At 57.7% G+C, this 115343-nt stretch carries 91 protein-coding genes, 3 tRNA genes and 1 riboswitch (2 of these 95 cut by a window edge); of the genes, 56 read left to right on the top strand and 38 right to left on the bottom strand.

Going from position 1 to position 115343, the window contains the following annotated elements; all coding sequences use genetic code 11:
• Together HF931_RS14515 and HF931_RS14510 are read left to right on the top strand one after the other, a co-directional pair.
• Window positions 1–2385: the 3' portion of a TonB-dependent receptor gene (locus tag HF931_RS14515; RefSeq protein WP_273240666.1), read on the top strand. It extends 30 nt beyond the left edge of the window; the window shows 2385 of its 2415 coding nt (coding positions 31–2415); its start codon lies beyond the left edge, outside the window; it ends in the stop codon at window positions 2383–2385.
• 30 nt (window positions 2386–2415) lie between these two features.
• Complete coding sequence (locus tag HF931_RS14510) at window positions 2416–5709, top strand: carboxyl transferase domain-containing protein (RefSeq protein ID WP_273240664.1); 3294 nt, start codon at window positions 2416–2418, stop codon at window positions 5707–5709.
• A gap of 272 nt (window positions 5710–5981) precedes the next feature.
• Here HF931_RS14510 and HF931_RS14505 read toward each other — a convergent pair whose 3' ends face one another.
• The 8 genes from HF931_RS14505 to HF931_RS14470 all read right to left on the bottom strand — a co-directional run bounded on the left by HF931_RS14505 (window position 5982) and on the right by HF931_RS14470 (window position 16931).
• Window positions 5982–7001: a sugar kinase gene (locus HF931_RS14505; protein ID WP_273240662.1), complete on the bottom strand. Its 1020-nt coding sequence runs from the start codon at window positions 6999–7001 to the stop codon at window positions 5982–5984.
• A 33-nt stretch (window positions 7002–7034) separates the two neighbouring features.
• Window positions 7035–7916, bottom strand: a complete 882-nt coding sequence (locus HF931_RS14500; RefSeq protein WP_273240660.1) for an NAD(P)-dependent oxidoreductase — start codon at window positions 7914–7916, stop codon at window positions 7035–7037.
• A 34-nt stretch (window positions 7917–7950) separates the two neighbouring features.
• Window positions 7951–9309: an MFS transporter gene (locus HF931_RS14495; RefSeq protein ID WP_273240658.1), complete on the bottom strand. Its 1359-nt coding sequence runs from the start codon at window positions 9307–9309 to the stop codon at window positions 7951–7953.
• 2 nt (window positions 9310–9311) lie between these two features.
• A complete protein-coding gene (locus HF931_RS14490) occupies window positions 9312–9674 on the bottom strand; it encodes a cupin domain-containing protein (protein WP_272983538.1) in 363 nt (120 codons plus the stop codon).
• A complete protein-coding gene (locus tag HF931_RS14485) occupies window positions 9671–11878 on the bottom strand; it encodes a heparinase II/III domain-containing protein (RefSeq protein WP_273240656.1) in 2208 nt (735 codons plus the stop codon). Before HF931_RS14485 ends, HF931_RS14490 begins: the two co-directional genes overlap by 4 nt.
• Window positions 11875–12870: an alpha/beta hydrolase gene (locus HF931_RS14480; RefSeq protein WP_273240654.1), complete on the bottom strand. Its 996-nt coding sequence runs from the start codon at window positions 12868–12870 to the stop codon at window positions 11875–11877. The genes HF931_RS14485 and HF931_RS14480 overlap by 4 nt, the downstream gene beginning before the upstream one ends.
• A 72-nt stretch (window positions 12871–12942) precedes the next feature.
• A complete protein-coding gene (locus HF931_RS14475) occupies window positions 12943–15828 on the bottom strand; it encodes a TonB-dependent receptor (RefSeq protein ID WP_273240652.1) in 2886 nt (961 codons plus the stop codon).
• 350 nt (window positions 15829–16178) lie between these two features.
• Window positions 16179–16931, bottom strand: coding sequence for a FadR/GntR family transcriptional regulator (locus HF931_RS14470; RefSeq protein WP_272983542.1), 753 nt, complete (start codon window positions 16929–16931; stop codon window positions 16179–16181).
• A 1307-nt stretch (window positions 16932–18238) separates the two neighbouring features.
• Here HF931_RS14470 and HF931_RS14460 point away from each other — a divergent pair.
• The 7 genes from HF931_RS14460 (at window position 18239) to HF931_RS14430 (ending at window position 32833) form a co-directional block, all read left to right on the top strand.
• The gene (locus HF931_RS14460) at window positions 18239–18844 is read left to right on the top strand and encodes an RNA polymerase sigma factor (protein ID WP_272983543.1); all 606 of its coding nucleotides are present in this window, start codon (window positions 18239–18241) and stop codon (window positions 18842–18844) included.
• Window positions 18845–18853: 9 nt separating this feature from the next.
• Window positions 18854–19852: a FecR family protein gene (locus tag HF931_RS14455; protein ID WP_273240650.1), complete on the top strand. Its 999-nt coding sequence runs from the start codon at window positions 18854–18856 to the stop codon at window positions 19850–19852.
• Between the two features lie 142 nt (window positions 19853–19994).
• A complete protein-coding gene (locus tag HF931_RS14450; protein WP_273240648.1) occupies window positions 19995–22418 on the top strand; it encodes a TonB-dependent receptor plug domain-containing protein in 2424 nt (807 codons plus the stop codon).
• A gap of 14 nt (window positions 22419–22432) precedes the next feature.
• On the top strand, window positions 22433–23731 hold the full coding sequence (locus tag HF931_RS14445) for an aminotransferase class V-fold PLP-dependent enzyme (protein WP_273240646.1): 1299 nt from the start codon (window positions 22433–22435) through the stop codon (window positions 23729–23731).
• A gap of 147 nt (window positions 23732–23878) precedes the next feature.
• Window positions 23879–26566, top strand: coding sequence for a TonB-dependent receptor (locus tag HF931_RS14440; RefSeq protein WP_273240645.1), 2688 nt, complete (start codon window positions 23879–23881; stop codon window positions 26564–26566).
• 754 nt (window positions 26567–27320) lie between these two features.
• Complete coding sequence (locus tag HF931_RS14435) at window positions 27321–30089, top strand: hypothetical protein (protein ID WP_035550222.1); 2769 nt, start codon at window positions 27321–27323, stop codon at window positions 30087–30089.
• 131 nt (window positions 30090–30220) lie between these two features.
• The gene (locus tag HF931_RS14430; protein WP_035550225.1) at window positions 30221–32833 is read left to right on the top strand and encodes a TonB-dependent receptor domain-containing protein; all 2613 of its coding nucleotides are present in this window, start codon (window positions 30221–30223) and stop codon (window positions 32831–32833) included.
• Window positions 32834–32937: 104 nt separating this feature from the next.
• Here the strand turns inward: HF931_RS14430 and HF931_RS14425 are convergent, their stop codons facing one another.
• Genes HF931_RS14425 through HF931_RS14415 form a run of 3 tightly spaced genes read right to left on the bottom strand, consistent with a single transcriptional unit; the run spans window position 32938 to window position 34896 of the window.
• A complete protein-coding gene (locus tag HF931_RS14425) occupies window positions 32938–33141 on the bottom strand; it encodes a YgaP family membrane protein (RefSeq protein WP_035550227.1) in 204 nt (67 codons plus the stop codon).
• Between the two features lie 19 nt (window positions 33142–33160).
• The gene (locus HF931_RS14420; RefSeq protein WP_273240642.1) at window positions 33161–33616 is read right to left on the bottom strand and encodes a thioredoxin domain-containing protein; all 456 of its coding nucleotides are present in this window, start codon (window positions 33614–33616) and stop codon (window positions 33161–33163) included.
• 2 nt (window positions 33617–33618) lie between these two features.
• Complete coding sequence (locus tag HF931_RS14415) at window positions 33619–34896, bottom strand: NAD(P)/FAD-dependent oxidoreductase (RefSeq protein WP_273240640.1); 1278 nt, start codon at window positions 34894–34896, stop codon at window positions 33619–33621.
• Window positions 34897–35036: 140 nt separating this feature from the next.
• Between HF931_RS14415 and HF931_RS14410 the strand changes: the two genes are divergently transcribed.
• From HF931_RS14410 to HF931_RS14400, 3 genes are read left to right on the top strand one after another with little or no spacing between them, the layout of a single operon-like run.
• Window positions 35037–35396, top strand: a complete 360-nt coding sequence (locus HF931_RS14410; protein ID WP_273240638.1) for a rhodanese-like domain-containing protein — start codon at window positions 35037–35039, stop codon at window positions 35394–35396.
• Between the two features lies 1 nt (window position 35397).
• Entirely contained in the window at window positions 35398–36387 is a 990-nt protein-coding gene (locus tag HF931_RS14405) for an efflux RND transporter periplasmic adaptor subunit (protein WP_273240636.1), read from the top strand.
• On the top strand, window positions 36384–39629 hold the full coding sequence (locus tag HF931_RS14400; RefSeq protein WP_273240634.1) for an efflux RND transporter permease subunit: 3246 nt from the start codon (window positions 36384–36386) through the stop codon (window positions 39627–39629). The genes HF931_RS14405 and HF931_RS14400 overlap by 4 nt, the downstream gene beginning before the upstream one ends.
• Before the next feature lie 56 nt (window positions 39630–39685).
• Here the strand turns inward: HF931_RS14400 and HF931_RS14395 are convergent, their stop codons facing one another.
• The 4 genes from HF931_RS14395 to HF931_RS14380 form a co-directional block, all read right to left on the bottom strand.
• Window positions 39686–40078 carry a response regulator gene (locus HF931_RS14395; protein WP_051602576.1) on the bottom strand — a complete coding sequence of 131 codons (393 nt, stop codon included), beginning with the start codon at window positions 40076–40078 and terminating at the stop codon, window positions 39686–39688.
• A gap of 74 nt (window positions 40079–40152) precedes the next feature.
• Window positions 40153–40773, bottom strand: a complete 621-nt coding sequence (locus HF931_RS14390) for a response regulator transcription factor (protein WP_035550245.1) — start codon at window positions 40771–40773, stop codon at window positions 40153–40155.
• 7 nt (window positions 40774–40780) lie between these two features.
• The gene (locus HF931_RS14385; RefSeq protein ID WP_273240632.1) at window positions 40781–41944 is read right to left on the bottom strand and encodes a PAS domain-containing sensor histidine kinase; all 1164 of its coding nucleotides are present in this window, start codon (window positions 41942–41944) and stop codon (window positions 40781–40783) included.
• A gap of 30 nt (window positions 41945–41974) precedes the next feature.
• A complete protein-coding gene (locus tag HF931_RS14380; RefSeq protein ID WP_273240630.1) occupies window positions 41975–42241 on the bottom strand; it encodes a hypothetical protein in 267 nt (88 codons plus the stop codon).
• A gap of 149 nt (window positions 42242–42390) precedes the next feature.
• On the opposite strand from HF931_RS14380, the gene ccoN reads away from it, so the two are divergent.
• From ccoN to cobU, 9 genes are read left to right on the top strand one after another with little or no spacing between them, the layout of a single operon-like run.
• Window positions 42391–44076, top strand: coding sequence for a cytochrome-c oxidase, cbb3-type subunit I (gene ccoN / locus HF931_RS14375; RefSeq protein WP_273240628.1), 1686 nt, complete (start codon window positions 42391–42393; stop codon window positions 44074–44076).
• 10 nt (window positions 44077–44086) lie between these two features.
• Window positions 44087–44857 (top strand): cytochrome-c oxidase, cbb3-type subunit II, encoded by a 771-nt coding sequence (gene ccoO / locus HF931_RS14370; protein WP_035550250.1) that lies wholly within the window; start codon window positions 44087–44089, stop codon window positions 44855–44857.
• 12 nt (window positions 44858–44869) lie between these two features.
• On the top strand, window positions 44870–45031 hold the full coding sequence (locus HF931_RS14365) for a cbb3-type cytochrome c oxidase subunit 3 (protein ID WP_035550252.1): 162 nt from the start codon (window positions 44870–44872) through the stop codon (window positions 45029–45031).
• A complete protein-coding gene (gene ccoP / locus HF931_RS14360) occupies window positions 45024–45908 on the top strand; it encodes a cytochrome-c oxidase, cbb3-type subunit III (RefSeq protein ID WP_273240626.1) in 885 nt (294 codons plus the stop codon). Before HF931_RS14365 ends, ccoP begins: the two co-directional genes overlap by 8 nt.
• A gap of 8 nt (window positions 45909–45916) precedes the next feature.
• Window positions 45917–47389, top strand: a complete 1473-nt coding sequence (gene ccoG, locus HF931_RS14355; protein ID WP_273240624.1) for a cytochrome c oxidase accessory protein CcoG — start codon at window positions 45917–45919, stop codon at window positions 47387–47389.
• Complete coding sequence (locus HF931_RS14350; protein ID WP_273240622.1) at window positions 47386–47898, top strand: FixH family protein; 513 nt, start codon at window positions 47386–47388, stop codon at window positions 47896–47898. Before ccoG ends, HF931_RS14350 begins: the two co-directional genes overlap by 4 nt.
• Entirely contained in the window at window positions 47895–50138 is a 2244-nt protein-coding gene (locus HF931_RS14345) for a heavy metal translocating P-type ATPase (RefSeq protein WP_273240620.1), read from the top strand. Before HF931_RS14350 ends, HF931_RS14345 begins: the two co-directional genes overlap by 4 nt.
• Before the next feature lie 6 nt (window positions 50139–50144).
• Window positions 50145–50297 (top strand): cbb3-type cytochrome oxidase assembly protein CcoS, encoded by a 153-nt coding sequence (gene ccoS, locus HF931_RS14340; protein ID WP_081806071.1) that lies wholly within the window; start codon window positions 50145–50147, stop codon window positions 50295–50297.
• 52 nt (window positions 50298–50349) lie between these two features.
• Entirely contained in the window at window positions 50350–50859 is a 510-nt protein-coding gene (gene cobU / locus HF931_RS14335) for a bifunctional adenosylcobinamide kinase/adenosylcobinamide-phosphate guanylyltransferase (protein WP_035550264.1), read from the top strand.
• On the opposite strand, the gene cobD is transcribed toward cobU, so the two are convergent.
• From cobD to HF931_RS14275, 12 genes are all read right to left on the bottom strand, one after another.
• Window positions 50843–51841 carry a threonine-phosphate decarboxylase CobD gene (cobD, locus tag HF931_RS14330; RefSeq protein WP_273240617.1) on the bottom strand — a complete coding sequence of 333 codons (999 nt, stop codon included), beginning with the start codon at window positions 51839–51841 and terminating at the stop codon, window positions 50843–50845. The two genes, cobU and cobD, sit on opposite strands and share 17 nt — an antisense overlap.
• Window positions 51841–52788 carry an adenosylcobinamide-phosphate synthase CbiB gene (gene cbiB, locus HF931_RS14325; RefSeq protein WP_420537744.1) on the bottom strand — a complete coding sequence of 316 codons (948 nt, stop codon included), beginning with the start codon at window positions 52786–52788 and terminating at the stop codon, window positions 51841–51843. The genes cobD and cbiB overlap by 1 nt, the downstream gene beginning before the upstream one ends.
• Complete coding sequence (locus HF931_RS14320; protein WP_348762798.1) at window positions 52788–54257, bottom strand: cobyric acid synthase; 1470 nt, start codon at window positions 54255–54257, stop codon at window positions 52788–52790. Before HF931_RS14320 ends, cbiB begins: the two co-directional genes overlap by 1 nt.
• Window positions 54258–54271: 14 nt before the next feature.
• Window positions 54272–55033 carry an ABC transporter ATP-binding protein gene (locus HF931_RS14315; protein WP_273240611.1) on the bottom strand — a complete coding sequence of 254 codons (762 nt, stop codon included), beginning with the start codon at window positions 55031–55033 and terminating at the stop codon, window positions 54272–54274.
• Window positions 55026–56015, bottom strand: coding sequence for a FecCD family ABC transporter permease (locus HF931_RS14310; protein ID WP_081806075.1), 990 nt, complete (start codon window positions 56013–56015; stop codon window positions 55026–55028). The genes HF931_RS14315 and HF931_RS14310 overlap by 8 nt, the downstream gene beginning before the upstream one ends.
• On the bottom strand, window positions 56015–56842 hold the full coding sequence (locus tag HF931_RS14305; protein WP_035550280.1) for an ABC transporter substrate-binding protein: 828 nt from the start codon (window positions 56840–56842) through the stop codon (window positions 56015–56017). The genes HF931_RS14310 and HF931_RS14305 overlap by 1 nt, the downstream gene beginning before the upstream one ends.
• A gap of 7 nt (window positions 56843–56849) precedes the next feature.
• On the bottom strand, window positions 56850–58697 hold the full coding sequence (locus HF931_RS14300; protein ID WP_035550282.1) for a TonB-dependent receptor plug domain-containing protein: 1848 nt from the start codon (window positions 58695–58697) through the stop codon (window positions 56850–56852).
• A 161-nt stretch (window positions 58698–58858) separates the two neighbouring features.
• Window positions 58859–59049, bottom strand: a riboswitch (cobalamin riboswitch).
• 56 nt (window positions 59050–59105) lie between these two features.
• Window positions 59106–59708: a cob(I)yrinic acid a,c-diamide adenosyltransferase gene (gene cobO / locus HF931_RS14295; protein ID WP_035550285.1), complete on the bottom strand. Its 603-nt coding sequence runs from the start codon at window positions 59706–59708 to the stop codon at window positions 59106–59108.
• Window positions 59705–60247: an alpha-ribazole phosphatase family protein gene (gene cobC, locus HF931_RS14290; RefSeq protein WP_273240606.1), complete on the bottom strand. Its 543-nt coding sequence runs from the start codon at window positions 60245–60247 to the stop codon at window positions 59705–59707. The genes cobO and cobC overlap by 4 nt, the downstream gene beginning before the upstream one ends.
• On the bottom strand, window positions 60238–60996 hold the full coding sequence (gene cobS, locus HF931_RS14285; RefSeq protein ID WP_273240604.1) for an adenosylcobinamide-GDP ribazoletransferase: 759 nt from the start codon (window positions 60994–60996) through the stop codon (window positions 60238–60240). Before cobS ends, cobC begins: the two co-directional genes overlap by 10 nt.
• Window positions 60993–62030 (bottom strand): nicotinate-nucleotide--dimethylbenzimidazole phosphoribosyltransferase, encoded by a 1038-nt coding sequence (gene cobT, locus HF931_RS14280; protein WP_273240602.1) that lies wholly within the window; start codon window positions 62028–62030, stop codon window positions 60993–60995. The genes cobS and cobT overlap by 4 nt, the downstream gene beginning before the upstream one ends.
• 150 nt (window positions 62031–62180) lie before the next feature.
• The gene (locus HF931_RS14275) at window positions 62181–62858 is read right to left on the bottom strand and encodes a hypothetical protein (RefSeq protein ID WP_273240601.1); all 678 of its coding nucleotides are present in this window, start codon (window positions 62856–62858) and stop codon (window positions 62181–62183) included.
• A gap of 327 nt (window positions 62859–63185) precedes the next feature.
• Between HF931_RS14275 and HF931_RS14270 the strand changes: the two genes are divergently transcribed.
• On the top strand, window positions 63186–64265 hold the full coding sequence (locus tag HF931_RS14270) for an ATP-grasp domain-containing protein (RefSeq protein ID WP_273240599.1): 1080 nt from the start codon (window positions 63186–63188) through the stop codon (window positions 64263–64265).
• Window positions 64262–65338: an acyltransferase family protein gene (locus tag HF931_RS14265; protein ID WP_273240597.1), complete on the top strand. Its 1077-nt coding sequence runs from the start codon at window positions 64262–64264 to the stop codon at window positions 65336–65338. The genes HF931_RS14270 and HF931_RS14265 overlap by 4 nt, the downstream gene beginning before the upstream one ends.
• Window positions 65339–65350: 12 nt before the next feature.
• Here the strand turns inward: HF931_RS14265 and ychF are convergent, their stop codons facing one another.
• On the bottom strand, window positions 65351–66448 hold the full coding sequence (ychF, locus tag HF931_RS14260; RefSeq protein WP_273240595.1) for a redox-regulated ATPase YchF: 1098 nt from the start codon (window positions 66446–66448) through the stop codon (window positions 65351–65353).
• Between the two features lie 150 nt (window positions 66449–66598).
• Between ychF and HF931_RS14255 the strand changes: the two genes are divergently transcribed.
• Window positions 66599–67489, top strand: a complete 891-nt coding sequence (locus HF931_RS14255) for a toll/interleukin-1 receptor domain-containing protein (RefSeq protein ID WP_273240593.1) — start codon at window positions 66599–66601, stop codon at window positions 67487–67489.
• 1 nt (window position 67490) lies between these two features.
• Here the strand turns inward: HF931_RS14255 and HF931_RS14250 are convergent, their stop codons facing one another.
• The 3 genes from HF931_RS14250 to HF931_RS14240 form a co-directional block, all read right to left on the bottom strand.
• Window positions 67491–68279: a thioesterase family protein gene (locus tag HF931_RS14250; protein ID WP_035550304.1), complete on the bottom strand. Its 789-nt coding sequence runs from the start codon at window positions 68277–68279 to the stop codon at window positions 67491–67493.
• A 133-nt stretch (window positions 68280–68412) separates the two neighbouring features.
• Complete coding sequence (locus tag HF931_RS14245) at window positions 68413–68733, bottom strand: 2Fe-2S iron-sulfur cluster-binding protein (protein ID WP_035550306.1); 321 nt, start codon at window positions 68731–68733, stop codon at window positions 68413–68415.
• A 17-nt stretch (window positions 68734–68750) separates the two neighbouring features.
• Complete coding sequence (locus HF931_RS14240) at window positions 68751–70001, bottom strand: NAD(P)/FAD-dependent oxidoreductase (RefSeq protein WP_035550308.1); 1251 nt, start codon at window positions 69999–70001, stop codon at window positions 68751–68753.
• 164 nt (window positions 70002–70165) lie between these two features.
• Between HF931_RS14240 and tsaE the strand changes: the two genes are divergently transcribed.
• The 6 genes from tsaE to trxA are packed head-to-tail and all read left to right on the top strand — an operon-like array spanning window position 70166 to window position 79371.
• Window positions 70166–70621 (top strand): tRNA (adenosine(37)-N6)-threonylcarbamoyltransferase complex ATPase subunit type 1 TsaE, encoded by a 456-nt coding sequence (gene tsaE, locus HF931_RS14235; RefSeq protein ID WP_035550351.1) that lies wholly within the window; start codon window positions 70166–70168, stop codon window positions 70619–70621.
• A 1-nt stretch (window position 70622) separates the two neighbouring features.
• Window positions 70623–71696, top strand: a complete 1074-nt coding sequence (locus HF931_RS14230; RefSeq protein ID WP_241764161.1) for an aminoglycoside phosphotransferase family protein — start codon at window positions 70623–70625, stop codon at window positions 71694–71696.
• A complete protein-coding gene (locus tag HF931_RS14225; protein WP_035550312.1) occupies window positions 71696–72424 on the top strand; it encodes a nucleotidyltransferase family protein in 729 nt (242 codons plus the stop codon). The genes HF931_RS14230 and HF931_RS14225 overlap by 1 nt, the downstream gene beginning before the upstream one ends.
• Entirely contained in the window at window positions 72390–75470 is a 3081-nt protein-coding gene (addB, locus tag HF931_RS14220) for a double-strand break repair protein AddB (protein WP_273240590.1), read from the top strand. Before HF931_RS14225 ends, addB begins: the two co-directional genes overlap by 35 nt.
• A complete protein-coding gene (addA, locus tag HF931_RS14215; RefSeq protein WP_273240588.1) occupies window positions 75463–78990 on the top strand; it encodes a double-strand break repair helicase AddA in 3528 nt (1175 codons plus the stop codon). The genes addB and addA overlap by 8 nt, the downstream gene beginning before the upstream one ends.
• Window positions 78991–79050: 60 nt before the next feature.
• Window positions 79051–79371: a thioredoxin gene (trxA, locus tag HF931_RS14210; RefSeq protein WP_035550317.1), complete on the top strand. Its 321-nt coding sequence runs from the start codon at window positions 79051–79053 to the stop codon at window positions 79369–79371.
• Window positions 79372–79426: 55 nt separating this feature from the next.
• On the opposite strand, the gene HF931_RS14205 is transcribed toward trxA, so the two are convergent.
• Window positions 79427–80380 carry an ABC transporter ATP-binding protein gene (locus HF931_RS14205; RefSeq protein WP_035550320.1) on the bottom strand — a complete coding sequence of 318 codons (954 nt, stop codon included), beginning with the start codon at window positions 80378–80380 and terminating at the stop codon, window positions 79427–79429.
• A gap of 119 nt (window positions 80381–80499) precedes the next feature.
• Between HF931_RS14205 and HF931_RS14200 the strand changes: the two genes are divergently transcribed.
• The 4 genes from HF931_RS14200 (at window position 80500) to HF931_RS14185 (ending at window position 83953) form a co-directional block, all read left to right on the top strand.
• The gene (locus HF931_RS14200) at window positions 80500–80703 is read left to right on the top strand and encodes a zinc-finger domain-containing protein (protein WP_035550323.1); all 204 of its coding nucleotides are present in this window, start codon (window positions 80500–80502) and stop codon (window positions 80701–80703) included.
• Window positions 80704–80733: 30 nt separating this feature from the next.
• Window positions 80734–81915 carry an FAD-dependent monooxygenase gene (locus tag HF931_RS14195; protein ID WP_273240585.1) on the top strand — a complete coding sequence of 394 codons (1182 nt, stop codon included), beginning with the start codon at window positions 80734–80736 and terminating at the stop codon, window positions 81913–81915.
• Between the two features lie 71 nt (window positions 81916–81986).
• Window positions 81987–83363 (top strand): L-serine ammonia-lyase, encoded by a 1377-nt coding sequence (locus tag HF931_RS14190; RefSeq protein WP_273240583.1) that lies wholly within the window; start codon window positions 81987–81989, stop codon window positions 83361–83363.
• Complete coding sequence (locus tag HF931_RS14185; protein ID WP_035550330.1) at window positions 83363–83953, top strand: exopolysaccharide biosynthesis protein; 591 nt, start codon at window positions 83363–83365, stop codon at window positions 83951–83953. The genes HF931_RS14190 and HF931_RS14185 overlap by 1 nt, the downstream gene beginning before the upstream one ends.
• Before the next feature lie 50 nt (window positions 83954–84003).
• On the opposite strand, the gene HF931_RS14180 is transcribed toward HF931_RS14185, so the two are convergent.
• Together HF931_RS14180 and HF931_RS14175 are read right to left on the bottom strand one after the other, a co-directional pair.
• Window positions 84004–84079, bottom strand: a tRNA-Asn gene (locus HF931_RS14180).
• A 327-nt stretch (window positions 84080–84406) separates the two neighbouring features.
• Window positions 84407–84480 (bottom strand) — tRNA-Cys (locus HF931_RS14175).
• A 149-nt stretch (window positions 84481–84629) separates the two neighbouring features.
• On the opposite strand from HF931_RS14175, the gene HF931_RS14170 reads away from it, so the two are divergent.
• The 10 genes from HF931_RS14170 (at window position 84630) to HF931_RS14125 (ending at window position 99083) form a co-directional block, all read left to right on the top strand.
• Window positions 84630–85283 (top strand): protein-L-isoaspartate O-methyltransferase family protein, encoded by a 654-nt coding sequence (locus tag HF931_RS14170; protein WP_273240581.1) that lies wholly within the window; start codon window positions 84630–84632, stop codon window positions 85281–85283.
• Window positions 85284–85413: 130 nt separating this feature from the next.
• A complete protein-coding gene (locus HF931_RS14165) occupies window positions 85414–86733 on the top strand; it encodes a TolC family outer membrane protein (RefSeq protein WP_273240579.1) in 1320 nt (439 codons plus the stop codon).
• 84 nt (window positions 86734–86817) lie between these two features.
• Window positions 86818–87546: a DUF2497 domain-containing protein gene (locus HF931_RS14160; RefSeq protein ID WP_035552407.1), complete on the top strand. Its 729-nt coding sequence runs from the start codon at window positions 86818–86820 to the stop codon at window positions 87544–87546.
• Window positions 87547–87627: 81 nt separating this feature from the next.
• Window positions 87628–90366, top strand: coding sequence for a valine--tRNA ligase (locus HF931_RS14155; protein WP_273240577.1), 2739 nt, complete (start codon window positions 87628–87630; stop codon window positions 90364–90366).
• A gap of 42 nt (window positions 90367–90408) precedes the next feature.
• On the top strand, window positions 90409–91404 hold the full coding sequence (locus HF931_RS14150; RefSeq protein ID WP_273240575.1) for an isoaspartyl peptidase/L-asparaginase family protein: 996 nt from the start codon (window positions 90409–90411) through the stop codon (window positions 91402–91404).
• Window positions 91405–91468: 64 nt separating this feature from the next.
• Entirely contained in the window at window positions 91469–93196 is a 1728-nt protein-coding gene (gene ilvD / locus HF931_RS14145; protein ID WP_273240573.1) for a dihydroxy-acid dehydratase, read from the top strand.
• 66 nt (window positions 93197–93262) lie between these two features.
• A complete protein-coding gene (locus HF931_RS14140; RefSeq protein WP_051602713.1) occupies window positions 93263–94303 on the top strand; it encodes a DUF3137 domain-containing protein in 1041 nt (346 codons plus the stop codon).
• An 87-nt stretch (window positions 94304–94390) separates the two neighbouring features.
• A complete protein-coding gene (locus HF931_RS14135; RefSeq protein WP_035552396.1) occupies window positions 94391–94771 on the top strand; it encodes a hypothetical protein in 381 nt (126 codons plus the stop codon).
• Between the two features lie 231 nt (window positions 94772–95002).
• A complete protein-coding gene (locus HF931_RS14130; RefSeq protein ID WP_035552394.1) occupies window positions 95003–96430 on the top strand; it encodes a sugar porter family MFS transporter in 1428 nt (475 codons plus the stop codon).
• Window positions 96431–96503: 73 nt separating this feature from the next.
• A complete protein-coding gene (locus HF931_RS14125) occupies window positions 96504–99083 on the top strand; it encodes a glycoside hydrolase family 3 protein (RefSeq protein WP_035552391.1) in 2580 nt (859 codons plus the stop codon).
• Between the two features lie 55 nt (window positions 99084–99138).
• Here HF931_RS14125 and HF931_RS14120 read toward each other — a convergent pair whose 3' ends face one another.
• Window positions 99139–100878, bottom strand: a complete 1740-nt coding sequence (locus HF931_RS14120) for a glycoside hydrolase family 43 protein (RefSeq protein WP_273240568.1) — start codon at window positions 100876–100878, stop codon at window positions 99139–99141.
• A 119-nt stretch (window positions 100879–100997) separates the two neighbouring features.
• Here HF931_RS14120 and HF931_RS14115 point away from each other — a divergent pair, with 119 nt between their 5' ends.
• Together HF931_RS14115 and HF931_RS14110 are read left to right on the top strand one after the other, a co-directional pair.
• Complete coding sequence (locus HF931_RS14115; protein WP_035552388.1) at window positions 100998–102122, top strand: endo-1,4-beta-xylanase; 1125 nt, start codon at window positions 100998–101000, stop codon at window positions 102120–102122.
• Window positions 102123–102259: 137 nt separating this feature from the next.
• Window positions 102260–103312, top strand: a complete 1053-nt coding sequence (locus HF931_RS14110) for a LacI family DNA-binding transcriptional regulator (RefSeq protein ID WP_035552385.1) — start codon at window positions 102260–102262, stop codon at window positions 103310–103312.
• A gap of 5 nt (window positions 103313–103317) precedes the next feature.
• Here the strand turns inward: HF931_RS14110 and HF931_RS14105 are convergent, their stop codons facing one another.
• Complete coding sequence (locus tag HF931_RS14105) at window positions 103318–104205, bottom strand: aldose 1-epimerase (protein WP_051602711.1); 888 nt, start codon at window positions 104203–104205, stop codon at window positions 103318–103320.
• A 213-nt stretch (window positions 104206–104418) separates the two neighbouring features.
• On the opposite strand from HF931_RS14105, the gene xylB reads away from it, so the two are divergent.
• From xylB to hisC, 4 genes are all read left to right on the top strand, one after another.
• Window positions 104419–105864 carry a xylulokinase gene (xylB, locus tag HF931_RS14100; RefSeq protein ID WP_035552382.1) on the top strand — a complete coding sequence of 482 codons (1446 nt, stop codon included), beginning with the start codon at window positions 104419–104421 and terminating at the stop codon, window positions 105862–105864.
• A 13-nt stretch (window positions 105865–105877) separates the two neighbouring features.
• A complete protein-coding gene (gene xylA, locus HF931_RS14095; protein ID WP_273240565.1) occupies window positions 105878–107224 on the top strand; it encodes a xylose isomerase in 1347 nt (448 codons plus the stop codon).
• Window positions 107225–107398: 174 nt separating this feature from the next.
• Complete coding sequence (locus tag HF931_RS14090) at window positions 107399–108442, top strand: LacI family DNA-binding transcriptional regulator (protein WP_273240563.1); 1044 nt, start codon at window positions 107399–107401, stop codon at window positions 108440–108442.
• Between the two features lie 52 nt (window positions 108443–108494).
• Complete coding sequence (gene hisC, locus HF931_RS14085) at window positions 108495–109586, top strand: histidinol-phosphate transaminase (protein ID WP_273240561.1); 1092 nt, start codon at window positions 108495–108497, stop codon at window positions 109584–109586.
• Here the strand turns inward: hisC and panC are convergent.
• On the bottom strand, window positions 109570–110448 hold the full coding sequence (gene panC, locus HF931_RS14080) for a pantoate--beta-alanine ligase (RefSeq protein ID WP_035552377.1): 879 nt from the start codon (window positions 110446–110448) through the stop codon (window positions 109570–109572). The genes hisC and panC overlap by 17 nt on opposite strands.
• A 92-nt stretch (window positions 110449–110540) precedes the next feature.
• Here panC and HF931_RS14075 point away from each other — a divergent pair, with 92 nt between their 5' ends.
• The 4 genes from HF931_RS14075 (at window position 110541) to tgt (ending at window position 114187) form a co-directional block, all read left to right on the top strand.
• Window positions 110541–110987 carry a hypothetical protein gene (locus HF931_RS14075; RefSeq protein ID WP_035552375.1) on the top strand — a complete coding sequence of 149 codons (447 nt, stop codon included), beginning with the start codon at window positions 110541–110543 and terminating at the stop codon, window positions 110985–110987.
• Window positions 110988–111027: 40 nt separating this feature from the next.
• On the top strand, window positions 111028–111915 hold the full coding sequence (locus tag HF931_RS14070; protein ID WP_051602708.1) for a division plane positioning ATPase MipZ: 888 nt from the start codon (window positions 111028–111030) through the stop codon (window positions 111913–111915).
• A gap of 94 nt (window positions 111916–112009) precedes the next feature.
• On the top strand, window positions 112010–113002 hold the full coding sequence (locus HF931_RS14065; protein WP_035552373.1) for an amidohydrolase family protein: 993 nt from the start codon (window positions 112010–112012) through the stop codon (window positions 113000–113002).
• A gap of 42 nt (window positions 113003–113044) precedes the next feature.
• Entirely contained in the window at window positions 113045–114187 is a 1143-nt protein-coding gene (gene tgt, locus HF931_RS14060; RefSeq protein WP_035552369.1) for a tRNA guanosine(34) transglycosylase Tgt, read from the top strand.
• On the opposite strand, the gene HF931_RS14055 is transcribed toward tgt, so the two are convergent.
• A complete protein-coding gene (locus tag HF931_RS14055) occupies window positions 114162–114842 on the bottom strand; it encodes a hypothetical protein (protein WP_051602707.1) in 681 nt (226 codons plus the stop codon). The two genes, tgt and HF931_RS14055, sit on opposite strands and share 26 nt — an antisense overlap.
• Before the next feature lie 125 nt (window positions 114843–114967).
• Here HF931_RS14055 and HF931_RS14050 point away from each other — a divergent pair.
• Both HF931_RS14050 and HF931_RS14045 read left to right on the top strand, forming a co-directional pair.
• Window positions 114968–115043: transfer RNA gene (locus HF931_RS14050), tRNA-Lys, on the top strand.
• Between the two features lie 179 nt (window positions 115044–115222).
• On the top strand, window positions 115223–115343 hold the 5' portion of the coding sequence (locus HF931_RS14045) for a hypothetical protein (RefSeq protein ID WP_035552367.1). 281 nt of this gene lie beyond the right edge of the window; 121 of the gene's 402 nt are visible here — the first part of the coding sequence; its start codon is at window positions 115223–115225; the stop codon falls past the right edge of the window.

The following is a 115343-nucleotide window of genomic DNA, read 5'->3' as shown; positions in this document are numbered from 1 at the left end:
GGAGCATTGCTGGTGCCGGCGGGTCTGGCGCAGGCGCAGGTATCGGAAAGCGGGCAGGTCGAAACGGCCCCTGACTCTTCGCAGGCGCCTGATGAGGCGCGGCGACTGGGCGCTGTGACCGTCACGGCAACGCGCCGGACACAGGACATTCTGGAAGTTCCGGTCGCTGTGTCCAATATCGGCGCCGAGCAGATGGAGCGGTCCGGTATTTCGGATGTCAAGCAGCTTACCAGCATCGCGCCAAGCCTGGACATCACGAATACGATCGGCGAATCCTACGGGGCTGTGATCCGTGTACGCGGTATAGGAACAAGTGGATCGAATCCGGGCCTTGAATCGGCCACAGGAGTCTATGTCGACGGCGTCTATCGAAGCCGGTCCAATCTCGCCCTGAACGACATGCCGGGCGTGGAACGTGTTGAGCTTCTGCGTGGACCGCAAGGCACATTGTTCGGAAAGAACACAACTGCAGGTGTTCTCAACGTCGTGACCGCCAAGCCGTCTGACGTGTTCGAAGGAAGCGCGGCTGTCACAGCCGGAAACTTGGGGCTTACGCGGTTTGACGGCACGATTGAGGGGCCATTGACCGACACGCTCGGGGGACGGCTCGATATCATGACAATGGACCGGGACGGCTATACCGAGAGTGAATTCACGGGCGAGGCGTTCGGCGCGCGGGAACGAGTGCAGGCGCGTGGTCAGCTATACTGGGAAGCCAGCGATACGGTCGATGTTCGTCTGATAGCAGACTATACCGACAAGTCCGAGGATGGCAGCAACTTCCTGATCTATCGCAGCATCACGCCCGCAGCTGAAACCCTGTTGGGCCAGTTCGGGCCCGTCCCGACGGCGCAAGAAGACATCAAAGATTATTACACGACGCCGACTGATGGTCGTGACTGGGGTCAGACGGTTCTGGATCGCGGGATTTCAGCGGAAGTGAACTGGGAGGTCGGCCCGGGCACGCTGACATCAATAACGGCCTGGCGAAAATTCGATGCGGATCGTTCCTTCGACCCGGACGCCGGACCTGTAGACCTCTTGTACGATGACCGCGATGGCGAAGTGTTTGAAAGTTTCAGCCAGGAAGTACGCTATCAGGGGGTGGCCGGGGATCTCGACTATCTGGTGGGAATTTTCTACGCCAATGACAAGATTGAAAGCCGGGACAGCTACACGTTCGGCGCAGATCTCGAAACCTGGCTAGGCCTGCTTGTCGGGTCCGACACATTGTTTTCGGCGGTCACGGGCCTGCCTGCCGGCAGTGTGTTCCCGGAAGGCGGCGGCGCATATGACGTGTTCAAGCAGGATGGTGAAAGCGTGGCGCTGTTCACGCACAACACCTACCAGGTGAGCGAGAAACTCTCCCTGACCGGCGGCTTGCGGTTCACAGTGGACGAGAAATCCCTTGATGCCGATCTGACCTCGGACAATCCGGCTTGCGAAGCGGCCATTGCCTCGGGCGGTGACGGGCTCTCAACCACACCGGCCGGATTGCGCGGCCTGGTCTGCATTCCAAATTTCGACACTCGCCGGGATGGCCGCTACACCGACAACCGGTCTGAAGAGGAGTTTTCCGGGGTCCTGTCGGCGCTGTACCGCGTCAATCGGGATTTGAGCACGTATGCATCCTATAGCCGGGGCTATAAATCCGGCGGGTATCAGTTTGACCGGGGCGGTCTGATTATTCCGAATCCGAGCGGTGACCAGCTGGAGTTTGATCCAGAATTTGCCGATGCATATGAACTTGGCCTGAAAGGCGTGTTCCTGGACGGCCTGGTGCGTGCAAATCTGGCGCTGTTCTATACGGAGCTGACGGACTATCAGTTCAGCTATGTGCAGGCTTCAGCCAGTGGCGAGACCCAGCGTGTCGTGGCAAACCTGCCGCAGCTGACCAGCCAGGGTGTTGAGGTTGAAACGGCGTTCAGCCCGAGTGAAAACCTGTCCATGAATTTCGCCGCGACCTATCAGGATGCGGATTTCGGGGAGGAGGCCTTCCCGGCCTCCCTGTCCTATCTGGAGGACCGCGGCAATTTCAACGCGCCGAAATGGACTCTGGTCAGCTCGGCGAATTACGACCGTGACCTTCCCGGCACCTCATTGCGCAGTTTTGCGTATCTTGATGCGCGCTGGCAATCGAAGTCCAATGTAAGCTTCTCGGCGTCTGTCGGTCCGACCCATGAGCAGGAGGCCTATGCCACGTTCAATGGCCGGGTCGGTCTGGGCAGCCAGTCGGAATCATGGACGCTTGAAGTCTGGGGCCGGAACCTGACGGATGAGAATGCCTGGGCAATGACGGGCGCCGGCACGCTCCAGCCGGGGACGGTGCAGGGCTATGGCATTGAACCGCGGACATATGGCGCCACCCTTCGGGTGACGTGGTAGCCGGTTCATCCGGGGCTTGAGGAGGCAGACATGTTCAAGAAAATCCTGATCGCCAACCGGGGAGAAGTCGCTGTGCGTGTTGCACGCGCTGCGGCTGAACTGGGTGTGCCAAGCGTCACCATTTATTCCGGGGACGATGCTGCGTCAGCTCATGCAAGGGCTGGCGACACAGCGGTGGCCCTGGGCGGGTCGGGACCGTCTGCTTATCTGGATGGTGGCAACATCCTCGCCATCGCGGCACAGCAGGGGTGTGATGCCATTCATCCCGGCTATGGATTTCTCAGTGAGAATGGCGGCTTTGCCGCGGATTGTGCAGAGGCCGGTATCCACTTTATCGGCCCCAATGTTCACGCCCTGAGCGTTTTCGGGGACAAGGGCGAAGCCCGGCAGATTGCCCGAAAATGTGATGTGCCGATCCCTCAGGGAACAGAGGGAGCTGTCACGCTGGAGGAAGCCAAGGCATTCTTCAGATCCCTTGGGACGCAAGCGGCGGTAATGGTCAAATCCATTGCAGGCGGGGGAGGCCGGGGCATGCGCCCGGCCCGGTCCCTGACAGAGCTGGAACAGGCATTCGGGATTTGCCGGGCCGAGGCGGAACTCGCTTTCGGGTCCGGGGAACTCTATCTCGAACAATTGGTGCAGCGTGCCCGCCACATAGAAGTGCAGGTCGTGGGGGACACGCATGGCGATGTCGTGGCGCTGGGAGACCGGGATTGCAGCGCGCAGCGTCGTCGCCAGAAATTGATCGAAATAGCGCCGGCTCCCGATCTGCCGGATGAGATCCGCGCCGCGATGCATGAGGCCTCCGTTCGGCTCGCCAGGGAGGCCGGCTACGACAATGTCGGTACGGTGGAGTTTCTCTACAATCTCGAGGAAACAGACCCAGATCGGGCAATTCTCTTCATGGAAGCCAATCCCCGCCTGCAGGTCGAACATACGATTACGGAAGAAATAACGGGCGTCGACCTCGTTCAGGCCCAGATCCTGCTCGCCTCGGGTGCCACGCTGGAGGATGCAGGATGCCGTCCGCTGCCGGGGATCCGGGGCGCAGCCATTCAGGTGCGCATCAATGCTGAGACAATGACGCCGGACGGCGACATCCGTCCCTCCGGTGGCACGGTGCATACCTTCACCCCACCCGGCGGTGCAGGCGTGCGCGTCGATACATTCGCCTATTCCGGCATGGCGTTGAGCCCGGCATTTGATTCCCTGCTAGCAAAGCTGATCGTTCGGGGGCCGGATCTGGACGGTGCCGGCCGGCGGGCCCGACGGGCACTGAACGAGTTCGGCATTACCGGAGTGCCAACCAACAAGGTGGACATGCTGGCATTGCTGGAACAGCCGGAACTGCTGTCCGGTCAGCTGGATACGCAATTTGTGGAACGTGAGCGCGACAGGCTGAAAGCGGTCGCGGACAGTTTCGCTGAATTGGCGCAGACGTCTCTTGGGAGTGAGGCCGGAGCGTCCGCCATGCGCCCTGCAGCGAACCTGCCGCCTCCCGGCCAGGTGGCGGTCAGGGCGACGCTGTCCGGTCTGGTTGTCCGCGTGGATGTGGCTGAGGGTGACAAAGTATGGCCGGGCAAGCCGGTAGCCCTGGTCGAAGCGATGAAGATGCAGCACGTCGTCGAGGCCACCGGCAGCGGAATCGTCCGGCAGGTCCTTCTGGAGGCGGGGGCCGTCTTGTCGGAAGACGCGCCGGTCCTGTTTGTCGAACCGGCCGAGGTCGAGGCCGATGCCGAGGCACAGGACGCCGAAATTGATCCGGATCATATCCGCGAGGATCTGGCGCATGTGCAGGAACGGATCGGATTGACGCTGGACGCGGCACGTCCCGACGCGGTGCAGAGGCGCCGAAAGACCGGCATGCGCACGGCGCGCGAGAATCTGGATGATCTGTTCGATGCGGGCACGTTCCATGAATATGGCGGGCTGGCGATCGCAGCGCAGCGTCGCCGCCGCAGCCTGGACGACCTGATGAAGAACACGCCTGCTGACGGCCTGATTGGCGGCGTTGGCGAGGTCAACAATCACGTGTTCGGCCCGGAGCTTACGCGGTGCATGGGCATCTCTTATGATTACACCGTGCTGGCAGGCACGCAGGGCTATCTCAACCACAAGAAAACAGACCGACTGGTCGAACTGGCACATGATCAGGACCTGCCGATCGTGCTCTTTGCCGAAGGGGGGGGAGGACGCCCCGGCGATGTCGATGCGGTGACAGCCTCGGGGCTCGACGTGACCACGTTTCGCAGTTTTGCCGCCCTGAGTGGGCGCCAACCGCGGATCGGGATTGCCGCAGGGCGCTGCTTTGCGGGCAACGCCGTTCTGTATGGGTGTTGCGACCTCACGATCGCGACGAAAAACGCCAATATTGGTCTCGGCGGGCCCGCCATGATCGAGGGAGGCGGGCTGGGTCGGTTCAAGCCCGAGGATATCGGGCCGATTGATGTGCAGACCGCCAATGGCGTTGTGGACCTGGCCGTAGAGGATGAGGCCGAAGCGGTGGCGAAGACGCGCCAGATCCTCGGCTTCTTCCAAGGCGATGTGCCGGAGTGGAAAGCGCCGGACCAGCGATTGCTGCGCCATGCGATTCCGGAGGACCGGCTGAGGGTCTACGATATCCGAAAGGTCATCGATCTGTTAACGGATGAAGGGTCGGTCGTTGAACTGCGCCGGGAATTCGGTGTGGGCATTGTGACCGCCTTTGCGCGTATTGAAGGCCGGGCGATTGGCTTGATGGCAAACGATCCCAAATGGCTGGGCGGAGCCATCGATTCCGAGGCGGCGGACAAGGCCGCGCATTTCATGCAAATATGTGATGCCTACAATTTGCCGATTGTCTCCCTGTGCGACACGCCGGGATTCATGGTCGGGCCGGAATCCGAGAAGACAGCTTCGGTGCGTCATGGCGCGAGAATGTTCATCGTGTCTGCTGCGCTGCGCGTGCCGGTCTACACAATTGTGCTCCGCAAGGGGTACGGTCTCGGCGCGCAGGCAATGGCGTCAGGAGGCTTTCATAGCACGGCCATGACAATCAGCTGGCCGAGTGGTGAATTCGGAGGTATGGGCCTGGAAGGTGCAGTGAAACTGGCCTATCGCAAGGAATTGGAGGCCATTCCCGACCCCGTCGAGCGGGATGAGTTGTATGCCAGGAAAGTGGCTCAATTGTATGATGTCGGGCGAGCGACAGCGGTTGCGCAATATCTTGAGATAGATGCGGTCATCGATCCGGCCGATACAAGGGCCTGGTTGATGCGGGGATTGAAGATGAGGCCCCCTGGGCGCGGTCACACTCAGGCGCGCCGATACATCGACACCTGGTGAGAGCGACAACATACTGGCGATCCGGTCAGAAATCGAATGGATAATCGCGCGCTGGCGGTAATTCGGAAGCGCGCAGACAGGGGGCGAACTTCTTCGGTCCTGATTGGGAGAAGTGGTCCCAAGCCATCACACTGGGAACCGTACTCGGAACTTCACAAGCTGTCATGGGTGGATGCGTGCGGAATTGTCTAACTTCGGATTAGTGTGCCATCTGACTCGAACTACGGAGAAGTAGACGGCGTTGGAACCAGTGCGGCGATATCGATCGAACCCTATCGGCGCAAACGTCCGAACGCGTTCGACTGCGCCAAGTCTGATACTTCCTGTGCGGAGACCTGGTTCGTGTCACCAGCTACCGAGTGTTTCAAACTGTTGGCAGCCGCTCCGAAATTGACCGCCTCTTGCAGCGTTTGGTTGTCCATAAGGGCGTAAATCAGTCCAGCACAGAAGGCGTCTCCTGTGCCAACTCTGTCGACCACATGGCTCATCGTATATGTCCGCGAGAATGCGGTCTCGGATCTCGACCCGACGAAGGCTCGCCATTGATGTTCGTCCGCCGACGAAGATGAACGTATGGTCAGGGCAAAGCGCGCGAGATTCGGGAATGATGTCAGGACCTTGTCGCTCAGCGATGTCGCCCAAACATCCGAGCCGCTTTCGCCATCACCTTCAATACCGAGACAGGCCGGGCAATCTCCTCTCCCCGCGATCAGTGTGTCGGCTTTCTCCACAAGCGAAGGCATGATCTCGGAGGCGCTGACACCATAGTCCCACAGTCGTTCGCGATGATTGAGATCAATGGAAACGTGCACACCGCGCTCGCGGGCCTGTGACACTGCATCAATGGCCAATTGTTTTGTGTCCTCCGAGATCGCTGGTGTGATGCCACTGATGTGAAACCAGTGCGCACCTTCAAGCACCTGGTCCCAGTCGATATCCTTTGAATTCAACTGGGAGAACGGGGTGTTGTCACGATCGTAAATCACGCACCCTGATCGATAGTCTGCACCTTCCTCCATGAAATACAGGCCCATTCGTCCGGTCATTCTGGCGACGAAGCGTGTGTCTACCCCGAAAGACCGCAAGGCCATCAGAGCCTGAGTGCCGAGTTCTGTGTCAGGCAACGCAGAAACAAAACGGCTGGCGATGCCAAACGATGCAAGTGAGCAAGCGACATTGGCCTCGGCTCCCCCGTGACAAAGCTCGAGGGATTGGGCCTGCCGCAGGCGAAGCTTGCCAGGCGGTTTCAGGCGCATCATCAGCTCGCCCAGCGTTACGATGGTCTTTGTCATGAGGACACCTTTGACAGCACGAGGACGGAGTGGCTATTTTTTGAGGTCGACGAAGTAGTCAAAAATCTCAGGCACATTTCCAGTACCCTTGCCAGCCTCGACCGCTGCCTGGAGGTTGGCGGATGTCCCTTCGGCGATCAGTGAGCGCGATCCCAGATCGGAGATCATCTGGTTGAAGTACCGCAGGTCCTTGTTTGCATTGTTGATGGAAAAGCCGAGATCACTGACGCCGTCCACCGCGTAGTTCTTGCAGAACTTCATGAACGGAGAATTGGACGGACCTGATGACATGATGTCGAAAAGCTGACCTCGATCGACACCAGCCAGTTCGGCCGCCGCGAATGCCTGAGACATGGCGCATACGGTCGTCATGCCCATGAAGTTGTTGATGAGTTTCGTGGTGTGTCCGGCTCCAAGCGGGCCCAGATAGAAGACATTCTCACCCTGCTCCTTGAGAAGAGACTCGTATTTTTCGAATGTAGCCCTGTCACCGCCGGCCATGATGTTCAGCAGACCGTCCTTTGCATGCGTGGGTGTGCGCCCAAGTGGAGCATCGATCATGCCAACGCCCTTCGCGGACAAGTCGGTACCGATCTTTTTCGTGGAAGCGGGGATCGACGTTCCGAAGTCTATCAGGACGGATCCTTCTTTGATCCCTGCCAGAATTCCATCCTCGCCATAGACAAGGTGCTCGACCACTTCGGAAGTTGTCACACACAATTCCACGACATCGCTTCTTTCCGCGAGCTCTTTGGGTGTTTTCGCTTCCGATGCATTTCCTCGAGCCAGTACAGCTTGAACAGCATCCTTGTCGAGGTCCATCACCACAACTTCAAAGCCGCGCTTCTGCAGATTCTCTACCATGTTTCCGCCCATCAGTCCGAGACCGATGAAACCAATGACTGGTTTCGACATTTTCATTACTCCGTTTCGTGAATTCGTGTGGTTGTTAGGTAACTTCCGTGGTGCGTGGCCTCAGCGGTTCGATGCGGCCGCAGAGGACCCAGACAGCGAAAAGCGCAAGGAGGGCGAGACCGGCACCGATGATGAATACCGGAGCATAATTGTCCCCCTGCGTTATCACTGGCACGAGAAAGGTGAGGCCGGCCGCCCCAAGCTTGGCTGCCATTCCGGAGAACCCGGATAGCGTGCCTACAGATTTCCCACTATAAAAATCGCTTGGCAGGGTCTGCACATTTCCTATGGCCGTCTGGAAACCAAACAGGATGGTCGCCATGATAATGACAGCTATCGTTGCGAGTGTGGTTATTCCGGGGTCGGAAATTCCTAGAATCGTGGCCACGAGCGACGGATCTGCCAACAAGAGCAGAGCCGGAAGCATGGTCAGACAACCTATCGAAATCACCATTTTGCGGGTCGCATCGACAGACCATCCGGACTTGATCCGGTTCTGCGCCAAGAGGCCTCCAAACCACGCGCCCAGCATGGCGCCGAAATAGGGGACCCACGCATACAGGGCGAGTTCCTTGACTTCCATGTCATAGACCCGGTTCAGGTACAGAGGGATCCATACAATGAAGAGCCACCAAATCGGGTCGATTGCAGCAGACGCGATGATCACCCCCCAACTTTGTTTGCGGCTTAGCATCTCGCCGGTCCCAGGCGCATATCCATCATCGGGCTCACCATCCTGGTTGATGTCCTGATTGAGCTGCCCGGAGAGGATGTACTGCCTTTCGCTGTCGCTCAGCCATGGGTGGGTCTTGGGCGGGGATTTTACCAGAACCCACCAGGGTACCAGCCACAGAAAGCCGAGAATTCCGACAAGGATGAAGATCATGTGCCAGCTGAAATGAATGGACAGAAAACCAATAATTGGTATCGAGATCAGTCCGCCGATAGCCGCACCGGAGTTGAAGATTCCCTGAGCAAACGCACGTTCCCTGGTTGGGAACCACTCGGCATTCGCCTTGGCCGCTCCTGGCCAGTTGCCCGCTTCCGCGACACCGAGAATTGATCTGAAGATACTGAAAGACACGACGCCACGCGCAAACGCGTGAAGCACGGTGGCAATGGACCAGAAACCGATGGACAATGCAAAACCAAGCCGCGTGCCGATCCAGTCGAAAATTTTCCCGAAGATGGCCTGACCGAACGCGTAGGAGAAAATGAACACGACCGATATGAAGCCGTAGATCTGGTCGACCTGCGCCGCTGATTTGTCAGGATAGAGTACGGCCGAGATATCTGGCCAGAGCACGCTGAGAGTTTGCCGGTCAATATAGTTGATCACTGTGGCAAGCGCGACCAGGCTGACGACCCACCATCTTAGACCCTTGAACGTCATGATCAATATCCTCCGCCAGTCAGAAAGTCCTCACGGGCGGGAGTGAAGATGTCGAGGAGTATACCTTCTTCGAGACAAACCGCACCGTGATCAGCGCCGGAAGGTACAAAGAAACAACCGCCTGCTTCGAGGATCTCGGTCTTGCCGTCGACAAAGACTTCGAATTTTCCTTTGACAACATAGGCGGTCTGCGTGTGCGGATGCGAATGGACTTCTCCGACGGCGCCCTTGTCGAACCAGACCTTCACCAGCATGAGGTCCGCGTCATAGCCAAGCAATTTTCGGTACATGCCATTGCCGAGATTTTCGGCCCCTTCGCGTGGGCTGTGCAAGAACAAATCCGATTGAACTATTGCAATACTCATTGTCCATGATTCTCCTGTGCCGATCCTGGTGCAATGCTGGAGAGGTCGATTGTAATCGGACTTGTCGAGTTCGATTGAGTGTCGGAGGTGATCGGCGTACTTGATTTTGCTGATTGAGTGTCATTTGACCAGAGGATTCGTATCTTATCTCCACACAAATTAACTATGGAGTACTCGTCCACGTCTCCGATTTTGTCCTGCGAAATGTCCACTATGGAACTACCTTCGAACACTGTTACCTCTTCGGCATTGTCGTAACGGCCATGTGGTTCATACACTGAGATAAATGTTGTGCTCGGCGCGTGCGCACGCAGGATCATTGCTTGCTCGCGTCTGAGATTGTTATTGGGGTCATTAGCACCGAGCTGAGTGTAGTAGGCGGTGATCGGTTCCGTGGCCCGAATGGTAACCGTGTAAAACTGGTCGCGAACTAGCCACGAGAAGTGCGACAGATTTATAATTGGTTCAGATTGTGCGAGTCGCCAAAGATGATGATAGCCATTGTCATTTCCGAATGGCTCCAAGTTTCTTTGTTCGTTTTCAAGTCCAAAGCTAGTGTCGATTAGCTGGCCTTTGAAGTGAATCGGCAGATCGTAGTCGTGGCTTTCTTCACTCAGTAAACGAACAATATCAACGATGTATTGTCTATCATCACTCTGGCGTACCATCGCAACAAGCCTTTGCATGACGACGCCTTCATAAGCAGTGACAGATTGGGCGGCTGCATACTGAATTCTGTCTGATGTATGAAAGTCGAGAACTTCCGGTGCAAATTTCTGCGCTTTCTTCCAGTCTCCGGAATAATGGCTTTCTTGATCAACGACGGGCGCGTTGTGCGCAACCGTCTGCTTTGCCCAACTCTCATTTTCCGGCAAGTAGCGTCCGCCATCCTTGGGCTCAACGTTTAGGAACCTCACAGCGCCGTAGTCAGCTAGAATTTCATTGCCATTATCGTAGTAGAGAACTCCTAAACGATCGAAATGTCCGTGTCCCAGGCCTTGGCTTGTTGGTTTGAATACAACTGTGGCAGAATCGTCATTGTTGTTTGAGCGTAAGATTGCGAGCGCTCCTTGCCGACCTTCGGATCCGTCACGTAACAGGGTCGACTTGAATTCGTACTCCGTTGCTAGTCCATTTTTGAGGTCTCGTGAAAGCGCCAGACCTTCAGGTGTCGGAATGGTTGTATCATGAAGTTTGGCGATCGAGAGCAGGGCGCTGTCTCTATTGAGGCTATAGAGTATTGCGATAGCGTATTCTAGTTCGACCGTGTCGAGACCTTTTTCCCGAATTGCATCATTTATTGGGAAAAAACGCCCCATGTAACTTTGTTGAATAGTGGCATAAACTGCCTTCTGAATGATGCCTTCGCGATAGTTATAGATGTCGAGCTGAGCTTCATTTTTATGGATGGCCTGCGCAAAAAGCACGAAAGGCATCAGCGCATAGCGTTGGTAATACGGACCTTCCGCATAATAGCCGTCAGGCGAAAACAGCTCGTCCAATTGTTTTAGAAATCCGGCCTCTCCATTCTGTTCTAGTCCCAAAAGAGCTTGGTCGACCCAGGTCGGATTGCCGAGCACGTATCCCGTCATCCCCACCGCGGCCGTCGCCCACGTGCCGTGATTGTGAATCTTGTTAAACGTTTCAGGCTGTCCTGTTGACAAAAACTCAGCCATGGGGCGCAGAAGGTTTGACTCGATTGTGCGTTGAGAGTTTTCATCAATGTCGTTCTTGATTTGCTCATATCCTTGAATGACATATACGAGCCACACCGCTTCATTCAGACTTTGCCAAAAAAGTCGTCCTGGAGACTGCTCTTTTTGTTTCGGATGAAAGTCCAGTTTAGGATACAGGTCGGCATAATCGAGGAGTATGGCCTTGGTGAACTGGCGATACTCGTCATCACCGGTAATATTGTACAACATCCCAGCTTCATAGATCGATTTCGCATTTTCCTTGTGTTGCTCATGAGTGTAGCCACCCCCTGCATGCTCGGGAACCGGAACTGGGACGCCGGACTTTATGAGACTTTGTATCTTTGTTTTTATCTGGGCGATGGTTTCATCATACAGTGAAGCTTGGTGTGGTCTTGTGGGAGCCTCTAATTGCGGTCCTGCTTTATCTGCGTAGGCATTCATCGTACTGAACGATGCCATCGCTGAGAGGAATAATGCCAGAGTTCGTGAAGACGCGTTCTTGATCATTGGTTCTCAAGATCCTCCAAATTTGGGGTCGGACTGGACGAGCGTGTTTCATTGAAAGCGTCCGAGTTGTCATCTATGCCGTGATCAGACAGGAAGGCTAAGACTTCTGCCTGGATCTTCAGCTGCTCGGTATCATTGAACTTGCCGTGTCTGCCCTGCGGCACAACATGGAGCGTGCTGGGTACTCCCATCTCGTCCAGGGACTTTTTCAAATCGTATGATTGTTCAATTGGAACAGTGGGGTCATCGGTTCCATGGACGATGAATACAGGTGAGCTTTCTGAAGATACGTGGTTAATTGGTGAAATAAGTTCTTCAACACGCTTGCCTTCATCACCCGCTCCAGTGAAAGCAACAATTGTCGGGTGGCGCTTACCATTCTTTGAAGTGAACTTCGTCAGGTCCGAGGGGCCATAATAGTCGAGGATCGCTGCCGCCTGAGGTGGCTGTTCACACTCGGGAATGTCGATGTCGTTGGTTTCAGCGAGCAATCCAGTCATTAATGCAAGATGTCCGCCAGCTGATGTTCCAAAAAGCACTATGCGTTCGCGATCTATCCCAAGGCGATCCGAATTAGTCCCAATCCATTTAAGAGCACACCGAGCATCTTGTACTGCCGCAGGTGCCTTTGCTTCTCCACTCAATCTGTACTCCACTGTGGCAATAGAATAGCCAGCGCTCAGGAAATGTCGAAAGCCGGTCCAGCTGTCGGGAGGCGCGCCTCTGGCCCATCCACCACCATGGAAGTAGAGAATAATTGGGGTTGGTCTGGTGTGAACGTTGGGGTGAAGATAAATGTCGAGATGAAGCGGTCGTTGGGGCGTCTGTAGGTACTCAACATCGAGGAATGTTTCTGAAGGTATAATGTCAAGTGCTGGTATCTTGGCGGATTCTTCGGCGAGCTCTGCCTTAGGAACTGGAACGGATTTACACCCAGAGAAAAATCCCATCGTCAGAAAAACGCTGAGGAGTGATATTTGCTTGAGTTTCATAGAATGACCATCTTGTTCTGATTTGAATGTAGAACGCCCGCGAGATAGGCGGGGCGCTCTTTCAGTGTTTGCCTAGAACCGATGTTTAATTCCTAGGAAGTAGCTTTTTCCAAAGCCTTCGTAGGCTTGTATGTTCCCTGAAATCGGCATGTCAGATAGACGGGGCTCGTCGTTGATGTTCAAGGCTTCGAACGACAGGCGTGTGCGAGGCGTAAGGCGGTAGCTGGCCCGCAAATCGATGACACCCGCGTCTCGGATCAAGCGATTCTGGCGACCACTACCGACGAACTTTTGGAAGTATTCGGACCGGTACTTGTAGATTGTTTGCAATTCCAGTCGTCCAAATTCGTAGAGGAGGGATGCAGATAGAACGTGGTCGGATTGACCGTTGAGGCTAACTGGATCGACAATTGCGGGTTCCATCTCTCCGGTAGCGGTGTTCAATGCCGCGCCGAGACGGATGTCCTGGGTTTCAAAGTCTGTTGCGGTGTAATTGTAACTGACCTTACCGGTCAGGCCTCCGAAAGCTTGCGGGATAGCAGAAAAGCGATACTGGGCAGTGGCCTCAAGGCCGTAAATTTCACTGGTTTCATCTGTGCTTTGAGAGACTGTGACGGGTACCGAGAACACGACATCGTCAACTGTGAAGGACTCAGTTTGAACGACCGGAATAGTCGCCCCCTCGAAGACCTTATAGTATAGTGCCAGTGCAAATAGTGAGTCTCTATTTGGATAGTACTCGAATGAGACGTCGTAGTTCCACGCAATCATCGGTTCGAGTGAAGGGTTACCGTTCGCCATCACTTCCGAGATCGCAGATTGCGCATCTGTGAAATTTCCAGCCTCTATCTGAATATCTCGTCCAGCTCCGAGATCACTAGGGTCGGCGCGGACCATGGCACGGTAGATTGCCGCCCGGGCCAATAGTTCGTCGCTTAGCTCCAGTGTTGTATTCAGGCTGGGCAGCACCTCTGTATAGTCGTGGGTGAAATCATAAGCTTGAAATCCGCCTGTTTCTTCGAGTCGGATCGTGCCGTCACCATTGTTGACCATCGTGAAGTCACTCCGTAGACCCGTGGAAGTGACATTGGTGTTGATGAGACGTAGACCGACATTTCCAGTTAAGGGAAGGTCTCCGATTGACGTTTCAAATTCCCCCATTGCATAAAGCGCTACGGTCTCTTCTGTCACGTCGACGTTGCCAGTATCTTCGAAGCTGCCATCACGCAGCCGTAATGGGTCCTCGCCCAAGTACTCGCGTATTTGACAGGCTGGATCGAACGTTGCCCAGCTAGTGATCGTGTTGGTATCAGAAGATTTGAGAAAGTTGTCCTGCGGAAAGTCGATCCGGCAGGCCAGGTTCACAGCTTGGTCAACAGCGCGGTCCGTCTGGGTATACCTGAAGTCGTCATTCAATTTCTGGTACCGGAGTTCCGACACTCGTAAACCTGTCTTTACCGCCTTGAGCCAGCCAGAATTTAGCGCATAGTCAGCATCCAGCCTGATGGCGGAGATGGAGTTCTTGTTTATTAGGTCACCTCTGGCGATGATTAAATCGTCACTGAAGAGATCGTGATTGTTTATGTCAAAACGCGGATCAAAAGTAATCGCTGGCACTTCGTCGCCGCTGGCATCGTAAGAATAGGCGATTCGTTGATTGGCAACGGGGGTGACATTGCCATAGATGTCAAAAGCGTCTGTTCTCAGGCGGGTTTGAAACTGTTCATCAACCCTCTCGGTGTCCGAGTATGACAGATCTCCCGAAATATTCAGTTTTTCGGTCGCTTGCCATGACACGTTAAGGCCGCCACCCCAATAGGTTTCCTCTCTGTCGCGCAATGAAGAATAGGAGTCTACAGAAGATATTCCACTATAAGACCGCAGAATACCGCGGTCATCTACAACCCGGTCAGTGACAAACGCATGGGCTTCGGTAACGCCGAAATCATAACGGATTTCGCCGAAATTTGCGACGGACCACTGGCCATCCAAATTGACCTCCCATCGATCGTTTGGCTGCCATTGTATGGCTGCAAAAACGGCGTCTCGACTATCGTCCGTTTCTGTTTGTCGAAAGGAACGAGAAGTTGTGCTGAGATAGTAGGGTACTCCATTTTCGACATCAGTTCGGGAAACCTCGGGGCAGACTGTTGCATCAACTGTGTCATTGCAGGCCAATTGAGTCGTGTTCGTACCATAAGTATCGATCGGGTTATTGATGCGATTGACTTGCCCGCCCAGCGATACACCAAGCTTGCCGAAGCTTGCTCCAGCAAATTGGTCCACATAGCTTGCCGTGCCGCGCCAGCCCGGCTCATTGTCCTCCAGACCATCCTGAATGGAATTGTAGTTTCCTTTGACTTCGACCTGGATCGCGCGACGCGCAGCTGACAGGGGACGTAGGGTTTCCAGTTCGACGACACCCGAAATGCCGCCTTCAATTTGATTGGCTTGTTGGGATTTATACACACGAACCGTGTTGATCAGTTCAGAGGGGAACTGCGAGAAATTGACGGATCGATCCCCACTTCCGTTTGACGCTTCTCGTCCATTGAAAGCTGTTGCCCCGAAGAAAGGACCTAGGCCACGCAGGGCGAATTCGGTCGCGCCAACCCGGCTCCGATTTGCGCCCGCTCCTGGGATAGTTTCGAGCACTTCCCCAATAGACAATGCCGGAAGGTTTCCGATTTCGTCTGATGTAATCACATCGGTTATCGAGGTAGCCTCTCTCTTGTCGAGTACTGAGTTCTGCAGTGTGCGTCGGATACCTGTTACGACAACGGTCTCCTGCACAGCGTCCGCCTCTGTATTTTCTACGCGCTTTGCCGCTTCCTGCGCGAAACCTGGCGTAGAGCACGCCAATCCAGCCAGAGCTGTTGTAACGAGCAGACGCGAGCCGAATGCGAGGCTGGTGGGTAAGGCGGTGTTGCAGCGTGCAGGGGTACGTGAATGGTTCATGATCTAGTGCTCCTCCCAAGGATCTTTTGTTTATTGGGGAGGTGTCTCGGGCACATGTCATCAGTTGTCAACAAAAAGTTCGGACCAAAATAAGAAATTGGTTCGTCCACTAAGGCGCAAGAATGGGGTGCCTGCGCTCAATAATTGGTAAACCAATTTGCAGAAAAGGCGGTTAAGTGTGCGTGATGTAACCGCTTTGCTCAGTTCGCCTGGAGAGATCGGTCGTGTGTCCGCGTTTCTGGCTGGAAGGTTTCGGGTTGTGATTCAGCGGGTAGCGTTTTTTGCCGCCCAATAACCCGTGGACGCAGCCATACTAGCTGCCGGGATATTCGGACTGTTGCGCCGTCAGATCAGCCTACGCTACCAAGAAATCGGTTTCTGTTGGCGCGTGTGCGTTGTTTGGCCTCTTCAATGGCTTCCCGTTCCGATTGTTCAAGAAGCGACTCAAGAAGTCTGGTGAAATGGTGTCTCATGGCGCGGCGAGCTCCTTCGGGATCACGGCGCCGAATCGCATCAAGGATCTGAGAGTGTTCGTCGACGCGCACATGCGAATCTCTTTCGCAAACACTATGGTAGACGTTGCGGACCTCATCCACATCTGTCCGAATGTTCCAGATTTGGGAGATAAAGTGCTCGATAAGCGCGTTGCCGGTGAGCCGAGCGATGAGGAAGTGGAATTCTCGGTCAGCAGCTTCAGCCAGTTCGAGATCATCTCCGTGTTCAATCATCTGTTCTACAGTTGCGTCGAGCTTTGCGATCTCATCATCGCGGAGAGACATCGCGGCGAGCGCTGCACACTCTGGCTCAAAAAGAAGACGCAACTGCGTTAGTTCAAACGCACTAGCTGTAACGAGCGGAGGGTCAACCATCGTTTCCGGCTCCGTCACGTACGCGCCAGAACCTACCTTGATCTCTACAAACCCAAGGGTCTCTAAAGCAATTTCAGCTTCTCGTATGACCACCCGGCTGACGCCGAATCGCTCTGCAAGGTCACGCTCTCCGGGCAGTCTCGAGCCGGGAGGATATGCGCCAGACGCAATCATTGCTTTGATTTCGTCGGCGACGGCTTTGTATAAGCGGCGGTTGGACATGAGGGTATCCATACTGTTTCTTCTACTTGGTATACTAAAAGAACTGTCCAATTCAATAATTTAAATGACCAATTCGATCACATAGGACTAGTGATCGGGTAGTGAACACGATCTGGTCTTTGAGATAGTCCAGTTGATTCCTCTCCTCCATACGTTTTATTGTCGAGCCTAGATGAAGCGCGGAAGCGTTCTCTCTACTTTGTCTCGAATAGAAAAGAGGATTGTAGTCAGTTTTGTTGAGCTTTTGCTAAAGGCGCGGGCTGTCCGTTTCAAACCTGCTTTTTTTGGTAATCCGCGCACTACATAATACACACTTTTGCACTGCAAATGGCATGAAGTATTCCTCGCATTTATCATGATGCTTAAACGATAGCGATCTGATCCCAATCGCACTGCAGACCCACTTGCTCTACGCGGACATGGTCTGCCACACGAAAACGGGTCCGATATTTGAGTGAGAGTCGGCTTCGATTGTGGAGCTGAGAATAGGTAAGAGAGCCAAGCCTGAAGAGATCGTCGCGAAGCTGCGTGAGGTGGAGGTCTGACTGAGCCGGGGTGAGACGACGGGTCAGGCCGTGCATGCGATCGGGGTGACCGAGCAGACCTACTACAGGGTGGCGCAAGGAGTCTGGCGGCCTTCAGGTCGGCCAGGCGAAGCGGATAAATGACATGGAGATGGAGAGCCGGCGCCTACGCAAGGCAATCTCCGATCTCGCCCTGGACAATCAGATCCTGAAAGAAGTTCTTTCGGGAAAGTTCTGAGCCCTTCATGCAAACGCCGTGCGGTCGAGAAGGGTTCGTCACGTTCTCCACGCTGGAGGGCAGTTGCATCTCTAATCGCAGGCCCATGCGCCGGTCGAGCGGCGTTACGCCCCTGAGCAGCCTCAAATGCTACGCAAGTATTAGCGCACAAAATCATCCGTGTGAATGGTTTTTGATAGCAGATGTCATGGCGGGTCATTGTGATAATCGGCGCGCGCAAGATGGTTTGCGGAGAGGGTGGTCGGTAGCCCAAAGAAAAGTGAGGGGCGCGGTGGTGCAGTGCCCCCGCCAGGTATTGATCAGGACTTGAGCATTCTAAAAATTTGGGCATGACGCGCAAGCAAGCTCTCCCATGGTTGAAAATGACAGAGTACGAAATCTGTTCGCAGAGCTGACGGCCTGCCAAAAGCAAACTGGTAGCGATGCACCCAGCGCAGTGTCCTTGGCGAGCGGCCTGCATGGATTTTTCGGGAGTTCGTTACAGTTGTTTCAAGTCAGCTTCACGAATCCGTCGCGTTTCTACTTCAATAGCGCAGGCAACGACCTGAAGGCGCAACATGCAGGCAAAACCATCCTCTCCGGACGACATCGTCCCAACCGGTACTTTTACTGAAATAGTCAACGCATCTGCGTCGGGTAGCGAGCGAGACGAGGCGGCGGATCGGACGCGTTTCCTGAATAGCCTGTTTCGTAACCACTACAGCGAATTGGTTGGCCGCCTCAGGAAGATCCATGGTGTCGGGCCACCTGAACCAGAAGATGTGGCGCAAGCTGCGTTTTCAAAACTCGCCGAGCTCACGGACCTCAGCCGAATCCGGTCACCCCGAGCCTTCTTGTTCAAGACGGCGATCAATCTGGGATTAAACTCAAACGACAAGCTACGGCGTGGGCGAAACTTCGTCAAAACCCAGATTAATGGAAATTTTTCTCCTGAGGTGGAAGAAATCTCTCCCGAAACTGTCTTAATGGGAAAGCAGGATCTCGAACGGGTCGCGTACGCTATGCGGCTGCTGTCGCCGAAGCAGAAAGAAATCCTGTTGCGAAGCCGGTTCAAAGGGCAGACCTATGCGGAGATCAAGAAGGATACCGGCTGGAGCGAGGCGGATATTTCCCGCCAGCTCAGCAGCGTCATGGCCCTGCTGCAAGCCGAACTGGACGGGTAGCGCTGCGCAATGAAAAAGCCCGTGAAGCCTGACTCTTCCTTAAAACCTGTTTCGGGATCGGCATTGGACGCTGAAGCCCATGCATGGGTATTGTACTTTGCTTCCGGAGAAAATGCGCCGGAAAAGCAAAAGCTCTTTGCTGATTGGCTCGCCGGAAATCCGGATCGGCGCGTCGCGTTCGAGCGGGCCGGCCAGTTGTGGGATGCGATGGCCGATGTCGAAGATGTCGAGAACATCCTGACGGATCAGAACAACATTGAGACGTTTCAGCCGCGCCGGAGGATGTCGCGACGGATATTGTTGGGCGGAGGCCTCGCTGCGAGCCTGGTTTGTGCTGTCGGCATTGGCTCGCTCACGCTACAGCAAGTTCCTCCGGAAATGATCGAGCTTTCCACACCAATTGGCGAGATTAAGACCTTCACCTTGTCTGATGGTAGCGAGATCACGCTGGGTGGTGCCAGCCAGGTTCGAGGCGAGTTCTCAGCGACGACGAGGAACCTCGAGCTCGTCGGAGGCAATGCCTACTTCGATATTACGCGCAGCAAAGATCGGCCTTTAACCGTCGATACGGGAAGTGTGCGAGTTCAAGTTCTCGGCACCCGGTTCAGTATAAAGAAGAGAACGGAACAGGTGGCTGTTTCTGTCGACAGCGGGCACGTCCGCGTGATGACTGATATGGCCGCGCGCGATCTGCGGGCCGGCGACCGGATTGTCTCCTCAGCCGCTTTGCGTCTTGGGCCGGTCGAGCCATTCGATGCTGAGCGGGAACTCTCTTGGCGATCCGGACGACTCACATTTGTAGATGCGCCGCTTCATGACATCGTCGCGGATATAAACCAATACAGCGGTCGTCCGGTCAGGCTCGCGCCCAGCGCGCCTGCGGACATGCGGCTTACCCTGTCTTTCTCTGTTAAACAGATTGATCAGGTCTTGGCCGGTCTGGATGCAGCTTACCCGATAGAGGTACGCGAAAACGATACGGAAATCGTGATTTCGCAAGGACGCTGATAGCGCCTCCGGTGAACCTTTTATGAAGTTCGCAAAATCGCTGAAAGTCTTGGCGACCTGATCTGTCTTCCCCTTGTCCACGCAGGAGCGTGGCGGCGGGTGTGATGCTTCGCCCCGCACAATTCACCATGAGGGGAAAGTCATGAAAACTTCGATCAGCCTGCGCAAGGCACTCATTCTGACGGCATCGGGCGCCGCCCTTTGCTTCAGCAATGCAGCGATTGCCCAGACAGCAACCGATCAGGACGATACAAGCATCCAGGATACGGTCGTCATCACCGGTACGCGCGGTGCGCCCCGCACCGCGTTCGATAGCCTCGCGCCGGTAGATGTCATCTCTGAAAAAGCCATTGATCTGACAGCATCTGACGAAGTTATGGATACGCTGTCTCAACTTGTGCCGTCTTTCAACGTCAAACGCCTTCCGATGGCTGACGGTCAGGTTTTTGTCCGTCCGGCCAGCCTGCGCTCACTTTCAGCCGATCACACGTTGGTGCTGATCAACGGCAAGCGTATGCACCGCTCTGCGATGCTTGGCTCCAACGGTGCTCAAGCGCCAGACCTTGCTCAGATTCCGTCTTACGCCATCAAGCAAATTGAGGTGCTGCGTGACGGTGCTTCGGCTCAGTACGGGTCCGACGCGATTGCGGGTGTTATCAACATTATCCTCGACGACGAACCCGGTACGAATGCTTTCGCCCAGGCTGGCCAGTATTATGAAGGCGATGGCGAACAATATCGCATCGGCGCCCAACAAGGGTTTCAATTCGACAATGGTTTTCTGAACCTTTCTGGTGAATACACAGATGCGCAACCAACATCCCGTTCGCGTCAGCGTGCTGATGCCATCGCCCTGCAGGAAGCCTTTCCAGACATTAAAGTGCCGAATCCGGTTCAGAACTGGGGTCAGCCAGAGCGCCAGGCATATAGATTCGCGCTGAACGGTGCATACGAGCTAGCGAACAACGAAGCCTACATATTCAGTACCTACGGCTTCGGTACCGGCGTAACTGACTTCAACTGGAGAAACCCTCTTTCGACCAGCGCGTTCGGTGATAGCGCGATTGATCCGGACTATGACCTTTCTGAGATTTATCCGGCCGGTTTTACGCCGCGCTTTGGTCAGGACGACAACGACTTTTCATTGACCGGCGGTTTGCGCAGTGCAGGAGACGGGGCATTTTCGTATGACCTCAGTGCCAGCTATGGCCGGAATCAGATCGAATACTTCATGTACGACTCGATCAACGCTTCGCTCGGCTCTGCCAGCCCGACCTCCTTCGATATCGGAACGCTGACTCAGACCGAGTTCAACCTGAACGCCGACTTCGTGTACCTTGCCAGCTTGGATTTTCTGGCCGACGATCTGTCGTTTGCTTTCGGTGCGGAGAATCGCAAGGAAGAATATTCAATTGGTCAGGGTGAGTATGCATCCTTTGCCGTGGGACCGCTCGCGGCCGAAGGTTTCCCTTCTGGTTCCAACGGTTTCCCCGGCTTCTCGCCAGACCAGTCCGGATCTTCGGATCAGTCCAGCTATGCAGCATATGTGGATCTGGAAGCCCCGATTACAGACCGGTGGACGGTTGGCGCTGCAGTCCGTTATGAGGATTATTCCGAATTCGGTAGCAGCACGACCGGCAAGCTGTCGACTCGTTTCGAAGTGACGCCTGGCCTTGCCCTGCGGGCGACTGCGTCCAGCGGATTCCGCGCCCCCACACCAGGGCAGCTCTTCTCGGAGCGAACCTATCAGGGGCTCGACACCACGACGCTGAACATTTTCACAAGTGGCCGGTTCAGCCCGCAAGGTGCTGTCGCTGAACTGATCAGCCAGCGTGCTGACGTGAACATTCTTCCGCTCGAACCGGAAGAGTCTGACAACATCACGGCCGGTCTGGCTTGGAATAGCGATTTCGGCATGACCGCGACTGTTGATATTTATCAGATCGACGTCACCAACCGTCTGAGCACATCGTCGACCTTTGTTGTCACTGATGAGGAGCGGGCGGAGCTTGCCGCTCTAGGCGTTGCGGGCGCGGAAGGGATTACGCGAGTCAATTTCTTCCAGAATGATTTTGACACGCGCACGAAGGGGCTCGACCTCGTTTTAGCTTATGCCTTCAATGCTGGGCCAGGACAGGTGAATCTGACCGGAGCTTATAACTATAACAAGACCGAAGTGACCGGTGGCGACTTTGCTGAAAATACAACCTCGGCCGACCGGTTCGAGAAAGGCATTCCGGAGCATACCGCAAACCTTCAAGCCAATTACGCATTTGGTAAATGGGATGTCTTTGGCCGGATGCGCTACTATGGGGAATGGCGTGACTATTCGGGCAATTCCACCGGTGACATCTTCCAGGATTTTGGCGCGATGGTGCTGTTTGATCTCGGCGCGACCTATCAGGTGAACGATAATCTGTCAGTCCGCGTGGGCGCCGAGAACGTTTTCGACCAATATCCAGACGAAGCGACCTATCAGGCAAGCCGGGGACTAATTTATTCCCGGAACGCCCCCTATGATACCGATGGCGGCCAGTATTACCTCCGCCTCGATCTCAGCTTCTGATTCCGGAAAGAGATATGGACTTTACCAGACGACTGGTCATGAAGGGCGCCGCTGTTGCAGCGGCGTCCTTTACGACAGAAACGGCCTGTACCGCTGCGCCGGTGCCGGCCTCTGCAGGGGAGCGGACAGTGCAAGATATCGCGAGCGACGAAGCCTTCTGGCGTCCGATTGTGGCGCAATACGACGTCACGCCGGATGTCGTGAATTTCGAGAACGGATATTGGGGGCTGATGGCAAAACCTGTCTTGGAAGCCTTCGTTCGGAACACTGAAAAAGTGAACCGCCACAACTCCTGGTATGCCCGCCGGGACTATTACTCCGACATCCAGCCGATCCATGCGCGCATCGCCGATTTTCTCGGCGCTGGGCAGGATGAGATCGTCTTCACCAGAAATGCCACGGAATCGCTGCAGGGCCTTGTCGGCGGTTATAACCGTCTGAAGCCGGGTGATGCGGTGATGTATTCCGACCTGGACTATGATTCCATCCAGACGGCGATGGACACCAAGGCCGAAGGGGAAGGGGCGTCGGTCGTCCGCATTGCCATTCCGGAACCAGTGACCTTCGATGGCTTGATCGACACCTACCGGCAGGCACTGGAAGCCAATCCGAACGTGCGCCTTCTGTTGCTGACCCATATCAGCCACCGCACCGGCCTGATGATACCGGTTCGGGAGATTGTTAAGATGGCGCGCGGTTTTAATGTGGACTGTATCGTCGATGCGGCTCATTCTTGGGGCCAGATCGATTTTCGTATGGAAGATCTTGGTGCGGACTTTATCGGTTTCAACCTTCATAAATGGATCGGTGCGCCGATCGGCGCGGGCTTGATGTACATCCGCCGCGACCGGCTGACGGACATCTCGCCGGACATCTCCGAGCGGCCCGAAGGTGTCGGCACGATCTACCATCGTATCCATACAGGCACGACGAATTTCGCGACTTTCCTGACGCTGAAAGATGCGCTTGATTTCCATGAGCTTGTCGGCCCGGCCCGCAAGGCCGCCCGCGTGGCGTATTTGCGCGACCTATGGGCCGAGGAAATGCGCGACGACGACCGGATCGAGATCCTGACACCGCCAGACCGACGTCTGCATGCCGCCATTACGTCTTTTCGCTTCAGAGATGTCACAAGCGTCGAGGACAACAAGGCTATCGTGAAGGCCTTGGTGGACAAGCATCGCATCTTCACCGTGCATCGTGATGGCGTGGCAAACGGTGCCTGCGTGCGTGTGACGCCGACTCTTTACAATACGCCGGATCAAGCCTTTCAGCTTGTGCGAGCGCTGCATTCTCTCTTGGCGGAATTCTGACATTGCGAACTGTACCTAACTGCAGCATTTGGGTCCCACCGGCACAGGAATGTCTGTTTTAGATGATGATTGTCATCTACCTGTCATCGCCATCGGCTTCTTAGGGGCAACTTCAACGCGGAATGCGAGGACCTCCCTGAGGGACGAATGCGATCGCTCTGCCTGTTCCTGCTGACCTGCTCTGCCGTGGTGCCATCGGCGGCCGCGCAGACTCATTCCCTGCATCTGCCAGACATGCCACTGGCTGGTGCCATTACATTGCTGGCAGACCAGACTGACACTGTCATTATTGCGGAAGCAGCGGATCTGGATGGCCTTAGTTCCAAGTCGCTATCAGGCGACATGTACGTCGAGGAAGCGCTGACAGCATTGTTGTCCGGCACATCCCTGAGCGTCAGCCAAGATGCAAACGGAGTTTGGATTGTTCGCCGCCAACAGCCCGAAAGCTCGACGTCAGAGCGGCCCGCCTATGGTCTCCGGGCGATCCGTCGCAGCCAGCGGCCTACACAAACCATCGACCTGCCACGCACCTATGATACGGTGATTGTGACTGGCTCTCGGTCTGGATTGGAAGCTTGGGAAAGTCTGTCGCCGGTTGACGTGTTGACCCAGACAGATTTGGCCGCGCCTGTATCCGATGATCTTGCAGATGTTCTGGCAGGCATCATGCCCAGCTTTTTTGTGCAACGCCGACCGCTTAGCGATGGTGCCGTATTCGTGCGCCCTTATAGCCTGCGGAATCTGTCAGCCGATCATACACTGATCATGGTCAACGGTAAGCGCCGACACCGCTCCGCCATGCTGAATGCTGGCGGATCCCAGTCACCCGACCTGTCGAAGATTCCCACCAATGCCATCCAGCGTGTTGAGATTCTGCGGGACGGAGCATCGGCGCAATATGGTTCGGACGCGATTGCGGGGGTGATCAACATTATCACTCGCGATGACACGCTGGTTGAAGGCTTCGCGCAATCTAGCCAGTACTACGAGGGTGATGGAATTCAGAAGCGTATCGGCCTTGGCGGCGGAGCCCGCGAACTAGAAGGCGGCTTCCGGCTCAGCCTCGACTACAGCGATGCCGCGCCGACTTCTCGTGCCCGCCAGCGTCTCGATGCTGTGCAATATCTTGAAGAACATCCAGATGCAGCTATTGCCAATCCAGTCCAGAAATGGGGCCAGCCCGAACGGGAGGATTTCCGGGCGTTACTGGTGGCAGACCAGAATACTGACTTCGGACAGATCTATACCCTCCTCAGTGCGAGTTGGGGGCAGGGTGTGAGCGACTTCAACTGGCGCAGCCCGGCAACACCAAGCGTCTATGTTTCCAGTTCCACCTTCGGAAACTGGTCGCTGATTGATCTCTATCCGAACGGGTTCACGCCCCAATTCGGGCAGGAGGAGAATGACCGTGCTGCAATCTTTGGTCTGAAAGGCGCTTTGGCGAGCGGCTTGTCCTACGATATCAGTGCTGCATACGGAGAAAATCAGATCGACTATTTTCTCTATAACACGATCAATGCGTCCATGGGGCCGGATAGTCCGACGCAGTTTGATGCAGGCGGCTTGCGCCAACAGGAGTTCAATCTGAATGCAGATTTCCAAACCCAGCTCGATACGTCTCTATTCTTCTCCCGACCAATCAATTTGGCCTTTGGCCTTGAAAGCAGACTGGAACGCTACACCATTGCTGAAGGCGAGCCTGCCTCATATGAAATTGGCCCGGGCGCCGCAGACGGTTTGACTTCGGGATCAAACGGGTTTCCAGGCTATACCCTGGACCAGGCCAAAACATATGATCAGTCCAATTGGGCAGCTTATGTCGACGCCGAGACGCGTCCTGATGAAAATGTACAACTGGGTGTCGCTCTGCGTCTCGAAGAGTTCGATACTTTCGGAAGCACACTGAACGGTAAGCTATCGTATCGTAAAGACTTGCTGGAAGGTTTCGCGCTACGCACCACAGTCTCGACTGGGTTCAAGGCTCCGACACCGGCGCAACTCTTCTCGGAGCGGACATCGCAGGGGGTCGCTCCAGACACGTTGGACGTTTTCACGAATGGTCGTTTTAGCCCTATCGGACCGGTGGGGGAAATTCTAAGCGGGCGGGGAGGTGTGGATATCTCCGCACTGAAGCCCGAAACTTCGGTGAATCTCTCTGCCGGTTTGGTCTTCCGTCCTATGGACAGGATGATGGCCAGCCTGGATATCTATCAGACAGACGTCCGAGATCGGATTTTTACATCTGAGTTTTATACGTTGGAACCCAATGAGCGTGCGCGCCTCGCGGCATTGGGTGTGCCGGGTGGGGAAAGCATTACGGAGGTGGGATTCTTTCAGAACAGCTTCGATACGCGAACGTCCGGCGTGGATCTGGTGATGGATTACGACGCGCAACTGGCAGCAGGTGACTTAACCCTCGGCCTATCATTCAATTACAACAACACCTATGTGCTGAACTCCAGCTTTGTCCAAAATCCCTCGCGAGTAGACCGGTTCGAGCGGCTCTATCCACGTTTCTCCACCCATGCCTCAGCAGAGTTCAGACGCGGAACTTGGTCATTCGATGCCAGACTCAAATGGATCGGTCCCTGGGTGGATTTTACCGATCAAAATGCAGATTTGATTCAGGAGTTCGGTTCGGAAGTTTTCGTCGATGTCAGTGTGTCGGCTGAGCTCAGTGACAATTTCACTGTGCGCTTCGGCGTGGAGAACTTATTCAATCAGTATCCGGATGAGGCCGTTCTGGAGGTCAGCAAGGGGCTGATTTATTCCCGCAACGCCCCCTACGATACTGATGGAGGTCAATATTATGTTCGGCTAACGTCACGCTTTTGAGGTGCTCATTTATAACCGTGTGAGTGCACCTGTGCGAAGTTGGGGCGCTCGTATCACCTTACAGTAAGTGTACAGCTGAAATCATGACAATTTTTCAGACTTCATACGAGAACCAGATCGGGCACACTTGCGCAGGTAGGGACTGGCGGCACGAAAGCCGTGCAGACTGCATACCGTCATCAGCTTGTTCCACCCAGGCAGGGGGGAACTCATTCGATATGGGGGCTTCAGGGGCACAAAAGAACGATGTGTCGAGCTGCGAGATACACAAAAAATTCACAAAACAGCTTTTGTGAGCGGGCGTCTTCAAAGCGGCCGCTATCGCGTGCAATCAGAGGGCGGAGTTTTGGGGTTTTTCTATGCTTCAAATTGATCGTGTTCTGCTCTTTTTGCGAAGATCAAATTGCTCAGCTTGGCACCAGCAGAGTATTCTACAAAGACTGTGGAATTAAAATCCAAATAAAACAATGGTTTGGGTGGATGCTGGGCGCTTCTGTGTCTTGAAGGCGCGTGCATTAAGTAGAGTGCCTCACTGCAGCTATCCTGTACATGGATACTTTCTTGTAACTCGTGTGACGAGTCCGTGGCAGAGGCTGCGTATACTGTCTGCGGTGCGTTGAGTGATCTCGACATATTCGTGCGCGCTAACCATCCGGGGTGTCATTCGGGTGTTACATAAGACGTCTAGAGCCCCTTCAGATCGTCGAATCTACGATCGAATGCAATTTGCAAACCAATTATTAGGGGTTGGACAATGAGACTCAAACTAGCCGCGAGTGCCTTGGCGCTTGCTCTCGCAGCCTGTTCGCAGGGCAGCGACATTTCTTCACCAGGAACGACAACCCCAACGACGCCTCCAGGAGGCGGTAGCGATGGCGGCGGTGACGGCGGTTCAGGTTCCGCTGAATGCCCCGCAGCCTTTACTGAAGGCGAAGCTGTTGCTGGCCTGACCACATGTAATCTGTCCGGCACCTATCTCGCGAATGTTACGCTTGAGAATATTGAGGGGCTGGCCTACCGCATCGACGGTCGGATCGACATCGGCGCTGACACGGGTGCAGACGGCAATCTCGCCGGCGGCCAGGGCGTGACGATGACGATTGATCCTGGCGTCACGCTGTTCGGTGAATCCGGCTCTGACTACATCGTCGTTAATCGCGGATCCCAGCTGGTAGCGGATGGTGAACGCGCGGCACCGATCGTCATGACAAGCGCCGACGACCTTGAGCGCCAGGCCGATAGCGACGCGTCAAATGATGACGGTGGTGACAACATCTCTGAGTGGGGTGGTCTGGTCATTCTGGGCCAAGCGCCAATCAACCGCTGCCGCGATGCAGCAACCCCAGGCACTGTGGATTGTGAAAACCTTGTTGAAGGTGTGACCAATCCTGAAGCCGTTTATGGTGGCGACGACTCCAACGACAATAGCGGCATCCTCCGTTACTTGCAGGTCCGTTTCGCTGGTTTTGCTATCAACACAGCTGGTAACGAACTGAACGGCATCACCTTCGCAGGTGTCGGCAACGGCACGACCGTCGATTATGTTCAGGTTCACAACAACTCTGACGACGGCGTCGAGTTCTTCGGCGGAAACGTCAACGTTCGCCACCTCGTGCTGACCGGCAACGATGATGACTCCATCGACACTGACAACGGCTACCAAGGCTCAATTCAGTACGCTCTGGTCACTCAACGTGAAAACGGTGGTGACAACATTGTGGAAGCATCCAGCGCCGGGAACGGTGTAACGCCACTTTCAAACGCGAACATTTCCAACTTCACCTTCGTCGGTAATCGTACGAACGCTTTCCGCCTGAACACAGGTACGGTTGGCCGCTATGTCAACGGCGTCGTGAACTACGGCAAGGAATGTATGCGCTGGCAGGATAGTGCTGGTGATGGCACTGCCGGATTTACGGCTGGTTCTGATCCGGCTTTTGACTCGGTTCTGTTCGATTGTGATCTCGGCCTGACCACGAGCAACTCCGAAACGGCAACCGCTGAAGCATCTGTTGCGGCGGGTACCAACAACTCAACCGACGTCAGCGACTCCCTCGCTTCGCAGTTCTTCCCTGGACCGAACGAGCAGGCTGTCACGCCATTTGACGCAACGACGCTGTCCAGCTTCTTCGAGCCTGTCACCTACATCGGTGCATTTGGTCCCGACGAATCGGTCACGGAAAACTGGGCGTCTGGTTGGTCATTCGCAGTGTTCCCTGAGCCTGAGTGCCCATCCGGAACAACCGACAGCGGCTTTGACCTCCAAGGTCAGAATGTCTGCCAAGTCAGCGGTATCCTGACGGACGATGTCCGCCTGACCCGTGGCAACATCTACGAAATCGTCGGACGGGTTGATGTCGGTATCGACGTCGGTGCTGATGGTTCCGCTACGGATGGCGACCCGGCTGCCCTGACCATCGAATCTGGCGTGACCATGTTCGGTGATGAGGGTGAAGACTACATCGTTGTGAACCGCGGTTCGCAGATCTTCTCCAACGGTACTCGCGAGAACCCCGTCATCATGACGTCTGAGGCTGATCTTACGAACAGCCAGGTTGATGCAGAAAATGCCATCGGTGAATGGGGCGGCGTGGTTATTCTCGGCCGCGCACCAATCAATCGCTGCCGTGACGCTGCAACGCCAGGCACGGTCGCATGTGAAAACCTCGTTGAAGGTGTGACCAATCCAGAAGCCGTTTACGGTGGTGCAACCGCTGATGATGACAGCGGCTCGATCCGCTTCACACAAGTTCGCCACGCTGGCTTCGCAATCAACACAGCTGGTAACGAACTGAACGGCATCACCTTCGCTGGCGTTGGAACCGGAACTGAAGTTGAATACATTCAGGTCCACAACAACGCGGACGACGGCGTCGAATTCTTCGGTGGCGGCGTCAACGTGAAGTACCTGGTGCTGACCGGCAACGACGATGACTCGATCGATACGGACAATGGCTACAATGGCTCCATTCAGTATGCCATCGTGGTTCAGCGCGAAAGCGGCGGTGACAATATCGTTGAAGCCTCCAGCGCTGGTTCTGGTGTCACGCCACTGTCGAACGCCAAAATTTCCAACTTCACTTTCGTCGGTAACCGCACGAACGCCTTCCGCCTGAACACAGGTACGGTTGGTCGTTACGTCAACGGCGTTGTGAACTACGGAAAAGAGTGCATGCGTTGGCAGGATAGCGCCGGTGATGGCAACACGACGTATGATGCCGGATCGGACCCCGCTTTCGACTCGGTACTGTTTGACTGTGACCTCGGCCTAACCACGTCGAATTCCGAAACGGCAATCGCTGAAGCGTCTGTTGCAGCTGGCACAAACAACTCAACGACGACCGCGTCGACGCTGTCTTCCACGTTTGTAAATGGAGCCGCCGAGTCTGGTGTCACTGCATTCGATGTCACGACGATTTCGTCCGATCTCGACCCGGTTGATTACATCGGCGCCGTCAAGGACAGCTCTGACACATGGTGGCAGGGATGGTCCTGCGGACTGGAAGCTAGCGACGCTTGCTAGCCAGAGGCATTTGCGGGGTGCGGGCAACGAGCGTTGCCCGCACCTTGCACCTACACAGGTTTGTATTTCCCGAGAGTTCGAGGGGCATTTCTATCACGAACGACTGGGTAAAAATTCACAAGGACAGTCTCATGAGACACCAATTGCTAAAAGGGACTTTGCTGTTCGGGACAGCGCTAGCCCTGGCAAACCACATTCCCGCCGTTGCGCAAGAAGCTCCATCTGAGCAGGAAGAAACCGCCGAAGAAGCACGTGAACTGGAAACGGTTGTTGTTCGAGGCGAGTACATCCCCGCACCCCAACGTGAAACGTCGCAGGTCGCATCGTTTCTCGCGCCGGAAGACTTGGCTCGCCAAGGCGACTCCAACGCTGCGCTCGCACTGACCCGCTTGTCGGGTCTTAGTATTGTTTCGGACAAATTTGCCTATGTTCGCGGTCTGGGTGACCGCTACTCGGCGGCACTTTTGAACGGTTCGCCGCTTCCCAGTCCAGAACCACTTCGCCGGACAGTTCCACTGGACCTGTTTCCGTCTAACGCTCTTGACGGTGCAACCGTCCAAAAAACCTTCTCGGTAAACTATCCGGGCGAATTCGGTGGCGGCATCATCGACCTGCAAACGCTTCGCCAACCAAACGAGAACTTCTTTCACGTAAAGCTTGGTGCCAGTGCAAACACGGCGACCACCTTCGACAAGGGCATCTTCGTTCGCGGTTCTGATACGGACTGGAGCGGTTATGATGATGGTCTGCGCAATTTCCCGCAACCATTGGGACTCGTACTGAGCCTGGACCAAAGCTTGAACAGCCTTGATGACGACGCCATCGAAGCTGTGGGTGAGAGCCTCGTAAACACGCCTCTGAATGTCATTCAGGAAAAGGACCTGGAACCAAACTATAACGGTTCTGTTGAGTTCGGCCGGATCGTTGAAGGCAAGGAGTTTGACCTCGGCATCATTGGTGTTGCCGGATTTGACTCCGGTTGGGCCACCAAGCAAGCGACTCGCCAATTTGTTCAGGGCGGTGTGCTCGGAAACGACTATCAGACGCTGGAAACGAACTACAACGCGACCGTTAACGCACTAAGTTCTGCGACCATCAACTGGTATTCCGGTCATGAAGTCCAGGCGACTGTATTCTACGTGCATGACACGTCGAAAGAAGCCCAGATTGATACCGGTACGGACTTCAACGCGCAGGGTAGCTCTGGCGAAATCTTCGACGAATCCTCAGGCTGGTTTGAGCGGGGCCTTCTGTTTGGTCAGCTTCGCGGCGAGCACACGTTTGATGATCTCGTCCTGTCCTGGCGCGGTTCGGTCGCTCAATCGACGCGTGACGCGCCGTATGAGCGTTCGCTTCGTCGCTACATCAACGATGACGGTGTTCCGGCCTATCAGGTCGCGAACAGCTACGACATTCGCTTCTCCGACCTTACCGATGATATCAAAGGAATCGGCGGCGATGCGGAATACACAATTGAGCTGAGCGATTCCCGTGAGGCGGTCCTGTCGGGCGGTTTTGACGTTTCCTCGACCGAGCGTGAATACAATTTCTACGCTTTCCGTTTTGCCGGCGGCAACTCGATCTCTGAAGATATTCAGATCCAACGCCCCGACTTCCTGTTCAGCCCTGACAATATCGACCCACAGCGTTTCGTGCTGCAGGAAATCACCACGCCAAACGACTCCTATGAGGGTCAGTTGGATGTTTATGCCGCCTATGTCGAGGGCGACATTGAGTGGACGGACTTCATCCAGACCACGCTGGGCCTTCGCTATGAAGAAGCCCAACAGACAGTCAACACGTTCGACCGTTTCGGCAATGAAGGCGCCGGTGCAGTCGATCTCGAAAATGACTATCTGCTGCCATCCTTGACGTTCACGTGGAACTTCGCTGAAGATCTGCAACTGCGTCTTGGATATTCCCAGACAATTGCTCGCCCACAATTCCGGGAACTCGCTCTTTCGAATTATTTCGATCCGGAAAGTGAGCGCTCCTATCGGGGTAATAACGGGCTGGTCGATACAGAGCTGACAAACTACGATGCGCGCCTTGAGTACTATCTTGGCCCGAACGAGTTCATCACGATTGCAGGTTTCTACAAGGAACTGGAAAATCCTATCGAGGAAATCCAGTACTCCACTTCAACCTTCGTGTTCGAAACAACGTTCATCAACTCACCGAAAGCCGAACTGTTCGGCGGTGAATTCGAGTATCGTACTCTGTTCGAATTCCCGTTCGATAATTCGTTCTTCAACGATCGCGACGGCCGGTTCTCCATCAACTACACCTACACGTCCTCAGAAGTGCAGGCTGATGAGAATGATCAGGTTTTCGATCCGATTTCCCGGTCTCTGCGTGACGCCAGCTTCTTCGGACTGGATGGATCTGACTTGCAAGGCACGCCGGAGAACATTCTGAACGCTCAGTTTGGTTGGGAATCTGACGTCGAACAGCTCACTCTACTCGTGGGTTGGGTTGATGATCGTATTCTCCAGCGCGGCATTGATCTGCCAGGCGCGGCTCTGCCGGATATCATCGAAGATCCAGGTATTCAGTTGGACCTCGTCTACAACCGTGATTTTGAAGTGGTTGGACGCGAATTCACGCTGGGGCTGAGCGGGCGCAACCTGCTTGATGAAGCTCATGAAGAGTATCAGATCAGCGAAGGTGAACTTGGACGTACTGAGTTCAATACGTATGATCGTGGTCAGACCTTCTCGGTCAGTCTGACGGCTAAGTTCTAGATCCAGTCAGATCGGTTTAAAAGACAGCGCCCCTTGCCTAGTATTCAGGCGAGGGGCGCTTTGATTGAGGTGGGGCAAAAGCGTTTTTCGGCCTTCATGATCCTTCAGCGAAACGCAGAGCCGCTGCGGACGCCGAACAGTTTGAAGATCAGTGCCGCGGGGCAGAATCCCGTGAAAGCAGCCTGAACCATGTTCAGGCCAGCAAACGCGGTAAGAAGCAGCCAGTAGGGCGAAACCCAGTATCCGAGGGCAAGGCTCACGAGAACGATCAAGCCTGCGAATGCCAGAACGGCGCGGTCAAGGTTCATTGCAATACTCCGTGTTAAGTCAGATTTCCGTTAGAGACGCTGCGATGTTTGAGTTGTCGATCCATTTGGTCATCATTTGCGATGTCATGACTCCTGCGCGCTGATCCACGATGGAGCCGGATTGAAACATGAGCAGGGCGGGAATTCCGCGAACGTTCAATGCCGCGCCAGCATTCGGAAACGCTTCAGTGTTCAGTTTCAGAAAACGCAAAGCTCCGCCATAGTGCTTTGCTGTCTCCATGTAGGCTGGTGCCATCATTCGACAGGGGCCGCACCAAGGCGCCCAAACATCCAGTAGGAATGAGCCCTCATCTTTCGCCAACAAGCGATTCAATATGGTTTCGCTGATATCAATTGGCGTGTCTGTTGAGAGCTTTGACTTACATGCCCCACACTGGCCGCTTGCCAATTGCTTGTCAGCGGGCACTCGGTTTATCGTGCCGCATCTTGTGCAAACAATGTGTTTGGTCGCCATTATCAAGAGTGACCTTTCAGTTTGTGAGTCTTCAAAAGTCCGAGGGCGGCATTTTCGTAGAAGGTCTCTGATTTTCCGGTTCTCAGTTTGTGCAGGAAGTATTTTTCGAAACCAGCTTTCGCCATGTGAACCCAACGACCTGAGGCAGACCAGTTGACATTTCTCGGTGGGATCTGTGGCTGTGCGACAAAGGCAACGCCGCCATCCCCGAAGTCCGCCAGGCAAATTGCATTCCATGTTGCCTTGCGAGTTGGAACCTCGCCATCAATCAGCTGCTTGATGTTCCGCGCGGTCGCCTCAACCATTGACTCAATCATGAAGCCTGTCTTTGGGACGCCGACGGGTACGGGTGTTTGTCCCATGGGCGGTATTGCGATGCAGACGCCAATACCGAAGATATCTGGCCAGGTCGGATTTCGCTGAAACTCATCCGTGAGGATGAAGCCTTTTGGATTGACCAAATTGTCGACGCCGCGAACGGCCTCCACGCCCTGAAACGGTGGCATCAGCATTGAAAACTTGGACGGAAGGTCGTGTTTCTTCACAACGTTCCCATTCAAATCAAGTTCTTCTACCTCGATTGAGTTCGCTTTGGCTGCTGAAACGCGTGCGTTGGTAATCCATTTTATATGCCGTTCGCGCATTTCGCTTTCCAGCAAGCCCTTTGTATCGCCCACACCGTCGAGGCCGAGGTGACCGATATAGGGTTCAGGCGTAATGAAGGTCATTGGAACCTGATCGCGGATCTTCCGTTTACGCAGTTCCGTCTCGATGATCATAGCAGTCTCGTACGCAGGTCCAAAGCAGGATGCCCCCTGCGCTGCACCGATCACAATTGGTCCGGGGTCCCTGCAAAAAGCTTCAAAAGCCGCGAATCCTTGTTCCGCATGATCAATATGGCACACGGACTGTGTGTGGCCGCGTGGACCAAGGCCTTCAATTTCATCGAATGCAAGCTCGGGTCCTGTGGCAATTACGAGATAGTCATAGGAGATGCGGTCGCCATTCGGCATTCGAACGCATTTGTCTTCGGGGACGACCTTTACCGCTTTGCCGACAATCAGTTCAACGCCTCGCTTCTTCAGGGGTTTGGCAAGGTCGATGGTTATATCCGAGCGTTGGCGCCATCCCACGATCACCCAAGGGTTTGAAGGCTGAAACTGGTAGTAATCGGTCTCGCTGATGATCGCGACATCGTGTTGATCGCCGAGCGTTTTCTTGATTTCGAAGGCTGCAATAAGCCCACCCAATCCGGCGCCGAGAATTACGACTTTTGCCATGACCAATCCTCCATGCAGGAGAGATATTGTATATTAGCACTTTCGCAAATACGCAATGCTACTTATATGGGTGCGAGTATTGATGACCTAGATCAAATGCGTGGTGCGCAATCACCAGCAAGCAGGGAGCTTTGATGAACATGGCAGACAAATATGACGTGAAACCCGAACAAGTTCTGGCTGACCTGAAGGCCGGAAACATATTGCTTGTCGATGTACGTGAGCCGGCGGAGTTCGCGAACGAGCGGATCCATGGTGCTTTACTGCACCCATTGTCGACTTTCGAGCCAAAGGCGCTTCCGACTGACGGACACCGGCAGATCATTTTTCAGTGCGGTTCCGGCAAAAGATCCCGCATGGCCTTGGAAAAGTTCATGAAGGAGATTGGAGTTGAGGCCGCTCATATGGCTGGGGGAATTGCTGCCTGGAGATCAACTGGACAGCCGTGCATTCGGATTGATCCAGGCACCGGGACTGTCGTGGACAAGGGGGATTATTGAGATGATCCGATTTGCTTTGGCCAGCTTGGCGGTGTGTCTGGCAAGTAGTCCGATTGCTGCTACCCAAACCATGACGGTGGAAGAGAGCATCGTCACGGACTACCGACCCGTCGTTGGCCGCATTGAGGCCAGCGATACGGCGATGGCCCGCTCCCGGCTGCAAGGCATCGTGACCCAGCTTGGTATAGATGAGGGTGATACAGTGAAGGCTGGTGACGTTGTTGCGTTCATTGCTGATGACACGATCGCACCCCAGATCAACGCCATTCAGTCCCGAATTGATGGCCTGACAGAGCAAGTGACCCAACAAGAGGCGGATCTCGCGCGCGCTGAGAAACTACTGGCGGACGGTTTTTATCCCAAGGCTCGATATGATCAGGAAGCGGCGGCGCTCAATGTGATGAAGTCGAACAGAGCCTCGGCCATAGAGGAGCGCCGCAGTCTCGTTGCCCGACAGGGAGAAGGCTATGTGCGGGCGCCTGCGGACTCGCGGGTGACTGATGTCTCGGTGGTAGAGGGCAGTGTCGTGTCTCCAGGACAAGTCATCGCCACTCTAGCGACCCTGGACGGCCTGGTACGCTTGTCTCTGCCTGAGCGACATTTGAGCTATCTATCTGAGGGCGGCGAAATATCCATTCGGCTTCCCGCGCGAGATGATGCCATTAGGACGGCCAGGATTGAAAAGGTTTACCCAGCACTCAAGGATGGCGCTGTGGTGGCTGATGCTGTTGTCGAGGGCGGGCTCAATGCCTTGGTTGGGGAGCGAGCCGACGTGCTTGCGCCAGTTGGTGACCGGCGGGCGATCATCCTCCCCCAGGAGTATGTGACGACGCGGTATGGCGTAGATTTTGTGCGGGTGAAGATTGGGGACAGATATGTTGATGCCCCTGTCGTTTTAGCCGAGCCGCTGGTTGCCAATGGAGTCTATGAAGTTCTGTCGGGGCTGCGACCGGGAGACGTAATTGTCTTGCCGGGAACGAAAAGCTCATGAAGGCGGATGTTTCGGGTTCTATCACACGGGCAACCATCCGTTCGCCGCTGACGCCATTGATCCTGCTGGCTGCTCTTGCGGTCGGTTTGGTTGCACTGCTGACGATTCCTCGCGAGGAGGAGCCGCAAATCTCCGTTCCGATGGTGGACATTCTGGTACAGTCCCCGGGCCTGCGTGCAGCCGACACGGTTGAACAGGTTACGGAGCCGCTAGAGGAAATTGTCAAGGCGATCCCTGATGTTGAGCATGTATACAGTCAAAGCCGGGACGATGGAGCGATTGTAACCGCTCGCTTCATGGTTGGGACTGATGCCGATGACGCGATCCTGCGAATCCATGAAAAGATCCGTGCAAATATTGATCGTATTCCGCCAGAAGTGCCCATGCCACAAGTTGTCGGCCGCGGCATTGATGATGTTCCGATCGTTACACTTACCCTGTCGCCTGAGCCTTGGACGGGCCATGTCTGGAACGACACGAGCTTGCGGATGCTGGCGGACGAGGTTCTGAAAGAACTCGTGAAGGTCGAAGATGTCGGCCTGACAGACGTGATTGGTGGTCGTAGCCTCGAGCTGCGTGTCGAGCCCGATATTGAGGCCCTGTCGTCATATAGTGTTCCACTACAGGCGTTGGTTGATACCGTTTCGCAGGCCGTTCAGGCGCGCCCCATTGGAGCTGCGCGTGGGGCAGGGGAATCCATCATCGTTCAGGCGGGGGATCGCATATCCGCCATAGGGGATCTGGAACGTCTTGAAATCCGGGCTCCCGATGGTCGCACAATATACTTGTCGGATATCGCGCGCGTCGAAGTCGCCGGTATTGAGACTGAGGCACGCGCGTGGACGCTTGAGCGAAATTCGTCGCGTGCAGAGTTCGAAGCCTTACCCGCTGTGACGCTCTCACTTGCCAAGCGGCCGGGGGCGAATGCGGTTGTTGTTGCAGACCAAATTCTTGAGCGACTTGAGCTGCTCGAACGGGAAATGATACCGGAAGGCGTCCATATCGCCGTGACGCGAAACTATGGCGAGACGGCGAACCACAAGGCCAATGAATTGCTCTTCCATCTGGCGCTTGCGACAGTGTCCATTGTGGTCCTGATCGCATTCGCAATTGGATGGAGAGAAGCGATTGTTACGCTGATCGTTATTCCGACAACCATCCTGCTAACGCTCTTTGCCTCACTTATGATGGGCTATACGATTAACCGGGTCAGTTTGTTTGCGCTCATCTTTTCCATCGGTATTCTGGTGGATGATGCGATCGTCATTATCGAGAACATAGCGCGACACTGGTCCATGCGGGATGGGCGACCACGCGTGCAGGCTGCGATTGATGCCGTGGCTGAAGTCGGGAATCCGACAATCGTCGCGACATTGACCGTCATAGCTGCTTTGCTGCCGATGATGTTCGTTTCAGGACTTATGGGTCCGTACATGGCGCCGATCCCGGCAAATGCTTCTGCAGCAATGCTGTTTTCATTTTTTGTCGCTGTAGGGATCGCGCCATGGCTTTTGATGAAGATCGCGGGCAGGGCACCTGTTCATGAGCATTCTGATGAGAAAGAAAGCCGTTTGGGGCGGTTCTATCGCACTGTTGCTGGTCCGATTGTGGAAAGCCGCCGCAATGCCTGGATATTTCTTGGCATAGTCGGTGTGGCGACACTTGCATCCTTGATGCTGTTTGTAACCAAAGCCGTGACGGTGAAGCTGCTGCCGTTCGACAACAAATCTGAAATACAGATCGTTCTCGACATGCCAGAGGGGACGGCTCTGGAAGAAACTGAACGCACGCTGTTTGCGTTGGCGGCAACGATGTACGATGTCGATGAGGTCGAGTCCATTCAGGCTTATGCTGGTACGGCGGCGCCGTTCAACTTCAATGGACTGGTGCGGCACTATTTCCTTCGGTCTTCTCCGGAGCTTGGTGATCTTCAGGTCAATCTGCTTGAAAAGAGCCATCGCAACAGGTCCAGTCACGAGATTGCGCTCGATCTGAGAATTCAGTTGAGAGAGATTCCGCTGCCTGATGGCGCCAGTGTCAAAGTCGTGGAAGTGCCTCCTGGGCCTCCTGTCCTGTCGACATTGCTGGCTGAAATCTATGGGCCGGATGCGGAGACGCGGCGCAGGACCGCAGAAATTGTAGAACAATTGTTTCGGGAAACCGAGTATATTGTGGACGTCGACAACTCTTTCGGTGGTCCGCAACCTCGACTGCTTCTTTCCGTCGATGAGACAACCGCGTCTGACCGAGGTGTTGCCGAGCAGGATGTGCTGGATGCGCTGGCGCTGATTTATTCTGGAAAGATCGTTGGTGTGGCCCCGCGCGGTGGTGGGCGGGACCCCTTGTCTGTTGCGGTTCGGCTGCCGAAGTCCTCACAGGTCTGGTCAGAACGCACGGCCAGTCTGCCAGTGCCGGTCCAGCCGGGTGCCCAGGCTGTTGAGCTGGGTACGTTGGTCGATGCGCGCATGGAATCCGGCTCAGCCACGATCTTCCGTCGGGATGGCTATTTCGCCGACATGGTCATGGGAGAATTGGCCGGCCGATTTGAGGCGCCTATTTACGGAATGATGGAAATCCAGGACCGTGTCGACGCTTATGATTGGGCTGCGGCGGGGCTGGAGGCACCTGAAATACGCCTTTATGGTCAGCCGGCGGATGAATCAAAGCCATCATTGTTGTGGGATGGGGAGTGGGAGATCACCTATGTCACATTCCGGGATATGGGCTTGGCGTTCGGCGTAGCTCTCGTGGCCATCTACATACTCGTGGTCGCGCAGTTTGGTACATTCAGAACTCCCTTGGTGATCCTGACGCCAGTGCCACTCACGCTGATCGGTATCATGCTGGGGCACTGGATATTCGGGGCGGCATTCACGGCGACATCGATGATTGGCTTCATTGCACTCGCGGGCATCATCGTGAGAAATTCGATTCTCTTGGTGGATTTTGTTCGCCACGGTCAGTTCGCGGACCGGCCCTTGCGGGAAGTCTTGCTGGATGCGGGGGCCATTCGGTTCAAGCCGATCCTGCTGACAGCTTTGGCCGCAATGATTGGCGCAGCTGTGATTCTGACGGACCCGATTTTCCAGGGCTTGGCAATCTCGCTCCTGTTCGGGCTGGCGTCATCCACCGCGTTGACCGTGCTGGTGATCCCCGCAATTTATGTCGCACTGAAGGGGCCAGATTGGGTGGCGGACGCCGCACCGGAATCTGAGGGTACTGGGACCCAAGCGCCTTCTTGAGATTGGTCAGGACTGTAGACTGGTCCTGAACGGATCAATTCGCCTGCGGCAAAATGTTAGTGGATTTGCCCGGTCGCAGTCGCGAGGCAATTGAGTACGTCTTGCGGTTTTGAGGATTTCTCGACGACGTCTGTAAAGCCCGCTTTGAGCGCACGCGCTTTCAGGTGGGGAGAGTAATAGCCTGTGATAAGAACAGCGGGCGTTGTGGTGCCAGCCACGCGCATTTTTTCCAGCAAGTCAATTCCGTCAAATCGCGGCAGCTTATAGTCGATCAACAGGCAATCCACTTGCAGGCTCGGTTGGTTCATCAGGATCTCCATACCATTCCTGTAGGAGTCGACCGCGAAGCCACGTGACCTAAGCAGCATCATCAAGGAGTAGCGGACTTCCTCATCGTCTTCGACGAGAGCAATTCTGAGCAATTCGGGCTGGTGCGCGGATTGGTTCATGGATGGCTGATCTCAACGTTCATAGAATCCCATATCTACGAACGGAGAGATCGCGCGTCTCTAAGTACACCTACCTAACGAGGCAGCTCGCGACCGCGGTCTGCCGTGAAAGCTATGCGAAGCGCAGCGGACAGGCTGTCGGCTTCCAGTTTCTCCATCAGATTGGCACGGTGGATCTCGACGGTGCGGGGAGAAATCGACAGGGTTTCCGCTATGGCCTTGTTGGTCATTCCGTCCACCAGGCAATCAAGCACTTCAGATTCCCGTCCAGTCAACCGGGTGAGCTTCGCGACGGCTTCGCTGCGTTGGTCTGCTTCGGCAGCATGGTCGGCAATACGATTGAAGCCATTTTCGATGGCTTCCAGCAATGCCTTCTTTTCGTACGGTTTTTCGAGGAATTCGATCGCGCCATTCTTCATTGCCTGCACCGCGACGGACACGTCTCCATGTCCTGTGAGCACGATGATCGGCATCTTGTTCCCACGTTCTGACAGAGCCTGCTGCACTGCCAGGCCATCCATTCCAGGCATCCGAACGTCCAGAAGGATGCAAGCCGAATCGTTTGGGGCGTATGCGTCGAGGAAGGTCATTCCATCCGGGAACGTCTTCACCGTGTAGCCGGCGTGGCGCAGCATGAAGCTTGCCGAGTGCCGAATGGCTTCGTCGTCATCCACGAGGAAAATGGTTTTGGTCATTTCGAGCTCACATTGCCACGTCCGAGGCGATTCTTAGCGTAAAGGTGAAGCAGGCTCCAGTACCCGGTTCTGATGCAACTTGAATGCTGCTGCCATGTGCCTCGACTATGGTTTGGCAGATCGATAGTCCCAGTCCCATGCCTGTGGCTTTTGTGGTCTGGAACGCTTCGAAGGGCGAGTGGAGCAAGTCTTCGGAAAGGCCGGGCCCATTGTCGCGTACTTCCACGATAGTCTCCTCGCCGGCCTGCCGTCCATGGATCCAAACTTGCGGGTTTTCCGTTTCGGCCAGCGCTTCGATTGCGTTGCGAACCAGATTCGCGAATACCTGACGCAATTGCAGTCGATCCGCCATCACCTTCACATCGGGATCGTCAAGTCGCAACACGACCCGGGCAAGGGGGCCGTCGATCCCCACTTTGGCGATTGTGACAGCGTCGTCGATAATTTCCTTGAGCGGGAAGGGGCGCAAGTCCAGTTCACCGCGAGAAACGTAATCCCTCAGGCGGCGTACAATCTGTCCGGCCCGGATGGATTGTTCGGCAGCGGCGGCCATCGCTTCCTGTACCATTGCAAGGTTATCGGGGCTTGGATCGTCCAGCATGTCGCGGGCGGCTTCCAGATAATTCGCCACGGCGGTCAGCGGCTGGTTCAGCTCATGCGCCATCGCGGACGCCATTGTGCCGACCGCACTCAACCGAGAAAAATTGCTTAGCTCCGCCTGCAACTCGCCAATACGGTGCACATTGGCCTGTTTCTCTGTGATGTCGCGGATGAAGCCGGTGAACAGTTTGCGCTCGCCAATGTTTGCCTCTCCGATCTTGAGTTCCACCGGAATAGAGTCGCCATTGGCAAGGCGCGCTTCCACGATACGGCCGATGCCGATGATCTGGCGCTCGCCGGTCGTCAGATAGTTGCGGATGTACTGGTCATGATGGGATTGATCTGTATTGGTCATGAGGCATTTGATATTCTCGCCCACAACATCTTCGGATTTGTAACCGAACAGGGTTTCTGCCGCACGGCTGAACGCCATGATGATTCCGCGATCATCGATCACGATCATCGCGTCCGGTACAGACTGCAAAATCGACGACAGGATTGACTGAAGCGAACTCGAGTCTTGGAACTCGGAATTCTCAATACGCCAGAGGTCAGACAAGGGATCGGTCATATCCCATCGACTGTAAGAGTAGTCGGTCAATTAGGAAAGCGCAGACACTCGGCGCTGGCGTGTTTGCTTCAGGCCATTGGCAGCCAGAACAGTCAGGCCAACTGCTCCGAGCGCCGCCGTATAGCATCCCCAGCAGTGAAGTAGCGGCGTTCCTGCGCTCGCGACAGGAAGGGCGACCGACTGGCCTAAGCAGGTTGGAATCAAAAGGGTGGATTGCGTCGAGGCCTGAACGGCCATCTTTACGAGGCCGACAGCCAGCAGCGCGGCTGAGGCGAGATAGGCGAATGTCGTTTTCACATCGAAGTCCCTTCAATTGATGCCGTTTCATAGAAAATCCGGACCAACTGTCCCATACGGGAAAGCCCCTATACGCGGGCCGAGGCGATCACCGTAATCAGGCGTCATACGAGTGAACCGCAACGCTCTGCGGAAGGGGCTTAGTTAGTATGATGACACCAAATTCCATTGCTTCAAACAGTAGCCGGGGCAGCATTGCGACTGTCTCGGTTGCCGTTGCGATATTCGGGGTGCTTGCCCTGATCATCGCGGGTCGCACGATTGATCACGCCATGGGCATTCAGGCGATGACATTCATCGCGCTTGTCACGGCATTTCTCTTTGGGACGGGGATGTGGGCTGGCAATCTGCTGGACCGCAATCCGTTTGATGAGACCAAATACGAAGACACGCTGGTCAAGTATGGCGTGTTTGCCTCCATGTTCTGGGGCATCGCCGGGCTTCTGGTCGGTGTTGTGATCGCGCTGCAATTGACCTTTCCGAATGTTTTCTACTTTCCTGAATTGGGCTGGACGAACTTTGGTCGCTTGAGGCCGCTGCACACGAGCGCTGTGATCTTTGCGTTCGGGGGCAACGTGTTGCTGGCGACCAGCTTTTACGTGGTTCAGCGCACCTGCCGCACACGGATTGCAGGCGGCATGTGGCCCTGGTTCGTGTTCTGGGGCTACCAGATGTTCATCGTACTTGCAGCTACGGGCTATCTGCTCGGAGTCACGCAATCCAAAGAATATGCTGAGCCAGAATGGTATGTGGATCTATGGCTGACCATCGTCTGGGTAGCTTACCTGCTGGTCTTTCTTGGCACGTTGTGGAAGCGGAAAGAGCCGCACATCTATGTGGCAAACTGGTTCTACCTTTCCTTCATCGTGACCATCGCGATGTTGCACATTGTCAACAATCTGTCGGTGCCAGTCAGCTGGACGGGCACGAAGTCGGTTCAGGTCTTCGCGGGCGTACAAGATGCAATGACGCAGTGGTGGTACGGTCACAATGCGGTTGGTTTCTTCCTGACGACCGGCTTCCTGGCGATCATGTACTACTTCATTCCGAAGCGTGTGAACCGGCCGGTTTATTCCTACCGCCTGTCGATCGTGCACTTCTGGAGCCTGATCTTCATCTACATCTGGGCGGGTCCGCACCATTTGCACTATACGGCTCTGCCGCAATGGGCGCAGACGCTTGGCATGACGTTCTCGATCATGCTCTGGATGCCTAGCTGGGGCGGTATGATTAACGGCGTCATGACGCTGTCTGGTGCCTGGGACAAGCTGCGCACCGACCCAGTCGTACGCATGATGGTGGTCTCGTTGGCCTTCTATGGCATGGCGACGTTCGAAGGGCCGCTAATGTCCGTTCGTGCCGTGAACTCGCTCAGCCACTATACGGAGTGGGGCATTGGCCACGTGCATTCAGGTGCGCTGGGCTGGGTCGGCTATATCAGCTTCGGTGCGCTCTACTGCCTCGTACCATGGCTCTACAAGAAGAAAGCTCTGTACTCGAAGTCCCTTGTTGAGTGGCACTTCTGGATCTCGACGATCGGCATCCTGTTCTACATGATTTCCATGTGGTTCGCAGGGATCATGGAAGGTCTGATGTGGCGCGCCTACAATGAATACGGCTTCCTCGAATACAGCTTCGTTGAAACCGTCGAGGCAAAGCATATCAGCTACATGATCCGTGCTTTGGGTGGTCTGCTGTACTTCAGCGGTGCCCTGATCATGGCCTACAACCTCGTGCGCTCCGCAATGGGCCACGGCGCTGCAGAGCCGATTGATGCCAAGCCTGACCCTTACGCAACCCCCGAGCCGCGCGCGACGCTGGTTCCTGCTGAATAGGAGCGTGTCCATGAGCATTATGAACAAACATGGATTGCTGGAGCGGCATTCGCTGCTCCTCACCATCGGCATCCTCGTCGTCGTATCCATCGGCGGCCTGATCCAGATGGCCCCTCTCGCCTATATGGACAACACGATCGAGAAGGTTGACGGGATGCGCCCCTATACACCCCTCGAACTCATGGGCCGGGACATCTACATCCGCGAAGGCTGCTATGTCTGCCATAGCCAGATGGTCCGTCCCCTGCGGGATGAGGTTGAGCGCTACGGGCACTACTCTCTCGCCGCGGAAAGCATGTACGACCACCCCTTCCAGTGGGGATCGAAGCGGACGGGGCCGGATCTCGCCCGAGTGGGTGGCAAGTATTCTGCTGAATGGCAGGTCGACCACCTGAAGGATCCGCGCGCTCTGGTGCCGGAGAGTGTCATGCCGCCTTATGCGTTCCTGGCCGATAAGAAGCTCAACTATGATCGGATCGAGGAGCGTTTGCGGACCGAGCGGATGCTTGGCGTACCCTACACGGATGAGATGATTGAGAACGCCGCGGGCCATATCTATGCTCAGGCTGATCCGGACGAGAAAGGCTACGACTATCTCGACAGCCTGATCGAAGAGTATGACGGCATCGCAGGTCGCGACGGATCGGTTGAGTATCGCGATTATGATGGAGACCGCACGCGCGTCACCGAGATGGATGCCATCGTTGCCTACCTCCAGATGACCGGCACATTGGTCGATTTCTCAACCTATGAGGCCAACGACCTCAGTAACCGTCGCTAGGAGGATCACGGAATGTATGAAGCACTTTCAAGTTTCGCTCAGACCGGCGGCCTGGTCTATTTCGTCCTGATGTTCTTGGCGGCTCTGGCCTACGCGCTTTGGCCCAACAATCAGGAAACTTTCGACCGCGCTGCAAATTCTCCGCTTGAAGACAAGGGGCCATCAAATGACTGATGAAACCAAAGACATTGATAAACACTCAGGTGTCGAGACGACCGGCCATTCCTGGGATGGTATCAAGGAACTGAACAACCCGTTGCCGCGCTGGTGGCTGTATGTCTGGTACATGACGATTGCCTGGGCCGTCGTTTACATGATCCTGATGCCCGCCATTCCGGCTCTGCCAGGCATGGGAACAAATACGAAAGGTGTCAGGGGTCATTCTGACCGTGTGGAAGTCGCCAAGGCCGTTGCGGACCTTCAGTCGGCTCGTGATGCGCAGTCGGTTGTGCTGCTGGATGCCAATCTGGAGACGATCGAGACAGACCGTACCTTGCAGCAATTCGCGCTCGCCATGGGCGAGAGTGCCTTCGGAGACAACTGCGCCACATGTCACGGTGCGGGTGGACGGGGTGCCATTGGCTATCCGGCTCTCGCAGATGATGTCTGGTTGTGGGATGGTTCTCTCGACGGCATTGAGTACACGATCCGCCACGGCATCCGTCACGATGCGGATGACGCAACACGCTTCTCTGCGATGCCGGCATTTGGTCGTGACGGTCTTCTGACAGGGTCTCAAGTTGATGATCTCGCGCAATATGTGCTCAGTCTGACAGACCGGAGCGATGATGCAGAAGCCGTCTCCCGTGCCGCGCCGATTTTCCAACAGCAATGTGCGACGTGTCATGGCGTGGACGGAACGGGTGATCGCGCCCAGGGGGCACCGAACCTCACCGACGCGGAATGGCTCTACGGCGGTCGTGAAGAGAACATCCGGGCGACGATTTACGATGCCCGTAATTCTCACATGCCTGCCTGGGATGACCGCCTCGACGACGCAACGATAAAGGCGATCGCTGTCTACGTTCACTCGCTCAGCGGAGGCGAATAGACCCCGACATGGCCAGTTCGACCCTCATCGATAAAACGGCCACGCTCCCCGCCCAGCAGGGTGGGGAGCCGCCGCGGCATGAAGACCTTTATGCCAAGCGCAAGCAGATCTATCCCAAACTTGCGCATGGCAAGTTCAGGATGGTCAAATGGCTCGTGATGGCGGCCACTCTGGGGGTCTATTATGGGTTGCCCTGGGTTCGCTGGAATCGCGGTGAGGGCGTACCGGACCAAGCGGTGCTGGCGGATTTTGCCAGCGAAAAGTTCTATTTCTTTTTCATCGAGCTCTGGCCGCAGGATATTCACTTCATGGCCGGCGGGCTCATCCTCGCTGCGCTGCTCTTGTTTCTGGTCACGTCTTTGTTGGGGCGGGTCTGGTGTGGATACACTTGTCCGCAAACGGTATGGACGGATCTTTACATCTGGGTCGAGCGCGCTTTCGAAGGTGACCGCGCCGCGCGCATGCGTCTGGACAAGGCGCCCTGGTCCGTCAACAAGCTTTCAAGAAAGCTCGGCAAACATGCAGTCTGGCTGATCATAGCGTTCTGGACAGGCGGCGCGTTTATTCTCTACTGGCATGATGCGCCTACGGTTGCAGCAGGCTGGTTCAAGGGCGAAGCGCCGCTGACTGCGTATTGGTTTGCCGGCATTTTGACGCTTACGACCTACTTCCTGGCAGGGACCATGCGCGAGCAGGTGTGCACCTACATGTGCCCCTGGCCGCGCATTCAGGGGGCTCTGACCGACGAACAGGCTCTGAATGTCACCTATCGGTACGACCGAGGGGAACCGCGTGGTCCGAAGCGAAAGTCCGAAAGCTGGGATGAGCGTGGCGACTGCATTGACTGCGATCAATGCGTTCAGGTCTGCCCGATGGGAATCGACATTCGCGATGGGGAGCAGTTGGAGTGTATTCATTGCGCCTTGTGCATTGATGCATGCGACGAGATGATGGTGAAGATCGGTCGCCCCAAAGGTCTGATAGCTTACGACACACAGATTGCTGTCGCGGCGCGGAACGAGGGTTGCACACCGCCGAAACACAAGATCATTCGCGCGCGCACTCTGCTATACGCTGTTGTCATGTCTGTGATCGGAGTTTTGATGGTTTGGGGGCTCGCCACGAAATCAACTCTTGAGGCCAACGTGCTGAAGGATCGCTCACCGCCATATGTCATGCTGTCCGACGGGCGCATCCAGAATGGCTATACGTTAAAGCTCGTGAACAAGGCCAGCGAGCCGCGGACCATGTTGCTGGACGTTGCGGGCCTGGAGGGCCTCTCCTTCAAGGTTATCGGCATGGATCATGAGGGCAGCGAAACGCTCGAACTCCCCGTCGAAGGCTTCGGTGTTGATCGCTATAGAATTCTTGTCGCTGCAGAGGCCGGCGCACCACGTCGGCAGATTACCTTCACCGTCACGGATGCGGAAACAGGTGAGGCTGATGTGAACATGTCGTCTTTCAGAGGAGCTGAACAATGACTGGACAGATCATGAGTGCTGAACAGGTGCCCTCAAAGGGAAAGCTGACGGGATGGCATGTTCTCCTCATCATGCTTGGTTTCTTTGGCGTGATGTTCGCTGTGAACGGCGTGTTCCTTTACCATGCCATCACCAGCTTTCCGGGCGAGGATGTGAAGAAGTCCTACCTGCAAGGGCTGGACTATAATCACACGTTGGAAGCGAAAGCCGCGCAGGATCAACTCGGATGGAGCGCCGCCGCCGGCATGGTGGGCAGTGATCTCGTGTTCGACCTGACCGACGCCGACGGAAATCCGTTGATAGGGTATCAGGTGACGAGCGAGCTACGCCGGGCGGCGAGCACGGCACATGACCAGATTGTGGAAATGCAGTTTCTCCAATCTGGAAGCTATGCGGTGAACTTGTCCGACTTGCCAGCAGGGCGCTGGGATGTTCAGTTTCAGGTCATTGATCCCGCCGGGGATGACATCGTGTTTCGCGCCGACAAGAGGATTGTCATCACACCATGACGTCATTGACGAGCACTGCGCCGGGCTGTCCGTCCGGTATGGCCCCCGCGGCAGAAAAGGCCACCAAGACGGGCTATGCGGGGTTCGTTCGACATGTCGGCGATGAGAATGCGCTCGATCTGGTAGTGCGCGGAGCGAAATGTGGTGGCTGTCTCAGCAAGATCGAAAAATCCGTGTCTGCCTTGCCAGGGGTTACGCAAGCTCGCCTGAATTTGTCCAATGGCCAGATGCGCGTTCGGTGGAAGGGTTCGCTGGCGGCTGACCGTATTGCGCAGACAGTCTCCGATCTTGGTTATGGCGTGGCGGCGCAGGCTGCTGACCAAGGGGCGGTCAACAAGGCCCGTGAAGAACGTTCGCTCCTGATCTCAATGGGTGTTGCCGGTTTCGCCGCGGCGAACATCATGCTGCTCTCGGTATCTGTCTGGGCTGGGCACGGAGAAATGGGCGAGGCGACGCGCCAGACCCTGCACGCGCTGTCGGGCGCAATCGCCCTGCCGGTGCTCCTGTTCTCTGGACGGCATTTCTTCCGCTCTGCCTGGGCCGCGCTCAGCAATGGGCACGCCAATATGGATGTGCCGATTTCGCTCGCGCTTAGTCTGGCGTTTGGCGTCAGCGTGTTCGAAACCTTCCGCGGCGGCGAGCACGCCTATTTCGACGCCGTTGTCATGCTTTGTTTCTTCTTGCTGATCGGACGCTTTCTGGATGCGCGTCTGCGCCGACAGGCACACGCCGCAGCGAATGCGCTCGCAGCCATGCAGACCAGCGCAGTTACGCGAGTGGACGGTAATGGAGAGGCTGTATCCGTTGCTGCAAGCGACGTTGCCGCGGGTGACCATATCCTGCTTGCGCCGGGCGAGCGCGCGATGGTCGATATGCGCATCCTCGCCGGAACAAGTGATGTCGACGAGTCCCTGGTCACCGGAGAGTCCATTCCCCGCACGTTCTCGCCAGGGATGGTGCTGCACGCAGGCGCTATCAATGTTTCGGCGCAACTGCGCGGAGAAGCGCTGAAGGCGGTCGAGGACTCGCTGCTTTCCCAGATTGGAGAAATGCTGGAAGCAGGCGAGCAGCGCCGGTCTGCCTATCGCCGCATCGCGGATCGTGCGGTTTCTATCTATGTGCCGTTCGTTCACACGACGGCTGCGCTGGCCTGTGTTGGCTGGCTGCTGCTGGGAGCATCACTGCCCGACGCTCTGATGATTGCGGCGGCGACATTGATCATCACGTGCCCCTGCGCGCTCGCACTGGCTGCGCCGGTGGCGCAAGTTGTTGCTGCGGGCCGCCTGTTCCGAAAGGGCGTCTATTTGCGTTCAGGCGATGCATTTGAGCGTCTAGCCGAGATTGATCATATCGTTTTCGACAAGACGGGAACGCTCACTCTGGGTACACCCAAGCTGAACTCCATTCTGATCGGCGATCGTTCGCTGGAGGCACGTTCACAAGAGGCCAGTCGCCTGCTCTCTGACGCGGCCCGTCTGGCCAGAGCCAGCCACCATCCGCTCTCCCGCGCACTGGTGTCAGCCGCAGGCGTCGGGGCAGCATCCGAAAACGTGAAAGAGATTGCCGGACACGGTCTTGAAGCTGAACTCGACGGAATGATCTGGCGCTTGGGCTCTGCCGCATGGGTCGGCGCGGAGGCCGATGGCGAAGCATCTGGACCGTCTCTCTGGTTCTCGCGAGGGGATGAGCCAGAAGTGAAATTCCAGTTCACAGACGACATTCAGCCCGGCGCGCGTGAAGCGCTCGATACGTTGCGTGACCAGTCCATCAGCCTTGAGATCGTGTCCGGTGACCAGAACGCTTCGGTATCCGCACTGGCCAATTCTCTGGGCATCAGTGACTGGACCGGCGAAGCCAAACCCAAGGACAAGGTCGCCGGGCTGGAGGCGCTGCGCACGCAGGATGCGCATGTGCTCATGGTTGGAGATGGGTTGAATGATGCTGGTGCGTTATCTCTGGCCCATGCCTCGCTCGCGCCCGGCGCGGCGATCGACATCAGCCAGTCTGCCAGCGACGCGGTCTATGGTGGCGGCATGCAGGCCATTCCGCTCATTCTCAAAGTTGCCAGAAAGACGCGCGCCATCATGCGCCAGAATTTCGCTCTCGCCGCAGCTTATAACGTCATCGCGGTTCCGATCGCGGTGACGGGGAACGTCACGCCGCTTGTGGCCGCCATAGCGATGTCGCTATCGTCGATTATCGTGACATTGAACGCCATGCGGCTCCAGATCGGGGAATAGGGCGATATGACCATCATCGTGTATCTGATACCCGTTGCCCTCGTGCTGGGCCTGCTCGGGCTCGGGGCGTTCATCTGGTCGATCCGGTCCGGCCAGTTCGATGACATGCAAGGCCCGGCCTACCGCATCCTGGACGATGATGACGATACCCCTGCCTGATGTGTTCCGGATTGCCTTTGCGCTTTGCGCGCTGTCCTGCCATTAGGTCTCGATGACCAAGTATTTGATCCTCGGCGGAGCGCGTTCCGGCAAGAGTTCCCGCGCGCAATCGCTTGCCGAAGCGGCATCTCCGCAGCGTGTCTTCATCGCGACGGCAGAGGCTCTGGACACGGAGATGGCAGACCGTATCGCACGCCATCAGGCGGATAGGGGGCAAGGCTGGCGAACGCTTGAAGTGCCGCTGGACCTCGTCAGCTCCATCAAGGCAAACGAAGGCTCGGATGAATTCCTCCTCATTGATTGCCTGACGCTCTGGTTATCAAACCTGTTCCATCATGAGCGCGATCTTGCAGCTGAAGCAGACGCCTTGTGCGAGGCACTGTCGCAATCAAATTGCAGCATTGCGCTCGTCTCAAATGAGATCGGTCTCGGGCTTGTCCCGGAGACAAGCCTTGGCCGTAAATTCCGGGATGCACAGGGACGTTTGAACCAGCGCGTCGCCAAAGTCTGCGATCAGGTCGAGTTCGTCGCGGCGGGGCTTCCACTCAAACTGAAAGGCTGAGTGCAGCGTTCAGTCTGGCTTCATCCGAGTCCGAGCCGGGCAGACCGATGCGCAGATGTCTGTTCGACCACGCAAAACGCCTGACATAGATGCCCTGCTGGGCGAGCCCCCGCCAGAGTGTGTGAGCGTCCTCGCAGGTGACATATCGAAAGAGGTCTGTACCCTGAACAGGGCCTAATCGGTGTGCGCTGAGTATCTCGTCCAGCCTTTTTCGACGCTCTGACAGACGCCGGCGCATGTCCGCTTGCCAGTCCATATCGGAGTACGCAACGGCACCAATCTCCAGCGCATTCCCCGAGACTGGCCACACACCGAGTAGCTGATCGAATGCGTCTAATATGTCCATCGGCGCCATGACCGCGCCGAGGCGGACACCGGCCAGGCCGAAGAACTTTCCGAAAGAGCGCAGAATAATTAGTCCCGGCGCGCCTCCGCACGGCGCAAGACTGAAACCCGGGTTCAAATCTGCATAGGCTTCGTCGACAATCAGCCAGCCACCACGCCTCGCCAGTCTGGCGCGAGCCATTTCGAGTTCATCCAGAGAGAATACGCGCCCGTCAGGATTGTTCGGGTTGCACAACACAATCGCGTCTGCCGTATCCGCATGAGTGAGCGCATCAGCGCTTTCAATTACAATAGTTGACGACGCGTTCCAGACCTGCTGATGGTCTCCGTAGGAGGGAGACAGCACGACGGTCTTTTCAGGTGAGATGATTTTCGGCAGCAAGCGGATCAGTAGCTCGCTGCCCGGCGATAGGCGGATGGACTCGGCGGGTGCACCCAACGCTTTCGTCATCGCGGCGAGGCAACGGGTATAGGCCTCTCGCGTCGGCAGGTGATGCAGCGCATCCGCGCTCGCAGGCTCTACTGGATAGGGCCAGGGATTGATACCTGTGGACAGGTCCAGCCAGGGCTCTGACGCATCCGGGAAAGCGGCCCGCATTCGGTCAAGCGAACCGCCATGCAACAGATCATCTGACATCAGATCAGCTCCACACCAGCAATCAGCGCGACGAAAACCATGCCAAGCAGACACGCCTTGCGATAGATATTCAACCCCTTCGCCACATCTTCGGCAGTGGGGTCAGGTTGCCCCGGGTTAAGCCAGGCGTCGTCGCTGGTTTGGCCCTGATAACGCCGCGGCCCCGACAGGCGCACATCCAGAGCCCCGGCCATTGCGGCTTCAGGCCAGCCTGCATTTGGCGAGCGATGCTTGCGCGCATCCCGTATCATCACTTCGACCGAAGACGGGCGTCCGCTGGCCAGCGTGATCAACAATCCGGTAAGGCGCGCCGGTATCAAATTCGCGATATCGTCCAGCCTTGCTGCAAACCCTCCAAAGGCTTCGTGCTGTTCGCTGCGATGTCCGATCATGGAGTCGAGTGTATTGATAGCCTTGTAGGCCGCAATGCCCGGCAATCCAAACAGTACCCCCCAGAATACCGGTGCGATCACGCCATCGGACATGTTCTCTGAGAGGCTTTCGAGGGCGGCGCGCGAAATGCCCGCTTCGTCGAGCTGTTTGGGGTCACGCCCAACAATCATGGAAACTGCTTTGCGCGCGGCCTCCATGTTTCCGGATGCAAGGGGAATTGCCACAGCGGCCACGTGCGTGTGCAGGCTGCGGGACGCGACAAGTGAGGAGGCGATCAGGCATTCCACCAGCCATCCCCACCATGTATTGGGTAAGGTATCCGATACTGCCCACGCAAATGCCGCTGTGCCTAATATAAGCAGTGACGAGAATAATCCGCCTAATGCATATTTGATCCAGTGGGGCCATAGCGGCCGGTTTAGTTGTTTGTCCGCCGCAGAAATTATCCAGCCCAACCAGACGACAGGATGCCGGATAATACTGAACAATGGCTTGGGCCAGCCGAACAGCGCTTCGATCAACCACGCGCCCAGTAGGAGTGGCGCGTAAAGCATCATGTTTTGTCCCGGCGCCAGCCGACTGGCTCGGCGAGATTCAGCAGCGCTTCAACATCGACGCTTGCCTCGACGCCATCAGCCAAATCATCCAGGGCGCCGTCAACGGCCGCGTCATAGTCGAGCGTGGATCGTCCGGAGTGGCCAACATGCTCCAGCCAGTCCCGCCGGAATTCATTGTTTGCGAAAGCGCCGTGAAAATAGGTGCCCATGACCCGGCCATTCCCATTGCGTGCACCGTCTCTCTCACCTTCCAGCGTTGCAAAGGGACGGTCTGTATCGGGGCCATTCGTGCGACCAACATGAATGACGTAGCCGGATGTCGTTGACCCGATAAAGGTCTGCGCGTTCGAAACGGGGCGAACGTCCTTGTGGCGGGTCATTGTCGTTTCGACATCCAGCAGGCCGAGCCCCAGCGCTTCGCCGGGTTCACCATCCACGCCATGAGGGTCTGTGATGGATTGTCCAAGCATCTGGTAGCCACCGCAAATGCCCAGAACGCGACCACCCGCGCGAGCATGGGCCAGGATGTCGTGATCCCATCCCTGCGCGCGCATGAAGGCGAGTTCACCCAAAGTGGATTTGGTGCCAAACAGAATGACCACATCGGCGTCGCGCGGAATCGGCTGTCCGGGTCTGGTCCATTCAAACTCCACGCCGGGCTCAAGCTTTAGCGGGTCCGCATCATCGAAGTTTGCCATCCGGGAAAACATGGGGGCAGCAATCTTCAGCGTCTTGCCGGATTGGGTGGATGGCGTGCCCAACACCACAGCATCCTCGGCGGGCAGTTTTGCCGTAGCCGGTAGCCAGGGGATAACGCCCAGACACGGCCATTTCGTGCGTCGCTCAATCTCCCTGACCCCATCTTCGAACAAGGACGGGTCTCCGCGAAATTTGTTGACCAGAAAGGCGCGGATCATGGCCGCGTCCTTCCTGTCGATTACAGTCCGGGTGCCAACGATACTGGCGATCACCCCACCTTTTTCAATATCTCCAATCAGGCAGACCGGTACACCGGCACGACGCGCGAACCCCATATTGGCAATATCGCGGGCGCGCAGATTGGTTTCTGCCGGGCTGCCGGCGCCTTCGACGATGATCAGATCATGCTTTTCAGCGAGCCGGTCAAAGCTCTCCATGACTGCGCCCATCAATTGATCACGGCTTGCCATGTAATCTGCCGCCTCCATCGCGCGCAGGGCTTTGCCATGTACCACTAGCTGAGACGCGCGGTCGGTCTGGGGCTTCAGCAGGACAGGGTTCATGTCCGTGTGAAGTTCCAGCCCCGCGGCACGTGCTTGCAGGGCCTGAGCCCGGCCAATTTCTCCGCCGCCGGGACAGGCGGCTGCATTATTGGACATGTTCTGCGGTTTGAATGGGGCCACACTCAAGCCTTGCCGACGCGCGATACGGCAAAGCGCAGCCGTCAACACGGATTTTCCGACGTCAGAGCCGGTGCCTTGCAACATCAAGGCTCGAGCGGTCACACAGCACCTTCGATGAAGATCTGGGTGCCCTCAATACGGGCGGTGACGCCATAAATGTCCTTGAGCCGATCAGGCGTAAGTGTGTCGGCTGGTGGTCCATCGGCGACGATCTTGCCATCCTTCATCCAGATCATTCGCGACGCGTACCGGGCCGCAAGCTGAATATCGTGCAGTACGACAAGCGCGCCGCCGCCATGGTCGACATAGGATTTGATCAGGTCGAGAATTCGGAATTGCTGGCGTGGGTCGAGCGCGGCAATCGGCTCGTCCGCGATCAGCAAGGGGGCTTCGGCGGCAAAGGCCCGGGCACAGTGTACGCGCGCCAGTTCGCCGCCTGACAGCGTGTTTGTCTTGCGCGTGGCGAGGTCTGAGAGCCCGCAGGCCTGAAGCGCGCGGTCAACTGCCTCGGCGTCCAGCCCTTTCAGGCGGCCAAGCGGCGCGCCATGACTGAACCGCCCGAGAGACACGACGTCTCGGACCGAATTGGGCCAAGCGAGCGGACGGATCTGGGGCAGGTAGGCAATCTGACGGGCGCGTTCTGCTGGTGACAGCGTCGTTACATCGGCTCCCCCTAGCAGGCGTTGTCCCGCGCTGACATCCTGCAGCCCCATCGCGGCGCGAATGAGACTGGTCTTGCCTGCGCCGTTCGGACCGAGCAGCGCGACAAACTCCCCGCGTGCCAAAGCAAAGCTCGCATCATCGACCAGCATGGACTTATCCGCATGGACAGAGACGTTCTTTACGGTCAACTCAGTCATTTCCAGCCCGCCTTTGCATCGCGATCCAGACAAAGGCTGGTGCACCGATCAGGGCGGCGACGACGCCGAGCTTAAGCTCCGATGACGTGGGGATCAGGCGTACGAAAATATCTGCAACGACAAGGATAAGACCGGAAAGAAGCGCGGACGGGATCAATGAGCGCGCCGGATCGTGTCCCACGAATGGCCGGATGATGTGCGGCGCGACAATGCCGACAAATCCGATCGCGCCAGCCAGGGCGACTGCGCCGCCAGTTGCCAGACCCGCGCCCACAACGGTCGCGATGCGTTGCCGCCGAAGGTCAAGTCCGATGCCGCTTGCAGCCTCTTCGCCCAAAGTCAGAGCGGACAGGCCCCGCCGCGTTGCGAACAGGATCAGCCCGCCTGCAAGGATGAACGGCGCAGCCAGCCTGATCTCGTCAAAGCTGCGATTGGCGACTGAGCCAAGCATCCAGTTGATCATGTCGGAGAGGGAGAAAGGGTTCGGCGCCAGGTTCATCAACAAGCTCATCGCTGCTCCTGCAAAGCTGGACAGGCCGACTCCAATCAGGATGAGCGTCACCACTGATTGTGTTCTCAGGGCCGCAATTGTTATCACCGCAGTTGCCGTCAGTGCACCAATAATTGCCGCGATTGGCAGGGCCCAGGGCGTGATCGTCGCGATGCCGTAGTAGAGCGAGAACGTAGCCATCAGGGACGCCGACGCTGACACGCCCAGCACGCCGGGCTCGGCCAGAGGGTTTCTTAGCAATCCCTGCAGCGCTGCGCCGCTGATGCCGAGGGCGGCGCCCACAATATAGGCCGCGATCGCGCGGGGCAGGCGGATCTGCCACACGACCAACCGGTCTCCGGCGTTCGCGCCGCCGAACAGGGCTGACAGGAGGCGGTCTGCCGGGAGCGCTGTCGAGCCCAGGAAGCAGGCGGCGACGAGGGCGATGACACTCGCGATGATCAGCGCAGGCATGAGAAGGGAGTCACGCATCATCGCTCTGTCCCTTCCGCCATTGCTTCAACGGCATCCATCAGAAACCAGCCGCTGCAGGATGTCCATGCGCCTTCGAGAGAGACCACCTCGCTCTTGGTCAGCTGTGTCCGCGCAACGGGATGTTTCATGGGGCTCCACGCGTCGGGATGATTGGTTCTGGAGCCAAAGAATGCGGCCGCGACAAGATCTGGCTTTTCATAGGCGAGCCGTTCCAGCGGAATGGACCGCCAGCCAGGCTCGGTCTGCATGTTGGTCAGGCCAGCAGCTTCGATCATTTCATGGATCAGCGACCCCGGACCCGTCGTTACGCCGGCGGGGGTCATGTAGAGGGCGACTTGCCCATCCGTGCGCTGGCGGAGATCGGCCAGCCTTTGTTGCATCTGCGCATTTACGGCCGCACCCCGTTCGCTTTCGCCGAGTTCGTCCGCGATGCGTTGCGTGTTCGCCATGACGGACGGGATGTCAGGCGTCCAGCCAACATCCACCACTGGGACACCGGCCTTGCGGAAAAAGGCGGACGCGTTCGGCCCACCTCCATAGGTGCGCACCACGAGGTCTGGCTTCAGGATGAGAACGTCTTCGGCGGTGGGGCGGACGGTTGGCAAACCCTCCGCAGCGTCGCGCATATAGGAAAACTCCCGCGCCGCATCGGGCGAGAGCGCCAGAATGTGCTCCCGGTCGAGAAGTTTCAGGACGTACTGATCCGCGCAATAATCGAGACTGACCACCCGTACAGGGCGGTCGGGCCGCTCTGCCTCCGGTGCCAGGCCCTGTCCGCATGCGGACAGGAGCAGGGCGATCAGGGGGGCAATCAGTCTCGTCATTATGTGCCTAGAATCGCAGGCGGATGCCGAGGGAACCAGACGTTCCCGGCGTGCCGTAGCCTAGGATTTGCTGATAATCCTCATCAAAGAGGTTCTCGATCCGCCCGTAAAGCTCGACCTTTTCATTGATGTCGTAGCGTCCAGTCAGGTCGAGCCGTGTCCAGCTGTCCAGGTCGGTGCCGTTGGTGTTGGCTTCCTCGCCATTGTGGCGCACGATCACGGATCCGGCGAACGGGCCTTCAGGGTCGAGAGAGAGCGTCACATTGGCGGAATTTTCCGGCAGTCGTGAGAGCTCGTTGCCGTCACCGTCTTCGGCGTCGATATAGGTGTAGTTCGCAGAAACATTCAGCCATTCCGTGAGGCTGTAGGCGCCGACCAGTTCGATGCCCTGAGACTCAACAAATGCGATGTTGTCATAGCCAGCCGTGAAGGAAAAATCGATGAGATTGTCGGTTTCCTGGTCGAACACGGTCGCGCCCAGCATCAGGCGTTGATCCGCAGAGCGCCACTCAACACCGATGTCGAAGGCTTCGGACGTTTCCGGCTTGAGATTCGGGTTTGGAGCCGTCAGCCCGCAGAACGTGCAGATATAGGTCGACTGGAAAATGCTCGGTGCCTTGAACCCTTGCGCCCAGCTGGCGCGCACGATCAATTGGTCAGTGGCGTTCCATGCCGCAGCGGCACGTCCTGTTGTCTCGGAGCCGAAGCCATCATGGTCGTCGATGCGAACGCCGCCCGTCAGGGTCAGTGTTTCGACCGGCTTGTATTCGTAGAGTGCGAACAGGCTGTCGATAGCTGAGTCCTGATCGTTTGCTGATGTTTCTTCTCGCTCAGCACCAAAGGCCAGCTTGTTCGCATCATTGATGTTCAGTGTGCCCTGGTACCGGTAAAGGACGCGGTCGCCTTCGGTCAGGTAGCTCTGTGCACCGTTTGAGACATTCTCGCGTTCAATGTCGGAATAGCCGATCTGCACGAGATTATCGAGCAAGCCGTCAAACAGGGGAGCTTTCAGGGTGACATATCCCGTCAGCGTTTCGGAGTTCGAGACTTCGTCGCCATCGGCAACATTGCCCTGCGCACTGCCGGAATAGCTGTCATACTCGGACTCTGTGTCGCTCCATAGGATGCTGGTTTCGAGACGGACGCTGTTTGGCAGGTTCAGGCCGCCTTTGGCGGACACGGTCTGGGACTCATAGGCGTCATCTTCCGTGTTGCCATTGTCCTCATCCGCCTTGGAAATGCCATCCGTGGTCAGGCCCGTGGCCGCGATTCGGAAATCGCCGGTTTCACTGGCATTGCTGATGGCTGCGCCGCCGCGAAGCGTATTGAAAGAGCCGTACTCGCCGAATACGGATCCGGTGAGGCCTTCGCTTGGCTGCTTCGTGGTGATGGATACCACGCCGCCGATGGCATCGCTGCCCCATAGTGTCGATTGCGGGCCTTTCAGCACTTCGATGCGCTCAATATTGTCCGTGTCGAGATAGGCGAAATTGTATCCGCCACCGGTTCCGGTCGGGTCGTTTACCGGAACTCCGTCAATCAGGACAAGAGTCTGGTCACTGGAAGCGCCGCGAATGCGAACGCTGGCATTACCGCCAAAGGCGCCATTCTGATTGACGGTGACGCCCGGTGCGGTCGCCACTGCGTCCAGAGCGAAGTCAACGCCCAGCTCGTCGAGGTCTTCATTCGTGATGAGCGAGACGCTGGAGCCGATTTCCGTCAGCGTCTGGTCAAGGCGCGAGCCGTTGACTGTGATGGTGTCCAGCTTGGTTTCTTCTGCGGTGTCCGTCTGTGCGAGTGCAGATAATGACGCACCGAAAGCAACAGCTCCGAGGAGAGCGGTTTTGTAAAACATGTGTTTTCCTCGCATCCCAGCCGCCCGAATGGTGGATGCAGTTCATAACGACAATCTGGCCTCACCTTGTGATCGGTGCGGACGGCCAGGCCCAAGGTTCGGATGTCGTTACAAAGGAGAGGCACGCAGCCTTCCCGCCCGCTGAGAACTATTCCCGGCCTCCGGACGAACGACGCGATGGCAGGTCTCCTGGCTCACCGATCTGCGTTCCTGGCCGCCTTCCCAGAGCTGTTGCTCCAGTGGCTTTCGTGGCCATGAACTCCCGGTTCACAGTTGCGGGTACAGCGCCGAATTCTCATCGGCTTCCCTCTTAGCTTTCCTTGCAGAAAGCACCATCTGGCGCTCGTATTGTTGCAAGCCTGTCACGCTGTCAATACTGCACGCACGACAGGATGCGCGGCAAATTGGTCAGAAATCGACGCCGCGCTTGGCCTTCAGGCCCGCTTTGAAGGGGTGCTTGATTTCGACCATTTCGCTGACGAGGTCGGCATAGTCGCAAAGCGCCGGCTTGGCGTCGCGCCCTGTCAGGATCACGCTTGTCTGGCCGGACCTCGCCTTCAGCCCGTCCAGCACGGCATCAACCGTCAGATAGTCATAGCGCATCGCGATGTTGATCTCGTCGAGCACGACCAGATCATACTTGCCGCTTGCCATCATGTCTTTCGCGCGTGCAAAGGCGGCCTCCGCGGCGGCAATGTCCCGGGCCTTGTCCTGCGTGTCCCAGGTGAAGCCTTCGCCCATTGTGTGCCAGTCCAGTTGGTCTGGGAACTTGCTGAAAAATTGCCGTTCGCCGGTGATCCATTTTCCTTTGATAAATTGGACGACGCCAACTTTCTGGCCCCAACCAAGTGCGCGGGCGATCACGCCGAAGGCGGAGCTGGACTTCCCCTTGCCATTGCCTGTGTGGACCAGCACCAATCCGCGATCCGGCACGGATGCCGCGTCCGTTTTCTTGCGCTGTTCTTCCTGAAGCGCCTTCATCTTTTCGGTGTGGGATGTGTCGTCCGTCATGACGGGGCGCTCCTTGGTCTGTGCTCAAGCAGCGTGACATGCCCCCCATAGGACACTGTGCTGCGATAATGATGGTCTCCGCCCAATGCAGCGAAAGCCGCCTTGATCACACCGGCATGGGTCACGATGAGCGTGTGAGTATCCGGTGTGTTCAGGTCTGAAATTGCGGCGCGGGTGCGCGCGGTGAGTTCGGCAACGCTTTCGCCGCCATGTGGACGCGCGTCAAGAAAGTCATTGGCCCAAGCGTCAAGCTCGTGTCGGGGCAGGTCGCCCCAGGGCTGCATCTCCCATCGGCCGAAATCCATCTCGATCAATCGCTCGTCCCGGATGGGGGAAAGGCCTGTATGTTCTCCCACGAAGCCTGCCAGGCTGGCACAGCGCATTAGCGGGCTGGAGAAGATGCGGTCGACCCGTGGCAGAGAGGCTACGACGCGCGCCGCTTCCTCGGCGAATGTGTCCACCACATCCAGGTCCGTCCGCCCATAGCAGATGCCCGGCGCGACATCTGGCGTCGTATGGCGCAGCAGCGTCAGAGCCATGCCAGCAGTCCCAGATAGATGCCGATCTCGCTCGCCTGCTGGACCGCGCCTAGCGTGTCGCCGGTATAGCCTCCGAGCTTTGGCTCAAAGAAGGCGCGCATGGCGACATGCATCAGACACATGGCGACAAAAGACGACACGACGGCGACAAATGGCAACACCAGGAGACATATGGCGACAGCTCCCGACAGGGTGAGACAGGTGACGACAAGCGTGACAGCTGAGATCCCTTTGGCCACGGGCTTTCCGGTGCCTTCGTCCCGGACATAGCGGCTTGTCGCAATCACCAGCACGGCAGAGCCCCGCGACAGGCAATGCGCCATAGGAAGCGCTGTGCAAACCCAGACAGGCGGCAGGGCAAACAATGCGCCCGCCTTCAGTGCCAAGGCCATGAACAAGGCTGCGGCGCCATAGGTGCCCAATCGGCTGTCTTTCATGATCTCCAGCGCGCGTGCCTTGTTGGGCCCGCCACCAATGCCATCGAACGTGTCAGCCAGCCCGTCCTCATGGAACGCGCCGGTTAACAGCAGGCTGGTGCCCATCGCGATCAGGATTGCCATCAGATGTGGCAGGACAAGCGCGGCAAGCCAGTAGATGCCCGTGCACACCAATCCGATCAGAAGGCCTACAAGCGCAAAGTAGCGAGGCGCCTCGGCCATGCGTGCAGCCGTGAATAGCCGGTCGGTTCGAAGCGGCAAGCGCGTCAGGAATTGCGCCGCGAGCACAAACTTCGCAAACTCGCCAATCATGCTGGCCCGCTTACGCCTGCGCTTTCAAAGCTCGCCATGTCGCGCAGCATGTCTGCGGCGGCTCTCACGAGCGGGAAGGCGAGCAGCGCGCCAGTCCCTTCGCCCAGTCGCATATTGAGTTGAAGCAGGGGCCTCGCCTCCAACGCGTCCAGAATGCGGGCATGGCCGGCTTCGGCCGACTGGTGGGCGAACACCATGTTCGCGCGGCTCTCCGGGGCAATTCTGGAAGCCGCCAATGCTGCTGCCGAGGCAATGAACCCATCCACGATCACGATCTTTCCAGCCGCCGCTGCGCCAAGCATGGCGCCCGTCATCATCGCGATTTCAAAGCCGCCATATTCCTGGAGCGCTGCCTTGGCGTCCAACTGCGCATCCGTCCGGGTGGCTGCAATTTCCAGTAGGGCGGATTTGCGCTGAAGTCCGTCGTCATCAAGTCCTGTCCCGCGACCGGTGATTTCGGTGACCGGGAGACCCAGAACCTTCGCAGCCACAAGGCTGGCCGAAGACGTGTTGCCGATACCCATCTCTCCAAAGCACGCCACCGCCTCATTTCCATCATGGCCAAGGGCGGAGCCTGATGCGAGCGCCGCGCGAACCTGGTCCGGTGTCATGGCGGGACGTTCGACGGCGTTCGCTGTGCCGTTCCCGATGCGCTTCTGGAGCAATCGCTCGTCAATGATCGGGTCACCACATACGCCGGCATCCACCACCTTAATTTCCGCGCCAACCGAGCGGGCAAACACATTTGCTGCGGCTCCTTCGGTCAGGAAGTTGAGCACCATTTGGCGTGTCACCGCTTGGGGAAACGCCGATACGCCAGCCAGCGCCATTCCGTGATCCGCTGCAAAGATGGTCAGGCGACACGTATCGGCCTGCGGGGTGAGGGTCTGCTGGATATTCGCGATCTGGGCTGCGAGAGTCTCGATCTCTCCCAGTGCGCCGAGCGGCTTGGTCTTGTTGTCGATAGCAGACTGAATCTCGGACAGCGATAGGACGCTTGAGCCGGTTTGGAGGTCTGTTTCGGAAGATCGCATTTCAATTGTTCCGCTCAGCTACGCTCTGGAAGAGCGGGTCTTATGCGGCCCAACAGGCAAATGTACAGGTGTTTCGTGCGCGCAACGTTCGATGTTGCCATCGCTTTTGGGGGCGGAGGGAGCCTCATGGAGAGGCTCCCTCCAGAATTGCTAGAAAGGCTTAACGGCGCCGAAGAATGCAGTGGCAAGAATGCCAACCCAGTAGGTGTAGGCCGTGCAGCGACCGATAAACATGGACCGTTGCAGCTTGCGTTCGACTTCGGCGTTCGGTCCCTTTTCAAGAATTGGGAACAATGCGCGCCATTCATGCATGATCAACCGCAGGATCAGCAGGCATCCATAGGTCAGCATCTTTGCCGAGTACCATTTCTGACCGTCGCCTGCCTCGAATGGGCCATTGCCGAGAAGCGAGGAGATGGACAGGAACAACAGGGTCGGGATCAGCAGGTAACGCGTCCAGTCTTCGATATTGGACAGGAACAGGCCGAGCTTGCTGCCACGATTGGCAAAGGCGCCCCACGTGATTGCCATCCAGATCACCCAGACGATCCACATTGCCACGAGCCATCCGCCGCCGAGAGGCTGAAGACCCCATAGGTAGCCCATGTGCAGGCCGAGTGGCAGCAAGGAGATAATGCCGGTCCTTGCCATGATGTCGATCCGGTATGCCGTTTCCATGTGGCGGGCACGTTCTTCGAACGACAGTGAAGTGTTCACCACCTTGTAGCTGGTCTGGAAGACGCCCCATTCACCACCCAGCCAGTAGACCATGGCGACGATGTGCAACCATCTCAGGATGGCGAGTTCATGTGTTACGAAAAAATCCATTGAGCCAAATTCCCTTCATAAGCCCTCAAAAGATATATCATTAAAGTTTTCGAGCTTGTCGATACACTTCTGTGGATTTTTTCGCGACAGAAGGTGTCGTCCGGTCGTGTTAACGGTTTGGAAGCAGCTGACCGCACAACAGAATTTGCGTGCTGAGACGGTTTCGACCTTTGGAATGTTGGTCCGACAATTTCTGATAGGTGCTCTTGGACTCTCTGTCCGGAACGGATCCCAAGGTTCGCGACCAAAATTTGGCATGCGCCTTGCGTTGATATCGCTACAGAACTCGGCCGTCAGAGCCGATGTCAGATATTGGGATTGCGGCGTATGCAAACGACTCAGAACAGCAAGATACTGGTAGTGGTTCACGGCAAGGGACGTGGACGGGAGGTTCCGACAGGAAAGGCTTTCCAGAAGCGTTTGGCGCAAACAAACCACTCTTTGCTCCAGGATATTCGAATTCACGAGACTGGAGCAGGCGTTCCAAGTTTGGCGGACGTGCGTGCAATTGTGTTCTGGCTGGGCGACCCGCTGCAACAGAAATATCCAGATTGCTATACAGAGGCCAAAGCTATCGCGGATGAGGCAGAGGCGCTCGGTTTGAAAGTGCTGAACCACCCAGATGCGCTTTGCAATACGTCCAAGACGATGCAAGCGCGCATCTGGAGCGAAAAAAAGGTGCCGAGCGCTGCAGTTCGTCTGGTGCGGAATGACTCTCAGCTGAGGTCTGCAGTATTCGAGTTGGGGAAGCCCTGCATTGTGCGGAGCGATTGCGAACATGCACAGCGCGATGTGACTATCGTCCGAAATCAGGAAGATCTTGCACGCTGCTCACTGACGTCCGGCACTGCATCAGCTGTTCTGCGGCTCTATGACATTCGCCAGGAGTACCGCGACGTACGGGGTGGGTTTTCGCACTTGTTCCGCGAGTACCATCACAAGGCACGCGCCTTTGTGATTGGCGACCAGGTCATGGCCAGCCATCTGTTCTTCTCCAAAAGCCCTATCGTAGGTCTTTCAAATTCACTTTTCTCCCGAGAATCCAGCCACAATCGCGCCGTAGCGCGTAAATTCGGATATCACCGACATTTGCTTGACGAGTTGATTGAGGCGGATCAGCAATACTTCAACAGCCCAGTGCTTGGTCGTGCCCATCTTGTGCAGGCTGTCCGGAGCCTCGGTCTTGATATCGCAGCGGTCGACTACAGTATTCGTCCCGATGGCCAGGTCATGATATGGGAAGCGAACCCTTATTTCTGGCTGCCGGAAGGAGAGTCCAGCGTGCTCTCTGAAGAGCGACATGCTGTTGAACGTGTGCAGAAGTCTTTCGACTGGATGGCTGACTGTCTTCAGGCGGCAACACCTCAGACCGGCACAGGCGAATTTGAGGAGGTTGTTTCGGCATGAGCAACACCGTGAAATACGCCGCGTCGTCCATACCTGCTGCAAGGATCGATTGGGTCGATTACGCAAAGGGGATTTGCATCATACTCGTTGTGATGATGCACACCGTGAATGGTGTTGAGCAAGTGTTGGACGGCATGGGGTGGATGCATCCTGTGGTGGACTTTGCCCGGCCATTCCGAATTCCGGACTTTTTCCTGGTCGCGGGACTTTTTCTTGGGCGGAGCATTCACGGCCCGCTCAGCGGCTATGTCGATCGGAAGATCGTACATTTCGTCTATTTCTACCTGCTCTGGCTGACGCTGCAGTTTCCTGTTCTGCACTTTGACTGGATGGTCGAGCATCCTGGCTACTTCGTGAAGATGTGGTTGTTCAGCCTGGTAGAACCGAGCAACTCGCTTTGGTTCGTGCACATGCTGGCGGTTTTCTATGTTGTGACCCGTTTGCTCCGCAACGTACCGATATGGATTGTGTTTGCGGGGGCGTTCATTCTTCAATCGCTTTATCAGCTCGTCATTATCGACACAGGCTGGGGTATCATCGACCGCTTCTGCAACCGGTATGTCTATTTCTTTCTCGGCTACGCGTTCGCGCCACAGATATTCCAGTTTGCGGAACGCGCCGCGAAAGCGCCATTGATTTGGCTTGCCGGACTGATGGTCTGGGCCGTGGTAAATTGGTGGGCTGTTACCTTGGACCTTCACGAGCAGGTCATCACCAGTTTCGTGTTCGGTATGGCAGGGGCCACTGCCGTCTGCGTGGTGTCGTCTCTTTTGACACGGTTCAAGGCTGCTGACTTCCTGCGTTATTGCGGGCAGCACTCAATCGTCATTTACCTGACCTACGTATTTCCGCTCGTCCTGATGGAGCGTTTCGTGCTGCCGAAATTCGGGGCGCCGTTTGGCGACATTGGGCTGGCCAGTGCGCTGGGGCTTATCCTGGCTGTCGGCCTGCCGCTCATGTTCCATGCCCTGATCCGAGGCACGGCTTTGAACTTCCTGTATGTTCGGCCGAAATGGGCAGGCCTGACAGCGAAACGCTCAGGAAAGGGCCGCGCTTCGCTGTCGGCGGAGTAATTGTCGTAGGGATCAGACGTTGAAGCGAAACAGCATCACGTCGCCATCCTGAACGACGTATTCCTTGCCTTCGGCGCGCATTTTGCCAGCTTCCTTTGCGCCTGCTTCGCCATTGTGCGCGACATAGTCTTCAAAGGCGATCGTCTCGGCGCGAATGAAGCCCTTCTCGAAGTCGCCATGGATGACACCGGCGGCTTTCGGCGCTGTCCACCCTTTGCGAATGGTCCAGGCGCGAGACTCTTTCGGGCCTGCGGTGAAGTAGGTCTGCAAGTCCAGCAGGTCGTAGCCGGCATGGATCAACCGGGTCAGGCCGGGCTCTTCCAGGCCGAGCGTCTCCAGGTATTCGCCGCGGTCAGGATCATCCAGCAGCGCAAGCTCGGCTTCGATCTGTGCTGAAATCACGACGCACCCGGCGCCCTCTTGTTCGGCGCGTTCCTCGACGCGTTTGGAATATTCGTTCCCGGTCGCCGCGCTCTCTTCGTCGACGTTTGCGACGAATAGCACTGGCTTCGATGTCAGCAATTGCAGCATGTTCCAGGCTTTGATGTCGTCCTTTGCGACTTCTGCCCGGCGAGCAGGACGACCTTCTGTCAATTCGGCGAGTGCTAGGTCGATCAGCGCCACCTGCGCCTTCGCTTCCTTGTCGCCGGAATTCGCTTTCTTCACGACGCCGGCCTTGCGCTTTTCGAGGCTTTCGAGATCGGCCAGCATCAGCTCTGTTTCAACGACTTCGAAGTCGGCGATCGGATCGACCTTGCCGCTGACATGCGTGATGTCGTCATTCTCGAAGCAGCGCAGGACGTAAATTACGGCGTCCGTCTCGCGAATGTTGGCCAGGAATTTGTTGCCCAGTCCTTCTCCTTGGGAAGCTCCTTCAACCAGGCCGGCAATGTCCACGAAGTTCATGCGGGCGGGAATGATTTCCTTCGACCCCGCCACTTCGGCCAGCTTTTGAAGGCGGGGCTCCGGAACGGCCACTTCACCGACGTTGGGTTCAATGGTGCAGAACGGATAGTTGGCAGCCTGTGCGGCGGCTGTTTGCGTAAGCGCGTTGAAGAGCGTGGACTTACCCACATTTGGGAGGCCGACGATGCCGCATTTGAAACCCATGAGAGAGCTCCCGAATAATTGGTTACGCCGCGCAACTAGCGGTATTCTCAGCCGAAAAACAGACTGAAATATCGCCTCACAGCGGAATTGGGTGGAATGTTAAGGGTCTATGGGTATGCTTGGCCTGTTACTTCAAGAGGTGGCGCGCACATGGCGTATGATGTTTTTCTGGTCTCGGCGATCGAGGATCGCGACATGGCGAAGCTTGTCGCGCGGCGTTTACGCTCCCTGAAGTTCAAGGTCTGGTTTGATCAGAAACAGACCGACACCACGTTTGACGCCAAGGATGCGCGCAATGCGGGCAATTCCGAATACATGCTGGTCATGTGGTCCAAGGATGCGGTGAAAAGTGATTGGGTGCGAGCAGCGGCCTCGGTGGGCCATTCACGTCCTGGCATGCTCGTTCAGACAAGCCTCGACAGAACCATTCCCTATGAGCCGTTCAAGAGCGACAAGCGCTTTTCTATTGAAGGCATGACCTCCCGCAAGACGCCGGAAGGCTTTTACAAGATGATCGAAGAGCTCGGGCAGCGTGCTGGCCGGTCCGATCTGCGCGAATGGATGGGGTATGGCAAAAAGGACGAAGATGCCCGGGCCGATTGGATCGCGGCGCATCCAGACGATCCAATTGCTATCGACGACAAGAAGAAGCGCGAGAAGGCGATGGGCATCAAGCCTGCGCCAGCCGCAGAAACTGCGAGCGCTGCAGCGCTGGCGAAAGCTTCCGTCAAGCCTGTCCCGAGCCAGAGCGCCGTTCGCAAGCCTGTTGCCACAAATGCGACCAAGGCATCCGATCCGCTCGGAATGGGGTGGGGCACGCTCGCGGCTGTAGGTGCTGCTGTGTTCGCGATGTTCTTCCTCAGCTGGATCTTTCGGTCGCAGACGATTGCAGCTCCGGTTCACGCAAGTGCGCCAGGTGTTGGAAACGCTTATGTTCTGCAACAGGCCTGTCCCGTTGGAGAGGTTCCTGCTTCGCTCCTGAAAGTGTTGGAGCCTGGCCCGATTATCAATGACACCGAAACGCCAGACTCCGAAGACTAGATTACGCAAACATCGCGATCGTCTGCCGGCCGATCATGATTGGCTCACCGCGCGTATTCCAGAGTGTCATTGCCTGACTGTTGTATCCATCCTTTGACGCTTCCGCGATGTGGCGGGCAAGGAACCAGCCGTCATCCGTCTGGATATCGTCCGTCAGGAACTCCGCCATCCAGGTCATGGAACTGATCAAGGCTGGTTCGGTCAGCATGGCCATGGACGCTGGGGGCGGGGCATCCGCCAGCGCCAGAACAGAAATGTCACTTGGCGCGACGGCCCCATCCTTGTGACGCATCCATAGGGACATGTCGGCCTTGTCTGCACCCGACATAGGCGGCTGACCTGCGGCCAATCTCATATTGAAGTTCCGCGTGAAGGCCGGGCGGCGATTTGAATCTCCGAAGAAGGACATCGTTTCTTCCGGGGTGCTGACGTCCGGCGCGGGGAGGTTAGCAAAGTTCAGCCGGGACTCCCTGTGTGCGCCGAATGCAAAGATGGCTTCGGCAGCTACTCCGGTCTCGCCGGTCATCCGCACGCTTGTGAACACGGTGTTCTTGCCTTCACGCAGCAGTGTGGCGGTACATTCGACGTCACCGGAAACGGGGCCGACAAAGGCCACTTGGGCGGAGCGGATCTGTCGTCCGCCCGATGTTGGCAGCGCGGCCTTCAGGCAGAGCGCGGATGTCAGGCCGCCATAGGTCGTGCGCCCCTGCATCCAGGTTTCGGGAATGTGAAAAGATATTGACCGGTCTCCGGTCTGCTTGCCGCTCTCCATGAGGGATGTGAAGTCCATTGAAAGTCTCCGTATCTTGCCGCTCAGACTTAGTCAGTTCCGGAAAAGAACCAACTGGTAACGCTGGGGCATCCAGATGCAAAAACGCCCCAGCTTTGACCGGGGCGTTGTGGATTGCGTTTCAAGGTTCAGACTAGTGCTGGCTTTCCGGTGTGGTCACCTTCAGACCGTCCAGCGCGTCCGATACGGTGATCTGACAGGACAGGCGGGAGTTTTCCTGAACGTTCTCGGCAAAATCCAGCATGGACTTTTCCATCTCTTCCTGTTCGCCAACCTTATCCATGAAGGCTGCGTCCACATAGACATGGCACGTGGCGCAGGCGCAGGCGCCGCCGCAATCGGCATCGATGCCGGGGATGGAATTCTTGATCGCGGCTTCCATTACGGTCTCGCCGTTCTGTGCCTCTACGACACGCTCAGTGCCGTCGTGATCGATATAGGTAATTTTCGCCATGGGCCGGTTTCTCTCCTTCAAGCTGCCGATGCTTTAGCGGCAATCTCTTTCATTGATATTGATGTATCTGCCAGAATGTCAGCCGATATTTTTGCACCTGACATGATGAGCTTTTTCGACGCCAGAAACTCCGGCGGGCTATTGATCGCGTCCACCGCGATGAGTGTGCCGTTTTTCAGGTAAAAGGCAGCGAATTTGCGGTCTTCCGGATTTCCGCGCACGACGATTTGGTCATACCCTTCGCTCAGGCCTGCGATTTGAAGTTTCAGGTCATATTGGTCGGACCAGAACCAGGGGCAGTCTTCGACAGGCCGTGACTTGCCGAGAATTGCCGCGGCGGCCAATTTGCCTTGCTCAATCGCATTGTGAACGCTTTCCAGACGGCCGGAGCGTCCGAAGTGAACAAGCGGACGGCTCGCGCAATCGCCCGCCGCGAACACTCTCGGATCAGATGTACGTGCGTCGCGATCAACCAGGATGCCGTTATTGCAACTGATCCCCGCGTCCTTGGCGAGTTCTTCGTTGGGCAGAATGCCAATCCCGACGAGCACGATATCTGCGTCCAAAATTGTTCCGTCACTCAACACAGCTTTCGAGACGGCTCCATCTTCCGTACCTTCGAGCTTCGAGAGGCTGGTTTCTGTTCGGATGTCCACGCCTTGCCGGCGGTGTTCGTTCTCGTAGAACTCACTCATGACGGGGCTGGTCACGCGAGCAAGAACGCGCGGTGCCATCTCAAGCACGGTTGCCTTCAGGCCCATTTGTTGGGCGACGGCAGCTGCTTCGAGCCCGATATAGCCAGCGCCAACGATAACGATGGAGCGGCCTGCGACCATTTGCGGGCGGATGCGCTCCACATCAGCCAAATCCCTCAGCGCGTAGACATGTTCGAGATTGGCGCCTTCAATCGGCAGGTTCCGCGGGCGCGATCCGGTGGCGATGATCAGTGCGTCATAGTCGAGCTTGCCTCCATGTTCGATTTCGACGGTCCGGTCTGCTCGATTGATCGCGGTGGCGCGGGTCGAAAGGACCAGATCCACATTGTTGTCTTCGTACCAGGCCGCTGGTTTGAAATAGAGGCGTTCCTCGGCAAACTCGCCCTTCATGTAGGCTTTTGACAGGGGTGGACGCTGGTAAGGCAGGGCGGCTTCGGCGCCGACAAGTGTCAGCTCGCCGTCATAGCCACCCATTCGCAGAGACTGGATCGCCTGTGCTGCGGCCTGACCACCGCCAAGCACCACAATTCGTTTTGCGTCCGTAAGATCCAAAATCCCGTTCCCCGGCTACGTAGCGTCAATTCATGACGCATGCGTCATTTTTCCTGTTTCTAGGCCAGTCTGCCTGTTACCGCAAGGCATGTCACCACGCCAATTGCCGCAATTTCGACAGGAAACGATGGTGTCTCCTGGTTCTCTTTTATATGCAGAATGTGATGACTCAGACTTACGAACTAGAAGACGAAGCCCGTACACTTCAATTAGGTGCGGAGCTGGCAAGCCTGGTGAAGCCGGGGGATGTGATTGCCCTGCATGGCGGGCTTGGTGCCGGCAAGACGACGTTCAGTCGCGGATTGATCTGCGCTTTGGTGCCTGTTGTTGAGGACGTGCCCAGCCCCACTTACACGCTGGTACAAGCTTATGATGGGCCAGAGTTTCCGGTCTGGCATTTTGACCTGTATCGCCTTGAGTCGCCCGATGAGATGGACGAAATCGGCTGGGATGAAACCCAAGACGGCGTGGCGCTGATCGAATGGCCAGACAAGGCCGGTTCGCGGCTGCCAGCCTGGCGTCTCGACATTGTCTTTGACTTCGAGGGTGAGCATCGGCGCGTTACGCTGGAACCGCATGGCGAAGACTGGCAGAAACGGTGCGATGAGTTTCGATTCTAGCATGCGTGATAAACTGATCGCCGCATTCCTCTCCCAGCATGGTTGGGGGGACGCGGTGTTGCTGCCACTTGGGCAAGATGCCTCTACGCGCCGCTACATTCGGCTGGCGATGCCAGATGGGACAACGGCCATGCTCATGGATGCTCCACGCATTGAGGCGGATCCGTGCCCACCGGATGCCGACGACGCGACGCGCACTGCGATGGGGTGGAACGCCCAGACGCGGCTGGCCGCATCGCGCGTGGATGCATTTGTGCTGATCGCCAATCATCTGCGTTCGCTCGGCTTTGAGGCGCCAAAGGTCTTGGCCCATGACACGCAAGCTGGCCTCGCGCTGTTGCAGGATTTCGGAGACGGGATGGAACTCGCGCGTCATTTGGAGCGCACGCCGGAGCTTGAGGTTCCAGCCTACACGCTTGCCGCTGACATGCTGGCCCGGCTGCACGCTCATCCAATTCCTGATGTCGTCTCGGACGGCAATGAGCATTGGCCGATCCTGGAGTTTGACCGCCTCGCTCTGGCCTCGAACGCGGATCTCTATGCAGATTGGCTGCCGGTGGAAGCTGGTGGCAAAGCGCTCAGCGGAACCGCGCGAGCCAAATGGGAACAGGAGCGCGATGCGTTGATCGAACAAGCGATGTCGTTTCCGCGCGTGTTCACGCTGCGCGATTACCATGCTGAGAACCTGCTGTGGCTCGGGGGCGATCGCATTGCATTGCTGGACTTTCAGGATGCGGTGAAAGGCTGGGACGCCTGGGATATGGCAATGCTGACACAGGATGCGCGAAGGGAAGTGTCCGAAGCGGCATCAGAGGCCGCCATCCGGCATTATCTCGACCAGACCGGAAAGGCGCGTGAGGCATTCGACGAACGGCTCGCTGTAATTGGAGCGCTGAACGCGCTGCGCATTGCAGGTGTGTTTTCAAGGCTTCAACACCGCGATGGGAAGCCGCGCTACGGAACATTCCAGCCACGACAGTTGAAACTACTCGCGCGCAACCTGTCTCATCCTGCATTGGCTTCCATGGAGGCTTTCGTACGGGAAACGACACCTTTTGTATTTGAGGAATCCTGATGCCGATTGAAGTTCCGCATACGGCCATGGTGCTCGCCGCCGGGTTGGGCACACGGATGAGGCCGCTGACGGATACGTGCCCGAAGCCGCTGATTGAAGTGTCCGGAAAGCGTCTTATGGACCGTATGATCGAGCCGCTGATTGCGGCCGGTGTGAAGCGGATTGTCGTTAATGTGCATTGGCTGGCCGATCAGGTGGAAAACCATGTTTCCGGCATCGAAGGTGCAGACGTGATTGTATCTGACGAGCGCGGCGAAGTGCTTGAAACAGGCGGGGCGCTGGCGAAGGCAGCGCCTTTGCTCGGCGAGGATCCTATCTTTGTCGTCAATACTGATGCGTTCTGGGGGCGCGGTGATCCAGCGCCGTTTGTTCAGCTGGCTGAGGTGTTTGATCCTGATCGCATGGATGAACTCCTGCTATTGGCCGACACCCAGCGCAGCCTCGGATATGGTGGCGCGGGGGACTTTATTCGGTCCGAAACCGGCAGCCTGTCCCGACGTGGTGACAATCCCTCAGCCCCTTGGGCGTATGCAGGCGTTCGCATTCTGAAGCCTCAGGCATTTGCCGGGCTGGAGGTTGAGCGGTTTTCAGTTGCCTGGCGTATCTGGGGGCCACTGGTTGAGGCGGGGCGATTGCACGGTCTGCCGCTGGATGATTTCTGGCTCCATGTCGGCGATCCGGACGCGTTGAAGGATGCTGAGACGTGGTTGCGCTGTCATGGTCAGTGATCCGAATATTTTCGGTGCCGGGGCGTCGAAGGCCTGGTCCATCCCGCCCGGCGAAAACTTCCTGAAGGCCCTCGCGACGGAACTGGCCCACGCCGTGAACCTTTCCGGGAATCCAGATGCGCTCGCTGATGCGACGATCTATGTGCCGAACAGGCGATCCGCACGTGAGTTGTCGGCGGCGCTGTATCTCGCCGCAAATGAAACGCCGATCCTGTCACCGGATATCCGCGCGATGGGGGATCTTGAAAGCGATGAGGCGCCTCCTGTTGCAGAGATATCCGAAACGGACCTGCCGCCAGCCGTAACGTCTGCCACGCGATTGGGGAATTTGGCGGCGCTGGTGCAAGCCTATTATCGCAATAGTTCCGGTATGGACGTGCCGCCTTCGTCCGCGCTTGCCGCAGCAAACGAACTCGCGCGTCTGCTGGATCAGGCGCATCTTAGCGCAGAGGCCGACTGGAGCGGCCTTCCTGATCTGGTGAAGGAAGCAGACCTCGCCCAGCATTGGGAAAACTCAGCGAAGTTCCTTGAAATCATCACAACGGCATGGCCAGCGTTTCTGAAAGAACAGGGAGCTGCCGACCCACTCGAACGGCGCCTGCTGGCGGCTGAAGCGACCGCAAATGCGTGGCAGAGCGCTATGCCTCAGGCGCCCGTTATCATAGCGGGTTCTACTGGCGCAACGCCTTCAGGGCGTGCGCTGATGAAGGCTGCGCTTCAACTGCCGAAGGGGTTGGTCGTGTTTCCCGGGCTTGATAGGGATGTGTCCGAAGAGCAGCGTCTCGCGATTCTGTCCGAGATCGGACATCCCCAGAATGCTCTGATGAGTACGCTGCAGGACTTGAAGCTTGATCCCGGCGATGTCGCGGAGTGGCCACGAAGCCAGGCGAACCCTCACCGCTATGCACGCCGCCGCATGATCATGGAGGCGCTGGCACCTGCAGATGCTACTGCCGACTGGCGTGACACGCTTGATCAACTCGCTGCAAGTGCGGAGACGGATGTTGCGACCTTCGCGAGGCAGGCGTTGGATGGCTTGTCCCTGATTGAGGCGCCGGATGAACCTGCCGAAGCCTCCGCCATTTCTCTGATCATGCGGGAAACTCTTGAAGTTGAGGGCCGTACGGCGGCGCTTGTCACCCCGGACGCTGGCCTTGCCCGGCGGGTATCGGCCTTGTTGAAGCGGTGGAACATAAACGTACCGCCTTCTGCCGGTATTCCGGTGGGGCGCACTGCAGCGGGCAGTTTTGTGGGACTCTGCGCCAAATGGGCGGTTGATCCGGGCGATCCGGTTCTGATGATGTCTGTCCTGTCGCACGAACTCGCGGCGCCCGTTGAGGGGCTTGCGGATCTGGAATTGTATTTCCTGCGTGGTCCACGCCGTTGGCGATCCCTCGCCGAGTTAGTTGAGAGTATACGCTTGCGGGACACGATCGAGCCCTATCCTCAGTTCAAATCGGATCACCAGATTGCAGCAATTGATCTGGTCCAAAACCTCATTTCGCATTTCGATCATGCGCGGGCTGATCTGAGCCAGTTACAAGATGTCACTGGGGCTGAAGCGATAGAGCGCATTGCAGCTTTGTCGGAAGCGGTCAGCGAGACGCCAATGCCCTGGGCCGGCGAAGACGGGGTGGCCACAAGTCGCTTGCTGGAATTTGTCCGAGACGTATCGGGATCACTTGGCCCGATGAAGCCATCGGCGCTGGCAGATCTGGTAAATGCTCAAGCGGCCCAGATGACGGTCAGCTTCGGTGAGGCGGAGCATCCGCAATTGTCTATCTGGGGGCCATTGGAGGCGCGCCTGCAGACAGCAGACCGCGTCATTCTCGCTGGACTGAATGAAGACGTTTGGCCGAAACGACCGGCAGCTGACGCGTTTCTTCCGCGACATTTTCGGGCGCGATTGGGTCTTGGGGACCCGGAAGAGCGGATGGGTCTTGCGGCGCATGACTTTGCCCAACTTGCTTGTGCTCCAGACGTGACGCTGGTCTATTCGGCGCGTCGCAATGATGCTCCAGCGGTCGCGTCTCGCTGGGTCTGGCGTCTGAAAACGCTGGCGGAAGGCGCATTGGGCAAGGACGCGGCAGCGCATCTGGAGCCAACGGTGTTTGACCCTGTCGACCTTGTCGAGGCGCTGAAGAATGACGGTGTCGATTCACTCCCCGATTTCAATGCCGAGCCTACGCCCAGCGCACGGCCGGAAGGGTGGCCAAAGCGTCTTTCGGCGACGCGCGTCGATCTCCTGCAGAGAGACCCCTATGCATTGTGGTGTGAGCAAGTGCTGGGGCTGTCGACCGTGGATGCCCTGAACGATGATCTTGGACCTGCGCCGCGTGGCACGGCCATTCACCGCGCTCTCGAACTTTTCGAGGAAGACGGGAGACCCAAAACATCCGAACAACTCATGGCGTTGCTCCGGCAGGAATTGCTTCGCGTAGGCGAGCCTGCGGATGCTTGGGCCGCCCGAGAGGCCGTCTGGCAGCGCACCGTCGATTGGTTTCTCGTCTGGCGCAGTCAGCGCGATACGTCAGGTGGGCGACTGAAGCAGGAAGTCAGAGGGCGGATCGACTACGAAGTTGGCGGGCATGCTTTCACACTTTCAGCCACCGCTGACCGCATTGAGCGCACGGCGGTTGGGGACCTCGTTATTGTGGACTTCAAGACTGGCAATCCACCGCGTGACAAGGAAGTCGCGACGGGCCTTAGCCAGCAAATGCCGCTCCAGGCCCTGATCGCGCAGAAGGGGGGCTATGAGGGCGTTCCAGCCGCGCGCGTCGATCAACTTCATTACGTTGCCTTCAAGGCCAAGCCAGATGCCTTTAGCCTCGGCGGGAAGCATAGTCTGCCGACTGAACCAGCGGAGATGGCGGTTATCGCAGAAGAGGGATTGTTGCGCCTGATTGAGGCCTATCGTGAGCCGTCTGCACAATTCCTGTCTGCACCACGGGTCAAGTTCGTCAAGTACGACAATGGCTACAATCTGCTCGCGCGTCGCGCCGAATGGGCAGGTGACACAGAAGACGGGGAGGCCGGTGATGTCTGATGTGAAGCTGACGGACAAACCGCAAGACACCGAAGACTATTTGCGTGCCAACAAGGCGCAGCTCGCGTCCGCAGATCCCTCGCACCCGGTCTTTGTGATGGCCAATGCAGGCAGCGGCAAGACCAAGGTGCTGATCGACCGGGTTGCTCGTCTTCTGCTCAGGCGCGAAGATGGCCGCCCCGGTGCGAAGCCGGACTCCATCCTGTGTATCACCTACACAAAGGCGGCGGCCAACGAGATGTTGTCTCGCTTGTTCCGTACGCTCGGAAAATGGTCGATCATGCGCGACGAAGAGCTGCGCGAAGAGTTGTCTCGACTGGAAGGCCGACCTGTCAGCGCATATGAAACCGACGATTTGCGGGCGGCGCGGGCTCTGTTTGCTCGCGCGCTTGAAACGCCAGGTGGTCTACGTATCGAGACCATTCATGCCTTCTGTGCACGTATCCTGCGGCGCTTCCCACTGGAGGCTGGTGTGTTGCCAGGTTTCGCGGAAATTGAGGAAGAAGAGGCGCAAGCCATCTGGCAGACTGTTCGTGCAGACGCTGTTCTGAAAGCGGCGGAGGTCGCACCCGAAGCGCTAAACGTGCTCGCATTAGAGGGCGGCCATGATGGCGCAGACGTCGCGCTTGATGCGATGCGCTACCAGATGAACATGTATCTGGAGTTTGCCGAGCAGTATGACTTTGATCAAGACCGAATGCGTGCTGCGTTGGTTGACGGACTGAATGCGCCAGAGGCGAGCCCGTCTGAAATCCTGTCGCTTGCGATGGGTGAGGAAATGCCGATTGACGCATTGCGAGAAGCGCTGATCAGCTTGCGAGCTTCCGGAAAGCGGGATGACACGCGGACCGCCGATGCTGTCGAGGCCGCGTTGAGTGAAGAAGATCCAGTGCGGCGCTGGGAGTGCTACCGGCGTGCCTTTTTCGGTGCGACCGGAAATCCGTACAAGTCTCTGTATAACGCGGAAGCAGGCAAGGACGATAATGTTGTTTCCCTGTTTGCAACGAAAGCCGAAACGGGCTCAGAGGTCGCGCGAGTGGATAAAGTTGCTGCGAAGCTGAAGCTAGCCGAGACGGTTGAGCGTACATCAGCATTGTTGGCGGTTGGTCTGGACGCGCTGGTCGCTTATCAGGAAGAAAAACGGCGACGTGGGGCTCTGGACTTCGATGATCTCATCCGCAAGACACGAGACCTCCTGACACGGACCGGAATGTCAGACTGGGTGCTCTACAAGCTTGATGGCGGTATCAGTCACATCCTGCTTGATGAAGCGCAGGACACCAGCCCTGAACAATGGGAATTGATCAACGCCCTGACGAACGAGTTCGCCGCGGGGCAGGGTGCAGAGCGCCAGCAGGACCCACGAACGCTATTTGTCGTGGGAGACGAGAAACAGTCCATTTACTCCTTTCAGGGCGCCGATCCCGCAAAGCTGCGCGCGCAGGAACAGGACTATGTGCGTCGGGATTCCACCGCCGAGTCGCAGACGATGGAAATGTCGTTCCGTTCGTCGCCGGAAATTCTGAGTTTTGTGGATGCGGTATGGAATTCAGCACCACCTATCGATGTGGCAGCGGGCACGCATCCATCGCTCTCCGCCGAGGGCGTGAAGCATACGGCGCGCCGCGCGGGTCAAGAGGGGCTCGTGGAATTGTGGTCCGTCGATGAGCGGGATGAGGACGAAGATGCTGACGCCTGGTCCCGTCCGGTGAACGCTATGAGGTCAAGTTCGCCTAAAGCGCGCCTTGCGACACGACTGGCGCAAGAGCTGAAGGCCATGGTAAAGCGCGGCGAGGCTGTCTGGGAAGAACTGCCTGACCGGAGTTGGCAACGGCGTGCAATGCGACCGGAAGACATTCTGATTCTCGTTCGCAGTCGGACAGGCGGCTTGTTTGACGCGATGATTTCTGCCTTGAAGGCTGCCGGACTACCTGTTGCAGGCGCAGACAGGCTGAAGCTTACCGACCACATTGCCGTGCAGGACTGCCTGAACCTCATGAGGTTCGCGCTGTTACCCGAAAGGGACCTGGCGCTCGCCGAAATTCTGAGGGGGCCGTTTGTTGGCCTCGTGGACGATGATAGATATCTCTATCCGCTCGCTTCGGAGCGCAGGCGAGGGGAGACATTGTGGTCGCGTGTTCAGGCGAGTTCCGATCCAGACGTGCAGCAGGCGTCCAGGTTTCTTTCCGGCCTGATCGCCAACAAGAGAAAGCCGCCTTACGAATTTCTCTCTGAAGTTCTGGATGTGCCGGGTGCGGACGGGAAGACAGGGTGGGAAAAGATCAATGCCCGGCTCGGCACACCCGCGCACGATCCGGTTGAGGCATTGCTCTCGCGCGCTCAGGGTTTTGATGCATCCGAGCCTTCATCCCTTCAGGCTTTTGTCGCTGAAATGGAAGCGAAGCTCGTAGAGATCAAACGAGACCTTGCTGCGCCGGAGGGGCAGGTGCGCGTAATGACGGTGCACGGAGCAAAAGGCTTGCAGGCGCCGGTGGTTGTGATGCCGGATACGACAGCTGGCCCAAAGAGCGTTTCTTCCACCATGTTCGACGTGGATGGCATGCCAGTCTGGTCTCCCAGGAAAGATAGCGACGTGCCAGCAGCAGAGCTGGAACGTGCCATCGCCAATGCCAAAGCCGAAGAAGAATTTCGTCGATTGCTCTATGTAGCCCTAACGCGGGCACAAGACAGATTGATCATCGCCGGGCATTGGCACGGCGCGCGACCGCCAGGCTATCATGACCGAAGCTGGTATGCCTTGTGCCAAACTGCGATGAACAAGCTCGGCGGCGATGCCGACGAGTATGGCGTCCACCGGTTTGGCGACTTGCCGCCCAAGCTTGCGCCAAGCAAGGATGGTAGACATGCTTTGGCCGATCTGCCGAACTGGGTCTCGACCTCACCAGACCAGCCAGGCAGCGCACGCCGTTTCGGAGCGCCGTCCAGCCTTCTGGGCCGCAAGACGCCTGTGCTCGCGCCATTCAGCCAGACCCGGCAGGAACGTCTCCGTCGAGGCCGGATCATCCACGCTTTGCTGGAATACCTGCCTGCGCTTCCCAAAGAGGCGCGGATTGATTCTGCCGACAAATATCTTGCCCGTTTGCCGGACCTGGAAGACGGTGAGCGGGAGGAGATGGCCGAGGCTGTATTCGGTATTCTCGATGCGCCAGAGATGCAGACGCTCTTTCAGCCAGGCGGCCGGGCGGAGGCGGCGATTGTGGGGTCTGCTCCAGAATTGCCAGATGGTCTGATCGTGAATGGTCGGGTGGACCGACTGGTCGTGACACAAGACGAAGTTCTGATTGTGGATTTCAAGACTGATCAGCCCGCTCCGGAGTCCCCCGAGGGGGTGGCGGAGACCTATCGGGCTCAGATGGCGGCCTATTGGGCCGTTTTGCGCCGGGCCTATCCGGGCCGGCAAATACGCACCGCTCTCTGCTGGACCGACGGTCCGCGCCTGATGTTCCTGCCTGAAGAGATGCTGTTAGAAGCGCTAAAGGGTGCGCAGAGCGTGGTTTGACTTGCTGAAAGAGTCCCTATGTATGATCCAACGGAAACAAAAGCATGAAGGAGCCAAGGCATGGCTGCGGTAAATGTTACGGATGATGAGTTTGACGGCCTGATCGGAGATTCCGATGTGCCAGTCGTTGTGGATTTCTGGGCTGAATGGTGTGGCCCGTGTAAGCAGATGGCCCCTCACATCGATGCCGTGTCAGAAGAGTTGGCCGGTGAAGTGAAAGTTGCGAAGATCGATGTCGACGCGAATCCGATTGCCCCGTCGAAGTACGGTGTGCGCGGCATGCCGACCCTGATGATCTTCAAGGGTGGCAAGCTGGCTGCGACGCATCTTGGCGCGATGAGCAAGCAGGCCATTACGGACTGGATCAAGCAAAGCGTCTAAAAGCGTTCTTGCGGTAAAGAATAAAAAAACGCCGGCTGCGATGCCGGCGTTTTTTTTATGCGGCTTGTGATGTCAGGGCGATAAACACGTCTTCCAGATCCGGCGCTTCTGTGACGAGGTCGCCTACGCCAATACCGTTTGCGCGCACCGTTTCCAGCAGGCGGCCAATGCCGGTTTCGCTGGTGCGGAACGTGATGGCCAAATCACCATCCGGACGCAGTGTGGCGTCCATGCCGGCCAATGCTTCTGGTACAGCGGTCAGCGGCTCCTTCGGCGTGATCACTAGTGTCTTGTAGTCGAGACGCGACAATAGTGTTGGCGTCGGCTCGCAGGCGACGATTTCGCCATGATTCACGATGGCGATGGAATCACACAATTCTTCGGCTTCCTCCAGATAGTGCGTCGTCAGGATGATGGTGGTGCCGTTGTCGTGAAGCTCGCGCACATAAGTCCACAGGGAGCGGCGTAGCTCAACATCAACGCCCGCGGTGGGTTCATCCAGAATCAGGACGGGCGGATTGTGGACAAGTGCCTTGGCCACCATCAGTCGGCGTTTCATGCCGCCGGACAATTGGCGCACATAGGCGTCTTTCTTGTCGTCCAGTCCGACAGCGGCAAGAATCTCCTCGCTGCGGCGCTCGGATTTGGGCACGCCATAAAACCCGGCCATCAATTCCAGCATTTCCAAGGGCGTGAAGAAAGGATCGGCCACGATTTCCTGATTCACAACGCCAATCGCCGCACGGCTTTGGCGGGGGTGCTCATCAATATCGAGGCCCCAGATGCTTGCCGATCCTGATGTCTTGTTCACCAGTCCGGCCAGAATATTGATAAAGGTCGATTTTCCAGCGCCATTCGGACCCAGCAGACCGAAGATCGATCCCCGCGGTACTTGCAGGTTCAGCCCCTTCAATGCGTGCTTTTCGGGCATCTTGCCCGAAGCGCGGTAGATTTTCTGGAGGTCTTTGACTTCAATCGCGAAGTCTGGGGCAGGTTTGCTGGACGACATGCAGGGGACCTTTTCACTCTGTCCATTCGATCTTGCGCCGATTGGCGGTGCGATCTAGGTAGGACCATGTGGCTTCGGTAACAACCATGCCAGCGAAATTGCAGATGGAATTAGAGATCATGTCCACGAACCGCGATGTGCTTGACCCGCCAGAAATCGTCATGGTGAACACCCACCGCGTATCGTGCAATGGTGGTGGAGGTGCCCTCGGGCATCCACGCGTCTGGTACGAGATGGGTGACGAGGATTTCGTTGAGTGCAAATACTGCGACCGTCGCTTCATCCTGATCGGCGGCAAGCTCGACCCGTCGCGCGCGAAATGATTGCAACACACTGATGAGTGAGGTGTCCGAATGCGCGTCCTGATAGTGGGCGGTGGCATCGGGGGCCTTACGGCTGCGCTGGCGTTCGATCATTTCGGTCATGAATGCAGTGTGATTGAACAATCAGGTGTCCTGAGTGAAATCGGGGCAGGCATTCAGCTGAGCCCGAATGGCATGCATGTGCTGAGCAAGCTCGGCGTTTCGGCTCAGATTGCTCGCCATGCGTTCAGGCCAAAGGCGCTTGAAATGCGGATGGGGCGCAGTGGCACGCGATTGTTCGACATTCCACTTCGCAAGGCTGCGATCAATCGCTGGGGCGCGGACTATCTGCATGTTCACCGCGCCGACCTGATTCAGGCGCTTTCCGATACCTTGGCAACGCGGCAACCGAATGCGCTGCGACTGGGCGCGAAAGTCACTTCATACGAGCAGGATGATGCGGGTGTTCATGCTGTCCTCGACTCAGGCGAACGCGTTTCGGGTGATTTATTGGTTGGGGCAGATGGCATCCACTCCGTGATCCGGGCAAAGATGCTCGGACCGGATGCGCCACGCTATACAGGCATGACAGCTTGGCGAGCCGTAACGCCGGTATCTGACCTGACGCATGTTCCGCCCCCGACGGCTGCGGTCTGGACGGGATCCAGACGCCATGCGGTGACCTATCTTCTGAGGGGCGGTAGCCTTGCAAACTTTGTTGGCGTGGTGGAGCGCAAGGCAAAGCATCTCGAATCCTGGACGACCGAGGGTAGTCGGGAAGATGCGCTGGCCGATTTCAGCGGTTGGAACCCTGTCGTGAACGACATTATCCAGAATGCGCCAGTGCTTCACCGCTGGGCTCTGTTTGATCGGGACGAGCTGAAACGCTGGTCGGACGGGCGTGCCGTGTTGCTGGGGGATGCGTGCCATCCGATGTTGCCGTTCCTTGCGCAAGGGGCCGTCATGGCAATCGAGGACGCCTATGTGCTTGCGCGGAGTGTGACTTCGCAGGCCGATTTGCCATCCGCCTTCAAGACCTATGAAACCTTGCGAAAGCCAAGGACGAGCAAGGTACAAGCGGGGGCCCGCGCGAATGCCAAACTGTTCCACAAAAGCAATCCGGTGACCAAGCTCTCGACCTATGGCCCTATGTGGGTGGCGGGTCGAATGATGGAGTCCTTTGTTCACGGGCGAAACGATTGGCTGTACGGCCATGATGTAACGGTCGGCTGACCGCGCATCGCTTGTGCGGTGGCGCCGGAACGTGCACTCATTGATTTCATCTGAAACCAAAGCGAGATTTCATGCTTTCAGTTCTCGACCTTTTTCGCGTGGGGATCGGCCCTTCGAGTTCGCACACTGTTGGGCCAATTCGCATTGCCGCGCGCTTTGTTGATGCGCTCGAGCAATCCGGTGCCTTTGACCGCGTGGATCGTGTTCAGGTCGAGTTACAGGGATCGCTCGCCCTGACAGGTGAAGGGCATGCGAGTCCGAAGGCGGTCATGCTTGGGCTGGCAGGCTTCGCACCGGAAACACTCGATCCGGATGAGGCAGAACTGGCCGTTGCCCGCATTGGCGAAACTCTGAGTTTGAAATTGGCAGGGCGCATGCCCATCCGCTTCGACCCGGCGACTGACATCATCATGGCCTATGACGTTATCCCGGCCCTTCATCCGAACGGGATGCGCCTGACGGCCCATGATGAACAGGGCGGCGTGTTGCTCGACGAGACCTGGTTTTCGACCGGCGGCGGATTCATTGCCTCGCAGCGACAATTGGAGCGGCCGGTAGAAGACGATCTTGTTCCCACGCAAATCAGCGTCCCTTACGCCTTCACATCTGCAGCTGAGCTGATTGAGATGTGCGAACAGGGAGATCTTGCAATTGAGCAGCTTGTCCTTGCCAATGAAGATGTGCTGCGACCCAGAGCTGAGACGATCGCTGCCCTCGATCGGATTGCCGACGTGATGCGCGGCTGCATTGAGCGCGGGCTTGCCAAGGACGGACTTCTGCCCGGAAAGCTGAAGGTGAAGCGTCGCGCTGCGGCGCTTTGGAAAAAGCTCAATGATGATCGCGGATCCAATGAGCGGGAGCAGCTCTTCGACTGGTTGAATGTTTATGCGATGGCGGTGAACGAGGAAAATGCCGCAGGCGGGCAGGTGGTGACCGCGCCGACCAATGGTGCGGCGGGAATCATCCCGGCCGTTATCCAGCATTACTGCTCAGACACTGACGATTCGGTCGATCGCACGCGTCGCTTTCTGCTGACGGCAGGCGCTATTGGAATCCTGTACAAGCAACGCGCGTCGATCTCCGGTGCGGAAATGGGATGCCAGGGCGAAGTCGGCGTTGCCTGCTCAATGGCGGCGGGAGGACTTGCCGCGGTGTGGGGCGCGAACCAGCAACAGGTGGCGAATGCGGCGGAGATCGGGATGGAGCACAATCTCGGCCTGACTTGCGATCCGGTAGGCGGGCTTGTGCAGATACCCTGTATCGAACGCAACGCGATAGGTGCGGTGAAGGCGGTGAACGCGGCTCGTCTGGCGCTGCACTCGACGGGGCATACTCATGTGTCTCTTGATCAGGTCATCGAGACGATGCGGCAGACCGGGCTCGACATGTCTTCTAAATACAAGGAAACCAGTCAGGGTGGTCTGGCCGTTAACGTCGTGGAGTGCTGATGACGCGCGTCAACAATCTCGGCTCCCTGCTGGAAAGCCTGCAGGAACGAACCTCTGGTGAAAAGGTGTCCGTCGGGGCGATGCTGGATGCCGTGGGGCGTCGATCCTATGGTCCCTTGTTGCTCCTGCTTGGCTTCGTGTCGATCAGTCCCTTAACCATCATCCCGGGCGCAAACTGGCTTGTGGCGCTGATTATCTTGTTGATTGCCGCGCAGATTGTATTCGGGAAGAAGTTTCCGTGGGTGCCGCGCAGAATACTGGAGTTCGAGTTTCCCCGGTCGGCGCTGCTTCAGGGCGTTGAGCAGGCTTACCCCTATGTCTGCCAGGTGGACCGATTCCTGAAACCGCGACTCGCTTTCCTGACAGAGCCGCCTTTCGTTCAACTCGTCGCATTGATCTGTATCGCAGCGGCGCTGGTGTCGTTTCCGCTGGGCCTCATTCCGTTTGGTCCGGTGTTGCCGGGCGTAACGGTCTTGCTGTTTGGATTGGCCCTTACCGCGCGGGATGGATTCGTGCTGATCCTGGCCGGACTGGGCCTCGCCGGAAGCTGCTATCTCATGATCCGGCTTTGGGAGCGGCTTGTCGGCTAAAACCAAGCAATAGCAACGCACAAGACTTAAATCTGAATTGTAGGGGAAGGTGGCTCCGCGAGTAGGACTCGAACCTACGACCGGGCGATTAACAGTCGCCTGCTCTACCAACTGAGCTATCGCGGAACAGCTGAAGACGGGTGAATAGCAGACCCGAAAACCGGTTCAAGCCCCCACATGCTGCAGACTGACAAAAACTTGCACTTTTCGCAAAAAAAAAGGCGGGAGACATGAAGCTCCCGCCGAGGCGTTGGGTGATGGTGGGTGTCTCCAAGAGAAGACAGGATCAACATCCCTCAAATTGGTTAACGGGCTGTAAACGGTTTGAAAACGCCGGCACGAAAATTCGCAAAACTGTGTTTACGACTTCGAAATCATGAAAATCGCTGCGCGGGCGACCTGGTCGCGGCCGGCGGGCGGGCTGTGGCGGATTGGAGTGGTGATTTGAAAGTCTGGAGGCTCCGACCGGAATCGAACCGGTGTACACGGATTTGCAATCCGCTGCGTCACCACTCCGCCACAGAGCCGGACCAGAAGGCGCGTCGTTTAGCAACGAACTCGGCCGCATGCAATCTGTCCTTTTCATGCGACGTGCGTTTATCGCGCATTGCGCACCGGAAATCCCATGTTAAAGGGCTGACTATTACGCGACAGCCAGCCCGAGAGGGAATGAGAGATGAATTACGATAAAGCCCGTGAGATCATGGTCGACACGCAGGTGCGCCCGAATGATGTCTCGAATCCCGAAATCGTCTCGGCCTTCATGAAAACCCCGCGCGAGGCCTTCGTGCCATCCTCGCGCAAATCTGTCGCTTACTCGGAGCTGGAAATCGAGACTTCGGAAGGCCGGTCTCTCTGGACGCCGCGCGATACGGGCAAGCTGGTGAAGCTGGCGGGTATCAAGCCGACGGATATTGTGCTCGTCGTAGGTGCCGGCTCTGGGTACGAAGCGGCGCTTATCAGCCGTCTGGCGGAAACTGTCATCGCTCTTGAAGAGGGCGAAGCTCGCGTCGATGCCATGTCAGAACGCTTCACCGCGCTCGGCATTGATCAGGCGGTCGCCGTTGAAGGTGATATTGCCATGGGTCTGCCGGACCAGGCACCCTTTGACGTGATCTATGTGTGCGGCATGGTCGAAACCCTGCCGGAAGCTTGGACAGAGCAACTCGCCGAAGGGGGGCGTCTGGCCGTTGTCATGCAGGTCGAAGAAAATCTTGGCCGCGGAAAACTCTATACGCGCGCCGGGGATACGGTGTCTGCACGTGAAGGATTCGACGCGTTTCCCCCGAAATTCTCTGCATTTGACCGCAAGAAGGCATTTGTTTTCTAAAAACGTCTGCTCTGCGACATCTTGTTAAGCATCCAGAAAAGTGAACAGTGTTCACTATCGCCGTTGGCTCCCTTATATTAGAGAAATCGAATATAAGGAATTGAACCGGTTGGAGCTTGAGGAGCGCCGCATGAATTTCCACAGAACCGTCGCCGTATCAGTCATAGCATTGAGCGCAGGCACCTTGTCTGTTGCCAATGCGGAAACGCTGGCGGATGCCGTAAACGCCGCGCTCGCGACCAATCCGGGGCTGCAGGCGCAGCGTGCGGAAGCGGATATCGCTATCGAGAATGTCGAACAGGCCCGGTCGCAGGGGCGCACGACGGTTGATCTGTCAGGTAGCGCGGGCATCGAGTACATCGATTCCAATGCGCCGTTCGCTGAATTGGCGGGCACCAATGGGGATCGTCCCATTGCCAGCGCGCAGATCCAGGCAGCTAAACCGATCTATACCGGCGGTCGTATCCGCGCAGGTGTGCGCCAGGCACAGGCCGGAGTGGACGCCGCTGAGTCGCAATATGTCGCCGCAGAGCAGGATCTGATCCTGCAAGTCGTCACGGCCTATGTGGATGTACGCAGCGATCTGGAAGCTGTCGCGATTCGAGAAAACAATGTCGAAGTGACGGGCGAGCAGGTGCGCGCCGCCTCTGACCGGTTTGATGTGGGCGTTGTGACGCGCACCGACGTATCCTTGTCTCAGGCCCGGCTGGAGGGCGCGCGTGCTGCCCTGGCCGGTGCGCAGGCAACACTCGAAGCAGATATTGCGAACTACCAGTTCCTGACCGGCCTGACGCCCACCGATCTCGCGCCGCCGCCTCCACTCCCGCCTTTGCCCGCATCACTGGACGACGCGCTTCAGATCGCACTGGACAACAACCCGGACCTGATCGCCGCGCGCCACGCAGAACGTGCCGCACGCGAAGCCATCGAAGTGGCCAAGGGCCAGTACAAGCCGCAGATCAGCATCGTGGGAACGGCTGCGCGACAAGAGACCTATAATGATTTCACCCAGCGCGATTCGAGTGTGTCGGCTGTCGCTCAGGGCACGATCCCGCTGTTGTCCGGCGGCCTGATCCAGAGCCAGGTGAAATCGGCGAAACTGCAACGCGCTCAGGCACAGCGTCAGATCGATACACTCCAGCGCAGCATCCGCGCCCAGATCGCGCAATCCTGGTTCGGCTATGAAGCATCGCTCCGCTCTATCGCGGCATCCGAGCGTCAGGTCGAAGCGGCCCAGATCGCGTATGATGGTGCAAAGGAAGAACTGGCTGTCGGCATCCGCACCACGCTGGATGTGCTGGATCAGGAGCAGCAGCTGTTCGAGGCCAGGCTCTCACTGGTTCAGGCGGAACGCGACTCCTATGTCGCCGCTCACAATCTGCTGCGCGCAACCGGACAATTGGCGCCGGAAATGCTGCTTCTGGATGGCGAGGTCGGGGACTCACGTTAACAGTGATAAAAACTTGTTAACACAATCCCCTTAGCGGTTAACGCATAGGGATTCGAACCGCATTACATATCTAAGGGGCTGGCCATGGCCAATGAAGCACACAAGGAACCGACGATGGAGGAAATCCTCGCGTCGATCCGCAAGATCATCTCCGACGATGACGTCGCGCCTCAGGCTGAAGAACCTGCTGCGGTTGAAGAGGCCTCTGCGACAGAAGAATTCAATGCTGACGACCTGCATGACATTGATGATGTCATGTTCGAGGACGAACCGGCCGCAGACGTGCAGCCTGTTGAAGTAGAGATGGAGTCCGAGGTCGAGGACGCGTTTGAAGTCGAATTCGAACAGTTCGAATCGACTGCCGATGATGTCAGCGAGCCGCCGAGCTTCGAGGAAATGCTTGGCGCGGCCCGTGCGGTCGTTGCGGCGCCAAAAGCCGAAGAAGCAGAAGAGCTTGTAGAAGAAGTATTTCCGGAAGCGGTGGCGGAAGATGTCGCTCCGGAACCAGAATTTCAGCCTGAACCTGAACCCGTTGCACCGGAACCGGTGGCGGCATCCGTGGAGGAAGACATGGCGGCAACTGCACGCTATCAGCAAACTGTACTGACCGACGACCAGACGGCCGATGTGGCGGCTGGCGCGCTGGGCAAACTCATTTCCAAGATGGATATGGGCGGTGACAATACGATCGAGGGGCTCGTTCGCGAGATGCTCAAGCCGATGATGAAAGATTGGCTCGATGCCAACCTTCCGAAGATCGTTGAAGAGAAAGTCGAGGCCGAGGTACAGCGCATTGCCCGCATGGCGCGCTAGCCTCTCCTGACAAATACGTTATAGGGAAGGGCGCGCCGTCACTGGCGCGCCTTTTCTTTTACATGGAATACGCCTGAACCAATGCTCGACCAAAGATTTGACCCCGCAGAAGCCGAACCACGCCTGTACAAGGCCTGGGAAGACCAAGGCTGCTTCAAACCCTCCGGCGATACGTCTGCGCAGGCCTATTCCATCGTCATTCCACCGCCGAACGTAACCGGTGTGCTGCACATGGGCCACGCGCTCAACAACACGCTTCAGGATGTGCTTATCCGGTTCGAGCGGATGCGCGGCAAGAACGTCCTCTGGCAGCCCGGCACAGACCATGCCGGTATCGCGACCCAGATGGTGGTTGAGCGCAAGCTGGCCCAGGAAGGCAATCAGGATCGCCGCTCGATGGGGCGCGATGCATTCGTGGATCGCGTGTGGGAGTGGAAAGAGGAATCCGGCGGCGCGATCGTCGGCCAGCTGAAGCGCCTTGGCGCGTCCTGTGACTGGTCGAAGGAAGCCTTCACGATGGGCGACCGGAACGACCCGGACAACAGCATGATGCGCGCGGTCACCAAAGTGTTCGTCGAGTTGTACAAGAAGGGTCTGATCTATCGCGACAAGCGGCTCGTGAACTGGGATCCGCACTTCCAGACAGCCATTTCCGATCTCGAAGTCGACCAGCGCGAAGTGCCCGGCCATTACTGGCATTTGCGCTATCCGCTCGCCGATGGCGTCACCTACATGCATCCGGTCAAGGATGAAGACGGGAATGTCGTGGATCAGGAGATGCGCGACTACATCGTCGTCGCCACGTCACGCCCGGAAACCATGCTGGGCGATACCGGCGTCGCTGTGCATCCGGAAGATCCGCGCTATGCGGGACTGATCGGCAAATTTGTCGAGCTGCCCATTGTTGGCCGCCGTATACCGATCATCGCGGACGAATATGCCGACCCGGACAAGGGCTCCGGCGCGGTGAAGATCACGCCTGCGCATGACTTCAACGATTTCGAAGTCGGCAAGCGGGCGGGCCACACGCCACTGAACATTCTGAACGCCACCGCGCATATCGTGGATGGCGGAGAGGCGGACGAAGCTGGCATTCCAGCCGAGTATCGCGGCCTTGAGCGGTTTGAGGCGCGCAAGAAAGTTGTTGAGGCATTCGAGGCCGCAGAACTCCTTCAAGAGATCGAGAACCTCAAGATCGAACAACCTTTCGGCGACCGCTCCAATGTCGTCATTGAGCCGTGGATGACGGATCAATGGTATGTCGACGCAAAGACAATGGCTGAGCCTGCCATTGCGGCGGTAAAGGACGGCAAGACCAAATTCATCCCGGAAAACTGGGAAAAGACCTATTTCAACTGGATGGAAAACATCCAGCCCTGGTGTGTCTCCCGGCAGCTCTGGTGGGGGCACCGGATTCCGGCATGGTACGACGAAGACGGCAATGCGTATGTCGCCTTGAGCGAAGCGGAGGCGCAAGCTGAAGCAGGTCCGGACAAGAAACTTGTTCAGGACGAAGACGTCCTCGACACCTGGTTCTCCTCCGCGCTTTGGCCGTTCTCCACACAGGGATGGCCGGACAAGACGCCGGACCTCGACACCTTCTTCCCGACGGCGACGCTTGTCACCGCGTTCGACATCATCTTCTTCTGGGTTGCCCGGATGATGATGATGAGCCTCGAATTCATGGGAGAAGTTCCGTTCAAGGACGTCTACATCCACGCCCTCGTCCTCGACGAGAAGGGGCAGAAGATGTCCAAGTCCAAGGGCAACGCCATGGACCCGTTGGAGCTGATTGACGAGTACGGCGCTGACGCGCTGCGTTTCACGATGGGCCGTATGGCCGGGCAGGGGCGCAACATCCGCCTGTCCAAGCAGGCCGTTGAGGGCAACCGCAACTTCGCCACCAAGCTCTGGAATGCCGCGCGCTTTGCTGAGATGAATGAATGCGGCGCGCCGGGCGAAATCGATTTCGGCAAGATCGAAAGTCCGGTGAACCGCTGGATTCTGTCCGAACTTACTCAGTGTGCTGTAGACGTGACCAGGGGCATTGAGGATTACAAGTTCAATGAGGCCGCGGGTGCGCTCTACAAGTTCATCTGGAACACGCTGTGTGACTGGTATCTCGAACTGATCAAGCCGCTGCTGGCCGGTATGGACGATGCCGCCAAACAGGAAACCCGCATGGTCTGTGGCTATGTGCTCGATGAGTCGCTGAAGCTGTTGCACCCATTCATGCCGTTTGTGACGGAAGAATTGTGGGATCGCCGCGCTGAAGGTCGCGCAGCTGACAAGGGCTTCCTGATGCACCAGTCCTGGCCATCGACCGAGGTGTTCACGGATGAGGCCGCCTCGAATGAAATCAACTGGGTGATCGACATGATCACGGAGCTCCGCTCCCTGCGGAATGACCTTGGCGTTCCTGCCGGGACGAAATTGCCGCTCACGCTGGTCAATGCCGGTGCGGAGATCGAAAACCGGGCAATGACGCATGAGGATGTCCTGAAGCGTCTTGCGCGGCTGGAAGACATCTCCATGACCGACACCACCCCCGACGGCGCTGTCACGGCAGTTATCGGCGAGACCATGTCGGCGCTGTCGGTCGCGGACATTGTCGACATCGACGAAGCCCGCAAACGGCTCGACAAGGAACTCGCCCAGCTCGACAAGGACATCACCTCGACCGAGAAGAAGCTGTCGAACGAGAAATTCGTTTCGCGCGCGCCAGCAGAGATTGTCGAGGAAAACCGCGAGCGCATCGTTGACTGGACGGCCCGGCGCGAAAAGCTGAAAGTTGCCCGAAAGGGGCTTGAAGGTCTCTGATCATTGCGGGCATCCTGATCCGGATGAACAGGAGCTTCCCTCATGACCCTTCGCTACCTGATGACCGCTGCGGCGGTCTTGCTGGGCGCTTGCGCCACGCCCACGGCGCCAGAGGCCGAGCCGAACATGCCTGAATGGCGGCTGGTCATTCATGGCGGCGCCGGTGTGATCACGCGCGATGGCATGAGTCCGGAAATGGAGGTGGCCTACACCGCGGCGCTGGAAACTGCGCTTGAAGCCGGGGCTGATGTTCTGCGCTCGGGCGGCAGCGCGCTTGATGCGGTTGAGGCGGCGGTCATTCCGATGGAAGACGATCCGCTGTTCAATGCCGGCTATGGCGCAGTGATGACAGCCAGCCAGGAACACGAACTCGACGCATCGATCATGGATGGTCGCGAGCGAAATGCTGGTGCTGTGGCGGGCGTGAAGCGCGTGCGCAATCCCGTCAAGGCCGCCCGCGCCGTGATGGAGCGGTCCGAACATGTCATGTTCTCTGGGGATGGTGCGGATACCTTCGCCGAGGGGCAGGGCCTCGACATGGTCGACAATTCCTACTTCTACACGGAGCGTCGGCAGAACGCGTTGGAGCGTGTATTGAAAAACAGGCAGCGTACCGCCGAAGATCGCCACGGCACGGTCGGCGCGGTTGCCATCGACAAGGACGGTAACCTTGCAGCGGCGACGACAACGGGCGGCATGACGGCGAAAGCTGCTGGCCGCGTTGGAGATTCCCCGCTGATCGGCGCGGCGACCTATGCAGAGAATGGCGTTTGCGCCGTTTCTGCGACCGGGCATGGTGAGTACTTCATCCGCGTCGGCGTGGCAAAAACGATCTGCGACCGGGTAAAGCTGGCCGGCGAGACAATTGAACAGGCCTCCGGAACAGCGCTGGGCGAAGTGGCAGAACTGGGCGGCGATGGCGGCGTAATCGTCATCGGCGCGGATGGCACCTTCGCCTTTGTCTTCAATTCGGAAGGCATGTACCGGGGCGTCGTTGACCCTTCCGGGGCAAGAACTGCCATCTATGGCGACGATTAGCCTCTTTTCCGCAAAAGGATTGCGCGCTAGGGGCAATCAACACCAAACAGGATAGAACACCCTCATGAGCAAGACCTGGGACAAATCAAGACTGCCCTCCCGCCACGTTACCGAAGGTCCGGAGCGCGCACCTCACCGCAGCTACCTGTATGCAATGGGCCTGTCGACCAAGGACATTCAAAAGCCGCTGGTCGGCGTTGCATCCTGCTGGAATGAGGCGGCCCCGTGCAACACCGCGTTGATGCGCCAGGCGCATGCCGCGTCAGAAGGCGTGAAGAAGGGCGACGGCACGCCACGCGAATTCTGCACCATTACCGTGACCGACGGCATCGCGATGGGCCATGAAGGCATGCGGTCTTCGCTGGTCAGCCGTGACACGATTGCGGACTCTGTCGAACTGTCGATGCGCGGCCATTCCTATGATGCGCTGGTCGGCATTGCGGGTTGTGACAAATCCCTGCCGGGCATGATGATGGCCATGCTGCGTCTGAACGTGCCCAGCGTCTTCCTCTATGGCGGCTCCATCCTGCCGGGCTCCTATGAGGGGCGCGACGTGACGGTGCTGGACGTGTTCGAGGCTGTCGGTGCGCATGCGGCCGGGTCCAATTCCATGACGGACGAGAAGCTGCACGCCCTGGAGAAAGTGGCCTGTCCGGGCGATGGTGCCTGTGGTGGCCAGTTCACGGCCAATACGATGGCGTGTGTGTCCGAAGCCATCGGCCTTGCGCTGCCGCTGTCGTCTGCGCTGCCAGCCCCCTACACTGACCGCGACGGTTACGCCGTGGCAAGTGGTGAAGTCGTGATGCAGCTGCTTGAGAAGAATTTGCGCCCGCGGGACATCTGTACGCGCGAAGCTTTCGAGAATGCCGCCATCGTCGTCGCCGCGACGGGCGGCTCCACCAATGCAGCGCTGCACCTGCCTGCCATGGCGCATGAGTGCGGCGTGAAGTTCGATCTCGAAGACGTTGCGAAGATCTTCCAGAAGACACCTTACATTGCCAATCTGAAGCCTGGCGGCGACTATGTGGCCAAGGATTTCGGTGAAGCGGGCGGCGTGCCGATGCTGATGAAGACGCTGCACGAATCCGGTCTGATCAATGGCGATTGCCTCACGGTGACTGGCAAGACCTGGGCGGAATATCTCGAAGATATCGAATGGGATCCGAACCAGAAAGTCATCCACCCGGCGACAGACCCGATCACGCCAACGGGCGGGGTCGTTGGACTGTGGGGATCGCTTGCGCCGGACGGTGCCATTGTGAAAGTGGCTGGCCTGCACGCGCTGCAATTCTCCGGTCCGGCCCGTGTGTTTGATGGGGAAGAAGCCTGCTTCAAGGCTGTCACCAATCGCGAATACAAGGAAGGCGACGTTCTGGTCATCCGCTATGAGGGGCCAAAGGGCGGCCCTGGCATGCGCGAGATGTTGTCGACCACTGCCGCGATCTACGGCCAGGGCATGGGCGACAAGGTGGCCCTCATCACCGATGGCCGGTTCTCCGGCGCGACCCGTGGTTTCTGCATCGGCCATGTTGGTCCGGAAGCGCAGGAAGGTGGCCCGATCGGCCTGATCAAGGATGGCGACATCATCACGATTGATGCCGAGAAGGGCACGATTGATGTGCACCTGACGCCCGCCGAACTGGAAGATCGCAAGCGCGATTGGAAACCGCGCGTCACGGCCTATGGCTCCGGCGCGTTGCACAAATTCGCAGCGCTGGTTGGTCCGGCCCACAAGGGCGCAACGACCCATCCGGGCTTCGAAGGCGAGCGACACGTCTACGCAGATATCTGACACGGGTTTTACCCGCTACGAATCCAAGCTTAACTGGGGCGGTCTGTTTGCTAGAGGCCGCCCCAGATGACTCAGGATACCCCTTCGATTGATCCCCGACCAACGCAGCAGCCGGTCGATCCGGATGTGCTGAAGGCCCTGGGCGACCTGCCAGAAGAGTTTCAGGGGTTTCCGCGCCTGTTTCAGGATGAGATCCGGCCTGCCTTGCTGACCCGCGAGGCCGAACGTCAGGACGCCGTCGCGAAGGCCCGCCAGGCGCGATATGTCGGCATTGCATTGGCCGTGATTGGCGGACTGGCCGGCGCGTTTCTGGTGCGTCACCCTATCGCCGCGATCATCGCGGTCGTTATCGGGATTGGGTATCTTTACTGGGGCGGCCGCGATGTCCGGCGACTGGGGAAGGAGGCGAAGGATTTGATCGTCCTTCCGGTCGTGCGTGAACTGGGTCTCAACTTCACCGCTGATCCCGGCTCGGTTGAGTCGATTTACAAGCATCGCCATGTCCGCACCGTACCCATCTGGGACCGTGCCAGTTATGAGGACCTGCTGACAGGCCAGCGGCACGGCGTCGATTTTGAATTGTTTGAAGCTCATCTGGAGGAGCGGCGATCCTCAACTGATTCCAAGGGGCGCACCCGGACGCATTGGGTGACGGTGTTCAAAGGCCAATGCCTGCGCTTCCAGTTCACGAAAACATTTTATGGCCGCACCCTGATCACGCGGGACGCCGGCTTCTTCAACCGCTTCGGCGGAGGCAAGGGCATGAGCCGGGCGTCGCTGGAAGATCCGGTGTTTGAAAAGATTTTCGAGGTGTACACGACCGATCAGGTGGAGAGCCGCTTCCTGCTGACGCCGGATCTGATGCAAAATCTCGTCGATCTGGAGAAAGCCTTTCATGGAGGTCGTCTGAAGGCCTGTTTTGATGGCGGCGAGATGTTCATTACGCTGGAAGGTGGCGACCTGTTTGAGCCGGGCAGCATGTTCAAGCCGCTCGACAGCGTGGACCGCGTGCGGGAACTGCTTACGGATTTCGCCGCAATCTTCGGGATTATGGACGCCGTGATCATTGGCCGCCGCAATGAAGGCCTGGCCCGCGATCCATCCTGAAATGGGGCGCTTCCGGGGCAGGCGCGTTCAGCTTTGCTTCAGTGACATCCTGCCATAAAGCCGACACGAGAGAGAAAGGCCCCTTCCATGATGAGATATGTTGTTGCTGCTGCATTGCTTGTTGCTGTTACGCAAACCGCTATCGCCCAGGCGATGACGGCGGCGGACGTTCAGCGCTGCAAGGCAATGGCCGCAACCATGGTCCCAAAGAAGGCTGAGATCGAAGCGTTGCAAGTGAAGCGGGACAAGATGGCCGAAAGCGTCGAGGCGAAGGGCGAAGCTTGGGAAGATGCGGAGATCCACCGTCTCGCATCGGCCTCCCACGCTGAGAAGGCGGAGCAGAACAAGTCGGCCTACCAGGCAGCGAAGAAAAAGCTGATGGGCACCGAACAGGCCCTGCAGGCACTTGCCCGCCAGTTCAATCAGGACATCGCGTCCTATAATCAGAGCTGTGCGACGGATAAATAACGCCGTAACGTTCTTCACGTCACTCTGGACCTGACCGCCCGTTGGTGCGCATCTGGCCGTTCGCCATCGCACTGACTCGCATTGCCCACCAAAATTCTCATACGTGTCAACGTTGACAACTTGATTTTGATGGGCTCCTTGTTGTGCGATAACATTCGAGGCTACGCTTCGGAATAAGCAGACAAGCGGGCAGGGGGTTGCCTGCCGCGATAAATGGGAGGGCGCGCGGGAATGAGCGACGCATCAACGACTGTAAACACAGATGCAGGACAGGGCAGTTTTGGCCAGGTTCTGTTGATCACCGCCGTCGCCACGATCGGCGGATTTCTTTTCGGCTTTGACTCAGGCGTAATCAACGGAACGGTTGATGGCCTGCGCGTGGCCTTTAATTCACAGGATATCGGCACCGGGTTTAACGTGGCCTCCATGCTGCTCGGCTGTGCTGTCGGCGCGGCACTGGCTGGTACGCTGTCAGATGCCTTTGGCCGTCGTACGATGATGATCGTGGCGGCAGTCTGTTTCATCATTTCGGCTTTCGGGTCCGGTGTTGCCGGATCGTCGACAGAGTTCGTGATCTATCGCGTGATCGGCGGACTGGCCGTCGGCGCTGCCAGCGTCATGTCGCCAGCCTATATTTCCGAGGTCGCTCCGGCGAAGTATCGCGGGCGTCTGTCCTCGATCCAGCAGGTCGCGATCATTAGTGGCCTCTTCATCGCTTTCGTCTCGAACTATCTGATTGCGCAGGCGACCGGTGGATCAGCCATGAATGAATGGCTACTCGGCTTTGAAGCCTGGCGCTGGATGTTCTGGATGGAATTGCTGCCGGCAACCTTCTTCCTCGTTGCCTTGCTGTTCATTCCTGAAAGCCCGCGTTTCCTCGTCGCCCAGGGGTCGACTGATCAGGCGCGTTCGATCCTGACACGTCTCTCCGGCGCAAAAGCGGCGCACCGCAAGGTCGATGAAATCGAAGAGTCGCTCGCCAATGACCACAAGCCATCTCTCAAGGATGCGCTGGGCCAGTTCGGCTTCAAACCAATCGTCTGGGTCGGCATCGGTCTGGCTGTGTTCCAGCAACTGGTCGGCATCAATGTCGTCTTCTACTATGGCGCGGTTCTCTGGCAGGCTGTCGGCTTCTCCGAAAGCGATGCCCTGCTCATCAACATCATCTCCGGGGCAGTCTCCATTGTGGCTGTGATCATTGCCCTTCTGCTGATCGACCGGATCGGCCGCAAGCCGCTGCTCTGGGTCGGCTCCGTTGGCATGACGGTCACCCTGGCACTGCTCGTGGTCTGTTTCTCCAATGCGGTTACGGTGGATGGCGCCGTCAGCCTGCCGGGCAGCTATGGCTTGATCGCCCTGTTGTCAGCGAACGCCTATGTTGTGTTCTTCAACGCATCCTGGGGCCCGGTCATGTGGGTGGCGCTCGGTGAGATGTTCCCGAATCAGGTGCGCGGCGCGGGTCTCGCCATCTCTGGCTTTGCTCAGTGGATTGCCAACTTCGCCATCACGATGACCTTCCCGATCATGCTGGCAACGGCTGGTATCGGTCTGGCTGGTGCGTATGGCTTCTATGCCGTGTGTGCCCTGATCTCGGTCTTCTTCGTGTTCAAGGCGGTCCGCGAGACCAAGGGACTCGAGCTTGAGGAAATGCAGGGCTAGGGCCCTTCGACCATTCCGCCCTCGCCGGACGTTCGGCGGGGGCGATTTTTACAAATCAACAAGGGAGGTCGCGATGGCCAAGGCTGTCCGGAAATCGTCAATCATTTCACTGCTGGGTGGCGTCGCCTGTGTGGCATTGGTTGCCGCCTGCGCAAACACACCGATAGAGGCCGAGACGACTGAAACGCTGACTGTTGCCGAACCGGTGCAAACCGCGTTGATGACTGAACGCGATCTTGTCGTGACGCCGGAGCTATGGCCGGAGATTACGGTTCCCGCACTCGACCCGGCGATTGAGGCGCAGATCGACGACATCATGTCGAAGATGACTCTGGAACAGAAGGTGGGCCAGGTCATTCAGGCGGACAGCGACAGCGTCACGCCGGAAGATGTGAAGACATACCGTCTCGGCTCTGTGTTGAGCGGCGGCAGCTCCGCACCCGGCGATGAGGCCTTCGCGCCGATGGATGCCTGGATCGCTGCGGCCGATGCCTATTGGGAGGCCTCCGTCGACCCGGAAGGCGTCGAGATTGCAATTCCGATCATCTGGGGCATTGATGCCGTCCACGGCCATGCCAACCTCGCCGGGGCGACCATCTTTCCGCACAACATCGGCCTTGGCGCCGCGAACAATCCGGACCTGATCGAAGACATTGCCCGCATCACGGCAGAAGAGTTGATCGTGTCCGGTCATGACTGGACCTTTGCGCCCACCATTGCCACGCCGCGCGATGATCGCTGGGGCCGGACCTATGAAGGCTATTCCGAAAGCCCGGAAATCGTCCGCGAATATGCCGAACGGATCGTCTACGGACTGCAGGGGCGCCCCGGTGATGAAGACTTCCTCGGTAATGGTCGGGTGATCTCTAGCGCGAAGCACTATGTTGGCGATGGCGGCACAATGGACGGCATCGACCAGGGTGAAACGCAGGCGACCGAACAGCAGATCATCGACATTCACGCACAAGGATATTTCACCGCGCTCGAAGCCGGTGTGCAGACCGTCATGTCGTCCTTTTCAAGCTGGCAGGGCGTGAAGATGCATGGCAGTCACGCCATGCTGACCGAGGTTCTGAAAGACCGTATGGGCTTCACCGGATTCGTTGTGGGTGACTGGAATGGTCATGGCCAGGTGCCAGGTTGTACGAATACGGACTGCCCGCAATCTCTGAATGCCGGTCTCGACATGTATATGGCTCCGGACAGCTGGCGTGGCCTGTATGACAGCACGCTGCAGCACGTGAAGGATGGCAACATCCCGATGGAACGCCTTGATGACGCCGTGCGCCGCATCCTGCGTGTGAAGCTCGCCTATGGCATCTTTGACAAGCCGGCACCAAGCGCGCGTCCGGGCGCAAATGATGAAAGCCTGCTCGCCACGGATGAAGCGCGTGAAGTGGCTCGCCGCGCTGTGCGGGAATCGCTTGTCCTCTTGAAGAACAATGACAATCTCCTGCCGCTGTCTACAGACCAGACCGTTCTGGTTATCGGCGATGGCGCAGACAGCATCACGAAGGCCGCTGGCGGTTGGACTCTGTCCTGGCAGGGCGGCGGATATGAGAACAGCTATTTCCCGAATGGTGAATCCATTCTCGAGGGCATCGAGAAGGCGCTGCTGCCAGGTGGCGGCACGCTTGTCTTCGACCCTTCCGGGGAAACGGATGTGGACGCCGATGTCGTGATCGCCGTCTATGGCGAAAACCCGTATGCTGAAGGCATCGGCGACATCCGTACGATGGATTTTGTGCCGAATGGCTTCGACACCGAGACGCTGGAAACCTTCAAGGACAAGGGCGTGCCGGTTGTATCGGTCTTCCTGTCCGGGCGTCCGCTCTGGGTGAATCCAGAGATCAATGATTCCGACGCATTCGTTGCGGCCTGGCTGCCGGGCTCTGAAGGGGGCGGTATTGCAGACGTCCTGTTCCAGACGGAGCCGGAGCATGACTTCACAGGGCGTTTGTCTTTCTCGTGGCCAGCCTCCGCACAGCCGGGCCTGCTGAACTCTGAAGATGCGCCGTATGAGCCATTGTTCGCCTATGGCTACGGCCTCAGCTATGGCGACACCGCGACCAATCTCGGCGAGTTGAGCGAAGACCCTGGCCTGTCGGAAGACCTGCAAGGCAATGCAGATCCACGGACGCTGTTCAAGCGCGGTCGCCCCGGTGATCGCTGGAGCGCGCTGCTTGCTTTTGAAGGGTCGTATACGACGCTTCCAGCCGGTGCAACGGAACTGGCCGGTCTCTCTGTCTCACGGACAGACTATGAGATTCAGGAAGATGCGCTGGTCATGTCATGGTCCGAGCCATCAGGCGCGCTCTATATCGGCTCCTTCGCGAACGCTGTCGATCTGAGCGATGCGGGCGAAGCTGGTCTGGATATCGTCTTCGCGGCCAAAGTGCCGGATGGCGGCGAGCACAAGCTGGCGATCAGCGGCTCCTGCGATCAGAGTGGACAGTGCGAGACGGTTGAGGTCTTCACGGTTACCGGAGACGAGTGGGCAGAGTATCGTGCGCCAACGGCCTGCATGGGTCTGACCAATCTTGAACACGTCGATATTCCGGCTGTGATTGGAACGGTTGAGGCAGGCACGGTCGCGATTGCGGATGTCCGGCTTGAGCCATCGACCGGAGATGTGGAGTGCGCTGAGCAATAGGCGCTTTCCCACAAGGGAATATAAAGGCGGCCCCGTTCCGGGCCGCCTTTTTTGGTTAGTCGGACGATCCGTTTTGGGCGTAGACGCCGAACAGCGTGCCGACGAAGCCGCCCGCCTTGTCCGTGCTGAGGATGGTCCCATCCTGCTCCAGCGCAACGGATTGCCAATTGCCTTCCGCGCCGGATTGGTAGAAATTGAGTTCCGGCCCCCGCGCCACGATCTTGAGCTTCAGCGGCTCGCCATTGCCTGAGGCAGCGGGGACTTCTGCCACGACTTCGCCCGTCTCTGGCATGTCGTCCCCAAATCGCTTGCGCAGCCGCACCACAGGCGTGCCATCTGCGTCCACACTTGCGCCGAGCGTGTAATAGGCCGCATCATTCTGAAAAGCCGCGATACCAGCCTCCGCGCCGGGGGCGCGGGCGGTGAAGGAGACTTCGGTCACCGCCTCGGCATTGGTGTGCTGCTGGCGTCGTCCCAGAAAGTTCGGTTGTCCGGCCGTGCCAATCGGTTCCGCGTCCGGCGACAGGAAAAGATTTCCTCCGCCCAGTCGATACCATTGCTCAGAGGGCGTGCGCACCATCAGCCAGTGCATCGGCAGTGCCGCTTCATCATACTCATCCGTGTAGGTGAAGTTTCCGGTCAGGGGCAGCGGGCCGGGCGATTGAGCGGGCAAGGCGGGGCGCTCTACCACATAAGACATCACTTCGCCGGGCTCGGTAATGCGTGGCGCGCCATTCTCCCAGGTAACCGGCATCAGGAAGGTTTCCCGCCCGGTATTGTATTCATTTCCTTGATAGGGGCGCGTCCCCAGAAAGACAGCCCACCAGTTTCCGTCATCATCCTGCGTGAAGTCCACATGTCCGACAGATGTGATCGGGTTCGGGCGATCTTCAGGCAGGTCGCGCTGCGTGAGCACAGGATTGTCCGGATGCGGTGTAAAGGGGCCCATAGGAGAGTCAGCCGTCAGGACGACCTGGGAATGCTGTGGTCCGGTGCCGCCCTCCGCCGCGCTGAGATAATAGGTGCCGTCCACCTTGTAGAGGTGCGGTCCTTCGATCCAGACGGGCTGTTGTGAGAGGTCCACGCCGCCATTTACCGCGACCACGGCCTCGCCAATCGGCTCGAAGGTTTCCGCGTCGACTTCACGAATCCAGATCGCGCGGTGGCCTTCATAGAGCGGTTCACCTTCCGGCGCATCATTGTTCAGAATGTAGACTTTGCCATCCTCATCAAAGAAGATCGACGGGTCGATCCCGCCGACATGGGGCAGCCATTGCGGATCAGACCAGGGGCCGGCCGGATCACTTGCGGTGACGATGAAATTGCCGCCGCAATCCACACATGTATTGATCACGTAGAACAAGCCATCGTGAAACTCGATCGTCGGGGCGAATACACCTCGGGATACGGTCAGCCCGGAAAAGTCCAGCATGTCTGGCCGATCAATCACATTTCCAATCTGCGTCCAGTTCACCAGATCCTGGCTGCGGAAAATCGGGATGCCCGGGAAATGCGTGAAGGAGGAGTTTACAAGGTAATACTCCGTGTCCACCTTAACGATGCTCGGGTCTGGATAATATCCGGCGAGGATCGGATTGCGGGCCTGATTCTCCTCAAGCGGCGCATCAAACACCGGATCGCTACCGGAGTAGGTGAAATAGGAAAAGCTCGCATCAGATGTTTCGGTGACGGTCTGCTGGGTGGGCGCATCCGGCGCGCCGCAGGCCGTCAGCATTGCCAAAGCTATGGCAAGCGCGCTGGCGGCGGCAGGGCGTGAAATGGGGCGGTCGGTCATCTGTTTGGGCTCCCTAATGCTCGTGTCCGGTCTGGACCCGGTTTCTGATCTGGCTATGATAGCGTTATCATAATTACGATGCCAAGGCCGAAAAGGTCGATGAGCCCAAGGGAGGAAACATGACTCGACTCACCAGACGCCACACGCTCGCCATGCTGGCATCCGCAGCCGGCACCGCCGCGTGCGCGACACCGGAAAGCGTGACATCTGCCCGTTCAGGGGAAACACCCCCGCTGAAAGACCTCGCGGCGGCAAAAGGCATTCGCTTCGGCACGTCCATGGATGCCCGCGAAGTCAATCAGGCTGAATACCTCGACATCGTCCTGCGCGATTGCGCGGTGATCGTGGCCGAGAATGAGCACAAGATGTATACCATCCAGCCAACCCCCGATGCGATGAATTGGGTGCCCGGCGATACACTTGTGAATTTCGCCAAGGCAAACGGGCTGGGCATGCGGGGGCACACGCTGATCTGGCAACATCCCGACTGGTTGCCGGATTGGGTCAATCAAAAGCAATTCGCCAGCGCCGCTGAGGCCGAAGCGCTGCTGGGCGGCTATATCGAACGCGTCGCCTCTCGCCATTCAGACTTCATCTATTCCTGGGATGTGGTGAACGAGACCATCGACCCGGAAACGGGGGATATTCGCGAAACCTCCTTCACGCGTGCGATGGGCGCGAATGTCCTGGACTTCGCCTTCCATTCCGCCCGCGCCTCGGCGCCGAATGCCACGCTGGCCTACAATGATTACATGAGCTGGGAACCGAGCCATGAAAAACATCGTTCCGGCGTGCTGCGTATCCTCGAACGGCTGAAGCGCAATGGCGCGCCAATTGATGCGCTCGGCATCCAAAGCCATTCCAATGATGCCCCGCCATCGGCGTTCACCGCCACCCAGCAGAAGATCTGGCGGGCCTTCGTGGAAGAGGCGATCGGCATGGGGCTCGATATCTATCTCACTGAATTCGACGTGAATGATTCCATGATGGTGCCCGGAATTGCCCAGAGGGATCGGGAAATCGCGGCCTTTACGCGCGACTATCTCGACATGATGTTCAGCTATGAGCAGACAAAGGATCTTCTCGTCTGGGGCATCGCTGACAATCACAGCTGGCTTCAGGGCTTCAAGCCCCGCGAAGACGGGATCGCGAAGCGTCCAACCCTGTATGATTCCGACTATCGCCCGAAACTCATGCACGATGCCGTTGCAGCGGCGCTGCGTGCGGCACCTGTTCGGGCCTAGGGTGCGACACGACTCGCCATCTGCCTGAATCGTCTTGTAAAAATTACAGAAACCGTTTGATGTTCATAGTTGAGAATATGCGCGATAATTGAGGAACAGCGGGTAGTGCGACCCGCTGAGGGAAGAGAATAAAAAGAATGGCCGAAAAAATTTCAAAGTCGGGACGCCGGCAACACGCAACCATCAAGGAAGTGGCGGAACTCGCCGGAGTGTCCCAGATGACCGTGTCGCGCGTCCTGAACCGGCGCGATGTTGTGCGGGAGGCCACCCGTGCACGCGTCGAAGAGGCAATTCGCGAGCTCAAATACCGGCCCAATTTGCTCGCGCGCAGTCTGGCAGGCGGCAACTCGCTATTCATCGGCATGATCTTCAACAATCCCAGCAATTCATATCTCAGCGAATTGCTGATCGGCGCAATGAACCGCTGCCGCGAGGCGGGGCACCATTTGGTGCTGGAAGATTTCTCCTCCTACAAAGAGCCTGAAGATGTCGACGAACTCGTCGGCCGGGTCAGCGGCGCCGGGCTGGACGGCATCCTCGTCGTACCCCCGCTCAGCGAAGATGACCTGCTCTTGTCCAAGCTGGATGAAGTTGGCATTCCCTGTGTCCTGATCGCGCCGCGCACACGGTCCGGGTCCGGCACCAGCCTGTCGATCGATGACGAGGCCGCTGCAAAGCAGATGACAGAATACCTGATTGAGCGAGGCCACAAGCGCATCGGATTCGTGATCGGTGCGGAAGACCAGATCTCGTCCCATCGCCGCTATAGCGGGTTCCAGATGGCGATGGCGGAGGCCGGGCTTGAGATCGACCCGGACCTCGTGCGCCGGGGTCGCTTTACCTATCGCAGTGGCATGGAAGCGGCCGACCGGATGCTCGATATGGCAGACGCACCAACGGCCATCTTTGCGAGCAATGATGACATGGCGGCAGGTGTGATCGCTTCCGCTTTCCGGCATGGCAAACGTGTGCCCGAAGACATTTCCGTTGTCGGCTACGATGACACACCGATTGCCAGCGCGATCTGGCCACAGCTCACAACCGTGCGCCAGCCGATTGCCGAAATGGGCTATCAGTCAGTGGACCTGCTCGCCTCATTCATTGGGGACGAGGATCAGGCAGGCAAGGACCTGCACCCGGTTCTGGATGTCGCAATCATCGAACGCGATTCCGTCAAGCGCGTCAGCTAGCGCAGTCAGACAGCTCTGATTTTAAGCGATATTTTTGCAGAAAGTGTCTCGCCTGGAGACAGGGTTCTCAGGCCGGTGACGTCTGCCGAATGCCGGCTGTTCACCGCGTCGGGCGCATGGCTGACCGGCTCAACGCAGAAGAAATCCTGCCCCGGCGGCGCGTAAACGACGACATGACCCAGCGCGGGGTCAGATGCCATATCAACGCGCAGGCGGCGGCCTGGCCACTCCATTTCCGCGCTCGGTGTCGCTACTGTGTAGGCATTGTCGAGATCAAGCTGGTCGACCACGCGCCAGTCCGTCAGGTCTTCTGCCGGGGTTGGCCGGGTCAGCTGATCCGGGATCATGCCGGTCTCTGCTTTCCAGATGCGATCCACGGCCACCTTCACGCGCGCGTCCTGGCGCGGAAAATAGGGATGCCAGCCGAATCCTGCGGGCATCAACTCGTCTGACTTGTTGGTGAGGGACAGGGTCAGTTCCAGCCCGTCTTCCAGCAGTTGAAAGTCCTGTTCGGCACGATAGCGCCAGGGCCAGTCGCCGCGCTCATACTCGAACACGAGGCGCGCGCGCGCCTCATCACTGTCTGCCACCCGCCACGCGCTCAGCCAGGCTTGGCCATGAATGGCGTGCGTCTCGGGCAGGAAGTTCGGCTGCAGCGCCACACGGCGGTCCTGCCATGTGAAGTGCCCATCCGAGATTCGGCCTGAAAACGGGAAGAGGGGGAAGCCAGCGGTCTCAAGCGGGCTTCGCTCTGCATCCGGGGACAGGGGGCGCAACACGTCCTCTCCATTGTGCCTCAGCGCACCCACACTGCCGCCAAGGCCGGGCAGGAGCGTCAAAGTCAGGGGTCCATTTTCAAGTAAAAGCTGCGCCAGCGCAGGGGAATCAGCCACTGCGGGTCTCCCATATTGTTCTGTTTGCCGCTAAAAAGCATGAGAACGCTAACATGAAAAGGCGCATCGGCTGCTCTATTGGAGTGGGATGCGACAGAATTGCGAGTTTTTCCGAATTGATCTTGCGCTCTTGAGGTGGCAGATATGGAATGATAGCGTTATCATTTACGAGCGGTCGCGTTCAGATCGACTGCCAGGGAGGACTTTGGAAACGTGTTTCTAGGGATTGATATTGGCACATCCAGCGTCAAGGCGGCGTTGATCGATGAGGCGGGCCGGCAGATCGAAGTCAGCCAGGCAGACCTGCCGATCTCGCGTCCGAAGCCTCTATGGTCTGAGCAAAACCCGTCCGACTGGTGGACGGCCACGAACATGGCCGTTGCCAAGCTGGACGTGAACCGTCGCCACAAGGTGAAAGCCATCGGCCTGTCAGGTCAGATGCATGGCGCGACGTTGCTCGACAAATCCCTTGCGCCAATCCGTCCGGCCATTCTCTGGAATGATGGGCGCAGCTTTGATGAGTGCCGCGAATTGCAAGAAAACACGCCTGCCTTTGTCGAGAAGGGTGGCAATCTCGTCATGCCGGGGTTCACTGCGCCGAAGCTCGAATGGGTTCGCCGTCATGAGCCTGAGGCCTTCGAAAAAGTCGCAAAAGTCCTGCTGCCGAAAGATTACGTCCGCTTGCGGATGACAGGAGAGCTTGCATCCGACATGTCGGATTCGTCCGGAACACTCTGGATGGATGTGGCGGAGCGGACATGGTCTGAAGAATTGCTCGCCGCGTGCGGCCTGACCGTCGACCAGATGCCAAAACTCTATGAAGGCCACGAAGTGACTGGCATCCTGCGCCAGGAGGCGGCTGAGGCATGGGGCATGGATCGCGTCCCGGTCGTCGCCGGGGGCGGGGACAATGCCGCCGGTGCGGCGGGCGTCGGCGTGATTGACGAGGGTGAGGCGCTGCTCTCGCTCGGCACATCCGGTGTCATCTTCGTTGCAGGCAACACATTCCGTTCCAACCCTCAGTCTGCGGCGCATGCCTTCTGTCATGCCCTGCCGGAGCGTTGGCACCTCATGTCGGTCATGTTGAGCGCCGCAAGCTGTCTCGACTGGGCCGTCAAACTGACCGGGACATCCGATGCGGGTGAACTTGTGCGCCTTGCGCAGACAGAGGCGGGCCTGACCGGGCCTGAATTCTTCCTCCCCTATCTGTCTGGCGAACGCACACCTCACAATAATCCTCACGCGTCGGGTGTCCTGTTTGGTCTTACCCATGATTCCGGGTCCGCACAGATCGGGCAGGCCGTGCTGGAGGGCGTTGCCTTCGGTATGGCAGACGGCTTCCGGGCATTGGTCGAGTCCGGCGTTGATGTGCATTCCATTTCCGTCATCGGCGGCGGGGCGCAGTCCACCTATTGGGGACGCATCCTGTCAGCCGTTCTGGATCGTCCGATGGTTTACCGCGATGGCGCGGCGACCGGGCCGGCCTACGGCGCGGCGAGATTGGCCCGTTATTCGGTGCTGGGCGGATCGATCGAAGAAATGTTTGAAGCGCCCGAAGTGCTGCAAATCGTCGAGCCGAAGGAAGCAGACATCCACAAGCTCGCCCCGAAATATGAGAAATTCGGTACTTTGTACCGTACCCTGAAAGATACCTTCTAAGGAGATATGACCAATGGCTGACGGACAGATCAAAGTGGACGGTGACCCCGTCTTCAAGGGCATTGACCCGATCAAGTTTGAAGGACCAGACAGCGACAATCCGCTGGCCTACCGCTATTACAACAAGGACCAGATGGTCATGGGCAAGCGGATGGAAGACCATTTGCGCATGGCGGTTTGCTACTGGCACACCTTCTGCTGGGACGGCTTTGACGTCTTCGGCGGTGGCACGTTCAATCGCCCCTGGCATGGCGCCGCGAATGACCGCGCCGCAGCCGATGCGAAGATGGCCGCAGCCTTTGAATTCTTCAGCAAGCTGGGCCTGCCTTACTATTGCTTCCACGATGTCGACGTCACCGAAGAGTCAGCGACGCCGAACGAGCTGTCGAACAATTTCAAGCGCCAGGCCGATCGCCTTGCAGCCTATCAGGAAGCCACCGGCGTCAAGCTGCTCTGGGGCACCGCAAACCTGTTCAGCAATCCTCGCTTCGGGGCCGGCGGCCTGACCAATCCAAACCCGGAAGTCGCGGCCTGCGCCGTGCGTCAGGTGCGTGACTGTCTGGAAGTGACTGAAGCGCTTGGCGGTGAGAACTATGTGCTCTGGGGTGGCCGTGAAGGTTATGACACGCTCCTGAACACAGACCTCGACCGTGAGCTGAGCAATTTCGGCCGCTTCCTGGCGATGGTTGTGGACCACAAGCACAAGATCGGTTTCCAGGGCAAGATCCTGATCGAGCCGAAACCGCACGAGCCAATGTACCATCAGTATGATTTCGACTCGGCAACCGTGTACGGATTCCTCAAGCGGTTCGGTCTTGAGAACGAGGTCCATGTGAACATCGAGCCAAACCACGCCACACTCGCAGGCCACAGCTTCGCGCACGAAATCGCGACAGCGGTGTCACTCGGCATCATGGGCTCGATCGACATCAATTGCGGCAACTACCAGAATGGCTGGGATACGGACCAGTTCAATCTGGACGTTCGTGACATCACGCTGGCACTGATCGAATTGCTGCCGTCCGGTGGCCTCGACACAGGCGGCTTCAACTTCGACGCCAAGGTACGTCGCCAGTCGAGCGACGTGGAAGACCTGTTCCACGCACATGTCGGCGGTGTGGACGCGCTTGCGCGGGCGCTGCTCTCCGCGGCGGACATTCTGGAGAAGGGCGAACTCGCCAAGCTCAAATCCGAGCGCTACGCCGGTTGGGAGAATTCCGACCTCGGCAAGCTCATGCTGTCGGAAGGCGCCAGCCTCGAAAGCATCGCCAACAAGGCAGCCGAATCGGGCCTCAACCCGTCTCATACGAGCGGCCGCCAGGAAATGCTCGAAAACCTGGTGAACCGCAGCCTGAAATAGTCAGGACAGTATCGGGCCTTGCCAGCGGGGTGCCCCGATTGGCAAGGCCTTGTCACTGCAGGGACAAAAACGCTAGATTTGGCCACCATGCCTTCATGAGTGGTCGGATCGGCCTGCGGCTGTCGCAGGCAGTGAGGCCGTTTGGCTCCTGAAGGCTCCACCCAAGGAGCCGCAATGACTGACGGACTGAAAACACAACGGGCCACCGGCAACGTCCGGCCCGCCACAATCATCGACGTGGCGCGCGAGGCCGGGGTGTCTTTCAAGACGGTCAGCCGGGTGCTCAACGGCGAAACCAATGTCCGCGAAGAAACACGCGTCAAAGTGCTCGAAGCGGTCAAGACGCTCAACTATCGCACCAATCACAATGCCCGGAATTTGCGCGCGCGCCACAGCCAGATCATCTGCCTGTTCTACGCAAACCCCTCCCGCAACTATATCGGCGAAGTTCAGCTCGGCGCGCTCCAGCGCTGTCAGGCCTATGGCTACAGCCTGATCACGGAAGATTGCAGCGACAATCATTCTTCGCTTCTCGCCCTGCGCGCAGAAACCAAGCTGGCCGGCGCCATTCTCACGCCGCCACTTTCGGATGACGACAAGCTGATCTCGGAATTACAGGACCGGGGCATTCCCTTCGTCCGCATCGCGCCCGCTGAAGATGTCGAGCATGGGCAGGATGTCGCCATAGATGACGCCGCCGCCGCGCGTGAGATGACGAACTATCTCATCAAGCTCGGCCATCGCCGCATCGGCTTCATCAAGGGTGCAGACACACACGCCCAGGCGCGTCGGCGTTTTGCTGGATATTGCCAAGCGCTCGCTGAGGCGGGAATCATCAAGGTGCCCGACCTGATCCAGGATGGCGACTTCACCTTCGATTCCGGTGTGCTCGCCGCTGAGAAAATGCTCGGGCACGACCGTCGACCCACGGCGATCTTCGCCAGCAATGACGACATGGCGGCTGGCGTCCTTGCCGTTGCCTATCGCAAGCAGATCAACGTTCCGCGACAGCTTTCCGTGGTTGGTTTCGACGACACGCCGCTGGCCACCACGATCAGCCCGTCGCTGACGACGATCTACCAGCCAAGCCGTGAACTCGCCGCCGAGGCTGTCAGCATGTTGCTGGAAGAGGCGTCTCCAAACGGCGACACTCCGCGACACAAGCTGCTCGATTATCGACTGATGTTGCGCGAATCGACCGCAGCGCCAAAGGACTGACGCGCAAATCGCGAGTTCCCCAGACTGCCGCTTTCGTGTAAGTCGCGCGGCGATGACCCAGATCAAGCCTCTCCCGCATATCGCCCAGACCAAGCCCTATGTGCCCGGTGGCAAACTCGCCGGCGCCACAGGCCCCGTGATCATGCTTGCTTCGAACGAGAACCCGTTCGGGCCGAGCCCCAAGGCTATCGAGGCCATGAAAGCCGTAGCAGGCGATGTGCATGTCTATCCCGATCCCGAATACCGCGCCTTGCGGGAAACGATCGCAGAGGCAACAGGAATCGCAGATGCGAGCCGTGTGGTGGTCTCTGCGGGGTCCGATGAGATCATCCACCTTCTGACGCAATGCTATGCCGGGCCGGGCGACGAAATCCTGTTCACCGAGCACGCCTTTTCCATGTACCGCGTTTCTGCGCTTTCGCATGGCGCAACGCCTGTGACGGTGCCGGAGACAGATTTGACCGCAGGCGTGAATGCCATTCTTGGCGCTGTGTCTGAGCGGACAAAGATCCTGTTCCTCGCGAACCCGAACAACCCAACGGGCACCATGATGCCCGTCGAGGCGCTGAAGCAGTTGCAGGACGCGCTCCCGCCGCACGTCCTGTTCGTGGTCGATGGGGCCTACGCCGAATATGTCGGACCGGATTATGAGGCGCAGATTCGCGACCTCGTGGACCGCAAGGCCAACACCGTGATGATGCGCACCTTCTCGAAGATCCACGGCCTTGCCGCGCTGCGTTTGGGCTGGGCCTACATGCCGGAAGAAATCGCGGCGACTTACCAGCGTATCCGCGGCCCCTTCAATGTGAACGGCCTCGCCGTCGCTGCCGGCATGGCGAGCATTCGCGACGCTGACTTCCTGACAAAAAGCCGGGATCACAATTCTGAATGGCGCACCCGCATGACGGAGGCGCTGAATGCAATGGGGCTTCCCACGCCGCAAAGTGATGCGAATTTCATCCTGCCGGATTTCGGCACGGCCGAGCGCGCGAGTGGGGCCAATGATTTCCTCAAGGCGCGCAGCATTCTGGTGCGTGCGGTCGGCGGCTACGGTCTGCCGTCACGTCTGCGCATTACGGTTGGCTCAGCTAAGGACAATCAGGCCGTTCTGGCCGCCTTGTCGGATTTCACCGCGTCACACTGATATTGTCGATCAGACGCGTCTTGCCGAGCCAGGCTGCGCCGAGCAGGCGAGCAACCGTTCCGTGGGGCAGGGGCGCGTCTGGCAGGTCTTCCAATGAAGCGGGATCGACCAGGCTGACATAGTTCATCTCACGAAAGCCTGACGCCATGATCAGGTCGCGGGCCTCCTGAAGCACGTCAGACGGCATCGCGCCGATGGACAGGCGCATGGCTGCGCGGTGAAGCGCGGCCTGCATCGCTCCGGCTGCGCGGCGCTCTTCCGGCGACAGGTAGAGATTGCGCGACGACTGGGCCAGGCCATCGGCGTCGCGCGTCGTTTCCCCGCCAAGAACCTCAATGGGAAAGCCAAGGTCCTTCACCATGCGGCGGATGATCTGGAGTTGCTGGTAATCCTTTTCGCCGAACACGGCGACATCCGGCTGAACATGCAGGAACAGGCGCGCCACGACCGTGGCCACACCATAGAAGAAGTGGGGGCGGTAAATGCCATCCAGCAGATCCGACATTTGCTCGACACGCACATTGGTGCGCGTGCCCTCCGGATACATTTCCTCGACTGTAGGCAAATAGACCAGGTCGCAGCCAGCCGAATCGAGTTTTGCCCGATCTGCCGATTCGTCCCGGGGATAAGTGTCGAAATCCTCGCCCGGTGCGAACTGTGTGGGGTTCACGAAGATGCTGGCGATGGTTTTCGTGGCATGTCGGCCGGCTTTTTCCACAAGAGAAAGATGTCCGCCATGCAGGGCGCCCATCGTCGGAACAAATCCAATAGTTTCACCGGCTTGGCGCCATGCCCGAACCTGTTGTTGCAATTCGGCGCGCGAGCGAACGGCTGCCGTTAACTTACCTGTCGTCGAATTCACTATGAAAACTTCCCGTCTGAGGATTGTTTAAAACACTCTGCCAGAGGATTTCGTAAACGCGTTGTTAACCCATTCGGAGGAATTTCTAACTCATGACACATCGCATTCTCGCTCCGCTTAAAACCTTCGCGCTTTCTATCGGTCTCCGACTGGCTGCAGGCAAGTCCAGGGAAGCTGTAACGGCCATGCCAGAGCCGATTACAGAGTATCTGAACCCGTCGGTCGACGAGTGGATGTTTGACCGCGATGGCAGCCCGGTCACCGAATCTGCCGAGCTGTATTCCCGTGATCTGGGCCGTGTTTCCACCACACTCTCCAGCCTCCGTGGCCTGTTGACCGACATTGCGGCGCACGCCCCCGTCAGCGCTGAGCTGCCGATGCAGGCTGCGTTCGGTCCGATCATGTCTGACGATGTTCTCTTCGATGGCGAGCCGATGGCTGCACATTACGGCGAAGCGCCGCTGGAAGATGCCGACCTGTTCATGGATGTGATCAGCAGAGGCAAGCCGGCCAGCGCCGAGATGTCCCACGTCGCCTGAACCCTGAATTGCTGAAATACCCCTGAAGGAGTCGCCCGTAATGCCCGCTGATGGATTCGCACCGCTCGAAACGGTAAGCGGCCCGGACCTGTCAGCGCAGCAGCGCGAGGCCCGTGTCATTGTCGTGGGCAATGAAAAGGGCGGTGCAGGCAAGTCCACGGTGTCAATGCATTTGTCGGTCGCTTTGATGCGGATGGGCAAGAAAGTCGGCGTCATCGACCTCGACGTGCGCCAGCGCAGCCTGACGCGTTATCTCGAAAACCGCCTGCGCTGGATGCAGTCCACCGGTGCGAAGCTTCCAATGCCGGAAATCGTGCGTGTGGATGCCTCGACAGAGCGCGATCTCGACAAGGCGGAGTCCGAAGAAACCCAACGCTTCCTCAGCAGTGTAGCGCGCCTGAAAAAGGCGTGTGACTTCATCATCATCGATGGTCCGGGAGGCGACACCTATCTGTCCCGACTGGCGCATGTGAATGCAGACACGCTGATCACGCCGCTGAATGACAGCTTTGTGGATTTTGACCTGCTGGGCGATGTGAACCCGCAGACGCTGGAAGTTCTGCGTCCGAGTTTCTACTCCGAAATGGTCTGGTCCTGCCGCAAGAAGAAGGCGCAGACCTCGCGTCGTCCGATTGACTGGATCGTGATGCGCAACCGCATGTCACCGCTGGCTGCACGCAACAAGGAACGCGTCGGTGAGGCGCTGACGAATCTTTCGAAGCGGATCGGTTTCCGCCTCGCGCCCGGCCTGTCAGAGCGTGTGATCTACCGCGAACTCTTCCCGGCCGGCCTGACCCTGCTGGACCTGACAGAGAAGGGCTCCAACGTATCCTTCACGATGAGCCATGTCGCAGCGCGTCAGGAAATGCGCGACCTGCTGATCATCCTGCAATTGCCGGAACTGGTCGGGGCAGAAATCGAGTTCTGATCTCCGGACACAACAGATTTTGCGATTGGCCAGCCTTCGGGCTGGCCTTTCACGTTTCTGGGCCGCACACTCCTGCAAAAACAGGAGGACGCAGATGGTATTCAACAATAGCGACTGGCTGGCACAGGTTCAGGAAGACATCATCGACCCTGACCGCGAAATCGTCGATCCGCATCATCATCTCTGGCCCCAGGCCGATATGCACTACAACGTGCCGGAATTCCTGAGCGACCTGACCAGTGGGCATAAGATTGTGCAGACCGTTTTCATGGAATGCGGCGCGGCGTACCGCGAAGACGGGCCAGACCATCTGAAACCCGTCGGTGAAACAGAATTCATCGTTGCGGCGGCGGAGCAGATGAAGACGAAAGGCGGACCCTATATCGCGGGCATAGTTGGCCATGCTGACCTGCGCAGTTCGCATCTGGAAGAGGTGCTGCAGGCCCACATGGAGGCCGCCAAGGGGCTCTTCCGCGGTATTCGCCACGCTGGCTCGCGCGACACGAGCGGCGCGACGTTGCGCATTCCCGGCCGGGCGCCGGAACGCCTTTATGCGGATGATGATTTCCGCCGCGGAGTTCAGCTGCTGGGGGAGCATGGCCTGTCCTATGACACCTGGCACTATCACCACCAAAACCGCGATTACCTCGATCTTGTGAAGGCGGTTCCGAACACGACGATGGTGCTCGACCATTTCGGCACGCCCATCGGAATCGGACCCTATGCCGACAAGCGCGAGGAAATTTTCGAACAATGGCAGGACGATATGGCCGACCTTGCGCATTGCCCGAACGTGGTCGCCAAGCTGGGCGGTCTCGCCATGCCCGACAATGGCTGGGGTTGGCACGAGCGGGAGACGCCGCCGACCTCGGACGAGTTCGTGGAGGCGCAGGCGCGCTATTATGATCACATGATCGATTGCTTCGGCGCGGCGCGATGCATGTTCGAGAGCAATTTCCCGGTCGACCGCTGGTCGCTCAGCTATTCAGTCTTGTGGAACGGGCTGAAGAAGATTGCCGCAAAATATTCGGAAGTGGAGCAGCGCGCCCTGTTCAGCGAAACCGCCCGACGCATCTATCGGCTGTAGGCGCGTCTAGGCAGGCCGCACCAGAGCGCCTATAGCGCCGATATGGCAGTTTTTCCTTTCGAAATCTCCGCCACTGAGGGCAAGGCCCGGACTGGCGTTCTGAAAACACCGCGCGGCGACATTCGCACGCCGGCCTTCATGCCTGTCGGCACAGCCGGCACGGTGAAGGCGCTCTACATGGATCAGGTGAAGGATGCCGGGGCGGATATCATCCTCGGCAACACCTATCACCTGATGCTGCGACCGGGCGCTGAGCGCGTGCAGCGTCTTGGTGGCTTGCATGCTTTTGCGCACTGGAATGGTCCGATGCTGACCGATAGTGGCGGCTTTCAGGTCTGGTCGCTGGCGCAGCTGCGCAAGATGGATCCGGATGGGGTGACCTTCCAGAGCCATATTGATGGCTCCACTCATCGGCTGACGCCCGCGCGCAGCATCGAGATTCAGGCGGACCTGCTTGGTGCCGATATCTCCATGCAGCTGGATGAATGCACAGATTATCCCTGTACCCATGAAGAGGCCGAGCGCAGTCTCGATTTGTCGCTGGACTGGGGCCAGCGTTCGTTGGATGCCTTCGGTGACCGCGACGCGCAGACCCTTTTTGGAATTATTCAGGGGTCGAACTATGCAGACCTCCGGGAGAAATCCGCCAAGGGGGTCGTCTCGCAAGGTTTTGGTGGTCTCGCGCTTGGCGGTCTTGCCGTAGGAGAGGGGCATGATCAGATGTGCGCCACGATCGACATGACGGTCCCGCATCTGCCGGATCATCTACCGCGTTATGTGATGGGCGTCGGAAAGCCGATTGACCTGGTCGAGAGCGTTGCGCGCGGGATCGACATGTTTGACTGCGTGTTGCCGACCCGGTCAGGGCGTCATGGTCAGGCCTGGACCTGGGATGGGCCGGTGAACGTGAAGAATGCGCGTTTTGCCGAAGACGTGTCTCCGCTGGATGAGGCTGTGAACTGCCCGGCGAGCCAGGACTATTCCCGCGCTTACTATCACCACCTGTTCAAGGCCGGCGAGTATCTCGGGCCGATGCTGCTAAGCTGGCACAATACCGCGTTCTTTCAGGCGTTGATGCAGGAAATCCGCGCCTCCATCGCCGAAGGGCGGTTTGAGGCGCTGCGCACGCGTTTGCAGACAGCCTGGGCGTCGACGAAATCTAGTCCGAAGGATGAACGGGCGTAAGATTGTCCAGCTGCTTCTGCTGGTAGGCATCATAGGCGGCGGGCTCGTTCGGAGCAGTGGGGGTATCCCCCTTATAGGTAACCGCTGTGGGGTCCCGCTTTGCAGTAAAGTCCGGCCGGGCGGGCAGGGGGCAATCCTTGGCCAGTCCCATTCCTTTCAGGTAGGCGCGCTGCTGAGCGCCGATCTTGAAGGCGGTGTTGTATTTCTTCTCATAGCTTTCCGCGCCGGTGGCCTTGCGCACGATGCCGCGGAACGGGATCAGACCACGCGCCTCTGACGCAATCGCGCCCAGCGTGGCGTCTGACGCAGAATCAGCAAGTTTCTCGGTGCGCAGCCGCTCGTCAGGAACAGGCGTATCCCAGTCAGGGCCAAGCACCGCGTCGAGTGCCGCAATCTGCGCCGTGATCTGTTCGCAGGTCATTTCCTGCGGCAGCTTGTAGGGGCTTTCGACGCCTTTCAGGATTTCCGGAATAGGCTGGCGGCGCAGATTCAGATCTTCCAGCGGAGACAGGGCCGCATCGCCAAGGCCGTCACGTGTCTGGGTGTAGGCGCTGCCGGCAGCGTCTCCGACATTTTCCGTCAGATTGCCATCCGAATCGGTCTTCTGCTGAACAGGTGCAGGTTGGCTGGCGCAGGCGCCAACCAGAAGAATCACAGGAATTAGGGGCCATATACGTCTCATCTGGCGAGGGTGATGCGAAAATTGTGGCGACTTCAAGCCATAGGGTGCAAGAGGCGGTTGACCCGACCGTTCTGGTCGCCTAAATCGCGCGTTCCGGCGTGCCCTTAGCTCAGTCGGTAGAGCAACTGACTTTTAATCAGTAGGTCACAGGTTCGACCCCTGTAGGGCACACCATTCTTTCCTTCCGTTGACGCGTGGCGGCAAAAAACCGATCGAGGATCGATTTCCGGATCGGAATGCCTGACGCCCCAGCGAAGACTTTTTTCCAATTACGACCATTTAACAACCCGACCGTTAGAACCGTCGGAACATCCATGCTGTTCGGCCCGTTGGTTCTCTGAAAGGAGACCATCATGAGCAAGTACGAGACAGATATTGATCCCCAGCGCCGAAACGATTTGAGCCAACAGCGCGGAGAGGGCGAGACGCCCGGACGCGATGACACCAACCAGGCAGGCTTTCGCGAAACCGCTG

This window comes from Hyphomonas atlantica corrig. (assembly GCF_017795365.1).
GTDB classification, from domain to species: Bacteria; Pseudomonadota; Alphaproteobacteria; order Caulobacterales; family Hyphomonadaceae; genus Hyphomonas; species Hyphomonas atlantica.
This window is presented reverse-complemented; position numbering and strand designations above follow the sequence as displayed.

What these genes read in the sequence shown, in the direction of transcription:
- HF931_RS14125 (WP_035552391.1), top strand. Translation starts at nt 96,504, where the DNA reads ATGGCCAAGGCTGTCCGGAAATCGTCAATCATTTCACTGCTGGGTGGC.
- HF931_RS14150 (WP_273240575.1), top strand. Translation starts at nt 90,409, where the DNA reads ATGACCCTTCGCTACCTGATGACCGCTGCGGCGGTCTTGCTGGGCGCT.
- HF931_RS14110 (WP_035552385.1), top strand. Translation starts at nt 102,260, where the DNA reads ATGGCCGAAAAAATTTCAAAGTCGGGACGCCGGCAACACGCAACCATC.
- HF931_RS14480 (WP_273240654.1), bottom strand. Translation starts at nt 12,870, where the DNA reads ATGAAACTCAAGCAAATATCACTCCTCAGCGTTTTTCTGACGATGGGA.
- HF931_RS14070 (WP_051602708.1), top strand. Translation starts at nt 111,028, where the DNA reads ATGCCCGCTGATGGATTCGCACCGCTCGAAACGGTAAGCGGCCCGGAC.
- cobT (WP_273240602.1), bottom strand. Translation starts at nt 62,030, where the DNA reads ATGCGATCTTCCGAAACAGACCTCCAAACCGGCTCAAGCGTCCTATCG.
- HF931_RS14120 (WP_273240568.1), bottom strand. Translation starts at nt 100,878, where the DNA reads ATGACCGACCGCCCCATTTCACGCCCTGCCGCCGCCAGCGCGCTTGCC.
- HF931_RS14440 (WP_273240645.1), top strand. Translation starts at nt 23,879, where the DNA reads ATGCGATCGCTCTGCCTGTTCCTGCTGACCTGCTCTGCCGTGGTGCCA.
- HF931_RS14305 (WP_035550280.1), bottom strand. Translation starts at nt 56,842, where the DNA reads ATGACGAGACTGATTGCCCCCCTGATCGCCCTGCTCCTGTCCGCATGC.
- HF931_RS14265 (WP_273240597.1), top strand. Translation starts at nt 64,262, where the DNA reads ATGAGCAACACCGTGAAATACGCCGCGTCGTCCATACCTGCTGCAAGG.
- cbiB (WP_420537744.1), bottom strand. Translation starts at nt 52,788, where the DNA reads ATGCTTTACGCGCCACTCCTACTGGGCGCGTGGTTGATCGAAGCGCTG.
- HF931_RS14500 (WP_273240660.1), bottom strand. Translation starts at nt 7,916, where the DNA reads ATGTCGAAACCAGTCATTGGTTTCATCGGTCTCGGACTGATGGGCGGA.
- HF931_RS14350 (WP_273240622.1), top strand. Translation starts at nt 47,386, where the DNA reads ATGACTGGACAGATCATGAGTGCTGAACAGGTGCCCTCAAAGGGAAAG.
- HF931_RS14455 (WP_273240650.1), top strand. Translation starts at nt 18,854, where the DNA reads ATGAAAAAGCCCGTGAAGCCTGACTCTTCCTTAAAACCTGTTTCGGGA.
- HF931_RS14255 (WP_273240593.1), top strand. Translation starts at nt 66,599, where the DNA reads ATGGCGTATGATGTTTTTCTGGTCTCGGCGATCGAGGATCGCGACATG.
- HF931_RS14245 (WP_035550306.1), bottom strand. Translation starts at nt 68,733, where the DNA reads ATGGCGAAAATTACCTATATCGATCACGACGGCACTGAGCGTGTCGTA.
- HF931_RS14185 (WP_035550330.1), top strand. Translation starts at nt 83,363, where the DNA reads ATGACGCGCGTCAACAATCTCGGCTCCCTGCTGGAAAGCCTGCAGGAA.
- addB (WP_273240590.1), top strand. Translation starts at nt 72,390, where the DNA reads ATGCTGAGACGTGGTTGCGCTGTCATGGTCAGTGATCCGAATATTTTC.
- HF931_RS14225 (WP_035550312.1), top strand. Translation starts at nt 71,696, where the DNA reads ATGCCGATTGAAGTTCCGCATACGGCCATGGTGCTCGCCGCCGGGTTG.
- trxA (WP_035550317.1), top strand. Translation starts at nt 79,051, where the DNA reads ATGGCTGCGGTAAATGTTACGGATGATGAGTTTGACGGCCTGATCGGA.
- tsaE (WP_035550351.1), top strand. Translation starts at nt 70,166, where the DNA reads ATGACTCAGACTTACGAACTAGAAGACGAAGCCCGTACACTTCAATTA.
- HF931_RS14490 (WP_272983538.1), bottom strand. Translation starts at nt 9,674, where the DNA reads ATGAGTATTGCAATAGTTCAATCGGATTTGTTCTTGCACAGCCCACGC.
- HF931_RS14315 (WP_273240611.1), bottom strand. Translation starts at nt 55,033, where the DNA reads ATGACTGAGTTGACCGTAAAGAACGTCTCTGTCCATGCGGATAAGTCC.
- ychF (WP_273240595.1), bottom strand. Translation starts at nt 66,448, where the DNA reads ATGGGTTTCAAATGCGGCATCGTCGGCCTCCCAAATGTGGGTAAGTCC.
- HF931_RS14135 (WP_035552396.1), top strand. Translation starts at nt 94,391, where the DNA reads ATGATGAGATATGTTGTTGCTGCTGCATTGCTTGTTGCTGTTACGCAA.
- HF931_RS14230 (WP_241764161.1), top strand. Translation starts at nt 70,623, where the DNA reads ATGCGTGATAAACTGATCGCCGCATTCCTCTCCCAGCATGGTTGGGGG.
- xylA (WP_273240565.1), top strand. Translation starts at nt 105,878, where the DNA reads ATGGCTGACGGACAGATCAAAGTGGACGGTGACCCCGTCTTCAAGGGC.
- HF931_RS14400 (WP_273240634.1), top strand. Translation starts at nt 36,384, where the DNA reads ATGAAGGCGGATGTTTCGGGTTCTATCACACGGGCAACCATCCGTTCG.
- cobC (WP_273240606.1), bottom strand. Translation starts at nt 60,247, where the DNA reads ATGGCTCTGACGCTGCTGCGCCATACGACGCCAGATGTCGCGCCGGGC.
- HF931_RS14385 (WP_273240632.1), bottom strand. Translation starts at nt 41,944, where the DNA reads ATGACCGATCCCTTGTCTGACCTCTGGCGTATTGAGAATTCCGAGTTC.
- HF931_RS14140 (WP_051602713.1), top strand. Translation starts at nt 93,263, where the DNA reads ATGACTCAGGATACCCCTTCGATTGATCCCCGACCAACGCAGCAGCCG.
- tgt (WP_035552369.1), top strand. Translation starts at nt 113,045, where the DNA reads ATGGCAGTTTTTCCTTTCGAAATCTCCGCCACTGAGGGCAAGGCCCGG.
- HF931_RS14320 (WP_348762798.1), bottom strand. Translation starts at nt 54,257, where the DNA reads ATGTTGCAAGGCACCGGCTCTGACGTCGGAAAATCCGTGTTGACGGCT.
- HF931_RS14430 (WP_035550225.1), top strand. Translation starts at nt 30,221, where the DNA reads ATGAGACACCAATTGCTAAAAGGGACTTTGCTGTTCGGGACAGCGCTA.
- HF931_RS14155 (WP_273240577.1), top strand. Translation starts at nt 87,628, where the DNA reads ATGCTCGACCAAAGATTTGACCCCGCAGAAGCCGAACCACGCCTGTAC.
- HF931_RS14190 (WP_273240583.1), top strand. Translation starts at nt 81,987, where the DNA reads ATGCTTTCAGTTCTCGACCTTTTTCGCGTGGGGATCGGCCCTTCGAGT.
- cobD (WP_273240617.1), bottom strand. Translation starts at nt 51,841, where the DNA reads ATGTCAGATGATCTGTTGCATGGCGGTTCGCTTGACCGAATGCGGGCC.
- HF931_RS14300 (WP_035550282.1), bottom strand. Translation starts at nt 58,697, where the DNA reads ATGTTTTACAAAACCGCTCTCCTCGGAGCTGTTGCTTTCGGTGCGTCA.
- addA (WP_273240588.1), top strand. Translation starts at nt 75,463, where the DNA reads ATGTCTGATGTGAAGCTGACGGACAAACCGCAAGACACCGAAGACTAT.
- HF931_RS14275 (WP_273240601.1), bottom strand. Translation starts at nt 62,858, where the DNA reads ATGGATTTTTTCGTAACACATGAACTCGCCATCCTGAGATGGTTGCAC.
- cobU (WP_035550264.1), top strand. Translation starts at nt 50,350, where the DNA reads ATGACCAAGTATTTGATCCTCGGCGGAGCGCGTTCCGGCAAGAGTTCC.
- HF931_RS14205 (WP_035550320.1), bottom strand. Translation starts at nt 80,380, where the DNA reads ATGTCGTCCAGCAAACCTGCCCCAGACTTCGCGATTGAAGTCAAAGAC.
- ccoG (WP_273240624.1), top strand. Translation starts at nt 45,917, where the DNA reads ATGGCCAGTTCGACCCTCATCGATAAAACGGCCACGCTCCCCGCCCAG.
- HF931_RS14445 (WP_273240646.1), top strand. Translation starts at nt 22,433, where the DNA reads ATGGACTTTACCAGACGACTGGTCATGAAGGGCGCCGCTGTTGCAGCG.
- HF931_RS14195 (WP_273240585.1), top strand. Translation starts at nt 80,734, where the DNA reads ATGCGCGTCCTGATAGTGGGCGGTGGCATCGGGGGCCTTACGGCTGCG.
- HF931_RS14495 (WP_273240658.1), bottom strand. Translation starts at nt 9,309, where the DNA reads ATGACGTTCAAGGGTCTAAGATGGTGGGTCGTCAGCCTGGTCGCGCTT.
- HF931_RS14470 (WP_272983542.1), bottom strand. Translation starts at nt 16,931, where the DNA reads ATGGATACCCTCATGTCCAACCGCCGCTTATACAAAGCCGTCGCCGAC.
- HF931_RS14065 (WP_035552373.1), top strand. Translation starts at nt 112,010, where the DNA reads ATGGTATTCAACAATAGCGACTGGCTGGCACAGGTTCAGGAAGACATC.
- HF931_RS14170 (WP_273240581.1), top strand. Translation starts at nt 84,630, where the DNA reads ATGAATTACGATAAAGCCCGTGAGATCATGGTCGACACGCAGGTGCGC.
- HF931_RS14160 (WP_035552407.1), top strand. Translation starts at nt 86,818, where the DNA reads ATGGCCAATGAAGCACACAAGGAACCGACGATGGAGGAAATCCTCGCG.
- HF931_RS14090 (WP_273240563.1), top strand. Translation starts at nt 107,399, where the DNA reads ATGACTGACGGACTGAAAACACAACGGGCCACCGGCAACGTCCGGCCC.
- ccoN (WP_273240628.1), top strand. Translation starts at nt 42,391, where the DNA reads ATGATGACACCAAATTCCATTGCTTCAAACAGTAGCCGGGGCAGCATT.
- ccoS (WP_081806071.1), top strand. Translation starts at nt 50,145, where the DNA reads ATGACCATCATCGTGTATCTGATACCCGTTGCCCTCGTGCTGGGCCTG.
- HF931_RS14395 (WP_051602576.1), bottom strand. Translation starts at nt 40,078, where the DNA reads ATGAACCAATCCGCGCACCAGCCCGAATTGCTCAGAATTGCTCTCGTC.
- cobO (WP_035550285.1), bottom strand. Translation starts at nt 59,708, where the DNA reads ATGACGGACGACACATCCCACACCGAAAAGATGAAGGCGCTTCAGGAA.
- HF931_RS14425 (WP_035550227.1), bottom strand. Translation starts at nt 33,141, where the DNA reads ATGAACCTTGACCGCGCCGTTCTGGCATTCGCAGGCTTGATCGTTCTC.
- ccoP (WP_273240626.1), top strand. Translation starts at nt 45,024, where the DNA reads ATGACTGATGAAACCAAAGACATTGATAAACACTCAGGTGTCGAGACG.
- HF931_RS14165 (WP_273240579.1), top strand. Translation starts at nt 85,414, where the DNA reads ATGAATTTCCACAGAACCGTCGCCGTATCAGTCATAGCATTGAGCGCA.
- HF931_RS14485 (WP_273240656.1), bottom strand. Translation starts at nt 11,878, where the DNA reads ATGATCAAGAACGCGTCTTCACGAACTCTGGCATTATTCCTCTCAGCG.
- HF931_RS14130 (WP_035552394.1), top strand. Translation starts at nt 95,003, where the DNA reads ATGAGCGACGCATCAACGACTGTAAACACAGATGCAGGACAGGGCAGT.
- ilvD (WP_273240573.1), top strand. Translation starts at nt 91,469, where the DNA reads ATGAGCAAGACCTGGGACAAATCAAGACTGCCCTCCCGCCACGTTACC.
- HF931_RS14505 (WP_273240662.1), bottom strand. Translation starts at nt 7,001, where the DNA reads ATGACAAAGACCATCGTAACGCTGGGCGAGCTGATGATGCGCCTGAAA.
- HF931_RS14435 (WP_035550222.1), top strand. Translation starts at nt 27,321, where the DNA reads ATGAGACTCAAACTAGCCGCGAGTGCCTTGGCGCTTGCTCTCGCAGCC.
- HF931_RS14510 (WP_273240664.1), top strand. Translation starts at nt 2,416, where the DNA reads ATGTTCAAGAAAATCCTGATCGCCAACCGGGGAGAAGTCGCTGTGCGT.
- HF931_RS14365 (WP_035550252.1), top strand. Translation starts at nt 44,870, where the DNA reads ATGTATGAAGCACTTTCAAGTTTCGCTCAGACCGGCGGCCTGGTCTAT.
- HF931_RS14250 (WP_035550304.1), bottom strand. Translation starts at nt 68,279, where the DNA reads ATGGACTTCACATCCCTCATGGAGAGCGGCAAGCAGACCGGAGACCGG.
- HF931_RS14390 (WP_035550245.1), bottom strand. Translation starts at nt 40,773, where the DNA reads ATGACCAAAACCATTTTCCTCGTGGATGACGACGAAGCCATTCGGCAC.
- cobS (WP_273240604.1), bottom strand. Translation starts at nt 60,996, where the DNA reads ATGATTGGCGAGTTTGCGAAGTTTGTGCTCGCGGCGCAATTCCTGACG.
- HF931_RS14115 (WP_035552388.1), top strand. Translation starts at nt 100,998, where the DNA reads ATGACTCGACTCACCAGACGCCACACGCTCGCCATGCTGGCATCCGCA.
- HF931_RS14475 (WP_273240652.1), bottom strand. Translation starts at nt 15,828, where the DNA reads ATGAACCATTCACGTACCCCTGCACGCTGCAACACCGCCTTACCCACC.
- HF931_RS14410 (WP_273240638.1), top strand. Translation starts at nt 35,037, where the DNA reads ATGGCAGACAAATATGACGTGAAACCCGAACAAGTTCTGGCTGACCTG.
- HF931_RS14270 (WP_273240599.1), top strand. Translation starts at nt 63,186, where the DNA reads ATGCAAACGACTCAGAACAGCAAGATACTGGTAGTGGTTCACGGCAAG.
- ccoO (WP_035550250.1), top strand. Translation starts at nt 44,087, where the DNA reads ATGAGCATTATGAACAAACATGGATTGCTGGAGCGGCATTCGCTGCTC.
- hisC (WP_273240561.1), top strand. Translation starts at nt 108,495, where the DNA reads ATGACCCAGATCAAGCCTCTCCCGCATATCGCCCAGACCAAGCCCTAT.
- HF931_RS14075 (WP_035552375.1), top strand. Translation starts at nt 110,541, where the DNA reads ATGACACATCGCATTCTCGCTCCGCTTAAAACCTTCGCGCTTTCTATC.
- HF931_RS14310 (WP_081806075.1), bottom strand. Translation starts at nt 56,015, where the DNA reads ATGCGTGACTCCCTTCTCATGCCTGCGCTGATCATCGCGAGTGTCATC.
- HF931_RS14460 (WP_272983543.1), top strand. Translation starts at nt 18,239, where the DNA reads ATGCAGGCAAAACCATCCTCTCCGGACGACATCGTCCCAACCGGTACT.
- HF931_RS14450 (WP_273240648.1), top strand. Translation starts at nt 19,995, where the DNA reads ATGAAAACTTCGATCAGCCTGCGCAAGGCACTCATTCTGACGGCATCG.
- HF931_RS14405 (WP_273240636.1), top strand. Translation starts at nt 35,398, where the DNA reads ATGATCCGATTTGCTTTGGCCAGCTTGGCGGTGTGTCTGGCAAGTAGT.
- HF931_RS14345 (WP_273240620.1), top strand. Translation starts at nt 47,895, where the DNA reads ATGACGTCATTGACGAGCACTGCGCCGGGCTGTCCGTCCGGTATGGCC.
- HF931_RS14415 (WP_273240640.1), bottom strand. Translation starts at nt 34,896, where the DNA reads ATGGCAAAAGTCGTAATTCTCGGCGCCGGATTGGGTGGGCTTATTGCA.
- HF931_RS14420 (WP_273240642.1), bottom strand. Translation starts at nt 33,616, where the DNA reads ATGGCGACCAAACACATTGTTTGCACAAGATGCGGCACGATAAACCGA.
- HF931_RS14200 (WP_035550323.1), top strand. Translation starts at nt 80,500, where the DNA reads ATGTCCACGAACCGCGATGTGCTTGACCCGCCAGAAATCGTCATGGTG.